Raw genomic sequence first — 114,192 nt, 5'->3', positions numbered from 1 at the left:
AGGCCTCGGCGCCGAGGGTCGGGGCGTGCACGATGAGCACCTTGCGGACGCCCGGGCCGAGCGCGTCGGCGACGCGGTCGAGGACGCCGCGCCCCACGACGACGTCGTAGCCTGAGTCTCCGCCGACGCGGATGGGTGCGCCGCCCGGCGCGGGATTCACGATCTCGGTCATACTCGTCCTTTCGCCCACGCGGCGATGTCGTCGGCCAATCGGGTGATGGGAAGCGTGGAGGTGTCCCAGGTCTCGGTCGCGAGCGACTCGTAGACGGGTGCGCGCTCCGCGAAGATGCGCTCCCACGACTCGATCCCGTCGGTCAGGAGCGGTCGGTTCGATCCCGCGATGCGGGAGCGGACGGCGGCGCTGCTCACGGTGAGGTAGACGACCGTGGCTCGCGCGAGGAGCGCCCGCGTGTCGGGGTGCATGACGGCTCCACCGCCGAGCGAGACGACCGAACGCCGCGAGACGGCACGGGCGACGGCCTCGCGCTCGTACTCGCGGAACACGGCCTCACCCTCTCGCTCGAAGATCTGCGGGATCGGACCGTGCTGCGCGACGATCGACCGGTCGGTGTCGGCGAACGGCACGCCGAGGTTCCGTGCGACTCGGCGGCCGATCTTGGACTTGCCCGCGGCCATGGGACCGATCACGACGAGGGCGCGGACCGCCTGCTCAGACACCGGTCGTCGCGGATCCGAGCTTCGCGTCCGACTGCACCGCCGTGCGGAGCTCCTCGGGGATCGCCTCGAGGTAGGACCGGAGATTGCGCCGCGTCTCGCCGACGGAGTCGCCACCGAACTTCTCGAGCACGGCGTCGGCGAGCACGAGCGCGACCATCGCCTCTGCGACGACGCCGGCCGCCGGGACCGCGCAGACGTCCGAGCGCTGGTGGTGCGCGGTCGCCTGCTCGCCGGTCGAGACGTCGACGGTCCGCAGGGAGTGCGGCACGGTCGCGATGGGCTTCATGCCGGCACGCACGCGCAGTACCGTCCCCGTGCTCATGCCCCCCTCGGTGCCGCCCGCACGGTCGCTCGCGCGCGCGATCCCGTCGGGGCCGATGAAGAGCTCGTCGTGCGCGGCCGAACCCCGGCGACGCGTCGTCTCGAAGCCGTCGCCGACCTCGACACCCTTGATCGCCTGGATGCCCATGAGGGCCTGCGCGAGCCGACCGTCGAGTCGGCGGTCCCAGTGCACGTGCGATCCGAGCCCCGGCGGCAGGCCGTAGGCGAGCACCTCGACGATGCCGCCGAGGGTGTCGCCGTCCTTCTTCGCCTCGTCGACCTCGCGCACCATCGCCGCGCTCGTCTCCGGGTCGAAGCACCGGAGCGGATCGGCGTCGAGGCGATCGACGTCGTCGGGTCCCGGGAGCTCCGCCCCCTCGGGCACGCGCACGGGTCCGATCGAGAGCGTGTGGCTGACGAGTCGGATGCCGAGCTCGGACAGGAAGGAGCGGGCGACGGCGCCGAGCGCGACGCGCGCGGCGGTCTCACGCGCGCTCGCGCGCTCGAGGATCGGTCGGGCCTCGTCGAAGTCGTACTTCTGCATGCCGACGAGGTCGGCGTGGCCGGGTCGGGGTCGCGTGAGCGGAGCGCTGCGTCCACGGGAGCGCTCGGTCGCCTCGACGGGCTCGGCGCTCATGACCTCGCTCCACTTCGGCCACTCGGTGTTGCCGACGCGGACGGCGACGGGACCACCGAGGCTCAGCCCGTGGCGCACTCCACCGGAGAGTGTGAGCTCGTCCTCCTCGAACTTCATCCGGCTGCCGCGACCGTAGCCGAGCTTGCGACGCGCGAGATCCTCGCGCATCGCGGCGAGCGAGACGGGCACTCCTGCCGGGAGCCCCTCGAGGATCGCGACGAGTTCTGGGCCGTGGGATTCCCCGGCGGTGAGCCAACGCAGCATTCCCCCATCCTCCCATAGCGGCGGGGATCGCCGACGCCGCGTGACGCTGTCCGACGTCAGGCGTCGGGGAGGGACCGAACGATTCCCGAGCGGTCGAGACCGACGACGTCGAACATCGCAGCAGTCGTTCGATCGGCGACGGTCGCCCACTCGGCGTCGTCGACGCTCGCGAACAGCCGCACCTGCCGGGCCGCCTGGCGCACGAGCATCGAGAGCCCGTGCACGACCGGAGCCTCGCCGGCGATCCAGTACCTCACGAGTTCGCTCGGCCACGGCGCGTAGGCCGCGTCGAGGAGCAGAGCGCCGTCGTCGCACGCCGCCGTGGGGAGACCGGCGAGCGGCGTTCCGCCCGGCAGGGTCGAGACGACGACGTCGGAGCGGATGCTCGCGATGCGGTCGAGCGTGACGACGTCGACGGCGAGACCGATCGACCGGGCAAGTCGCGCTGCACCCTCGGCGCGCTCGGGCGTCCGCACGGCGAGCGTCAGGGCCGACGCTCCGAGGTCCGCGGCCGCCACGACGGCGGAGGACGCCGTCGCACCGCCGCCGAGGACGAGGACGTGCCGCGGCTCCCGTGCAGCGCCCGACCGGACGGCATCGACGATCCCGCCGACGTCGGTGTTCGCACCGGCGAACGGGGCGTCCTCGTCGCCACCACTCCGGTACAGCGTGTTGACGGCTCCCGTGAGTTCGGCCGCACGATCACGTGTCGCAGCGATCGACCACGCCTCGCGCTTGAGCGGCATCGTCACCGAGAGCCCGCGACGCTCGACACCGGCACCCCGGAGGAAGTCCGCGAGACCGCCGTCGCCGATCTCCGTCCGGTCGTAGCGCGCCTCGAACCCGATCACCGCGTAGGCGGCCCGGTGCAGGGCCGGTGACTGCGAATGCGCGATCGGCGAACCGACGACGCCGAACAACGGGTTCTCGAGCGGCACGGCCCGGCTCAGCAGCCGCTGCCGGGGTTGTCGGCGCACCAGGCCCGGAGTTGCCGCACGGCGGCGTCGTGCTCCGAGACGGTGTTCGAGAAGACGGTCTCCCCCGTGTTGAGGTCGACGGTCACGAAGAACAACCAGCTTCCGTCGGCCGGGTGCATGGCCGCATCGATCGCGACGTCGCCGGGGCTCGAGATCGGGCCGACCGGGAGTCCGTCCCGCTGATACGTGTTCCAGGGGTTGTCGGACCCGAGCGCCTCGGCTGACGACCACACCGACCCCGTGGCCTCGTCGACGCCGTACTGCGCCGTTGAGTCCATCTCGAGCCGCATGCCGTCGTCGAGACGGTTCTGGATGACACGCGACACCTTGTAGAAGTCGTCGGCCTGACGCGCCTCCCTCTGGATGATGGACGCGATCGTGAGCACGCGCTCGCGGTCCTCCACCGGCACCCGGGCGCTGTCGAGCGATGCGATCGTGCGGTCGACGAGCGTCTGGACGACCTGCTGGGCCGTCAGACCGGGGTCGAACGTGTACGTCGCGGGGAAGAGCCATCCCTCGATCGACACGGCGTTCTCGGGAACCCCGTAGACGGTCGGGTCGGCGATCGCCGCCTCGAACTCCTCGACGGGGATCTCGGTCGCCGCGGAGAGTTCGGCGATGATCGTGGGTCCCGTGATGCCCTCGCGGATCACCGCGGTGCGTTCGATCTTGCTCGCTGGGTCCTGGAGCGCGTCGAGCGCGGAACGGGCGCTCATCCCCTTCGCGAGGCTGTAGACGCCCGGCTGGAAGACCACGTCTTCGTCCTGGTCGAGCAGGAGCTCGTAGAAGGCTTCTGCCGTCTTCGTGACGCCAGCGGTCTCGAGGGTGTCGGCGACGTCGGACCCCGTCTCGCCGTCGGCGATCGTGATGAGCACTTCGCCGCTGCCCGCACCGTCGAAGTCGTTCGGCTCCTCCCAGCCCATGACCGACCGGATCTGGGGCTCGAAGGTGTTCCAGACGTAGGAACCACTCGCGACGACCCCTACGACAACGAGGAGAGTGATGATGATGCCCACGGCGACGCCACGACGTCGGGACGGCTTGTCCCTCGGCGGGTATTCCGCGCTGCGCGTCGACGCCCGTCGTGAGGACCTGTCGGCGGCGACCGTCGGTTGCTCCGCCGTCGCTGTGCCCAGCAACACGTGCGGAGGGACGTCCTCGTCGACGACGGGGGCGTCCCCTCCCGCCGACGTCGCCCGTTCGCGTGCTTCCCGTCGTGAGAGCGGCCCATCCGATCCGGCGTCTCCACCGGCGGGTCGCGGCGGGGTGGACCTCGAGCCCTGCTCCGGTGTGCCGCCGCCCCTCAGGAGGGACGTGAAAGGATCCTGATCCTCGGGCGGGACGTCATTCATGGGGGGTCGACTCATGGGGGGTGGGCGTTTCCTCTGCTTCGACGGACGCTCCGGGGAGCCGTCCCGTGCTGCGCTCGGAGTCGAGCGCTTGCTGCAAGATGACGACGGCGGCGACCTGGTCCACGATTGTACGGGACGATCTCTGACTTCTGCCCGACGCGCGCAACGCCGAGTGGGCCGAGACGGTACTGAGCCGCTCGTCGACGAGGCGCACTCCCGTGTCGGCCGCGGACGCCAGCCGCACGGCGAACCGCCGAGCGTCCTCGGTCGACTCGGTCACCCGGCCGGAGAGCGCGAGCGGGAGACCGACGACGATCTCGAACGCGTCCGTCTCCCTCGCGAGTTCGACGAGGCGGGCGACGTCCGATCCGTCGCGGCGTCGCGCCACCGTCTCGAGCGGGGTCGCGAGCATCCCGTGCGGGTCGCACCGCGCGACGCCGATGCGCGCCTTCCCCACGTCGATTCCCAGCCGGACGCCCGGCCGGAAGTCGTCGTGAGGCACGCCTCAGGCTCCGATCGCGCCGACGACGGCCGACAGAGCCGCGTCGATCTTCGACACGTCGCTCCCGCCGCCCTGCGCCAGATCGTCCTTGCCGCCGCCGCCCCCGCCGAGGACACCGGCTGCCGTGCGGACGAGGGCACCGGCCTTCACACCGCTCGACCGGGCCGAGTCGGTCGTCGCGACGATCACGACGGGACGACCGGAGACGTCCGCGGCCAGCGCGACGACGGCCGACTCGGCCGCGAGCTTCGCCCGGACCTGCGTCGCGAGCGAGCGCAGTTCGTCGCCCGACCCGATGGCGCCGAGGTTCTCGGCGACGACGAGGTGCTGGCCGACGCGCTTCGCCGCGTTCGCGAGGGTGGGGACACGCTCGGCGAGAGCGCGCGACTCGAACGCCTGTATGCGCTTCTCCGCTTGCTTGAGGCTCGAGACGAGCTCGGAGATCCGCTCGGGCAACGTCTCGCGCGGCGTCTTCAGGCTGCTCGAGAGCTGGGAGACGATCGACCGCTCGACGGCGAAGTCGCGGAAGGCCTGCGGACCGACGAGCGACTCGACACGACGGTTCGTCGAACCCACCGAGGACTCGCTCACGAGGTTGATGATCCCGACCTCGGCGCTCGTGCGCACGTGGGTTCCGGCGCACAGCTCGCGCGACCAGGGACCGCCGATGTCGACGACGCGCACGACGTCGCCGTACTTCTCACCGAAGAGCGCCATGGCGCCGAGCGACTTCGCCTCATCGAGCGGGAGCTCCCGCGTGACGACCTCGAGGTTGTCCTGGATCGCGTTGTTGGCGATCTCCTCGATCTCCGTGCGCGTTTCCGGGGAGAGCGCCTGGTTCCAGGAGAAGTCGAGTCGCAAGTAGCCCGCCTTGTTGTACGAGCCCGACTGGTGCGCATTCGGTCCGAGCACCTGGCGGATCGCCGCGTGGATGAGGTGGGTGCCGGAGTGCGCCTGGCGCGCACCGCGTCGGTACTCGGCGTCGACGATCGACGTCGCCTCGGCGTCGACGGACACCTCGCCGCTCGACACGCGGACGGTGTGGGAGATGAGGCCCTTGACGGGCTTCTGCACGTCGAGCACCTCGAGCTCGTAACCGGGGCCGACGATGACGCCCTTGTCGGCGTCCTGCCCGCCGGATTCGGCGTAGAGCGACGTCTCCGCGAGGATGACCTCGGCCGTCTGGCCGGCGGTCGCTCGCGTGACCGACTCACCGTCGACGATGATCCCGAGGACTCGCGAACCGGTCTCGAGCTCGTCGTACCCCGTGAAGACGGTCTCGCCGGCGCGACGGAACTCGCTGTAGGCGGAGAGGTCGGCGAGGACGGACTTCTTCGCCTTCGCGTCGGCCTTGGCTCGGGTCCGCTGCTGCGTCATGAGCGAGTCGAACGCCTCGCGGTCGACGGAGAGCCCCGCCTCCTCGGCGATCTCGAGGGTCAGGTCGATCGGGAACCCGTACGTGTCGTGGAGGAGGAACGCCGTGTCGCCCGGAAGCGCGGCGCCACCCGACGTCTTGGTCTTGTCGACGGCCAGGTCGAGGATCGTCGTGCCGCCGGCGAGGGTGCGCAGGAACGCCTCCTCCTCGCCGATCGCCGAAGCGGAGAGCCGGTCGTATTCCGTCTCGACCTCCGGGTAGGCCGCCTTCATCGCGTCGCGGGAAGCGGCGAAGAGCTCGGGGAACGTCGCGCCGTCCACGCCGAGGAGACGCATCGAACGGACGCTCCGTCGCAGGAGTCGGCGCAGGATGTAGCCGCGACCCTCGTTCGACGGCGTGACGCCGTCGCTCAGGAGCATGAGGGAGGACCTGACGTGGTCAGCGATGACGCGCATGCGGATGTCGTCCTCGTGGACGGCTCCGTAGCGGCGCCCGGACAACCGGGCGGCCTCATCGAGGACAGGACGCACCTGGTCGATCTCGTACATGTTCTCGACGCCTTGCTTGAGGAACGCGACGCGCTCGAGCCCCATGCCCGTGTCGATGTTCTTGCGGGGGAGGTCGCCCGCGATCCGGAAGTCGACCTTGCTGCGGACGTCCTCGATCGCGTACTGCATGAACACGAGGTTCCAGATCTCGACGTAACGGTCGTCGTCCGTCGCCGGCCCGCCGTCGGCGCCGTACGCCGGTCCGCGGTCGAAGAAGATCTCCGAGCACGGGCCGGCCGGTCCGGCCTGGCCCGTCGACCAGTAGTTCGTGTCCTTGCCGAGGCGCTGGATGCGCTCGTCCGGCAGTCCGGCGATCTGCTTCCAGAGGCGGATGGCCTCGTCGTCGTCCTCGTAGACGGTGACCCAGAGGTCCTTCTCGTCGAAGCCGTATCCGCCGGCGGACTCGGGGCTCGTGAGGAGCTCCCAGGCGTACCCGATGGCCCCCTCCTTGAAGTAGTCGCCGAAGGAGAAGTTGCCGTTCATCTGGAAGAACGTGCCGTGTCGCGGCGTCTTCCCGACCTCTTCGATGTCGTTGGTCCTGATGCACTTCTGCACGCTCGTCGCACGCGGGTACGGTGCAGGGACGAGGCCCGTGAGATACGGGATGAACGGAACCATGCCGGCCACCGTGAAGAGGAGCGTGGGGTCGTCGCTCACGAGCGAGGCCGACGGGACCACGGTGTGGCCTCGCGAGCCGAAGAAGTCGAGCCAGCGTTGCCGGATGTCAGCTGTCTGCATGTTTCCGTTCGAGTCGTACGGGGGCGACGGGCGCCCGGTGTTCGGTGGGGACGACGGGGATCGTCAGTCCTTCGAGAGCTTGTCGATCGCGTCTTCCGCTTCGCGGGTGACGCTCTCGAGCGACGCGCGGAGCTCGGCCTCGCGCTCCTTGTAGGCATCGGCGATGGAGTCGCCGAACTCCCGGAGCTTGTCGTCGAGGTCAGCGAAGAAGGCGCCGCCGCGCTGCGTGTTGTTGATCTGGTGGGCGACGGCGAAACCGCCGACGATACCGACGATGAGCCAGAAAACGGACTTCATGGTGTGCTCCTCCGGGGGGCCGCTCGGCGACAGGTGACCAAGAAGCCATCCTAGTCCGCCGGTCGTCGGCGACGGCCGCCCTGCTCTCGGTGACGGCGCCGTCGGAACGCCGAAGGGGGCCACGGCGAACCGTGACCCCCTTCGGGTGATGCGTGCTGGTCGTCAGCGAGCCGCGTAGTACTCGACGACGAGCTGAACCTCGCAGGTCACGGGGACCTCTGCGCGCTTCGGGTCGCGGACGAGCCTCGCCTGGAGCTTGTCGAGCTCGACCTCGAGGTAGCCCGGAACCTTCGGAAGGACGTCGGCGTGGCCACCGGCAGCCGCGACCTGGAAGGGCTCGGTGCCCTCGCTGCGCGCCTTGACGTGGATGAGCTGACCCGGCTTCACACGGAAGGAGGGGCGGTCGACGATCTTGCCGTCGATGAGGATGTGACGGTGCACGACCATCTGCCGCGCCTGGGCCGTCGTGCGGGCGAAGCCGGCACGGAGGACGAGCGCGTCGAGGCGGTGCTCGAGGATCTCGACGAGGTTCTCACCCGTCAGGCCCTTCGTACGACGAGCCTCCTGGAAGGCGATGCGGAGCTGCTTCTCGCGGATGCCGTACTGGGCACGGAGACGCTGCTTCTCGCGCAGACGGACGGCGTAGTCCGAGTCGGCCTTTCGCTTCGAGCGGCCGTGCTCACCCGGGGCGTACGGACGCTTCTCGAGGTAGCGGGCGGCCTTCGGGGTGAGCGCGATGCCGAGCGAACGCGACAGCCGGGTCTTGCTACGGGTACGTGACTTGGTAGACACGGTTTCCTTTCGGATGGAATTCTCTGACGTCTCCACGACGCCGTCGACGTCGTGGGTCGGAGCGCGTACGCGCGCTCCACAAGTCCACGGGGAACCTTTCCGAACACATCGAGTCGTCCGCGCCTCACGGCCCATGCCTCACGGCACGGAGTGGTCGACAGAGGACGTCATCGACAGAGGACGTCATCGACACAGGACGAATCGACACAGGACGATCGGTGTTCGGTTGTAAGAGGGTTCGTGCCAGGGTCGCTCGGCTACAGAGCGCATCCCATCGGTCGTCGTCGCGCAGCCGCACGCTCGGACAGGACCTAGGCCGCCGACAATCCTAGCACGCCACCGGCCTCAACCCGTGATGCCGCGGATGATGCGTCGGAGCTTCTCGAGCCGCGAACCGACGTCGCGCTCGTTGCCGTGCGTCGTGGGCTGGTAGTACCGCGCTCCGGACAACTCGTCCGGCAGGTATTGCTGCTGCACGACGCCCAGGTCCGCGTCGTGCGGATACTTGTAGCCCTTGCCGTGACCGAGCTTCTTCGCGCCGGCGTAGTGGGCGTCGCGGAGGTGCTTCGGAACGCGGCCGAACGCCCCGGCCCTGACGTCGGCGATCGCGGCGTTGATGCCGTTGTACGCAGCATTCGACTTCGCTGCCGTCGCGAGGTAGACCGTCGCCTCCGCGAGCGGGATGCGCCCCTCCGGCATACCGATGAGCTGCACGGCGTCGGCGGCGGCGACAGCGATCGGCAACCCCTGAGGATCGGCCATGCCCACGTCCTCCGCGGCGGAGATGATGAGGCGCCGGGCGATGAAGCGCGGGTCCTCCCCCGCTTCGATCATGCGAGCGAGATAGTGCAGGGCCGCATCGACGTCGGAGCCCCTGATCGACTTGATGAAGGCGCTGATGACGTCGTAGTGCTCGTCGCCGTTCTTGTCGTACCGCAGCAGAGCGCGATCGACGGCCGTCGAGACGATGTCGTCCGTGACCACGGGCCTCGCGTCCTCGTCGGCGACGGCGGCCGCGGAGAACGCCGCAGCCTCGAGTGCCGTGAGCGCCCGACGCGCGTCACCCGATGCAAGCCTGACGATCGCGTCCTTCGCGGCGTCGTCGACGTCGACGCGACCGCCGAGACCGCGCGGATCCTCGATGGCACGGTCGACCAGGATCCGCAGGTCCTCGTCCGAGAGCTGCTCGAGGGTGAGCAGGAGGGACCGGGACAGCAACGGGGAGATGACGGAGAAGGACGGGTTCTCGGTGGTCGCAGCGATGAGGATGACCCAGCCGTTCTCCACGCCGGGGAGCAGTGCGTCCTGCTGCGCTTTGGTGAATCGATGGATCTCGTCGAGGAAGAGCACCGTCGACAGGCCGTAGAGGTCGCGACCGGACAGTGCTTCTTCCATGACCTGGCGCACGTCTTTCACGCCGGCCGTGACGGCGGAGAGTTCGACGAAACGGCGACCGGACGAGTGCGCGATCGCCTGGGCGATCGTCGTCTTCCCCGTGCCGGGAGGCCCCCACAGGATGACCGAGACGGAACCCTTCGTGCCCTCGGTGTCGCTCGCGAGACTCCACAGCGGGGAACCGGGACCGAGCAGGTGCCGCTGTCCGGCCACCTCGTCGAGGCTGCGCGGGCGCATGCGCACGGCGAGCGGCGACGACCCCGGGTGCAATCCGGGCGCGGAGGTGGGCATGCCTCCAGGCTAGCGGGCACGTCTGACACCCGGGCCGGGTCCTCTTTTGCGGCGCCGTCGGCGCGACCCGTACAGTTCTATGGGGTCCGCGTCCGGCCCCACCCCCCGGGCACCGTCCGGTCGACAGCGGAGGAACACGTGGCACCGAGCAAGTACGAGGAACGCGCGTCGAGAGAAGCACGTCAGCGGTTGAAGGCGTATAAGGCCCGGCAGGCCGTGCACGAGCACCGCACGTCGCGGCGGGTACGCGACAACTGGATCGCCGCGATCCTCGTGGTCGTCGTCGGCGCCGCCGTCACTCTCGGTCAGCTCGCCTTCCTCCAGGCAGGTCCGTTCCAGGCCGCGGCGACGCCGAGCGCGTCTGCGAGCCCGAGCACGGACGCCGACGCTCCTCCAGCCGTCGACCTCCCCTCACCCGACTTCGCCGAGAACCGGACATGGACCGGGACGATGACGATCAACGACGTGCCGCTCGCGATCTCCCTCGACGGCGCCGCGGCACCGCAGGGCGTCTCGGCGTTCGTCGCCCTCACGCAGGCCGGCTTCTACGACGGACTCTCGTGCCACCGCCTCACGGCGTCGGAGAACTTCGCGGTCCTGCAGTGCGGCGACCCCGAGGGAACCGGTCAGGGCGGCCCCGGCTTCTCCTACGGTCCGATCGAGAACGCTCCGGCCGACGACGTGTACCCCGCCGGCACGATCGCCATGGCTCGGCAGAGCAATGACGCCGAGAGCATGGGGAGCCAGTTCTTCATCTGCTACGAGGACACGACCATCCCGGCCGACGACGCCGGTGGCTACACCGTGCTCGGAACGGTCACGGATGGACTCGACGCGCTGAAGTCGACCGTCACGGACGCGGGCATCGCCGAAGGCACCGAGAGCACTCCCGCCGTCCCGACGACGATCACGTCGGTAACGGTTCAGTAGCACTGTCTCCGGCGTGGAGTCCCTCCGTAATAGGCTGGGCACGATTCTCGACGGTCGCACCTCTGTGCGAACGCAAGCGACAAGGGTGATGCACGTGACAACGACTGGTCAGCAGGAGTGGGGCCGCGTCGACGACGACGGAACCGTTTACGTCCGCGAGGGCGACGACTGGCGGAGCGTCGGTCAGTTCCCGGACGGCTCACCGGAAGAGGCACTCGCCTACTTCCAGCGCAAGTACACCGATCTGGCCGGCCAGGTCGTGCTCCTCGAGCAGCGCGCGAAACGCGGCGCTCCCGCCGCGGACGTGGCACGCGGGGTCGCACGGCTCCGCTCGGAACTCGAGTCCCCCAACGCCGTCGGCGACATCGAGTCGCTGCGCATTCGCGTCGCAGCGCTCGACACGACCGTGACCGAGCTCACCGAGCAGCAGTCAGAGGAGGCGAGCGCCCAGCTCGCCGGGGCCATCGCCGAGCGCACGGCGATCGTCGAGGAGGCCGAGGCGCTCGCGGCTCTCGACCCCGCGAAGGTGCAATGGAAGCAGGCCACGGAGAAGCTCAACGACCTCTTCGCCCGCTGGCAGACGCATCAGCAGTCCGGTCCGAAGCTCCCGAAGAACGAGGCGAACGAACTCTGGAAGCGGTTCCGCACGGCTCGCACCACCATCGAGCAGCACCGACGGACGTTCTTCGCGGAGCTCGACACCGTGCACCGCGACGCGAAGTTGAAGAAGACGCGTCTCATCGAGCAGGCCGAAGCACTCGTCCCGAAGGGCAGCGACGGTGTTCCCGGCTACCGCGACCTCCTCGACGAGTGGAAGCGTTCCGGCCGAGCGGGTAAGAAGACCGACGACGCGCTGTGGGCGCGCTTCAAAGCTGCTGGCGACGCCATCTACCAGGCGAAGGCCGCGATCGATGCGGCGGAGAACGAGGAGTACTCGGCGAACCTCCAGGTCAAGCTCGCGCTCCTCGAGGAGGCCGAGCCGCTCCTCAAGGAGACCGACGTCGAGGCCGCCAAGAAGGTGCTCGTCTCCATCCAACGCCGATGGGACGCGGCCGGGAAGGTCCCGCGTGACCACGTCCGCCCGATCGAGGACCGGCTCCGCAAGGTCGAGCAGGCCGTCCGGGCCCTCGAGGAGGAGCAGTGGCGGAAGAACAACCCCGAGACGAAGGCCCGCACGCAGGGACTCGCCTCGCAGTTGAGTTCGGCGATCGAGAAGCTCGAGGCCGACCTCGCGGCCGCGCAGGCGTCGGGTGACGCACGGGCAGAGGCCGAGGCGCGCGAGGCTCTCGAGACGCGGAAGGCCTGGCTCGACGCGATCGGCTGACGCCGTCGACCGACTTCGCGGGCCGACTCCGTTGGCTGGCTCGGTTGGCTGGCTCCGTGGGCTGACGCAACTGAGACTCCCACGGGGTCGGTCCTGCCGTTCCTCCACAGATCGTCCCTGCGAGACGCGAGCGAGCAGGCGCGGGACCCATCCTGTCGGGCATGACCACTCCCTTGCTTCCCGCCCTCTTCATCGGTGGCCACGAGTTCTCGATCGCCGAACTCTCCGCAGCACGGCTCGACGGCGACCTCGTCGTCGTCGGAGCCGCCTTCGCGGCCGCCGGCACACCCGTCGACCATCGGCATCGCGCTGCCGCCATCGCGGCCGACGTCCCACCGGGATGCACGGTCGTGGGTCGCAGCGCCGCTTGGCTCCACAGTGGGAGCGGTGAGGTTCCGCTGCCCCTCGAGATCGGGGTGTCGGGTCCGACGTCGCGCTGGAGCCGTCCTCACCGCTCGGCACGATCGATGCGCATCCGCCCCGAGCACCGTGAGATCGTCGGCATCGGCACGGCTGCCGTCCTCACCCTCTCCCCCGTCGCGACGATCATCGACCTCGCTCGGATGCCACGACGCCGCGGCGACGACGCTCTCCTCCGCGCCGTCGCGTCGAGACGCGGCATCCCCGCGGCCGACGTCCTGTCGGCACTCGACGACTGGGCGCATCTCCCCGGAAAGCGCGAGGCGGAGGCCCGGTTACGGACCTGCTTCGAGCTCAGCCGCCGTTGACGCGATACACGTCGTACACGGCGTCGATCCGTCGCACGGCGTTCAACACGCGTTCGAGGTGCGTCGTGTCGCCCATCTCGAAGACGAACCGACTGATGGCGAGACGGTTGTTCGAGGTCGACACGGTGGCCGACAGAATGTTGACGTGGTGCTCGCTCAAAACGCGGGTCACGTCCGAGAGCAGCCCCGCCCGGTCGAGCGCTTCCACCTGGATCTGCACCAGGAACAGGCTCTTCGAGGTGGGAGCCCACTCGACGTCGATCATCCGCTCCGGCTCCTGCAGGAGCGACTGGACGTTGTGACAATCGGAGCGGTGCACGGAGACGCCCGTCCCGCGCGTGACGAAACCGACGATCTCGTCACCGGGAACCGGCGTGCAGCACTTGGCGAGCTTGACGAGGATGTCGGGGGCTCCACGGACGAGGACGCCGGAGTCGCTGTCGGGAAGCGGTCGCGTTCGTCCCCGCACGGGGAAGTCGAGGGCCGACGGGTCGTCGACGTCGCTCTCGCCCTGGATGAGGGCCGCGACCTTCTCGAGGACCGATTGCGTCGAGACGTGCCCCTCGCCGACCGCGGCGTACAGGCCCGACACGTCTTCGTAGCGGAGCTGCGACGCCACCTCGGCGAAGGAATCCTGGCTCATGAGCTTCTGCAGCGGCATGTTCTGTTTGCGCATCGCGCGGGCGATCGCGTCCTTGCCCTGCTCGATCGCCTCGTCGCGGCGTTCCTTCGTGAACCACTGGCGGATCTTGTTGCGCGCACGCGGGCTCTTGACGAAGTTGAGCCAGTCCTGGCTGGGCCCCGAGTCGGGGTTCTTCGACGTGAAGACCTCGACGACGTCGCCGCTGTTGAGCTCCGATTCGAGGGGCACGAGGCGACCGTTGACCTTGGCACCCATGGTGCGGTGACCGACCTCCGTGTGGACGGCGTACGCGAAGTCGACGGGCGTCGCTCCGGCGGGCAAGCCGATCACGCGTCCCTTCGGGGTGAAGACGTACGTCTCCTTCGCACCGATCTCGAACCGCAGTGAGTCGAGGAACTCCCCCGGGTCGGCCGTCTCGGCCTGCCAGTCGGAGATGTGCGCGAGCCACGCGAGATCGCTCTCGGACGGCGCTCCCCCGCCCTTCGTGCCGTTCATCCGCTCCTTGTACTTCCAGTGCGCCGCGACACCGTATTCGGCGTGCTGGTGCATCTCGTGGGTGCGGATCTGAATCTCGACCGATTTGCCGCCCGGCCCGATGACCGTCGTGTGCAGCGATTGGTAGAGGTTGAACTTCGGCGTCGCGATGTAGTCCTTGAAGCGACCGGGCAACGGTGTCCACCGCGCATGGATCGATCCGAGCACGGCGTAGCAGTCGCGGACACTGCCCACCAGGACACGGATGCCGACGAGGTCGTAGATGTCGTCGAAGTCGCGGCCGCGCACGATCATCTTCTGGTAGATCGAGTAGTACTGCTTCGGTCGACCGACGACCTTGCCACGGATCTTGAGGCCCTTGAGATCCTCGCCGACAGAGTCGATGACGTTCTGCACGTATTCCTCGCGCTGCGGCGTGCGCTGGCGGACGAGGCTCTCGATCTCGGCGTAGATCTTGGGGTGGAGCACGGCGAAGGAGAGGTCCTCGAGCTCCCACTTGATGGTCTGGATTCCGAGACGGTGCGCGAGCGGCGCGTAGATCTCGAGTGTCTCCGTGGCCTTCCGCACGGCCGACTCAGGCTTCACGAAACCCCACGTGCGGGCGTTGTGCAGACGGTCGGCGAGCTTGATGATGAGGACCCGGATGTCCTTCGACATCGCGACGATCATCTTGCGGACGGTCTCGGCTTGCGCGCTGTCGCCGTACTTGACCTTGTCGAGCTTGGTGACGCCGTCGACCAGCATCGCGATCTCGTCGCCGAAATCGGCTCGGAGCTCGTCGAGCGAGTAGGCCGTGTCCTCGACCGTGTCGTGAAGCAGCGCCGCGGCGATCGTCTTCGACCCGATGCCGAGATCGGCGAGGATCTGCGCGACCGCCACGGGGTGGGTGATGTACGGCTCGCCGCTCTGCCGCTTCTGCCCGCGGTGCGCCCGCTCGGCGACGGCGTAGGCGCGCTCGATGATCGAGACGTCGGCCTTGGGCTCGTGCATCCGGACGGTGCGGACGAGGCGGTCGACCGCACCGGCCGGCTGTGCCCGCGAGAAGATTCGCGGCACGAGGCGTCGCAGGGAGGCGGTCTGCGACGGAGTCGTCTCTGTCATCGCGCGCACCACCTCCTGCTACCGAGATTACTCTGCGCTGAGAGGCTCTCCGGCCACCGCCGGTCGAACGGCCGACGTGGAACGCGCACGAACCGCGAGGATCCGCTTGTCGCGCTTGGAGATCGCCGGCTCGCTCTCGCGGAAGAGCGCGTACAGCGGGGCTGCCACGAAGATCGTCGAATAGGTCGCGACGAGGATTCCGACGAGGAGCGAGAGAGAGATGTCGCGGAGCGTCTCGGCACCGAGCACGAAGTCACCGATGACGAGGATGGCCGCGACGGGCAGTGCCGCGACCACCGACGTGTTGATCGACCGCACGAGCGTCTGGTTCACCGCGAGGTTGACGGACTCAGCGAAGGTGCGCGGCGAGTCCTCGCCGTCCTCCGAGGTGTTCTCACGAATCTTGTCGAAGACGACGACCGTGTCGTACAGCGAGTAGCCGAGGATCGTGAGGAATCCGATCACTGCGGCCGGGGTGATCTCGAACCCGCTCAACGAGTACACGCCGAGCGTGATGATGAGCACGTCGAGCAGGGCGAGGATCGCGGCGGCCGACATCTTCCACGTGCGGAAGTAGATCGCCATGATCGCGAAGGTGAGGACGAGGAAGATCACAAGACCCGTGAGGGCCTGGCGCGTGACGTCCTGGCCCCACGAGGCGCCGATGAAGGACGTGTTGACCTCGCCCGTCGTAACCCCGTAGGCGTCCGCGAGCGATGTCGTGACCGCCGTCGTCTCGTCGGGAGTGAGCTGATCGGTCTGGACGCGGATGGCGGACTCTCCGACCGTGGAGACGCGCGCGACGGCGTCCGGAGCCGCGGCGGCGACGGCCTCGGTCGCGATCTCCTGGTCGGTCGACTCGGCGTTCTCGATCGTGAACTGCGATCCGCCCGTGAACTCGATACCGAAGTTGAAGTACGTACCGGTCGTGACGCCCTTGACGAGCGGGACGGCGATCGACCCCAGGACGAGCAGGAGCGCGACCGTGAACCAGATCCGCCGGTTGCCGACGAAATTGATCGAGCGCTTGCCGGTGTAGAGGTCGTTACCGAACTGGGTGAGGTTGGCCATCAGGAGTCCTTCTCCTTGGTCGCGGTCGAGGTCGACGACGAGGTCTGCTGCGACTCCGCGAGTTTGCGTTCGGCGATCGTCTGGCGGCGCTGGGCCTCGCGGCTCGACGATGCGAGCTTCGCCTGACGGACGGTCTCGGTGGGCGCGCGGAACTGTGCGCGTCCCCGATAGACGGCGCCCAGCGCCTTCGGGTCGAGACCCGAGAGCTTGTGCCCGCTCGAGAAGAACCGGGTCTGGGCCAGGAGCTGCAGCATCGGGTGCGTGAAGAGGATCACGACGAGGACGTCGATGATGGTCGTGAGACCCAGGGTGAACGCGAATCCGCGGACGTTGCCGACGGCGAGTACGTAGAGCACGACCGCCGCGAGGAGGTTGACGCCCTTCGACGCGTAGATGGTGCGCTTCGCGCGCTTCCACGCCGCCTCGACGGCCGCCTCGAGTCCTCGACCGTCGCGCAGTTCATCGCGGATGCGCTCGAAGTACACGATGAAGGAGTCGGCGGTGAAGCCGATCGCGACGATGATGCCGGCGACGCCCGCGAGCGACAACCGGTAGCCCTGACGCCATGACAGCAGGGCGATCGCGAGGTAGGTGAGCACACCGGCCACGACGAGCGAGGCGATCGTCACGAAGCCGAGCAGCCGGTACTGGAACAGCGTGTAGATGACGACGAGGATCAGACCGATGAGACCGGCGATGAGACCGATCTGGAGCTGGGCCGACCCGAGCGTCGCTGAGATCTGCTCGGACGAGGAGACTTCGAAGCTGATGGGAAGCGCACCGTACTTGAGCTGGTCGGCGAGCGTCTTCGCCGTCTCCTCCGTGAAGCTTCCGGAGATGCTCGGGCGGCCGTCGGTGATGAGGCCGTTCATCGAGGGGGCCGAGATGACGGCGCCGTCGAGGACGAAGGCGAACTGGTTGAGGGGCGACGTCGCGCCGTACAACCGCTGGCTGATGTCGGCGAAGACGTCCGTGCCCTGGCCGTCGAGCGTGATGTTGACGACCCAGCGGCCGGTCGTTCCGCCCGACTGGGTCTGCTCGAGACCGCTCGACGCGTCGGTGATGGCCGAACCGCTCAACTCGACCGGGCCGAGGATGTACTTGACGCTCCCGTCCGTCTCGCACGTGACGACGGGCTGATCCTTCGGCGCGTCGGCTGCGGCGGCCGGCGGGTTCGCGCAGTCGTAGGCCTGGAACTGGGCCTGGAGAGCGGGAGTGACCCACGAGAGGTCGCTCGCGTTGCTCGGCGCGACGCTCGGCTCGGCGGGGAGCGCGGGGTCGGGCGACGGATACGGCGTCTCCTCGCCGTCCTCGCCGACGAACTGGTTCGTCGGTGCCGAGGTCGCGAGAACGGGACGGAACTCGAGCTGGGCGGACGCCTCGATGCGAGCCCTGGTCTCCTCGTCGGCCTCGCCGGGGATGGAGACGACGATGTTGCGCCCACCCTGCGTGTTCACCTCGGCTTCGGAGACGCCCGAGGCGTCGACGCGCTGACGGATGATCGAGACGGCCTGGCTCAACTGCTCTTGAGAGACCTCCTGACCGTCCTCCAGCTGGGCTTCGAGGATGATCTGCGTTCCACCCTCGAGGTCGAGGGCGAGCTTCGGTTCGACGGTCGCGCCTCCCCACACCACTCCGCCGGCGAGAACGCCGCCGAGAACGATGAGGATGGCGCCAAGCCACGCGAGAGCGCGTGACGCATTTCTGACCGGTGCGGATCGTGCCAACGCGGTGCTCAGCTTTCTACGACCGTGCCGCCCACGGTGGGGCGGCACGAGGAGGGGTGGTGACTAGTCGTCCGACTTCTTGTCGGAATCAGCCGTCTTCTCGGACTCGGTGCGAACGTCGATGACGGGCTCTGAAGCGATGATCGGATCGGCCGCGACGGCCGAGTCCTCCGAGACCGACTCCGTGGCGGCCATGACGGGCTCGACGTCGTCGACGACGCGGGCGATGGTCTGACGGTGCACGGTGACCACGGTGCCCCGCGCGATGTCCAGCTCGACCTTGTTGTCGTCTTCGTTGATCGACACGATCGTTCCGAAGAGACCGAAGTTCGTCATGACCTCGGCGCCCGGCACGACCTTCGACTGGAGGTCTTCCTGGTCGCGCTTGCGCTTCTGTCCGTTGCGGAACATGAAGAAGATGAGCACGGCCAGGATGGCCAGCATGCCGAGAGTCAACGGATCCATGAGGGGGGGAGATACCTTTCGCGGCCGAGAGCCGCTGTTGTGGTGCACCGTACCTGATGCCGCGCCGAAGCGCCGTTCGAGGGCACGAGCTGTGTGGAGAATTCAGTTCCGGGGAGGTGAGCCGAAGGGCCAGCTTGAATTATAGGACATCGGTGAGGAACGGACCTGAAGCGCGCTCCACTCCGAAGTGCCGGAACGCGAGCGGGGTGGCGACGCGCCCTCTCGGCGTGCGCGTGAGCAGGCCGATCCGGACGAGGAAGGGCTCGACGACGCTCTCGATCGTCTCGGCTTCCTCCCCCACCGACACGGCGAGGGTTCCGAGACCCACGGGGCCACCGTCGAAGCGCGTCAACAGGATGTCCATCACCGCTCGGTCGAGTCGATCGAGCCCGAGCGGGTCGACGTCGTACAGCTCGAGCGCACCGCGGACCGCATCCAGGTCCGCTCCCGTGTCGTGGACGAGAGCGAAGTCGCGGACGCGTCGCAGCAGTCGGTTCGCGATGCGCGGGGTGCCGCGGCAGCGCCCCGCGATCTCGGCGACCGCTGACGACGAGATGTCGAGGTCGAGCAGTCGGGCGGCTCGCGTGAGGACGCGCTCGAGATCGGCGTCGTCGTAGAACTCGAGATGAGCCGTGAAGCCGAAGCGGTCACGGAGCGGGTTCGGCAGCAGTCCCGACCGCGTCGTGGCACCGACGAGCGTGAAGGGCGCGAGGTCGAGAGGGACCGACGTGGCGCCTGCCCCCTTGCCGACCATGATGTCGATGCGGAAGTCCTCCATCGCGAGGTACAGCATCTCCTCCGCCGACCGCGCCATCCGGTGGATCTCGTCGATGAAGAGGATCTCACCTGGAAGGAGGCTCGACAGCACGGCGGCCAGATCGCCGGCGTGTTGGATGGCCGGTCCGCTCGAGAGCCGGAGCGGCCGGCCGCTCTCGGCGGCGACGATCATCGCGAGTGTCGTCTTGCCGAGACCGGGAGGACCGGCGAGGAGGATGTGGTCCGGAGTCCGGTTCTGCATCGCCGCTGCCCTGAGAAGGAGCTCGAGCTGCCCGCGCACCTTCGGCTGTCCGATGAACTCCGTGAGCGTCTTCGGACGGAGCGCTCCCTCGAACGCGAGTTCCGCTTCGGACTCCGGAGTGGGGTCGAGCGTGCGGTCCTCGCTCATGCCGACGCTCCGTTCCGCGGTGCGGGACCGAGCTGAGCGAGCGCGAGGCGCAGCAGGGTCTGCACGGGCGCCGACGCGGCATCGGGGTGCGCGACCGCGACGTCGTTGACGGCGGCCGCGGCGACCCGTTCGGGCCATCCGAGACCGACGAGAGCGCTCACGACGTCGTCACCCGCCGAGATCTCGACCACCGGAGCGTCGCTCGTGATCGTGATGCCGAGGAGCTTGCCCGCGAGCGACACGACGATGAGCTTCGCCGTCTTCGGACCGATGCCGGACACCTTGCGGAACGGGGCATCGTCGTCCGCTGCGACGGCGGCAGCGATCTGGCCAGGTCCGAGGTGTGACAGCACCCCGAGCGCCGACTTCGGCCCCACTCCCGAGACTCCGAGCAGGAGGTCGAACACCTCGCGGTGCTCGATCGTCTCGAAGCCGAAGAGGGTCATCGCGTCCTCGCGGACGATGAGCGTCGTGTAGAGGAAGGCTTCGTGCCCGACCGTGAGCGCAATCGCGTGTTCGGGCGTGACGAACACCGCGTAACCGACGCCGCCGACCTCGATGTGAGCGGTACCGCCGCTGACGGCGAGGACGCGGCCGCGAATACTGGAGATCACCCCGTCAGCCTAGGCGTGACCTCCGACAGTCGGACATCGGCACGCGGCCGCCTCAGCGTTTGGTGCCGCGCTCGGCGGCGAGCCAGGCTCGCTGGGCGGGCGTGAGACTCGACGACGCGCCCGTCGCGCGCGCATCGGGAGCGTCGCCCCGCCACGCGTGGCAGATCGCGAGTGCGAGGGCGTCGGCGGCATCCGCGGGCTGGGGTGGCTCGGCCAGCCGCAGCACCCGGGCGACCATCGCCTGCACCTGCTTCTTGTCAGCGGCACCGTAGCCCGTGATCGCGGCCTTGACCTCGCTCGGCGTGCGGAGGCCGACGGGGATCGATCGTGCCGCCGCCGCACGCAGCGCGAGTCCGCTGACCTGCGCCGTTCCCATGACGGTCCGCAGGTTGTGCTGCGCGAAGACGCGCTCCACCGCCATCGCGTGCGGTTCGTGCTCGTCGATGAGCGCCTCGAGACCGGCGTTCACGGTCAAGAGGCGCTCCTCGATGGGAGCAGAGGGTTCACTGCGCACGACGCCGTAGTAGACGAGCGTCACGCGACGGTCGGGCTCGACGTCGACGACGCCGATGCCGCACCGGGTGAGACCGGGGTCGATCCCGAGCACCCGGATCGTCACCGTCAGTCCTCTTCTTCGAGTTCCGCCTGGACCTCGGCGCTGACGGCGTAATTGCTGTAGACGTTCTGGACGTCGTCGGAGTCCTCGAGGGCGTCGATGAGGCGGAAGACCTTCCGGGCCGTCTCCGCGTCGACGTCGATCTTGAGGTTCGGGACGAACGCGACGTCGGCCGAGTCGTAATCGATTCCGGCGTCCTGCAGCGCGGTGCGCGTCGCGACGAGATCACTCGGCTCGGTGAAGACCTCGAACGTCTCGTCCTCCGCGACGACCTCCTCGGCACCGGCGTCGAGGACGGCCGTGAGGATGTCGTCCTCCGTGGTGCCCTCGGCCGGGACGACGATGAGGCCCTTGCGCGCGAAGTTGTAGGCGACGCTTCCCGGGTCTGCCATGGCGCCGCCGTTGCGCGACATCGCCGTGCGGACCTCGGCGGCCGCCCGGTTCTTGTTGTCGGTCAGACACTCGATGAGGAGCGCGACCCCGTTCGCCGCATAGCCCTCGTACATGATCGTCGTGTATTCGACGACCTCGCCCGTGAGTCCCGCGCCGCGCTTGATGGCGCGATCGATGTTGTCGTTGGGGACGGAGGTCTTCTTGGCCTTCTGGACGGCGTCGACGAGGGTCGGGTTGCCGCTGAGGTCGGCGCCGCCCATCTTCGCGGCGACCTCGATGTTCTTGATGAGCTTCGCGAACGACTTCGCACGACGCTGGTCGATGACGGCCTTCTTGTGCTTCGTCGTCGCCCACTTGGAATGCCCGGACATGTGCTCCTCTTACTGCAGCGTGTTGATCGCACCCATTCTAGAACGAGCTCGCACACGGCTCGCGGCGGCTCGCTCTGAGCGGCGGGTCAGCCTGCCGCGTCGGCGACCTTCTCGAGGAAGTACCGGTGGAAGCGCGACTCCCCCGTCACCTCGGGATGGAACGACGTTCCCATTACGGCGCCCTGCTCGACGGCGACGACCGTGCCGTCCCCGAGCGCGGCCAGCGGGGTCGCTCCCGGCCCCGTCTCGGCGACGAGCGGAGCACGGATGAAGACGGCGTGCACGGGTTCCGGCCCGACGACAGGAACGTCGAGATCCGTCTCGAAGGAGTCGAGCTGTGAGCCGAACGCATTCCGGCGTACGGTGACGTCGAGACCGCCGAACGTCTCCTGCCCCGAAATGCCGTCCACGATGCGGTCCGCGAGCAGGATCAGGCCGGCGCAGGTCCCGAACATCGGCATACCGCGCCGTCGTGCGTCGCGGATCGGTTCCGCGAGCCCGAAACCCCGCGAGAGCTTGTCGATGACCGTCGACTCCCCGCCGGGGATGACGAGTCCGTCCACGCCGGTGAGCTCACTCGCCCGGCGGACGGGAGTCGCCTCAGCGCCGAGCCCGGTCAGCACCCTGACGTGCTCACGGACGTCGCCCTGCAACGCGAGGACGCCGACCCGGAGCGGGGAGCCGCTACCAGCCACGCTCGGCGAGCCGGTGCGGAGCCGGAAGGTCCGCGACGTTGATGCCGACCATGGCCTCCCCGAGCCCACGCGAGGCATCGGCGATGACGGCGGGGTCGTCGAAGAACGTCGTCGCCTTGACGATCGCCGCGGCCCGCCGCTCGGGCTCCCCCGACTTGAAGATGCCGGACCCGACGAAGACCCCGTCGGCCCCGAGCTGCATCATGAGAGCAGCGTCGGCCGGCGTCGCGACGCCGCCGGCGGTGAAGAGCACCACGGGGAGCGCGCCGCGCTCGGCCACCTCGGCGACGAGCTCGTACGGCGCCTGCAGCTCCTTCGCCGCGACGTAGAGCTCGTCCTTCGACATCGCGGAGAGTGCACGGATCTCGGCGCCGATCGTGCGGATGTGCTTCGTGGCCTCCGAGACATCGCCCGTGCCGGCCTCGCCCTTCGAACGGATCATGGCGGCGCCCTCGTTGATGCGCCGGAGAGCCTCTCCCAGGTTCGTCGCACCGCACACGAATGGCACCGTGAAGGACCACTTGTCGATGTGGTTCACGTAGTCGGCCGGGCTCAACACCTCGGACTCGTCGATGTAGTCGACGTCGAGCGCCTGAAGGACCTGTGCCTCGACGAAATGCCCGATGCGCGCCTTCGCCATGACGGGGATCGACACCTCGGCGACGATCGCCTCGATGAGGTCCGGGTCGCTCATGCGCGCGACGCCTCCCTGCGCACGGATGTCCGCCGGCACGCGCTCGAGCGCCATGACGGCGACGGCTCCGGCGTCCTCGGCGATCCTGGCCTGCTCGGCCGTGACGACGTCCATGATGACGCCGCCCTTCAGCATCTCGGCGAGTCCGCGCTTGACGCGGCTCGATCCGACGGTGGAGGGGGAAGATGTCTCGGTCATGCGGCCGAGTCTAGGGACACCGCGAGCCGGTGATCAGGCCGACGGGAAGCCAATTCGCAACGGGTGGCTCGCGGGGCGGCTCGAGGCGGGAGCCAATTCCCGATCAGTGGCTCTCAGCGGCGTTCCAGGCCTCGGCGAGCGTTCGACGGACGTCTCCGAGCAGCTGCGGAAGCGCCTTCGTTCGGGCGATGATCGGGAAGAAGTTCGCGTCCTGCGCCCAGCGCGGCACGAGGTGCTGGTGGAGGTGTCCGGCGATGCCCGCTCCGGCTACGGCGCCTTGATTCATGCCGATGTTGAAGCCGTCGTTGTTCGACGTGGCACGGACGACGCGCATCGCCTTCTGCGTGAGAGCACCGATCTCCGCGACCTCGTCGACCGTCGCGTCGTCGTACAGCGGGATGTGGCGGTACGGGCACACGAGGAGGTGCCCCGAGTTGTACGGGAACAGGTTGAGCAGCACGTACGCGTGCGTCCCGCGGGCGACGATGAGCGCCGACTCGTCGTCCTGCTGCGGTGCCCAGCAGAACGGGCATTCGTCGACGTGCGGCTTCGGGCCGCCCTCGATGTACGCCATCCGGTGCGGCGTCCACAACCGCTGGAACTCGTCGGGCACGCCGACGAGGTGTGCGGCGGACTCGAGGGAGGCGTCGTCCGTCATTCCGCCCACGCCGTCAGGACGAGCTCCTTCTCGGCGATCGCACGACGGATGCGCTCGACGGCCTCGTCGACCGGGACGCCGTTCAGCTGCGTGCCGTCGAGGAAGCGGAAGCTCACGGAGCCGCCTGCGACGTCCTGCTCCCCCGCGATGAGCTGGAGCGGGACCTTGCCGGTCGTGTGGGTGCGGATCTTCTTCTGCATGCGGTCGTCGCTCCGGTCGACGCTCGCGCGCACGCCCGCGGACGTGAGACGGGCGACAATCTCCTCGAGGTACGGCGCGTACTCGTCGGCGACGGGGATCGCGACGACCTGCTCGGGTGCGAGCCACAGCGGGAACGCACCCGCGTAGTGCTCGAGGAGGATGGCGAAGAACCGCTCGATCGACCCGAGCAGAGCGCGGTGGATCATGACGGGCTGCTGCCGGGAGCCGTCCGCCGCGGCGTACTCGAGCTCGAAGAGCTCGGGTTGGTTGAAATCGAGCTGCACCGTCGAGAGCTGCCACGTGCGGCCGATGGCGTCGCGCGCCTGCACCGAGATCTTCGGACCGTAGAAGGCGGCGCCGCCCGGGTCGGGGACGAGTTCGAGACCGGAGTCGACGGCGACCTGGCGGAGCGTCTCGGTCGCCTCCTCCCACATCTCGTCCGTCCCGACGAACTTCTCCGGGTCCTTCGTGGAGAGCTCGAGGTAGAAATCGTTGAGGCCGTAGCCGCGCAGCGTCTCGAGCACGAACTCGAGCTGACGGGCGAGTTCCTCCTTGACCTGGTCCGGCGCGACGTAGATGTGCGCGTCGTCCTGCGTGAGGCCGCGCACACGCGTGAGACCCGAGAGCGTCCCGCTCTTCTCGTAGCGGTACACGGTGCCGAACTCCGCGAGCCGCAGGGGGAGCTCGCGGTAGCTGCGGCCGCGAGCTCGGTAGATCAGGTTGTGCATCGGGCAGTTCATCGGCTTGAGGTAGTAGTCCTGGCCCTGGCGGGTCAGCTCCCCGTCGGCGTCGTACTCGGCGTCGAGGTGCATCGCCGGGAACATGCCCTCCTTGTACCAGTTGAGGTGCTGACTGGTCTCGAAGAGGTGACCCTTGGTGATGTGCGGCGTGTTGACGAGCTCGTAACCGTTCGCGATGAGCCGCTCGCGCATATAGTTCTCGATCTCGTTGCGGATGATGCCGCCGCGCGGGTGGAACACCGCGAGACCAGAACCGATCTCCTCGGGGAAGCTGAAGAGGTCGAGTTCGCGACCGAGCTTGCGGTGGTCGCGCTTCGCGGCCTCCTCGAGCCGGGCCTGGTAGGCGCGGAGCTCGTCCTTCGTCGGCCAGGCTGTGCCGTAGATGCGCTGCAGCTGCGGGTTCTTCTCGGAGCCGCGCCAGTACGCCGCGGCGACGCGCATGAGCGCGAAGCCGTTGCCGATCATGCGGGTGCTCGGGAGGTGCGGACCGCGGCAGAGGTCCTTCCAGACCGTCTCCCCCGACTTCGGGTCGACGTTGTCGTAGATCGTGAGCTCGGCGCCGCCGACCTCGACGGATTCGCCCGCGTCGCCCGCGTCGGATCCGCCCTTCAGTCCGATGAGCTCGAGCTTGTACGGCTCGTTCTCGAGCTCGGCGCGCGCCTCGTCCTCGGTCACGACGCGGCGGACGAAGCGCTGGCCCTGCCGGATGATGCGGTCCATCTCCTTCTGCAGCGGCTTGAAATCCTCGAGCGTGAACGGCTCGGCGACGTCGAAGTCGTAGTAGAAGCCGTCGGTGACGGGCGGCCCGATGCCGAGCCTGGCCTCCGGGTTGATCCGCTGGACGGCCTGGGCGAGCACGTGCGCCGTCGAGTGACGCAGGATGGCGAGGCCGTCGGCCGAGTCGATCGTGACGGGCTCGACGACGTCGTCGACCGTGAGCGTCGTCGCGAGGTCCTTCAGGTCGCCGTTGACGCGCATGGCGACAACGGATCGGTCGGTGAACCTGGCGAAACCGTCTGACACAGCTGTTCCTTCGAGTCGAGTGCGTTGGCCTCTCACTCTATCGCCGCGCCGGAGGTCGGTCGTCCGACCGATACGACGACGCGGCACCGGAAATCAAGCTGTTGAGGAGCATCCGCAGCGCCGGTCATCGTGGGGGTCCGACGACCGAAGGAGGAGCTCATGACCGACTCACCCGAACGACGAGAACTCGCACTGCCCGACTACGACCACATCCCGGTGGGGATGCTGCCGTCGCGGATCGCCGCGCTCAGCGAAGCCGACCTCTCCGACGTGCTCGCGTACGAACGTACGCATGGCGACAGACTGCCCGTCGTCCAGGTCCTCGAGCGCCGACTCGAGGCGCTGAGAAACGGCGCGGAACCGAGCGGATCGCTGCCCACAGACCTCCCCGAGGTCCAGCAGGGCTCCACCGGTTCGCCCGTGAGTCCGGCGACGTCCGGTCCGCCGATGAACCCGCCGTCGCACGGCGACCCGACGAACCCTGCCCAGCCGCGATGAGTATCGCCGGGAACGACGAAGGCCCCCGGCTCATGCCGGGGGCCTTCGTCGTTCTGTCTCAGACTCTGGTGGGCGATACTGGGATCGAACCAGTGACCTCTTCCGTGTCAGGGAAGCGCGCTACCGCTGCGCCAATCGCCCATTGTTCAATTACTGCTGAGTGCATCCGGAAGCGTGTCTCGATCCTGATGATTGAGGTGGCGACGGGATTCGAACCCGTGTGGACGGCTTTGCAGGCCGCTGCCTCGCCTCTCGGCCACGCCACCGCGTGTGGTTGCCCACATGCCGTAGCCGACCGAAGCCGACCACCAACACTCGAGCGGATGACGAGATTCGAACTCGCGACCCTCACCTTGGCAAGGTGATGCGCTACCACTGCGCCACATCCGCATTTCGCTCCCGTTTCCGGGTGCCTAGGAACTCTAACCGAAACACAACCGCAAGTCCAAACCGAGACACGCCGCCCCGTGATTTCGGGCGTCACACAGCCCGCGGCGGCCCCGCGCACCCCGCAAGCGACGTACGCGGCTGGCATCGGCGCCGGAGATTTCAACCGCCGATGTCCGATCCGGGCCCGATCGGCGGTGTCGGAACGAGTCGCGCGGGCTCGGTTCGCGCGAGCCCTCGGCGTCGGTTAGGATCGTGTACCGCGGCGACCTCCCGGAAGCCGCATGGGCGATTGGCGCAGTTGGTAGCGCGCTTCCTTCACACGGAAGAGGTCATCGGTTCGAGTCCGGTATCGCCCACCCTCCGACGATCACGTCCGCATCCGCGACTCCATGTCATGCGCGCCCGGCGTCACCTCCTGGCTCATTCACCGTGAATGCTGCTCTTCACCTTCGGATGGCGTACGGTCGGCCCTACAGGGTCACCCCGGCTCTCGACGGAGGCAGGACCATGGCGGAGAAGTCATCACGCAAGGCGGTCGCGAAGACGGCCGTTCGATCGCTCAAAGAGAAGCGACTCGACAAGAAGAACAAGAAGGATTCGAACTCCGGATCCGGTGACGTCGTCTCGAACGTCGGCAAGAAGCACTGACCCTCGTTCCAGCGACGGAACGACAGCGTCACACCGGAACGGCCGCTCCTCGGAGCGGCCGTTCTGCTGTTCCTGGAGCGTCAGCCGAGGTGCCAGCCGTACCGGGTGGCGAGCGCAGCGGCCACGCGGCGGTAGGCCATCTCCGGCAGGAAGGACGCCTCGCGCCGCACGCTCCCGGCGTGCACGCGGAAGACGCGGTCGAGTCGTGCCCAGCTCTCGCGGTGCTGACCGTCCCAGTCCCCCGACCCGACGGCCAGGTGATCCCGGTCGCCGGCGTGGTCCTTCGACGTGAGTTGGACGGCCAGCGCGAACCCGTCGAGTCCAGCCGCGACGATGAGCACCGGCCGATCCTTCCCGCGCCCGTCGTTCTCCTCGTACGGCACCCACGTCCAGACGATCTCGCCGGGGTCCGGCACTCCGTCGGCCGAGGGCGTGTACTCGAGCAGAACACGGCCGAGCGCACGCGGGTCGATCTCCTCGGTCGTGACGGAGCCGACGACCTTCAGGCGAGGCGGAAGTCCGTTCTTCAGTCGGGCACGCGCCCGTGCCGTCGGACGGAAGGCACCGAGGAGCGAAATGAGGAAGCCGGAGGAACGAGCCATCCCGGCAGACTACCGACGCTGCTGCCGCGGGGAAGGCGGGCTGTGCACGACGCCGGCACTGCATCGCTCGGCGAGCGCCGCGCCGATTGCAGCAGCGCTCGCCAGAAGAAGCAGCGCTCGAGTGACGGACGCGCCACCGGGGCCGGTCAGTCGGCGGAGGTGAGCGCCATCATGCGGGACATCGACCGCAAGTACTTCTTGCGGTAACCGCCCGAGAGCATGTCGCCACCGAAGACCTCGTCGAGCGGGACCCCGCTCGCGATGATCGGGATCTGCGCGTCGTACACGCGGTCGACGAATGCGACGAGGCGAAGCGCCTCCGTCTGCGACTCGAGCACGTGGACTCCCGAGAGCGCGATGCGGTCGATGCCGTCGATGAGCCCGATGTAGCGGGAGGGGTGCACGTTCGCGAGGTGGGCGATGATGCCGTCGAACGTGTCGTCGCTCACGGTCTCGCCCGCCTCGATCGCCGACCGCACCCGCTCGTCGTAGGCCTCGCCGTCGGTGACGAGCGCGTGACCCTCGAGAGACCGGCGCCGGTAGTCGGTGCCGTCGATCCGGAGGGTGTCGAAGTTCCCCGAGAGCGCGTGGATTTCGCGCAGGAAGTCCGCGGCGGCGAAGCGGCCCTCGCCGAGGGCGTTCGGCGGCGTGTTCGACGTGGCCGCGAGGCGGGTGCCCGTCGAGACGAGCTCTGTGAGCAGACGCGTCATCATCATCGTGTCACCCGGGTCGTCGAGCTCGAACTCGTCGATGCAGAGGAGGGTCGAGCCCGTGAGCAGCGTCACCGTGCTGGCGTAACCCAGGGCGCCGACGAGCGCCGTGTACTCGATGAAGGTGCCGAAGTACTTCCGCGGTCCCGGTGCGGCGTGCCAGAGCGCGGCCAGGAGGTGCGTCTTGCCGACGCCGAAGCCGCCGTCGAGGTACAGGCCCGGCCGCGTCTCCGGCACCTTCTTCTTCCGCGAGAAGAGACCGCCGGAGCGAGCCGGCGCCGACCAGGATCCGGCGAAGGCGCGCAGCCTCTCGACGGCGTCCTCCTGCGAGGGGTACTCCGGGTCCGGACGGTAGTTGTCGAAGGAGGCGCTGGAGAACTGGCGCGGCGGGGCGAGACCCTCCGCGAGCTCCGTTCCGCTGAACTGAGGCGAGCGCGCCGCGAGGCTCACGGGGGACGTCGAGGAGGAGGCCATCTGAACCTTCGGTGGGGGATCGTGTGTCGAAGTCTTACGGCCACGGTGACACGCCCGACGGAGCTTCCGTAGATTCGCTCGTGGCCCGTCCCCAGCCTATCCGTCAGCGGTGCCGGGTAACGTCGAGGGTGACCCCGTTCCGATCCTGAGGAGGACAGCGATGCCCGTGGAAATCGACTCGACCGAGAAGTTCGCCGGCTACGCGCACCCCGAACGCCTCGTGACGACGGCGTGGCTCGAAGAACACCTGGGGTCGGACGGTCTCGTCGTCGTCGAGTCCGACGAGGACGTGCTGCTCTACGAGGTGGGCCACATCCCCGGGGCTGTGAAGGTCGACTGGCACACGGAGCTCAACGACCCCGTGCAGCGCGACTACATCGATGGCGCAGGCTTCGCTCGTCTCATGGCGCGCAAGGGCATCGAGCGCACCGACACCGTCGTCATCTACGGCGACAAGAACAACTGGTGGGCCGCGTACGCCCTCTGGGTGTTCACGCTCTTCGGGCACGAGGATGTCAGGCTGCTCGACGGGGGTCGCGACGCGTGGATCGCGGAGGGCCGTGCCGTCACGACGGAGAAGCCAGAACCCCGACGCACGACCTACCCCGTCGTCGAACGCGACGACACCGCGATCCGCGCCTTCAAGGACGACGTGCTCACCCACCTCGGCAACCCGCTCATCGACGTGCGCTCCCCGGAGGAGTACTCGGGCGAACGCACGACGGCGCCCGCGTACCCGGAGGAGGGCGCCCTCCGCGCCGGCCACATCCCGAGCGCGCGCAACGTGCCATGGGGGAAGGCCGTCGCCGACGACGGGACGTTCAAGCCGGTCGTCGACCTCGAGGAGGTGTACCGTGCCGGAGCGGGGCTCTCCGACGGCGACGACATCGTGGCGTACTGCCGCATCGGTGAGCGGTCGAGCCACACGTGGTTCGTGCTCACCCACCTCCTCGGCTTCGAGAACGTGCGCAACTACGACGGCTCGTGGACCGAGTGGGGCAGCGCCGTGCGGGTACCGATCGCCACGGGCACCGAACCCGGGTCTGTACCGTCCGTCTGACGCACCCATGGTCCACGGTCGAGGGATAATCGATCGGGTGACCGAACAGACCCTTCCCCCCGTGCTCGCGGAGATCAGCGAGGAGTTCCTCGCTGTCGGCGAGCCGGACCGGCTCCAACTCCTGCTCGAGTTCTCGCGAGAGCTGCCCGCGCTGCCGACGCGGCTCGAGGAGCACCCCGAGCTCCTGGAGCGCGTCGCCGAGTGCCAGTCCCCCGTGTTCATCGTGGCCGAGGTGACCGACGGGGCCGTGCACCTGCACGCCACGGCGCCCGAGCAGGCTCCGACGACGCGCGGCTTCGCGAGCATCCTGGTTCAGGGGCTCGACGGTTTGACGCCTCAGCAGGTCCTCGACACGCCCAATGACGTGGCGCATCGACTCGGCCTCGCGAAGGCGATCTCCCCGCTCCGCCTCGCGGGTATGTCGGGAATGCTCGCGCGCATCAAGCGCCAAGTGGCCGCGCGCACCGCCTGACCAGCCGACCGTCGCCTCAGAGCGCGCTGATCCAGTCCGCGATGGCGTAGTTCCAGCCCTCCTCGTCGTAGTTCCAGATGCGCGCGTGACGAGCGGTGTGGAACGTGACGAGTGAGACGAGGTCGGGTCGCGCCTCCGCGAGGGCCTTCGAGCCGTCGGAGGGCACGAAGCCGTCGTCGTCGCTGTGCAGGATGAGCACGGGGTGCGTGAGAGCACCGGCGGACGCGACCACGTCGAGCGAATCGAGGTCGACGGGTTGCTCGAGGCCGGTCAGCCGCCGCCCCCATTCGTGCGCGATCGCCTGCAGCGCGGCGTCTCGGAGGACCCCCGGGATGCGCGACGCCGTGGCCTGGAACGCGAGGACGCGGTGCCAGTCGACCACGGGCGAATCGAGGACGAGCCCGACGATGCTGTCGGCGCGATCCGACCGGAGCACCGTCTGGAGGGCGATCGCGCCGCCCATCGACCAGCCCATGAGCACGATGCGTCGCGCACCGCGCTCGATCGCGAGGTCGATCGCCGATTCGATGTCGCGCCACTCGGTGGAACCGAGTCCGTAGCGCCCGTCGATACTGCGGGGGCCCTCGCCGTCGTTGCGGAAAGACACCAGCAGCGAGGTGTACCCCGACCGCGCGAAGACGGGTACGGCGCGCAGTCCCTCGGCCCGTTGGGATCCGTGACCGTGGATCTGGATCACCCAGTCCGCACCGACACCGTCGGCGGAGGGAACGACCCACGCGGGTGCCGCCCCGAGCGGAGTCGCGATCGACACGTACTCGTACTCGACGCCCAGCTCGCGGGGGTGGCGGTAGAACCAGCCGCTCATGCCCGCGGCGACGTCGCCCGGCACGCGTGCGAGGTTCGAGGAGAGGACCTCTCGCGTCACGGTCCGGTCGCTCTGCGAGAGGACGTCACCGACCTTCACGTAGGGCTCGGAGCCATCGATCCAGACCCCGTAGCGGCCGGGGACGACGGTGTCGGCGTCCGCTCGCAGCGTGATGGTCCGACCTGGCCGGTCGACGGCCACGATGTGCGCGTTGGCGGGGCGCTTCTTCGGCGGCACGACGACCTTGCGGGACACCGTCGACACGAGTGCGAGGAAGGCGGCGGCCGCCGACGAGGTGACGGCGAGAGCGGCGAGTACGGCTGTGGTGCGGGACGTCCCGGCGGTCTCCCCCGGGCGACGAACGGCGTGCCTCTGAGCTTTCATCGTCACATCACTCTAGTCTGCCGACGTGGCAGAGTTTCCGATCGCCGACGGCGCACCGACCGTATTCGCCGCCGCGCGCGACGCCGTGCGCGGCGCGCGCATGAGAGACGAGCTCGTCGTCTCGGAGATCCCGGCCCCCGCGCAACTGGCTCCCCACGCCGTGGCGTTCGCGGCTGACGTCCGCCCGTCACGTCACGGCGTGGACTCGGAACTCGGCACCGGGCGGTTCATCCTGCTCTACGACCCCGACGAGCCGGAGGCGTGGGGCGGACCGTTCCGCGTCGTGTGCTTCGCGCAAGCGCCGCTCGAGACGGAGATCGGGCTCGACCCCTTCCTCGCCGACGTCGCCTGGTCGTGGCTCGTCGACTCCCTCGACGCCCTCGGAGCGCAGTATTCGTCCGCGTCCGGGACCGCGACGAAGATCCTCTCCTCGGGCTTCGGCGAGCTCGCCGAGCACGGCGACGGCGCGCAGATCGAGTTGCGGGCGTCGTGGTCGCCCGGCGACGGCGACATGACGGCTCATATCGAGGGATGGGGCGAGCTGCTGTGCCTGCTCGCGGGACTTCCGCCGCTCGGCGCCGAGGGTGTCGCCTCACTCGACCTCCGGAGGAACACGCGTGACTGAGCGCACGGTCATCGACACCCGCGAGTCCTACCTCTCCGCCGTCGACGCAATCGCGGCCGGGAACGGACCGATCGCCGTGGATGCCGAACGGGCGAGTGGTTTCCGCTACTCGCAGCGCGCCTACCTCATCCAGGTGTTCCGCCGCGGGTCCGGCGTGTTCCTCTTCGACCCCCCGGCCATCGGCGACTTCGGCGAACTGCAGGCGGTCATGCGCCCCGAGGAGTGGGTGCTGCATGCCGCGAGTCAGGACCTCGCGTGCCTGCGGGAGGTCGGACTCGACCCGGAGCGGATCTTCGACACGGAGCTCGCCGCTCGACTGCTGGGGATGCCCCGCGTCGGGCTCGCGACCGTCGTAGAGGAGAAGCTCGGCGTCGTCCTCCGCAAGGAGCACTCGGCGGCGGACTGGTCGACGCGACCGCTCCCGGAGTCGTGGCTCGAGTACGCGGCCCTCGACGTCGAGCTCCTCGTCGACGTCCGCGACGCCCTCGAGGCGGACCTCGTCACGGCCGGGAAGACCGACATCGCCCGGCAGGAGTTCGAGGCGACGATCGCTCGTCCCGAACGCGCCGCGCGTGTGGACCCCTGGCGCCGCTTGAGCGGAATCCATGCCGTGCGGGGCGGTCGCGGCCTCGCCGTCGCCCGCGAGCTGTGGGAGACGCGCGACGCCCTCGCCCGTGAACTCGACGTCGCCCCCGGCCGTCTGATCCCCGACGCGTCGATCGTCGCAGCCGTACGGTCCCAGCCGACGTCGATGAGGGCCCTCGCGGCGCAGAAGGACTTCTCCGGTCGCGCGAGCCGATCGGAACTCGAGCGCTGGTGGGCGGCCATCGAGCGCGGCCGTACCCTCGTCGACCCACCGGTGCCCCGCGGCACGGGCGAGACGATGCCCCCGCCTCGTGCGTGGGCCGAGCGCAACCCGGAAGCCGATGCCCGACTGAAGAGCGCCCGCCCCGCGGTCGTCGCGATAGCCGAGGAACTCGACCTCCCGGTCGAGAACCTCCTCGCCCCCGACTTCCTGCGTCGGCTCGCGTGGACCCCTCCGGACCCCGTGACAGCCGAGACGATCGCGGAGGTCCTCGTCCAACTGGGCGCACGGCCGTGGCAGATCGAGGCGACTGCGCAAACGATCGCCGACGCCTTTGTCGAAGCACACCAATCGCCGGACGACACGCACTCCGACCCGTCGTAGAAAGAGTCAAAGGATTGGGTCGCTCACCGACGCCTTCCTAAGATCGGGGCGTAATCCGAAAAGGAGGCACTGTGGCCGGGAACAACGACGTCTACTTCGTCGACGGAGTACGCACGCCCTTCGGGCGAGCTGGCGAGAAGGGCGTGTACTGGGACACGCGAGCGGACGATCTGGTCGTCAAGGCGATCATCGGGCTCATGGAACGCAATCCCAGCGTGCCGAAGGAACGGATCGACGAGGTCGCCATCGCGGCGACCACTCAAGTGGGCGATCAAGGACTCACGCTCGGTCGCACCGCTGCGCTCCTCGCGGGACTCCCCCGCTCGGTGCCGGGCTTCGCGATCGACCGCATGTGCGCCGGTGCCATGACGAGCGTCACGACGACGGGCTCGGGGGTCGCCTTCGGCGCTTACGATCTCGCGATCGCCGGCGGCGTCGAGCACATGGGACGGCACCCGATGGGATTCGACGCCGACCCCAACCCGCGTTTTCTCTCCGAGAAACTCGTGAGCGGCGACGCCCTCAACATGGGCGTCACGGCCGAACGGATCCACGACCGCTTCCCGGTGCTCACGAAGGAGCGGTCCGACCGCTACGGGATGCGCAGCCAGCAGAACGTCGCCGCGGCCTACGAGGCCGGCAAGATCCAGCCGGACCTCGTGCCCGTCGCCGTCCGCGGCGCGGCCGGGTGGGGCCTCGCGACGACGGACGAGGGCATGCGCCCCGAGACGACGATGGAGGGCCTCGCGACGCTGCGTACGCCGTTCCGCCCCCATGGCCGTGTGACGGCGGGCAACGCCTCTCCCCTCACGGATGGCGCAACGGTGAGCCTGCTCGCGTCCTCCGACGCCGTCGCCGAGTTCTCCCTCACCCCGAAGATGCGGATGGTCTCGTTCGCCTTCGCGGGCGTGGAGCCCGAGGTCATGGGCCTCGGTCCGGTGCCCTCGACCGAGAAGGCCCTGCTGAAGGCCGGGCTCTCGATCGAGGACATCGGTCTCTTCGAGCTCAACGAGGCGTTCGCCGTCCAGGTGCTCTCGTTCCTCGACCACTTCGGGATCGACGACGACGACCCCCGCGTGAATCCGTGGGGCGGCGCCATCGCGATCGGCCACCCGCTCGCGGCCTCCGGCGTCCGGCTCATGATCCAGCTCGCCCGTCAGTTCGCCGAGCGTCCGGACGTGCGTTACGGCATCACGGCGATGTGCGTCGGCCTCGGGCAGGGCGGCACCGTCATCTGGGAGAACCCGAACTGGAAGGGAAAGAAGTAGCAGCATGAACGACTACGAATCGATCGATTTCGCGCCTCTCGTCGCCCTTTCGGACGACGAGGTCGTGACGCACTCCTTCGTGCGCGACGTGCCCCTCTCCGGTGGGCGGACCCTCGCCCTCGTGACGCTCGACAACGGGCGCGACCACACACGACCGAACACGCTCGGCCCGACGACCCTGCTCGAGCTGCGCGATGTGCTCGACGCGTTGCGCGAGCGCGCCGCCCGAGGCGAGATCCACGGTGTCGCCGTCACGGGCAAGCCGTTCATCCTCGCAGCCGGCGCCGACCTCAGCCAGGTCGACCGGATCCCGGACCGCGCGACCGCCGCCCTCCTGCCGAAGCTCGGTCACGACGTGCTCGGTCGTCTGGGCGACCTCGGCGTGCCGAGCTTCACCTTCGTGAACGGGCTCGCGCTCGGCGGCGGCCTCGAGATCGCGCTCAACGCCGACTACCGGACGCTCGATCTCTCGGCCCCGGCGATCGCTCTGCCCGAGGTCTTCCTCGGCTTGATCCCCGGATGGGGTGGCGCGTACCTCCTGCCGAACCTCATCGGGATCGAGAACGCGCTCAAGGTCGTCATCGAGAACCCGCTCAAGAACAACCGGATGCTGAAGCCGGCCGACGTGCTCGAGCTCGGCATCGCCGACGTCGCCTTCTCCCCCGCGACCTTCCTCGAGGAGTCCATCCGGTGGGCCGACGCCGTCATCTCCGGCTCGATCGTCGTCAAGCGTCCCCACGTTCCCGGCCGCATCGAACGGGCCGTGAAGTGGGACGCCGCCGTGAGCATCGCCCGCAAGCAGGTCGCCTCGCGACTCGGCACCGTGCAGAAGTCACCGTACGTCGCTCTCGACCTCCTCAAGGCCGCGAAGTCGGGGACGAAGGCCGAGGGATTCGCTCGCGAGGACGATGCTCTCACCGATCTCATCTCGGGCGATCAGTTCCGCGCGAGCGTCTACGCGTTCAACCTCGTGCAGAAGCGCGCGAAGCGTCCAGCGGGAGCGCCGGACCCGAAGATCGCACGCAAGATCACCAAGGTCGGCGTGATCGGCGCGGGCCTCATGGCGAGTCAGTTCGCGCTCCTGTTCGTCCGCCGTCTGCAGGTGCCCGTCGTCATCACCGACCTCGACCAGGCACGCGTCGACAAGGGCGTCGCCTCGATCCGCTCGGAGATCGAGACGCTGCGGTCGAAGGGACGCATCTCGAGCGACGAGGCCAACCGGCTCAGCGCCCTCGTCACGGGAACGACCGACCGCGCCGACTTCGCCGACGCCGACTGGGTCATCGAGGCCGTCTTCGAGGAGCTCTCCGTCAAGCAGGAGGTCTTCGCCGACATCGAGAAGCACGTCGGTCCCGAGACGATTCTCGCGACGAACACCTCGTCGCTCTCGGTCGAGCGTATCGGCGAGAAGCTCGAGCACCCGGAGCGACTCGTCGGCTTCCACTTCTTCAACCCTGTCGCCGTCATGCCTCTCATCGAGGTCGTCTCCGCACCGGCCACCGACGACGTCGCGCTGTCGACGGCGATGGTGACGGCGAAAGCACTCAAGAAGAACGCCGTCATCACGCGCGACACCCCGGGTTTCGTCGTCAACCGGGTCCTCGCCAAGGTGCTCGGAGAAGCGATGCGGGCCGTCGACACGGGAACGTCGTTCGTCGACGTCGACGCGGCGATGGCACCGCTCGGCCTCCCCATGGCCCCGTCGGCCCTCCTAGACCTCGTCGGGCTCACGGTCGGCGCACACGTCCTCGACACCCATCACGCGGCCTTCCCCGACCGGTTCTACCGATCCGACAACCTCCACAAGCTCGCTGAACACGGCACCCTTCTGGAACGGGACAAGTCGGGCAAGGTGACCGGTTTCGACAAGGGGGCGCTCAAGATCGTGTCGGGCGGCGGCACGCCGACACCCGGCGACGACATCCTGCGCCGACTGCAGGACGGGCTCGCCGACGAGATCCACCGGATGCTCGAGGACGACGTCGTGCACGCGGCCGAGGACATCGACCTCTGCATGATCCTCGGTGCCGGTTGGCCGTTCCAGATGGGCGGAGTCACGCCCTACCTCGACCGGGTCGGGGCGAGCGAGCGCGTCTTCGGCGGCACCTTCCACTCCCCGCGCATCGCCGGCGTCAGCTGAGCGATCGAACCGCCTGAACGACGAGGGCCCGGCCGCCACGGCCGGGCCCCTCGTCGTTCCGCCGCCCCGTCTCGGCGGCGACCGAACCGCTAGGAGTGCTGCTCGTCCGGGGACGCCCCGATGCCGTCGAACCGGTCGGCGTTGACCTCTCCGTCGTCGCCCACGTCGGCGAGGGGACGCGCGACCGGGATGCGGGTCCCGAGGACTTGAGAGACGACCCCGCGCGCGATCGCTCGAGCGGAGAGACCGACCTCCTCCAAGATCTCACCGCGTGACGCGTGCGACAGGAAACGGTCCGGGAGGCCGAGCTCGTCGACGGGCGTATCGATGCCGGCCGCACGCAGATCCTGCCGGACCCTCGTGCCGATTCCTCCGACCCGGATGCCGTCCTCGAGCGTGATCACGAGCCGGTGCGCCGCGGCGAGCTCGACAACCGCCTCCGGGACCGGGACGACCCAGCGCGGATCGACGACCGTCGCCCCGATGCCGTGGGCCTCGAGAAGACGGGCGACGTCGAGCCCCAATCGGGCGAACGGGCCGACGGCGACGATGAGCACGTCCTTACCGCTCGACCGCGCGAGCACGTCGACGCCCCCGGCGATCCTCTCGACAGCGAGGATGTCCTCCCCCGCCTCCCCCTTCGGGAACCGCAGGACGGTGGGGCCGTCATCGATCGCGACGGCCTCGCCGAGCTCCTCGGTGAGGCGTGCACCGTCACGCGGAGCGGCGATGCGGATACCGGGAACGGACTGGAGGAGCGCGAGGTCCCACACACCGTGGTGGCTCGGCCCGTCGGGACCGGTGACGCCGGCACGATCGAGCACGAAGGTGACGCCGGCGTTGTGAAGGGCCACGTCGAGCAGGGTCTGGTCGAACGCTCGGTTCATGAAGGTCGCGTAGACGGCGACGACCGGGTGCATCCCGCCGAACGCGAGCCCGGCCGCCGACGTGACGGCATGCTGCTCGGCGATCCCGACGTCGAGGACGCGTTCGGGAAAGCGCTCGGCCATCCGGTGGAGCCCGGTCGGCCTGAGCATCGCGGCGGTGATGCCCACGAGACGCTCGTTCGACGCGGCGAGGCGCACGAGCGACTCGCCGAAGACGTCGGTCCACGACAGCCCGGCGCCGGTGTCGAGCGGCTCTCCGGACTCGGGATCGATCTTGCCGACGGCGTGGAACTGATCGGCGACGTCGCGGCGTGCCGGCTCGTAACCGCGCCCCTTCTCCGTGATCGCGTGCACGATGACCGGTCCGCCGAAGTCGCGAGCCTGGGTGAGCACCTCCTGCAGCGCCGTCATGTCGTGCCCGTCGACCGGGCCGAGGTACTTGATGTCGAGGTTGGAGTACAGCGCCTCGTTGTTGGCGAACCGCGAGAGGAAGCCGTGGGCACCGCCGCGGACGCCGCGGTAGATGGCCCGACCCGGAGCGCCGAACCGCGCGAAGACCTGCTCGCTCGATCGGTGCAGGGATCGGTACGTCTTCCGCACCCTGACGTCGTTGAGGAAGCGCGCCATGCCGCCGATGGTCGGGGCGTAGGAGCGACCGTTGTCGTTGACGATGATGACGAGACGACGGGTGTTGTCGTCGCTGATGTTGTTGAGCGCTTCCCACGTCATCCCGCCGGTGAGGGCACCATCTCCCACCACCGCGACGACCGTGCGGTCGTCCTGGCCCGTCATGGTGAAGGCACGGGAGATGCCGTCGGCCCAGGAGAGGGAGCTCGAGGCGTGCGAGCTCTCGACGATGTCGTGCTCCGACTCGGAGCGCTGCGGGTACCCTGCGAGCCCCCCGCGCTGACGGAGGGCTGAGAAGTCCTGCCGTCCCGTGAGCAGCTTGTGCACGTACGACTGGTGACCGGTGTCGAAAACGATCGCGTCCCGGGGCGAGTCGAACACACGGTGGAGGGCGATGCTCAGCTCGACGACTCCGAGATTGGGTCCGAGGTGGCCGCCCGTCCTCGACACCTCTGCGACGAGGAAGCGTCGGATCTCCCGGGCCAGCTCGTCCAGCTGACGGGGACTCAGCCGGTCGAGGTCGCGCGGACCGCCGATGCCGTCGAGAAGTGCCATGCCGTCCCTCGCTTCCACTCGTCGGTCGGTCCCTCCACTCTACGCAGAGCGGCGGACAACGAAACGGCGACCGGCCCCGCTCGCGCGGAACCGGTCGCCGTGGTACTCGACGGACCCGGGGTCAGACGAGGCTGCGGAGGACGTACTGGAGGATTCCGCCGTTGCGGTAGTAGTCGGCCTCGCCAGGCGTGTCGATCCGGACGACCGCGTCGAACTCCACGACGGACTTGCCCTCGGGCGAGTGCTCGGTCGGCTCGGCGACGACGTGGACCGTGGACGGCGTCACGCCGTCGTTGAGAGCCTCGAGACCCGTGATCGAGATCGACTCGGTGCCGTCGAGTCCCAGGGACTCCCACGACTCCCCCGCCGGGAACTGCAGCGGGACGACACCCATGCCGATGAGGTTCGAGCGGTGGATGCGCTCGAAGCTCTCGGTGATGACGGCCTTGACGCCGAGGAGGCTCGTGCCCTTCGCGGCCCAGTCGCGGCTCGACCCGGAGCCGTACTCCTTGCCGCCCAGGACGACGAGCGGGGTGCCCTGCGCCTGGTAGTTCTGCGAGGCGTCGTAGATGAACGACTGCGGGGCGTCCGGCTGCGTGAAATCGCGCGTGTAGCCGCCCTCCACGCCGTCGAGCAGCTGGTTCTTCAAGCGGATGTTCGCGAACGTGCCGCGGATCATGACCTCGTGGTTGCCGCGACGCGATCCGTAGGAGTTGTAGTCCTTCCGGGCCACGCCGTGCTCGTCGAGGTAACGGCCGGCGGGGCTGTCGCCCTTGATGGAACCGGCCGGGCTGATGTGGTCGGTCGTGACCGAGTCCCCGAGCTTCGCGAGGACGCGGGCACCGGAGATGTCCGAGACGGGCGTCGTCTCCATCGTCATGCCGTCGAAGTACGGGGGCTTCCGCACGTAGGTCGACTCCGAGTCCCACTCGAAGGTCGCACCCTCGGGCGTCGAGAGCGAGCGCCACCGCTCGTCACCGTCGAAGACGGCGCTGTACTCGTGCGTGAACATGTCCTTGTTGATCGACGAGTCGATGGTGTCCTGGACCTCGCTCGCCTCGGGCCAGATGTCCTTGAGGAACACGTCGTTGCCGTCGCTGTCCTTACCGAGAGCGTCGACCTCGAAGTCGAAATTCATCGATCCGGCGAGGGCGTATGCGATGACGAGAGGCGGGCTCGCGAGGTAGTTCATCTTCACGTCGGGGTTGATGCGACCCTCGAAGTTCCGGTTGCCCGAGAGCACCGCGGTCACGGCCAGGTCGTTGTCCTGGACGGCCGTCGAGATCTCGTCGAGCAGCGGGCCGGAGTTACCGATGCACGTCGTGCAGCCGTAGCCGACGGTGTAGAAGCCGAGCTCCTCGAGGGACGAGGTGAGGCCGGCCTTCTCGTAGTAGTCGGTGACGACCTTGGATCCCGGGGCGAGGGTCGTCTTGACCCACGGCTTGACCTTGAGGCCCTTCTGGGCGGCGTTGCGAGCGAGGAGGCCTGCGGCGAGCATCACCGACGGGTTCGACGTGTTGGTGCACGACGTGATCGCCGCGATCGCGACGGCGCCGTGGTCGATCGTGAACTCGGGACCGTCGGCCAACTCGACCTTCGTGGGCTTCGACGCCGTGCGCGGCGCGTGACTGTGCGCGGCGAACTGATGGTGGTGGCTGACGTCCTGCTCCGCGGGGGCGTGAGCGCTCTCCTCGTCCTGCGGCGTGAAGCCGATCGGGTCGGAGGCGGGGAAGGTCCCCTCGACGGCGGCGTCGACCTGCGAGTGTCCGGGCGTCGTGTAGTTCTCGAGGTCGATCTCGAACTGCGACTTCGCGGACGAGAGCTCGATGCGGTCCTGGGGACGCTTCGGGCCGGCGATCGACGGGACGACGGTCGCGAGGTCGAGCTCGAGGTACTCGCTGAACGCGGGCTCGACCTCGGGGTCGTGCCAGAGCTTCTGGGTCTTCGCGTAGGCCTCGACGAGAGCGATCTGCTCCTCGCTGCGTCCCGTGAGGCGGAGGTAGTCGAGCGTCACGTCGTCGATGGGGAACATCGCGGCGGTCGAGCCGAACTCGGGGCTCATGTTGCCGATCGTGGCGCGGTTCGCGAGAGGGACCTCCGCGACACCGGCGCCGTAGAACTCGACGAACTTGCCGACGACGCCGTGGCGACGCAGCATCTGCGTGATCGTGAGCACGACGTCCGTCGCCGTCACGCCCGTCGGGATCGCGCCCGTGAGCTTGAAGCCCACGACCTTCGGGATGAGCATCGAGACGGGCTGACCGAGCATGGCGGCCTCGGCCTCGATACCACCGACGCCCCAGCCGAGAACACCGAGTCCGTTGACCATCGTGGTGTGGGAGTCGGTGCCGACGCACGTGTCCGGGTAGGCGCGGAGGACGCCGTCGACCTCGCGCGTCATGGTGACGCGCGCGAGATACTCGATGTTGACCTGGTGGACGATTCCGGTTCCCGGCGGGACGACCTTGAAGTCGTCGAAGGCCGTCTGGCCCCACCGCAGGAACTGGTAGCGCTCGCCGTTGCGCTCGTACTCGAGCTCGACGTTGCGCTCGAGGGCGTTCTCCGAGCCGAAGAGATCCGCGATGACCGAGTGGTCGATGACCATCTCGGCCGGGGCGAGCGGATTGATCTTGTTGGCGTCTCCGCCGAGCGCCTCGACGGCCTCGCGCATGGTGGCGAGGTCGACGATGCAGGGCACACCGGTGAAGTCCTGCATCACGACGCGGGCCGGCGTGAATTGGATCTCCGTGTCGGGCTCGGCGGTGGGAACCCAGCCGCCGAGAGCACGGATGTGCGACTCGGTGATGTTCGCCCCGTCCTCCGTGCGGAGGAGGTTCTCGAGCAGGACCTTCAGACTGAACGGGAGCTTCTCGTGCCCCTCGACCGCGTCGATGCGGTAGATCTCGTAGTCGGTACCGGAGACGTGGAGCGAGTCCTTCGCTCCGAAGCTGTTGACCGTTGACACGATGCCTCTCCTTCGTCGGCGCCGTCGGCGCGCTCATGTCAATCTTGGATTCCCCGAGCGCCCCCGGCTAGCAAGGAGGACCTAACTTCCGTGCCGACTCCGGTGCCGCTCGATCGAACCGCGATTTATCTCGATGTCGAGATAAATGCTACCGCAGGTCCGACCCCGCCCGGTCCGTCGGACTCGCGCTCCGACGAAGGACCGAACGGATGACGAGCACCGTCACGACGAGCACCGGGGCGTAGAGCGGGACCCCCATGACGAGGCGCGTCGTGCCGAGGGCCTCGATCGATCCGGAGAAGTAGAGAGGGAGTTGCACGATGAGGCGGAGGGCGAAGAGGCCGCACCACGCGAGCGTCAGGGCAGCGTAGATCCGGCGCAACCGGACGTCGGAGCGCCAGGTGGAACCCGTGCCGGCGAGCAGACCGGCGATCACGCCGATGAGGGGCCAGCCCGCGAGGACGGAGGCGAGAAGCACGGCGAGGTACGCGCCGTTCGTCCAGAAGCCGGGGACGTAGTAGTCCTCCGGACGATTGTTGAGCAGCGCGAGGACCGCCGAGAGGGCGATCCCGAGGAGGCCGCCGATCGCGGGCGCCGCCGGCTGACGCTGGATCGCCCGGACGGCGATGAAGAGGACACCGACGACGACGGGCACGACGATCGAGAGGACGAGATCCTTCGTCAGCGTGAACGCCACGAGGAAGACGAGACCAGGGAGCATCGCCTCCGCGATGCCACGCAGGCCCCCGATGGCGGCGAGCACGGCACGACCGTCGAGGGATTCCGACTCCGAGAGCCGCCCGATCCCCGAGGCTCGCGCTGCGCCCTCGAGTCGCTTACGCGCGTCGTCCTCAGACCGCGGCTCTGCGGCATCCGCTTGCTCGGCCACCGCTACTTCTCGGCGGCGTCGGCCGATGCCGGCATCTTCAGCGGGATGAGATCCCGCGGAGGCATCGGCTGCGTACCGCGCACGACGACGACGCTGCGGAAGAGGTCCTCGATCTGCTCGGCGGCATCGGGAGACGTCGTGCCGGCACCCGCGATCACACCGCGGAGGAACCAGCGCGGCCCGTCGACGCCGACGAACCGGGCGGTGCGACTCGTCGCGCCCGTGCCGTCGGCCGACGCGACCGGCACTTCAGCGCGCAACTCGGGCCCGAAGGGGCCGTCGACCTCGGTGACCGTGCCGCCCTGCCGGGTGATCTGATCGACGATCTGCGTGCGCGTCTCGTGCCAGAGGCCCGTCGAACGCGGCGCAGCGAAAGGCTGCACCTGCAGCGTGGATCCCGCGTAGTCGAGTCCGACCGCGACGATGCGCTTCGAGCTCTCCTCGACCTCGAGGCGCAGGTTCAGGCCCTCCCTCGGCAGGATCTTCACGCCGCCGAGGTCGATGTAGGGGCGGACCGCATTGGCCTCGGCCTCGTCGAACGGCCCGTTCTCGGCGCGGTCCTCCGGACCCGATTTCGCATCGAGCTCGGGGTCGGGCTCGTCGCCGGACGCGGCGATCTCGTCGACGACGTCATCCGTCGGCTCCACCGTCTCGACGCTCGTGGCGTCGAGTTCCGTGGTCTTCTTCTTGCGCTTCACCGTGTTGCTCCTGTCTGCGTGCCGTACCCGCTCGAGCCGAAACCGCCCTCACCCCGGGCGCTGCCCGGGAGGGTCTCGACCGGAACGAAGCGTGCCCGGGTGACCGGCATGACGATCATCTGGGCGATCCTGTCACCCACGGCGATGTCATACGGTTCTCGGGAGTCCGTGTTGAGCAGCGTGACCTTGATCTCGCCGCGGTATCCGGCATCGACCGTACCGGGCGAGTTGACGATCGTGATGCCGTGCTTCGTCGCGAGCCCGCTGCGCGGGACGACGAACGCGGCGAAGCCGTCGGGCAACGCGATCGACACACCCGTGCCCACGAGCGCCCGTTCCCCGGGCTCGAGCCGGAGCGATTCGGCCGAGCGGAGGTCCGCCCCCGCGTCGCCCGGATGTGCGTAGCTCGGGAGTTCCGGCGCGATAATGAGAACGTCAACGCTTTCGGTCACGTGTCGAGGGTAGTGCAGAACATCGAACGAAGTGGGTGCGGTGCGGTATCGCGAAAGACTCTGGCCGGCGCGATGGATCCTGATCGCGGCTCTCCTCGTCATCCCCGCGAGTGCGCTCGTCTTCGCGCCGCTCTCGTGGACCGTCGGGATCGTCGTCGGGGTCGCCCTCTACGCTGCGTGCGTGGTGCTCTACGTGGTCGCGGGCGCCCCGGTCGAGGTGAGCGACGACTCGTTCCGAGCGGGTCGAGCGAGTATCGAGTTGCGCTACGTCGCGGGTGCGACGGCCTTCACGGGTGCCGAGGCGACGGCCGAACGCGGACCGCGACTCGATGCCCGGGCGTTCCTCCTCCTGCGGGGCGGAGTCGACGGGCTCGTGCGTGTCCACCTGTCGGATCCGGCCGACCCGACGCCGTACTGGCTCGTCTCAACGAGAAGCCCCGACCGGCTCGTTTCCGAGTTGATCGGGGCTGTCGCTTCGAGAGAGTGACGTCAGGCGGCGCACTCCGCGCACATCGGGCCGAGCTTCGTCTCGTGGTCGAACTGCGATCGGTGCTTGACCAGGAAGCAGTTGACGCACGTGAACTCATCGGCCTGCGGCGGGAGGACGACCACGTCGAGGTCGAGGTCGGAGAGGTCCGCGCCCGGCAGGTCGAAACCGCCGGGGTTGTCCGCATCCTCGACGTCGACGGCGCCCGACATCTTGTCAGGAACGCGCTCCTTGAGGGCCTCGATCGACTCTGAGTCGTCTTCGGTCTTCCGCGGGGCGTCGTAATCGGTTGCCATACCCGTCCAAATCTGCTGTGTAGTCCAGTGAAATCGCGGCGTCAGTCTGCATCAATCGACTGCGAATAGCAAACCGATGTGCCGGCCTCCGACCGCGCTTCCTGATCAACTTCCGGCACGCCATCGCTATTCCCTGAAATCCGCGTCATCCCGTGTGAGTATGAGGCGTCCGGAACTGATCCTGGAAGGCAGGCACATGCAGGATTTGAAGGTCGTCGGAGTGGAAGACGGGGCCCTCGTCGCCGCGACGGAGAACGGCGAACGGTACCGAATCGTCATCGACGAAGTACTGCACTCGTACGTGCGTCCCCCGCGTCTCGAGCAGAACACGGGCCCGCGCATCAGCCCGAAGGACATCCAGGCCCACATCCGGTCTGGCATGTCGGCCGAGGAGGTCGCCGAACTCACGGGCGCGACGCTCGACTACGTCCGTCGCTTCGAGCGCCCGGTCCTCGCCGAACGCGAGCACATCGTCGGTCAGGCGCTCAGCGTCCCTGTCATCGCGCCGATCGAGGCGGCGGACGGTGAGGAAGCCACGTTCGGGGCCGCCATCCGAGCCCGACTGGAGTCGCTCTCGGCGACGGGCGAGCGCTGGACGAGTTGGAAGGACGCCGAGCACGGCTGGATCGTGAAGGTCTCTTTCACCTCCGGCGAGGTCGACCACGACGCCCGCTGGACGTTCGAGCCCAAGCGTCAGACCCTCTCGCCGCAGAACTCGGAGGCGATGACCCTCTCGCGGCAGGGCGAGATGCCGAACGGCCTGATCCCCCGGCTCCGCGCCGTCGAACCGGACCGACACACGCACGACGACTCACGCTTCGACAGCGGAGCGTTCAAGGTGGAGCGTACGACGGGTGACGACGAGCTCGTCGCGGTCCTCGAGCCGCTCGCGTTCGGTCGTCCGCAGACCTCCTCGAAGGCGGCAGCAGCGGCCGCCGTCAATCGAGGAGAGGACGGAACGCCGTCCTCAACGCAGACGGCCGACCTCCTCGAAGCGCTGAGGAAGCGCCGCGGAGAGCGCGAGCCCGCCGACTACCGCGGTTCCGACGCTCCGTCTCCGACGGCCACGCCCTCACAGCTCTTCGACATCCCGCTGGACGACGCCGACGAGACCCCCGCGCCCACTCCCGAGCTCACGAAGCCTCCGGCACCGCCGGCCCGCAAGGGCCGCACATCGATGCCGTCGTGGGACGAGATCGTCTTCGGCGCGCGCACCGACGAGGACTGAAGGCACCGGGAGACCCACGGCCCGCGTCCGAGCGATCGGACGCGGGCCGTGTCGTGTCATCGGCGCCAGGCGCCGAGACGGATGACGGGGACCGAGCGCTCCTCGGGAGTGAGAGACCCGTGCTGGCCCACCATTCCGCGTCCGGGGTCGTCCGCGTGGCGGTCGTCATAGAAGGCGATCCTCCGGCGTGGCGCGACGAGGACGTCACCCATCCGCTCGCGCGCTTCGACGGACACCTCGGTCCCGAACCATCCCGCCGCGATCGCGTCGTCCCGCGCCGTGATCCAGGAGGAATCGCCGAAACGTTCCTCCCACGCCGCCACGACGTTCGGCGCGTCGTCGGGGTGCTCGAGCCCGAGGTGGAGGAAGCGCGGCTCCCCCGCGACGTGACGCACTCCCGCCATGACGTCGGTGTGCTGCGAGAGCAGCACGTGGGAGTCGTGCGGAATGTCGAGCATGCCGTGGTCGGCCGTGATCATGATCCCCGTCCGCCGGGGCACTGCCGACTCCAGGACCGCGACCTCCGCGTCGAGGTACTCGAGAGCCGTCATCCACTCGGAGCTCTCGACGCCCCCCTTGTGGCCCGCCTTGTCGAGCTCGGGGACGTATACGTAAGTGAGGGTGCGCTCGGCACGGGCGCGCTCGGCGGCGATCGCGAAGCGCCGGGCGACGTCGTCCTCACCGACGTACGGGGCTCCGCGGAGGATCGCGCGCGTGAGTCCCGAGCCGGCGAACTTCGTGGGCCCCACCGCGACGGCCGAGACGGGTCCGTCGGCGATGCCCTCGAACACGGTCGGGCTTCGCTGCCAGGTCTCGGGGAGCATCCGGTCGTCCCAGCCCGACAGCTGGTTGACGACGCGGTCGTTCCGGCGGTCGATGGCGCGGTATCCCACGAGGCCGTGCACCCCTGGCCACGCTCCCGTGAGGATCGTCGTCAGGGCGGCGGCGGTCGTGCTCGGCACCACCGAGTCGATCGAACGGGCCCGTGCGGCGACGAGCGTACGCGCGTGACCGGCGCGATTCGCGAGGGCCTGGGCTCCGAGGCCGTCGACGACGATCACGACGACGGCCCGGGCGGCGGGCAGGCCCAGCCGCCCGCGTCGACCGTCGAGAGCCGAGACCGAATCCGGAAGAACGTCGGCAAGGCTCACGGCGCCGGGTTTCACGATGGGTAGCATGGTCGGCATCCGGGCCAGTCTCCCACACCCGTCCGGCCCCTTCTCCCCCACCCGCTCCCGCACGGAAGCAAGGAATGACGCCCAGAAACACCGATTCCACTCGCCCGGCGAGTCCCGCCGGCGACGAGATCGCCGAGCGCATCGAGGACGTCGACGTCTCGACCGAGATGCAAGGGTCCTTCCTCGAATACGCGTACTCGGTCATCTACTCCCGGGCTCTCCCCGATGCCCGCGACGGACTCAAGCCGGTGCAGCGGCGCATCCTGTTCCAGATGACGGAGATGGGACTCCGTCCCGATCGGGGACACGTCAAGTCGGCTCGCGTCGTCGGCGAGGTCATGGGGAAGCTGCACCCGCACGGTGACACGGCGATCTACGACGCCCTCGTCCGTCTCGCCCAGCCCTTCACGCTCCGAGTGCCGCTCGTCGACGGCCACGGCAACTTCGGCTCGCTCGACGACGGCCCGGCCGCTCCCCGATACACCGAAGCGCGACTCGCCTCGTCGGCCCTCGCGCTCACGGAGGGCCTCGACGAGGACGTCGTCGACTTCATCCCGAACTACGACAACCAGTTCACGCAGCCCGACGTCCTGCCGGCCGCCTTCCCGAACCTGCTCGTCAACGGCGCGAGCGGCATCGCCGTCGGCATGGCGACGAACATGGCCCCGCACAACCTCGTGGAGGTCATCGGAGCGGCCCGCCACCTGCTCGCGCATCCCGATGCGAGCCTCGAGGACCTCATGGAATACGTCCCCGGCCCCGACCTGCCGTCGGGCGGCACCATCGTCGGTCTCGACGGCATCCGCGACGCGTATGCGACCGGTCGAGGCGCCTTCAAGACGCGGGCTCGCGTGAGCGTCGAGAACATCACGGCCCGCAAGGCGGGTCTCGTGGTGACGGAGCTCCCCTACCTCGTCGGTCCGGAGAAGGTCATCGAGAAGATCAAGGACGGTGTCGGCTCCAAGAAGCTGAGCGGCATCTCCGACGTCACGGACCTCACCGACCGCACGCATGGGCTCCGGCTCGTCATCGGAATCAAAACGGGGTTCAGCCCCGAGGCCGTGCTCGAGCAGTTGTACCGCTACACACCCCTCGAGGACTCGTTCAGCATCAACAACGTCGCCCTCGTCGACGGCGGGCCGCGGACACTCGGCCTCCGCGAGCTGCTGCAGGTCTACGTCGCGCACCGACTCTCCGTCGTCACGCGTCGTTCGCGCTACCGACTCGACCGACGCCGTGAGCGTCTGCACCTCGTGGAGGGACTCCTCGTCGCGATCCTCGACATCGACGAGGTCATCCAGGTCATCCGCGCGAGCGACGACACCGAGCAGGCCAGGACCCGGCTCATGGAGGTCTTCGACCTCTCCCAGATCCAGTCCGAGTACATCCTCGAGTTGCGCTTGCGCCGTCTCACGAAGTTCTCGCGCATCGAGCTCGAGGCGGAGCGGGACGCCCTCCTCCGCGAGATCGACGAGCTCGAGGCGCTGCTCGGCTCCGACGCCGCCCTGCGCGCCCTCGTCTCCGCCGAGCTGGAAGAGATCGCCGAGCGATTCGGTACACCGCGGCGGACTCTTCTCACCGCGGCCCGCCCGAGCATCGCGTCGACCTCGCGGTCGAAGAACGCGCCCGTCCTCGAGGTCGCCGACGTCGCGTGCCGCGTCTTCCTCTCGACGACGGGGCGCATCGTGCGCGTCGACCTCGCGGAGGGGTCCGACGCCATCGTCCCGCCCTCTCGGCGGTCCAAGCATGACGCGATCCGGTCGGCGCTCGACACGACGAGCCGCTCGGAGATCGGGGCCATCACGTCACGCGGGCGCATGGTTCGCTTCAGCCCCGTCGACCTCCCCGTCGTCCCGCCGCAGAGCGTGCAGCTGGGCGCCGGCGTCAAGGTCGCCGACTATCTCGCCCTGACGGATCGCGCCGAGAAGGTCCTCGCGCTCGTCGCCCTCGACGAGCAGCGCCCCATAGCCCTCGGAACCGCCGCCGGCATCGTCAAGCGCGTCGCGCCGGGCGAGTGGCCCGCGCGTCCCGACGTCGAGGTCATCTCCCTGAAGCCCGGTGACACTGTGGTGGGCGCCGCCACGGCCGCCGACGACGACGAACTCGTATTCGTGACGGACGACGCGCAACTGCTGCGCTTCGCTGCGTCCTCCGTGCGCCCGCAGGGCCGCTCCGCCGGGGGCATGGCGGGCATCAAGCTCGCGAGCGACGCCACCGCCGTCCACTTCGGTGTCGTCCCCGCCGGCTCCGAGGCCGTCGTCGTGACCGTGGCGCACAACTCCACGACCCTCGACGGCACCGATCCCGGCAGTGGCAAGGTCTCGGAATTCTCCGAGTTCCCACCGAAGGGTCGCGCGACGGGAGGCGTCCGCGCGCAGCGCTTCGTCCGGGGCGAGGATCGGCTCGCCCTCGCCTGGGTCGGCGTCCCGCCCGCTCGCGCGCTCGGCGCCGACGGCGCCCTCCGGACGCTCCCCGACGCGGGCGCGAAGCGCGACGCCTCCGGAACGACGCTCGACGCCGCGGTCGGTTCGATCGGCGCCCCGATCGCCTGAGCACGCGGCAGAGGGGTCGCTCGATCGGGACCCACGCCGCTCACGGGGACCCGCGAGCCGATGGGCCGCCGCCCGTCTACCAACGTCGGCCGATCTCCCCGTCAGACGTCGATGCGGTCGCGCGAGAGCCGGTCGGAACTGTCGATGATGAATTCCTTGCGTGGGGCGACGTCGTTGCCCATGAGGAGCTCGAACACGTTGCCGGCCATCTCGGCGTCCTCGATGCGCACACGACGGAGCGTGCGGTGCGAGCGCTCCATGGTCGTCGACGCGAGCTGCTCAGCGTCCATCTCGCCGAGGCCCTTGTAACGCTGGATGGGCTCCTGGTAGCGCTTGTTGCTGCGTTTCAGCCCCGTCAGCACGCCCTGGAGTTCCTGCTCCGAGTAGGTGTAGAGGATGTCGTTCGGCTTCGAACCGGGATTCACGACGACGACCCGATGCAGCGGCGGGACGGCGGCGAACACCCGGCCGGCCTCGATGAGCGGCCGCATGTAGCGGAAGAAGAGCGTCAGCAGGAGCGTGCGGATGTGTGCTCCGTCGACGTCGGCGTCGCTCATGAGGATCACCTTGCCGTAGCGGGCCGCGTCGATGTCGAACGAGCGACCGGACCCCGCGCCGATCACCTGCAGGATCGAGGCGCACTCGGCGTTCGAGAGCATGTCGCTCACCGACGACTTCTGCACGTTGAGGATCTTGCCCCGGATGGGTAGGAGCGCCTGGAACTCGCTGTTGCGGGCGAGCTTCGCCGTTCCGAGGGCCGAATCCCCCTCGACGATGAAGAGCTCGGTCGACGCGACGTCGCTCGATCGGCAGTCGACGAGCTTCGCCGGGAGCGTCGAGCTCTCGAGCGCGTTCTTCCGTCGCTGGGTCTCCTTGTGCGCTCGCGCGGAGATGCGCGACTTCATCTCGGCGACGACCTTGTCGAGGACGAGGGCCGTCTGCGCCTTGTCGTCGCGCTTCGTCGAGGCGAAGCGCTCCTTGAGCCGCTCCCCCACGACGTTGGCCACGATCGCGCGCACCGCTGGAGTGCCGAGGACCTCCTTCGTCTGCCCCTCGAACTGCGGCTCGGGGACACGCACCGTGACGACTGCCGTGAGACCGGCGAGAACGTCGTCCTTCTCGAGCTTGTCGTTGCCCACCTTGAGGCGTCGAGAGTTCTGCTCGACCTGCGCGCGCACGAACTTGAGCAGGCCCTGCTCGAAGCCGGCGTGGTGTGTCCCACCCTTCGGCGTCGCGATGATGTTCACGTAGCTGCGCACGGTCGTGTCGTAGCCGGATCCCCAGCGCAGGGCGATATCGACGGAGCAGGTCCGCTCGACGGCCGTCGGGATCATCGCCCCCGTGTCCTGCAGCACCGGGACGGTCTCCGAGAACGTGCCCTCGCCGGTGAGCCGCCAGGTGTCCGTCACCGGAGCATCGTTCGAGAGGAAGTCGACGTACTCGGAGATGCCGCCGTCGTAGCGGAACTCCGACACGGCGGGGGCCTCCCCCGTCGCGGCGGTCGCTCGGGCGTCATCGATGCGGATCCCGAGCCCGGGCACCAGGAACGCGGTCTGTCGCGCCCGCGCGTGCAGGTCGTCGACGTTGAAGGCCGCCCCCGGGGTGAAGATCTGCCGGTCCGCCCAGTAGCGCACCCGGGTTCCCGTGACGCCCTTGGCGACCTTGCCGACCACGCGCAGTTCACTGCGCTTCTCGAAGGGCGTGAATGGCGAGTCCGGGCTGCGGCCGGCGGAGTCGTCGAAGACGCCGGGCTCGCCGCGGTGGAAGGACATGGCCCAGGTCTTGCCGCCGCGGTCGACCTCGACGTCGAGGCGCTCGGACAGCGCGTTGACGACCGAGGCGCCGACGCCGTGCAGGCCTCCCGACGCGGCGTACGAGCCGCTGCCGAACTTGCCGCCGGCGTGGAGCTTGGTGAAGACGACCTCGACTCCCGAGAGCCCCGTCTTGGGCTCGATGTCCACGGGGATCCCGCGTGCGGTGTCGCGCACCTCGACGCTGTCGTCGGCGTGCAGGACGATGCCGATCTCGCTGCCGTGACCGGCGAGGGCCTCGTCGACCGAATTGTCGATGATCTCCCACAAGCAGTGCATGAGACCACGGGAGTCCGTCGAGCCGATGTACATGCCCGGACGCTTCCGCACGGCTTCGAGGCCTTCGAGGACGGAGAGGTGGCGTGCGGAGTAGTCGGTCACGGATGTCCAGCCTAGTTCGGGCTCCGCTCCGAACACCGTTCGACACGGTCTTCCCGACCGCGAGCGACCCTGGTACGCGCACAGCGAAATGCCCCGCAATGGGGCAGAAAGCCCGCGGTGCCGTGGTTGTATTGGAAGACCACGCAGAACGTAGTAGGTCGAACAGGAGGAGCCCCATGGAATACACCACAAGCCAGGGCGAGCAGCTCGAGTCGAGCGCTCCCCAGCTCACGGCCGCCGACCGCTGCGACAGCTGCGGTGCACAGGCGTACATCCGCGTCGAGATGAACTCGGGAGAACTCTTCTTCTGCGCTCACCACGGCCGTAAGTACCAGGAGAAGCTCACGAGCGTCGCTCAGAGCTTCCACGACGAGTCCGCCCGACTCCTCGAAGACCAGCGCGCCTGATCGGTTTCCGCCGACGAGACGACGGAACGGCCGCCACGATCTCGTGGCGGCCGTTCGTCATGTCCGGGGCGTGACGGTCATGACTCCCCCGAGACCCGTCGCTCGATCCGACGCGACAGCCGGACGACGATCTCCTCGCCGATCGTCCCGAGCGCGTCCGCCCACTCCTGGAGCGTCGGCTCGCCGCGGTCCTCGCGACCGAACAGCGTGACGACGTCGCCGGGATCGAGCGTCGGGTCGGCGACGAGCGTCTCGGTCAGACCGATGCTCAACGCGACACGACGTCCCGCGGCCGCGCCCTCGAGCCCGTGCACGGCGTCGGGGAGGCCGTCCGCCGCGCCGACCGGGATCACCGCCGAGTCGCCGACACGATCGATGACGCGCGCGCGCAGCGACATCACGGGCGTGAGACCGAGCGATGACGGCGAGACGCCTCCCCCTGGCGCGATCCCGTAGCCGAATGCCCCCACCCGGACGAGGTCGAAGCGGCTGTCGGCACGCTCGAAGGACGCGGCGCTCGCCGCAAGGTGTCGGACGAGGCCATCGCGCCGCCGCGGTGGCACTTCGAGCGTCGCGGATTCGAAAGCGGCGATCGACGCGGAGTCCTCGGCGTCCGACGCCTCGGCGATGTGGGTCCACATGCCGGAGAACTCGACGCGTCCGGCGTCGGCCTCGGCGTCGATGGCCGCGATGAGCGCCGGCCAGTCCTCCGGGCGCGCTCCGGCACGGCCGAGTCCCGTGTCGATCTTCGCGTGCACGCGCGGAACGGCACCCGACGCACCGGTCGACGTCGTGGAGACGATCCGCCGGAGCTGGTCGACGCTCGAGACACCGAGCTCGACGCCCGCGGCGGCGGCCGCTCTGTAGTCCTCGTCGGGAGCGAAGAGCCACGCGAAGAGGCGGACGGAGCGCGGGAGCCCCGACGCACGGAGTCCGACGCCGACGGCTGCGTCGAGGACTCCGACGAACCGCACCCCCTCCCCGACGGCGGTCGCCACGACGGCGGCGATGCCGTGCCCGTACGCGTCGTTCTTCACGACGGTCATGACCTCAGCCGGAGCGACCCTCCGCTGCACGAGTCGCAGGTTCCGCCGGTAGGCGTCGAGATCGATCTCCGCCCAGACGTCCGCGCTCATCGAACCGTCCTCTCGACTCGAGCGCCGATGCCCGCGGTGACGGAGGCGGGCTGAACGCCGAGGGCCGCGGCCCACCGCGTCAGGGGCGGCTCACCGGAGCGCTCGTCCCCGAACAGGACGACGTCGGCGCCATCGTCTACACGCCGGTCTCCGAGGAAGACGACGAAGACGTTCATGGCCACTCGACCGACGACGGGAAGCATGGCCCCGTCGAGGAGGACGAAGGCTGTGTTCCCCGCGTGTCGGTGCACTCCGTCGCCGTACCCGATCCCCACGAGCGCCGTGCGCCCGTCCCGGGGTGCTCGGTAGGTGTATCCGTACGAGACGCCGTCGCCGGCGCGGATCGCTTTCGTCGCCAGCACCCGGGACCGCAACGACATGGCTGCCGACGCTCGTCCGTCGAAACCGTAGACGCTGTCACGCTCGACCCGTTCGCCGGCCCGCTCCGAGGACACGGCGATTCCGGCTGCCGCGATCTCGTCCCGTCGCCCCTCGGCGACCCGGCCCACGACGAGGTCGGCGTCCGGAACGAGCGATGCCGTCCGCAACGCGTCGTCCGCCGTCGCGACGAAGAACGAGCGGACGCCGACCGTCCGAGCCGCTTCCGCGACCCGGACGACGCCGTGACCGTACGCGTCGGCCGACACGTCGATGAGGACGCCTGCCCGGTCGAGTACGGCGATGTTCTCCGTCAGCGCGTCCACGAGGACGCGCGCTTCACGAACGGGGCCCATGACCGGGACGTCAGATCGTGCTGAAGACGTGATCGATGTTCGCGAGGATGACCGCGCGGGCCTCAGACGCGAGCCGGTCGAGTTCGTCGTGCGCCGAGGACGCGGACCAGTCGACGCCGCGGCGCTCGAGCGCACGAGCGATGAGAAAGTCGGTCAATACGGGGTTGAGGGGCAGGACGGGACCCTGAACGCGGGTTCCGATCGCGTTGGCGACCCGGATCCCGTCCGCGGATCCCGCGGTGCCCGTGACTCCTGCGGTCACTCGGCCGAACGGAACGGCGCCGTCCGCCCACGTCGTAGTCGTGCGGTGGTCCTCGAAGCCGACGATCGGTCCGACGGGCGACTCGACGACGAGGTAGCCGGCGTGGCGCGAGCCTGCGCGATCGGTCGTGATCGGGAAGATCCCGAGACCGTCGATGGACTCGCGTTCCGGTGTCAGGATGCGCTGACCGAGCAGCTCCATCCCGGCACCCACGGCGAGGAGTGGAACCCCGGCGGCGACCCAATCGCCGAGCACCGGACCGAGCCGTCTGGCGTCATCGAGTACCGAGCGCACGGCCGAGAGCGGGCCGTTGCCGATCACGACGACGTCCGGACGCTCCGGCGTCGCGTCACCGATTCGATGGTGGCGGACCGTCGCTGTCGCGCCGGCACGTCGGACACGCGTCGCGATCGCGAGGACGTTGCCGCTGTCACCCGTGACTCCGAGCTCGTCCGGATACACCTGCAGGATGTCGAGGTTCTCCGCGTCGATGCTCATCGTGCGATCTCCATGTCACCCTGACCGACGAGCTTCCGCGCGTACATCATCTGTTCGTAGTTGACGATCCAGGCCTTCCGGCCCGACGTCGGCGCGGGCATGCCCCGCATGATCTCGATGCCCTTCTTGAGTTCCGGCTCCACGTGGTGGACGGGGATACCAGCGTGCTCGAGACGCAAAGCGACCTGCCAGCCCTTCGCGCCGGAGATGACGTCGACGTGGTCGAGAGCCGAGAAGTCGACGTCGTAGATCCAGGAGATGTCGGGAGTACCCTCGTCGATCGCGAGCAACACCTGCTCCGGCGGCGTGTCGAACGCGTCGAGGTTGAGCTGGAGGCTCGCCCCGTTCTTGAACATCGTGATCTCGACGTCCTCCTGGCCGAAGCGCAAGAGCTCGCCTCGACCGTAAGCAGGCCTCATGACGCGGAACGCTTCGACCGCTCGCGACGCCGAGAACTGCGACTCGAGCACGAGCCGTGCCGTCTGCAGCGCGGCTGCGGCGTCGACCGCGTAGTGAAGACCGCGGGCGGGCAGCACGATGTCGAGCTCGTCACCCCCGATGGCGATCCGCGCGGTCGTCCCCGACCACGCGACGACCTCGGAGGCTGCGTCGACATCGCCGACGGCCTCGGGGTCGCGGAAGTCCTCCGCGTTCACGAGACCGTGGGCGGACGAAGCCACGACGTCGGAGCTCGCTCCGAAGTAGGACACCGCGGGGCGATCGTCGGTGATCTTCCGCCCGACCTTGCTCAGGTACGGGTCCTCGCGGTTCGTCACGACGTGGGACTCCGCGAGGACACCCGTGTCGATCATCATGTCGGCGACGCGCTCCGTCTCGTAGAAGCGGAAGAGCTGGTCGACCTGCACGTTGAGCATGAGCACGATCGACGGGCGCAGCGTCTGCGCCAGCTTGACGGCGTACGCCTCGTCGATCTCGAGCACCGCGACGTCGGCCGAGAGCCTCCCCGTGAGGCTCACCTCGCTGAGCAGTGCGCTCGTGACGCCCTGCGGCAGGTTCGCGCCCGTCGGGTTGGTGAAGACCTTGAGGCCATGGGCGCGCAGCAGCTCGGAGACCATGTGCGTGGTCGTCGACTTGCCGTTCGAGCCGAGCACGAACACGACGCCGCCGGGCAACTGGTCGGGAAGGCTCGGCAGGTAGCTCGGCGCGAGCCGGTTGACGAGGTGCCCGGGATAGGCGGAGCCGCCGCCGCGTGCCCGCGTGGCTGTCCTGGCCAACCGACCGATGAGGATGGGAACGGTGTAGCGGAGACCCATCGATCTACTCGAGGTAGTCCCGCAGCGACTGCGACCGGCTCGGGTGCCGCAGCTTCGCCATGGTCTTCGACTCGATCTGCCGGATGCGCTCGCGCGTGACGCCGAAGGTGTCGCCGATCTGGTCGAGCGTCTTCGGCATGCCGTCGCCGAGACCGAAGCGCATCCGGATGACACCGGCCTCGCGCTCCGAGAGGGAGTCCAAGAGGCTCTCGAGCTGCTTCTGCAGCATCGTGAACCCGACGGCGTCTGCCGGCACGACGGCTTCGGTGTCCTCGATGAGGTCACCGAACTCGCTGTCGCCGTCCTCACCGAGGGGCGTGTGGAGGGAGATCGGTTCGCGGCCGTACTTCTGGACCTCGATGACCTTCTCCGGGGTCATGTCGAGCTCCCGGCTGAGCTCTTCCGGCGTGGGCTCGCGGCCGAGGTCCTGCAGCATCTGCCGCTGAACGCGGGCGAGCTTGTTGATGACCTCGACCATGTGCACGGGGATGCGGATGGTACGCGCCTGGTCGGCCATAGCACGCGTGATCGCCTGACGGATCCACCACGTCGCGTACGTCGAGAACTTGAAGCCCTTGGTGTAGTCGAACTTCTCGACCGCACGGATGAGACCGAGGTTGCCTTCCTGGATGAGATCGAGGAACTGCATGCCGCGACCCGTGTAGCGCTTGGCGAGCGAGACGACGAGGCGCAGGTTCGCCCCGAGGAGGTGGCTCTTGGCGCGCTGCCCGTCCTTCGCGACCCAGAGGAGTTCGCGGCCCAGCTGGGTGCGCTTCTCCTGCTCGCTCAGGTGCGAGAGCTTCTCCTCGGCGAACAGTCCCGCCTCGATCCGCATGGCGAGCTCGACCTCTTCGGCCGCGTTGAGGAGCGCGACCTTACCGATCTGCTTGAGGTAGTCCTTGACGGGGTCGGCGGTCGCACCGGTGATGGCCGACGAGTAGACGGGGACCTCGTCCTCGTCGTCCGTCATCGACAGGACGAGGGCTCCCTGCGGGAGCGGTTCGACCGCGGCGACGGGAGCCGCGTCCTCGTCCGCGTCCTCGGCGACGACGGCCTCGGGAGCGGCGTCGTCTGCGACGTCGGGCGTGTCGACGACATCGGCGACGTCGGCCTCGTCGACGGCCTCGACGTCATCGGGCTCGGCGTCGTCGCCGGCCGGCGCCGCGGTCTTCTTCGCCGCGGCGGCCTTGGTCTTGGGGGCCGCCTTCGTCTTCGGCGCGGCCTTCGTGGCGGCGGCCTTCTTCGTGGCGGCGGTCTTGGTCGTCGTCGTCCGTGTGGTCGTCTGCTCCTCGTCGACGGCGGCGTCAGCCTTCGTCGGAGCGGTCTTGGTTGCCATTGCGAACACCTTTCGGTCCGAGCGGCGTGAGATGTGCGCCTACCGGGCTCGGGTTGCGTTGTCGGACAGAATCGTCGAGCTTCACCGTCCGAGCCTCGCCGTGCGGGACACGACGAGATTTCGGGCAGTACGAGGACCCATGTCAAGTCCCGGGCGGCGCGCGCCGATCGTACGATCAGCTTCCGCTTCGATCGCGGTACGTCCCGACCTGGCCACCTCAGTCTCCCGAAGCGAACGATGATCGAGTCGAAGCCGACGATCCCGGGGCCCGAACGGGTCCGTACACCATTATACCCACGGATCCCCGACCGGCCGTCATCCCTTCGACCGCCTGAGCCTCCGAAGCAGTGCAACCCAGATGGGGCCGACGTTTATTCCTTCGTCGTCGGAGAGACGCGAGCGCACGGTCCGCCTCGTGAGGAGCAGGAAGACCACGCCGATGCCGACGACGACGTACTGCACCGTGAAAGCCGTGCGGAAGGAGTCGAGCCGATAGAGCTCGGGGTTCGTGGTGGCGCCGTGACCGAGCAGGTCGATCACGAGGCCGATGAGGAACATCATCACGAAGCTCGCGAGGAAGCCGCCGACGTTCACGACGCCGTTCGCCGACCCCAGCGCCCGAGCGGGATTGTAGGTCCGCGCGTAGTCGAAGCCGATGAGCGATCCGGGGCCGCCGATGCCGAGGAACACGAGGAGCACGACGAGCACGGCGAGAGGTGGCGTGCCCGGCCAGAGGAGCAGGACCGTCCACGCCGAGAAGACGAGTCCGACGACGAGCAGGACGAGGTTGCTCCGTCGGTAGGGGAAGCGCGCGCTCAGGAGTCCCAGCAGAGGGCCGAAGACGACCCCGGCCGCGACGATCACGAGGAGCATCGCCGCCGCGACGTGCTCGTCGAGCCCGAGGCCGTAGACCATGAAGGGGAACCCCCACATGAGCGAGAAGACCGTCCCGCTCGACTGGGAGACGAAGTGGGCCCAGAAGCCGAGCCGGGTACCCGGCCGCTTGAGGCTCGAGACGAGGAGATCGAGCGACTGGCCCCAGCTCGAGGCCCTCGGCCCCTCGATGGAGTCCGCCGGGCGGTCGGAGACGGCGCCGATGACCACGACGGTCGCGAGCACGGCGAGGGCGGCGATCGACAGGAAGGCCGGAGTCCACCCGATGGAATGCAGCAGGGCGGCGAACGGCACGGCCGACAGGATCTGGCCGAGCTGACCCAGGTTGCCGACCCACTGCGAGAGTTGCGGCACCGTGCGCCCGGAGAACCACGAGCCGACGAGTCGCATGACGGACACGAAGATGCCGGCGTCCCCGAGCCCGACGAGGACGCGTCCGGAGATCGCGATCGTGATGTCCGGCGCGATCGCGAGCACGATCTGCCCGGCCGCCATGAGAGCGAGCCCCGAGATGAGGAGCACGCGCGGTCCGAGCCGGTCGATGAGCACGCCGACGGGGATCTGCGCGGCCGCATAGACGATGAGCTGGACCACCGCGAGGCTCGAGAGGGCCGCGGCCGACACGTCGAATCGGTCCGCCGCATCCACTCCCGCGACACCGAGGCTCGTGCGTTGCAGGATCGCGACGATGTAGGCGGCGATCCCGACCCAGAAGACGACCCAGGAACGACGCGAATTCACCCGACGATCCTACCGCCCGGAAAAGCGTCCCCGACGGTCGGGCCTGCGGTCGACGACGGAGTCAGACGGAGCCGGGGAAGTCGTCGTCGCCCGAGCGCTGACCCGCGAGGAACCGCTCGAGCTCGTCGGCGATCGCGTCGGCCGAGGGGAGCTCCCCATCCTCGTCCGTGAGGGGCGAACGCACCGAGGTCCCCTCCATGTAAGCGTCGTACCGCTCCTCGAGCGTGGTGACGAGGCGGCCGAGCTCCTCGTTGCCGGCGACCTGTTCGTCGATGCGGGAAACGAACTCCCGTCCCGCTCCACGCAGCTCGTCGCTCGGGAGGATGAGTCCCGTCGCGGCCGCGATGCTGTCGAGAGCCGCCACGGCGGCGTCGGGGTACTCGGTGTCCGCGAGGTAGTGCGGGATGAGGAGTGCGAAGCCGGCGACGTCCGCACCGTGCTCGGCGAGCCGGTATTCGAGGACGTGCGCGACGTTCGCCGCCACTTGCGTCCGCGGACGCCACACCGAGAGCGATTCCACGAGCTCGGCGCGCGTGCCGCTCACGGTCACGCCGATCGGCCGCGTGTGCGGGACGGGCATGGGGATCGCGTGGACCCACGTGATGGTCGACACGGCGAAGCGGTCGACGAGGTCGATGATCGCCTGGATGAAGGCCTCCCAGGCGAAGTCGGGCTCGTAACCGGACAGGAGCAGGAACGGCTGACCCATGTCGTCCTCGGCGAGCGACAACTCGAGCCGCGGCGGGGCGTATGCGGTCAGGCGGTCCTGCTCGAACGTGATGATCGGTCGACGGGCGCGGTAGTCCAGGAGGACGTCGTTGTCGAAGCGCACGACGACACGGTGCGAGATCGACTCGAGGAGGTGCTCGGTGACCTGCGAGACAGCCGAACCGGCGTCGGCGAACCCGGTGAGCCCGACCACGAGCGGGAGTCCACCCGGCACCTCGCGGGCCTCGGGCGTCAACTCGTACAGTGCTTCGGAACTGGGCATGGAATCATGCTAATCGCGCCCGGATCGCCGAGTGCCGCCCGGGGTGCGCTCAGGGCGAACACCTCGATGTCGGTGCGCTCGGCCCGGCACCGGCGGGGCGGGAACCGCCCGTTAGCATGGCCGTCATGGCGATCCCCTCCCTCCAGCTCACGACCGATTCCCCCGCAGAGTCCGAAGCCGACGTCCTCGTTCTGCTCTCGACCAAGACGCCGGACGGCGTGCAACTGGTCGGTCCCGATCCCGCTCTCGACGGCACCATCCTGGTTTCTCTCGCCGCCGTCGGAGCCACCGGCGCGTCCGAGGAGCTCGTGCGACTGCCCTCGCCGTTCCCGGGAGCGGCGTCGCTCGCCGTCGCGGGCGTGGGGTCGACCCTCGACGCTGATTCCGTTCGGAACGCCGTCGGAGCGGCAGTGCGGCGACTCGCGGGGACGTCGAACGTGTCGATCGACGCATCCACGCTCGTTCCCGCCGTCGCGATCGCGGCGGTCGACGGCGCCGTGCTCGGGTCGTACGCCTTCACGCGGTATCGCAGCAGCTCGGCGGACGACCTCCGTGCTCCCGTGGCCTCGGTGTCGGTGCACGTGCCCGACACGATTCAGGACGACGCTGAGGACATCACCCGCCGGGCCGTGACGACCGCCACGGCGATCTCTACCGTGAAGGACCTCGTCAACACCCCGGCTTCGGACCTGTACCCCGAGTCCTTCTCAGACCACGCCGTCGCACTGCTCGCGGACACGGGAGTCGAGGTCACCGTCTGGGACGAGGAGTCCCTCGCGCGCGACGGGTTCGGCGGCATCCTCGGCGTCGGCGCGGGATCGTCGAGGGGCCCACGCCTCGTGCGCATCGATTACTCGCCGGCGTCAGCCGAACGGCGCGTCGCGATCGTCGGCAAGGGGATCACATTCGACACCGGGGGTCTGTCGCTCAAGCCCGCCGGTTCGATGGTGGGCATGAAGTACGACATGACGGGTGCCGCGACGGTCCTCGCCGTCGTGGCCGCGGCGGCGGAGCTCGACCTCCCCGTCCGCCTGACGGGGTGGTTGTGCCTCGCGGAGAACATGCCGTCCGGAACGGCCATGCGGCCGGAGGACGTCATCACGATCCGCGGCGGCCGAACCGTCGAGGTGCTCAACACCGACGCCGAGGGCCGCCTCGTCATGGCGGACGGTCTCGTGGCGGCGAGCGAGGAACAGCCGGACGCGTTGATCGACATCGCGACGCTCACGGGCGCCGCGTCTATCGCTCTCGGCTCACGCTATTCGGGGGTCATGGGAGACGCGGAACTGTCGAAGCGGCTCGTCGAGCTCGGCGAGGCCGTCGGCGAGAAGCTCTGGCACATGCCGCTGCCGTCCGAGCTGCGAGCTCTGCTCACCTCGAGCGTCGCGGACATCGCGAACGCGAAGATCGGAAACCGCAACGGCGGCATGCTGCTCGCCGGCGTCTTTCTCCAGGAGTTCGTCGGAACCGTCGACGGCACCCCGATCCCCTGGGCCCACATCGACATCGCTGCGACCGCGAACAACGAGGGTTCCCCCTACGGATTCACGGGATCGGGACCGACGGGCGTCGGCGTGCGGACGCTGCTCGCTCTCGCGGAGACCTTCGCACGCCCGTAGTAGGGTTCAAGAGGCGGGAAACGTGCACGGATCGGGCGTCCCGGTCCGAGCCGCAACGCCTGAGCGGAAGTCCGCCCCACAGCACCATCGACACGTACAAGGGAGAAGCTCAGTGTCAGAGCAGGATTTCGACATCGTCGTGCTCGGGGGTGGAAGCGGCGGTTACGCGGCGGCGCTCCGCGCGAGCGAGCTCGGGCTCTCCGTCGGTCTCGTCGAGAAGGACAAGGTCGGCGGCACCTGCCTCCACCGCGGCTGCATCCCGACCAAGGCCCTCCTCCACGCCGCCGAGGTCGCCGACGTGTCTCGCGACTCCTCCAAGTTCGGCGTGAAGACGTCGTTCGAGGGCATCGACATGGCGGGCGTGACCGCGTACCGCGAGGGCATCGTCGCCAAGAAGTACAAGGGCCTGCAGGGCCTCGTGAAGGCCCGCGGCATCACGACGATCGAGGGCGAGGGGCGGCTCACGTCGCCCACGACCGTGCAGGTCGGCGATCAGACGATCACCGGGAAGAACGTGATCCTCGCGACGGGCTCGTACAGCCGCTCGCTCCCCGGGCTCGACGTCGGCGGCCGCGTCATGACGAGTGAGCACGCCCTCCAGCTCGATCACGTCCCCCAGCGCGTCGCCGTCCTCGGCGGCGGCGTCATCGGCGTCGAATTCGCGAGCGTCTGGAAGAGCTTCGGCGCGGACGTGACGATCATCGAGGCCCTCCCCCACCTCGTGCCGGCCGAGGACGAGGCCATCAGCAAGCTCCTCGAGCGCGCCTTCCGCCGCCGCGGGATCACGTTCTCGCTCGGCATCCGGTTCGCGGGGGTCACGCAGGACGACGACGGCGTCCACGTCTCACTCGAGAACGGCACGACGATCGACGCCGACATCCTGCTCGTGGCCGTCGGCCGCGGCCCTTCGACCTCCGGCCTCGGCTATGAGGAGGTCGGCGTCGCGATGGATCGCGGCTACGTCACGACGAACGACCGGCTCGAGACGTCTGTCCCGGGTGTGTACGCGGTCGGTGACATCGTCCCCGGCCTGCAGCTCGCACACCGCGGTTTCCAGCAGGGTATCTTCGTCGCCGAGGAGATCGCCGGGTTGAGCCCCGTCGTCGTCCCCGACGTCAACATCCCGAAGGTCACCTACAGCGACCCGGAGATCGCGTCCGTCGGCCTCTCCGAGGCGAAGGCCAAGGAGCAGCACGGCGACGACAAGGTCGTGTCCTACGACTACAACCTCGCGGGCAACGGCAAGAGCGAGATCATCGACACGAGCGGCGTCATCAAGGTCGTCCGCGTCGCCGACGGACCCGTCGTCGGCGTCCACATGATCGGTGCTCGCGTCGGCGAACTGATCACGGAGGGGCAGCTCGCGGTCAACTGGGAAGCGTACCCGGAGGACGTCGCGCCGCTCATCCACGCACACCCCACGCAGAGCGAAGCGCTCGGCGAGGCGTTCCTCGCTCTCGCTGGGAAGCCCCTGCACGCCCTCTGATTCACGACGACCGGTGTTCCGGTCGATAGAGTTGTCATACGAAGTACGGTTTTGAAGGAGACAAGGTCATGAGCGAATCCGTCAGCCTCCCGGCGCTCGGCGAGAGCGTCACCGAGGGCACGGTCACCCGCTGGCTCAAGAACGTGGGCGACAGGGTGGAGGTGGACGAGCCGCTCCTCGAGGTTTCGACGGACAAAGTCGACACCGAGATCCCGTCGCCCGTCGCGGGAGTCATCGAGAAGATCCTCGTCCAGGAAGACGAGACCGTCGAGGTCGGCACCGATCTCGTCGTGATCGGCGACGGCTCCGGTGCCGGCGACGACGCACCGGCGGACGCACCGGCAGAGGAGGCCACTGCTGAGGCGGCTCCCTCCGAGTCCGCTCCGGAGGAGACCCCGGCTCCCACCGACGAGACGCCGGACCAGACGTCGCGCGAGCAGGAGACCGAGGCGCCCGCCTCCCCCGACGCTGCTCCGCAGAGCGAGGCCGAGGAGATCGCCCAGGAGGCCGTCTCCGAGGACGTCGACGAGCCCGAGGACGCTCCGGCCGCCACCCCTGCGCCCGCGCCCGCGGTTGCTCCGTCCGCCCCCGCCGCTGCCCCGGTAGCCGCAGCCCCGGCTGCCGCTGCTCCGACCGAGGCTCCGGCGTCCTCCGGCGGTGCCGGCTACGTGACCCCTCTCGTTCGCCGCCTGGCGAGCGACAAGGGCGTCGACCTGGCATCGGTCGCCGGTACCGGCGTCGGTGGGCGCATCCGAAAGGAGGACGTGCTCGCCGCTGCCGAGGCGGCGTCGTCGTCCGCTCCCGCAGCTGCTTCGTCCGCGGCCGCTCCGGTCGTCGAGGTCTCGCCTCTCCGCGGCACGACCCAGCCGATGTCTCGTCTGCGCAAGGTCGTCGCCGAGCGCGCCGTCGCCTCGCTGCAGGCGACCGCTCAGCTCACCACGGTCGTCGAGGTCGACGTCACCAAGGTCGCGGCCTTCCGCCAGAAGGTCAAGGACCGCTTCCTCGAGAAGACCGGCGTGAAGCTCTCGTTCCTGCCGTTCTTCGCCCTCGCAGCCGCCGAGGCACTGCGGACGTACCCGATCATCAACGCCGTCGTGGACGGCGACCAGATCGTGTACCCCGACCACGAGAACATCAGCATCGCCGTGGACACGGAGCGCGGGCTCCTCACCCCCGTCGTGCGCAACGCCGCCGATCTCGACCTCGCCGGTTTCGCCACGCAGATCGCCGATCTCGCTGCACGCACGCGTGACAACAAGCTGAAGCCCGACGAGCTCGCCGGCGGCACGTTCACCCTCACGAACACCGGTTCGCGTGGCGCCCTGTTCGACACCCCGCTCGTGTTCCAGCCGCAGAGCGCCATCCTCGGCACGGGGATCGTGTCGAAGAAGCCGCTCGTCGTGCCGACCGACTCCGGTGACGCCATCGCGATCCGCTCCGTCGTGTACCTCGCGCTGTCGTACGACCACCGCATCGTCGACGGTGCCGACGCCGCCCGCTTCCTCGTCGCGGTGAAGAACCGCCTCGAAGGTGGAGCGTTCGAGGGTTCCCTCGGGATCTAGGCGTCGAACGCGTCGCGAACACGCCATCCGGCCTCCGTCCTGATCATCAGGACGGAGGCCGGACGCGTCTCGTCCACCGGCGCGACGAGCACGACACGGAGATCCCCGTAGTCGTCGCGGGGTGTGATCTCCACGGCATCGACGGGCAGCGCGAGCGCTGCCGGCAGTGCGGACAGCGGGTCCTTCGACGCCGACACCTCCTCGAGCAGCGCCGTATCGGGTTCGATCACGGACCGCCAGCAGGAATCGTCGGAGGCCGCCGCGCAGCTCGCTATGGCGTCGAGTGCGGCGCGAGCGCCGACGACGGCATCATCCGCCGGTTCAGCCCTACCGCTGGATGCCGGACCCGCCGTCGACGTCTGCGAGGCAGACGGTGCTGGAAACCCGCTCGCCGGGTCTGACGACGCCTGCCTCGCTCGCGTCGCCGCGGCGTCATCGGTGGCGCCCGTGGACCGCGCCGACTCCCATGCCGGAACCACGACGAGGAACGCGATGGTGACACCGACGATCGCGGCACCCACGATGAGCGGACCCCGCCGCCGGGACCTCGCCGAGCCCTGCCCCGACTCGCGACGCCCTCGGAGCCCGAGGCCGCGGTGTCGTCCAGTCCTGTCCCCCTGATCGCCCCGGCCCCCCTTATCGACCCGGCCCCCCTGACCGGCCCGGTCCTCCCGGTCACTCGGATGCCGGCGCTCGACCCGGGCGCGGGACTCGAGCCGACCACGTACTCGAGCGATCAGTCCCCCGGCCGCATCGAGGAGACCCGACCGTCGCTCGGGAGAACGGGGACGGAGAGCGCCCGCCGAACGCACCAGGGGCGGGATGGTCTCCGCGTCGAGGAGTTCGCGCTCCTCGGTGGCGGAGAAGGCGAGCGGGCTCGGCTCCGCGATCTCGAAGAGCCGCACTTCGGCTGCGGCGCGGAAGGCCGGCGAGAACGGCGTGACGGCACCCGAGCGGATCGCAGCCGCGCTCGCGACCACCCGAGCCCGGGCCTTCGGGTCGCGCACCTCCCTGGACAGTTCGGTGAGGGAGTCGGCGAGTCGGCGCAGGTCGTCCGCCGCCACCTCACGAGCCTGCGCGTGCTCGTCGGGAAGCTCGACCGCTCGCTCGCAACCGACGAGCAGCGGCCGCCCACGGCCGCCGACCGCGATGCTGGCGATGGAGACGTCGCCGTGGGCGAACCCCCGATCGTGGAGGGTCACGAGCGCCGTCAGGATCGGAGCGACCAGGGTCACGACCTCCCCCGCCGTGATCTCGGCGCCACCGGCCAGGATCGACGCGATCGAGTCGCCGCAGAACTCGAGGACGACGGCAGGGCCGCCTCCGTCCTCCACGACGACGTCGAGGACGCGGGGAACACCGGGCGCCGCGAGACGCTCGAGCCGATCGATGAGTCGCATGGAGCGTTCCTCCGCGACGGCCGTGTCGAACGTCACGATCGACACCACGGTCCGCGACGCGGCGTCGCCGAGGCCTCCGCCCGCCGCCTCCAACGCGGCCGTGCGGACGTGGCCCCCGTGCCGATCGCCGGATCGTCTGAGCACGCGGTATCCCGCGACGAGTTCGGTCCCACCGGGGATCGGCGTGATGGGAGCTCTCGAGCTGCGTGACACGGGAGTGGAGGGCGGATCGCTGGACGGCGGTGACATGCGACGATCCTGATCGAGTGCCCCGTCCTTCGCGGCCTCCCCGAGCCGATGTGTGGTCGCTTCCCTCCTCCACATCCTGGACCGAGCGGAGTGGCTCATCCCGCGCCCGATCGGACTCGGCGGAAGGGTATTCTTGGTGACATGGCACGCAAGGAACGCGCAGCGAAGGCGCCGAAGGAACCCGGTCGCATCCGGCAGATGGTTCAGGTCTTCCACATGACCCGCCGCTACGACCCCTCAGTCGTCTGGTGGATGGTCCTCGGATTCGTCGGGAGCGTGGCTGTCTTCGTGCTCGCCGCGGTCTTCTTCTCCGGCGGAAGCATCGTCGGCGTCGTGCTGTGGAGCGTCGCGGGTCTCCTCGCCGGCGTCCTCGTGACCATGATCATCCTCGGCCGTCGTGCCGAACGCGCGGCCTACGGCCAGATCGCCGGCCAGCCCGGCGCCGTCGGCGCCGTCTTCAAGGGCTCGCTCCCGCGCGGTTGGGCGGGAAGCGAGATGCCCGTTGCCGTGAACGGGAAGACGCAGGACGCTGTCTATCGGGCGATCGGACGCGGCGGTATCGCCCTCGTCGGTGAAGGCCCGCAGTCGCGGACCCGCCGCATGGTGGAAGACGAGAAGCGCAAGGTGTCGCGCGTCCTCCCGAACGTGCCCGTGACGACGCTCTTCGTCGGACCGGACGACTCGGCCGTCCCACTCCACCGGGTGCCACGTGAGCTCCGCCGCGTCAAGCCGCAGCTCACCAAGCCCGAGGTCCTCGCCGTGAGCAACCGTCTCAGCTCGCTCGGTACTGCGCTTCCGATCCCGAAGGGCGTCGACCCCTACAAGGTCCGCCCTCAGCGCGCCCGCTGACGCGACTCACAGGCTGACGACTCCGCCCCTCTCCCGACCGGGACGAGGGGCGCAGTCGTTCGTGCGGGGCGCCGGAGCGATGCGCGGCGTCGCGCTCGACGCTCAGAAGCGGACGAGAGCGGTCCCGGCGATCTTGTCGTGCATCCCCCGTTGATCCGCATCCCAGATGAGCGCGGGGATCACGAGGAGCAGGAGCAGTGTGCGGACGATCGGGCGCCAGACGCCCACCCAACCGCCGCCGATCGCGATCACGCGCATACCGAGGAGCCGATGACCGATGCTGCCGCCGATCGTCGGGATGAACAGGATCTGCAGCGCGGCGAAGATGACGGTGATCGCGAGCCCGTCGATGAAGCCCTCCGGCGACCGGAAGAACGCGAAGGCCAGGAGGTAGGCGGGCGTCTGGTCGATCAGGAGGGCGACGATGCGTCGGCCGGGTCGCGCGATGCTGAGGGAACCGCTCTCCGGCAGACCGAGCCGCCGACCCGGCCAGTCGGCTGATGCACCGTTCGGCGCGGAATCCCGGGAGTCTGACGGCACCATCCGATCCTAGCCGCCGCGCCCGTAACATGCCGGAAACATGGGTGTCACGGTCGGGAAATCCCCGCTGCATACGCTTGGGCGAGGTTGCGCCATGCAGCCGGATCCGACGCAACCAACGATGGAGAGATCGTCACATGTTCAGTGATTCTTCCGAAGTTCTCAAGTTCATCAAAGAGACGGACGTCAAATTCCTCGACATCCGCTTCACCGATCTCCCCGGTGTCCAGCAGCACTTCAACATCCCCGCCTCCACCGTCGACGAGGAGTTCTTCACGGTCGGCCAGCTGTTCGACGGGTCGTCGATCCGCGGCTTCGCGAACATCCACGAGTCGGACATGCAGCTCATCCCCGACGTGACGACCGCCTACATCGACCCCTTCCGCGTCGAGCGCACCCTCATCGTCGTCTTCGACATCTACAACCCGCGCAACGGCGAGATCTACGCGAAGGACCCGCGCCAGGTCGCGAAGAAGGCCGAGAAGTACCTCGCCTCCACGGGCATCGCCGACACGGCGTTCTTCGCCCCCGAGGCCGAGTTCTACATCTTCGACGACGTGCGCTACTCCGTCACGCAGAACCAGGCCTTCTACTCGGTCGACTCGGAAGAGGGCGCCTGGAACACCGGCCGCGAGGAAGAGGGCGGAAACCTCGGCAACAAGACGCCGTACAAGGGCGGCTACTTCCCCGTGAGCCCCGTCGACAAGCAGGCCGACCTCCGCGACGACATCAGCCTCAAGCTCATCGACGCCGGCCTCATCCTCGAGCGCGCACACCACGAGGTGGGCACGGGCGGCCAGGCGGAGATCAACTACCGCTTCGACACGATGGTCCACGCCGCGGACGACATCCTCAAGTTCAAGTACATCGTGAAGAACACGGCCGAGCAGTGGGGCAAGACGGCCACGTTCATGCCGAAGCCGCTCTTCGGCGACAACGGCTCGGGCATGCACACGCACCAGTCGCTCTGGAACGACGGCAAGCCGCTGTTCTACGACGAGAACGGCTACGGCGGACTCTCCGACGTCGCGCGCTGGTACATCGGCGGCCTGCTCAAGCACGCCCCGGCGGTCCTCGCGTTCACGAACCCGACGGTGAACTCCTACCACCGCCTCGTCCCCGGCTTCGAGGCCCCCGTGAACCTGGTCTACTCGGCCGGAAACCGCTCGGCCTCGATCCGTATCCCGATCACCGGTACCAACCCCAAGGCCAAGCGCATCGAGTTCCGTGCTCCCGACGCCTCGGGCAACCCGTACCTCGCGTTCGCCGCTCAGCTCATGGCGGGCCTCGACGGCATCAAGAACCGCATCGAGCCGCACGAGCCCGTCGACAAGGACCTCTACGAGCTCCCGCCCGAGGAGGCCAAGCTCATCCCGCAGGTGCCGGCGTCGCTCGGTGAGGCGCTCGACGCCCTCGAGGCCGACCACGAGTTCCTGCTCGCGGGCGGCGTCTTCACGCCCGAACTCATCGAGACGTGGGTCGAGTACAAGCGCGAGAAGGAGATCAAGCCGCTCGCGCAGCGTCCGCACCCCTTCGAGTTCGAGCTCTACTACGGCGTTTGATCCTCGGATCGCACGTCGAAGGGCCCGCCACCGGTTTCCGGTGGCGGGCCCTTCGCCATGTCCCCCGCTAGACGAGCGCGGCGACTCGAACGGCGGGAGCCGGGACTACCGTCTCCTTGCCGAGGGAGACGACGCGCCAGCCCGCGGCCGCCCAGCGCTCGGGGTCGAGGCAGTTGCGGGCGTCGATCACGACGCGGTTCTCGACGATCTCCCCGAGGCTCTCGGGCGAGACGTCGACGAGCTCCGGCCACTCAGTGAGGACGAGGAGCGCCGACGCGCCGATCGCCGCGTCCAGCGGGTTCGAGGCGTAGCTCAGGGTCGGGAAGTTCGCCCGCGCCGTCCCGTTCGCCTCGGGGTCGTGCACGGTCACCTGGGCGCCGCGGAGGTGGAGCGCCGCCGCGACGTTGAGGGCCGGCGAATCGCGCACGTCGTCCGTGAAAGGCTTGAAGGCGACGCCGAGTACGCCGATCCGCTTGTTCAGCACCGAGCCGCCCGCCGCCACGACCGTCTTGTCGATGACCGACTGCCGCTGCGCCATGTTGATCTCATCGACCTGCTGCATCAGCCCGGCCGCCTGATGCGCACCGAGCTCCTTCGAGCGGTGCATGAGGGCGCGGATGTCCTTCGGCAGGCACCCTCCCCCGAATCCGAGGCCCGCGTTCAGGAACTGCCGCCCGATCCTGACGTCGTGCCCGAGCGCATCCGCGAGGACCGAGACGTCGGCACCCGCCGCCTCGCAGACCTCGGCGATCGCGTTGATGAACGAGATCTTCGTCGCGAGGAAGGCGTTGGCGCTCACCTTCACGAGCTCGGCCGTCGGCAGGTCGCACGTGATCACGGGCGCTCCCGCGGCGATCGGGAGGGCGTAGAGCTCCCGCATCGTCGCCTCCGCAGCGGGACTCGCGCCGCCGAGCACGATGCGGTCCGGCGACAGCGTGTCGTCGACGGCTTTGCCCTCGCGCAGGAACTCCGGGTTCCAGATGAGCTCGACGCCGACGCCGGCCGGGACGTGGCGCGCCACGAGGAGACGCAGTCGCGCGGCGGTCCCGACGGGTACGGTCGACTTGCCCACGATGAGTCCGGGGTGAGTGAGGTTCTTCGCGACGGCGGCGGTCGCGTCCTCCACATAACTGAGGTTCGCCGCGAAGCTCGTCGCCTGCTGCGGCGTGCCAACGCAGATGAAGTGCACATCGGAGACGGCCGTCGCCTCGGCGATGTCGGTGGTGAATCGCAGCCGACCCGTGGCGACGTGCTTCTCGATGAGCTCGGGCAGCCCCGGCTCGAAGAAGGGGACGCGCCCGGCGCTCAGCGCCTCGACTTTGCGCGGGTCCTGATCGACACCGACGACGTCGAAGCCCATCTCCGCCATGGCGGCGGCGTGGGTGGCGCCGAGATAGCCGGTGCCGATGACACTGATGCGCGGACGGTCGGTCGCGTCGTCGACGGCGAGGATGTTCTGATTCGTCATGATGTCCTCCGAGACGGTGTGTGCGGTGGGAGTGGATGCGGTGCGGACGCCCGGCCGCCGGCTCGCGCGGGTCACGGCCCGGCCACCGGGATGAGGCGGAACTCGGCCGCCGGATCGGAGAGCCCCGTGATGAAGGCGAGCAGCGAGTCCGCTCGGGAATCGATCCGCCAGTCGTTCGTCGACCGTTCGCCCTCCACGTAGGTGGTCACCGCGAGGTTGAACCAGGCGAAGCCGATCACGTCGGCGTTCTCCTCCTGCCGGAACGACTCGAAGAAGCTCGTCACCCACTCGGGCTTATGGCCGCCCGTCTCCGACGCGCCGACCTCCGAGAGCATGATCGGCTTGTCGGTGAGCGCGCGGAGCTGGTCGAGGCTCGCTCCGAAGCTGTAGTCGAAGGTGAACACCTGATCCGGCTTGTAGGCGGGTCGAAGGTATCCGGACAGTCCGACCCAGTCGACGTACTCGTCCCCGGGGTAGAGGCTTGCGAGGAAGGCCGGGTCCTTCTGCAGCGCCGGGAGGTTGTTGACGATGTTCGGCGACCAGAGCCACCCGACGTACTCGTTGGCACCCTCCTCCTCGAAGATGTCGTGGACGTGCCGCCACATCTTCACGAAGTCGCCGCGCGAATTGCCGTTGATCGACGCGCCCTTCGACGTGACCTCGTTCCAGGGGTACCAGACGCCGTTCATCTCGTGGTCGAGTCGGATCACGAGTGGCAGTCCCGTCGCGATGATGTCGCGAGCGTACTGCCGCAGGTAGTCGTCGAATCCGCCCTCGATGATGACGGGGAGCGAGTACTCCGGCTCGTCGATCACGTCGTTCTTCGACTCGATCGGCCGCGACTCCCACGTGAGCATCGGGACGCGACCCTGCTGCCAGGCACGCGTGACGGCGCTCGCTCGGAACTCCTCGTCCCAGCCGCTGAAGTAGCCGACGAGGTTCGGGGACGCGCCGATCTTCGCCGCGGTGTTGTCGAGGGTCGCCCAGTTGAAGGGCGCCTGCTCCGTGTACATGCCGAAGTACCGGTAGTCCGGGTCGAGGATCGACGCGAGCGACGGCGCCGTGATCGCGGGCGTGTCCGGGCTGTCACCCGATCCGCCGCCGGCCCCTCCCCCCGAGCCGCCGCCACCGCCGGCACCGCCGCCACCGCCGGGTGCGCCGGGCGAGGACGGCGCAGCGGGAGCCGAGCCGCTCCCGCCGCCGGACTCGCGCGCCGCTTCGAGTGACGCGTTGGCGCGGTCGAGCTCGGCCCTCACGTCGACGAGCTCCTGCTGCGCCTCGGCGAGCAGCGCCGTATAGGAGGACTTCTGTTCGAGCTGCTCCGCGAGGAGCGCCTCGACCTGGTCGGACTGCAGCGAGACGGTCGACTCGAGATCGGCGACCTTCTGCTCGAGGCCGGAGATCGTCGCCGTCAGTTGCGCGTTCTCCGCCTGGAGATGCGTGGGTGACAACGCCTCCTGGATCGCCTGCACGGTGCTCTGTCCGCCGGGTGACGTCCAGACGACGTAGGTCATGATCGACAACGCCGTGACGAACGCGACGGACGCGAGCGTCGTGAGCCGGGACTTCGAGGTGGTCGGCGCCCACCAGTGTGCCGAGACCGCGCTAGACAATGAACACCACCTGCAGAGCGAAGATGGTCGCGCCGATCAGGTACGGGATACCCGCGTACAGGTTCGGGCGACGGCGCGGCTTCCGCGCGGACCGGACCCGCCGCACGGCGACCTCCGTGGTCGAGCGCTCGAGGACGGCGAGGGCCGTGCCCGGTGCGCTCGGCACCGTCGCCGCTCCGTCCGCTGACGACTCCGCCATCGCCGTCAACTCCGGAGCCGCGACCGAGGCATCGTCGATCACGGCGGTCGGGGAGCTCGCGAGTTCGAGTGCGTCCGGGTCGTCGACGGCACCGCCGTATGCGCCGGCCCGCGTGCCCCAACCGCTCGCGTGGGCCATCCGGAAGAACCCGATGATGCGGATGGGCATGAGGAAGAACGTCGACACGATGATGAACACGGGGAGGCGGAAGAAGTCCGTCGGCTTTTCGGAGAGGTGGCGCATCTGCCGGATGGCCATGCTCACGACGGTCGAGGCGACCATGAGTCCGAGCACGTAGAGCAGGCCGGTACTGAAACCGAACTCGGCGAGGAAGCCTTCGTAGAGATCCTGGCCCTGCCCCGTGAGCGCTCGGTAGACCCAGCCGATGATCACCCCGGCGAGCAGGAACGGCAGCACGATGTCCATGACGAAGAAGAAGCACAGGAGCGGAGCGTGCACCGCCATCCACGGAAACATCCGTAGGGTGTTGTACTGGCTCCCCCGAGCCCAGCGGAGCTGCTGCTTGAACAGTTTCTTCACCTGCAGGGGTGCGTCGGTGTAGACGAGGCTCGTGTACTGGTAGACGGTGCTGTACCCCTCCTTCAGCGTGAGGTTCGTGAGCGTCCGGTCATCGGAGACCTCGAGGAATACGCCCATGAACCTCTCGGTCATGAAGCGGTCCATCACGCGTATGAGGATCGAGCGCCGGAACGCGATCGTACGTCCGGGCAGGCAACCGACCTGGCCCAGCACGCTCTGCGCCGGCATCGAGTAGAGCGCCCGCGAATTCTCGAGCCAGTCAGCCCAGCGGGTGATCCAGCTGCGAGTGGGATCGAGGATCCGCTGACGCGTCGTCACCCCTCCGACACGTGCCTCCGCGAACGGCTTCACCAGTTCGGTGAGTGTGCCGTCCGTCCAGATCGTGTCGGAGTCGACGAGGACGGTGATCTCGCCGTTCGACAGCTCCGTTCCCACGCGGACGGCATTGCGCTTCCCGGGGATCGGGGTGTGGACCCAGCGCACGAGGGGGGCGAACTCCTCGCACACCTCCACGAGGCCCGCGTTCGGAGCGCCGTTGATGACGACGATGATCTCTCCGGGGCGCTGCTCGACCATCCGGCCGAGCACCTCGCGGAAGAGATCGAGGGGTTCGTCGACGACCGGGACGACGACGCTCGTGGTACCGGTGAACGTTCCGGTGTACGGCCGGTAGCGAGAGGACAGCACGACCTTGATGAGCCACAGGGCCCAGATGAAGGCGGAGTAGACGACGAACATGTAGAGCTCGGGATGACCTCCGAGCATGTGCCTCAACTGCAGGATGACGATGAACACGAACGACTCCTCGAAAACCACAGACGGTGGAGAGAGAACGGATCCACGACGTTGGGGAGGGGGACTCGGGTGAGTGATGTCTAACACCCCTCTTTCGGGCGTCACAACCCGGCCGAATGGGGGACATACCGTCGCGTCGGCGGGCGACCGGTGGAGCGCCGACTTCCCCGGGGGACGGAGCTTGAGACGGCCGCGCGCAGGTTCGAACGACGCCAGATCCGAGGCCTGTCAGCGCTTCCGACTCGATCCCCGAGGCAAATATCCCGGTCACAGTCCGGATCCGCAAACGGAGGCACGTCACCGGTAAGCCTGAGGGAATCCGAGGGCTGATCAGGGAAATGAAGCATCTCACTACCGGATCGGGGGTCGCGACCGGCTTATGGCTGGTCCAGAGGAGCGGACGGCTTCCGGTGGAAATTCACGACGCCGGAACGAACGCTTAACCTGCCCGAAACGCGCGCGGCGCGTCCTCGCGGTCAGTCGGCCTCGGGAATGCCGTAGAAGAGGCGCTCGAAGACGGCGCGCGCTCGGCGTGTGACGGCGAGATAGTCCTCCTCGAGCTCGCTCGCCGAGCCGGGTGCGTAGTCGAGGATGCGCGCGATGCCGTCGAGCTGGCGACGATCGGACGGAAGCACGTCGATCGTCTTGTTGAGCCACAGCGTCATCGCCGATCGGACGCGGGACGCGAACACCCAGGCCGCATCGAGCGTCTGCGCGTCCTCATCACTCACGAGACCCTCCTGACGGGCGACCTCGAGCGCCTCGCGCGTCGACGTCGTGCGAAGACGGGGAATGGTCGCGGCGTGCTCGAGCTGAAGCAGCTGCACGAGCCACTCGACGTCGCTCAGCGAGCCGCGCCCCAGTTTGACGTGTCGGGCGGGATCCGCCCCCTTCGGGAGGCGTTCGCTCTCGACGCGCGCCTTGATGCGCTTGACCTCGCGGACGTCGGCCTCGCTCACGTCGTCCCGGTAGCGGACGGAGTCGGCGAGTCGCGCGAAGTCGTCGAGGAGGGCGGGGTCCCCGACCACGGGGCGCGCGCGGAGCAGCGCTTGCGCCTCCCACGTGAGCGACCAGCGCTCGTAGTATGCGCGATACGAGTCGAGAGATCGCGTGACCGGGCCGTTCTTCCCCTCGGGCCGGAGACCGATGTCGAGATCGAGCGGCAACCGGGGATCGTCGGTCAGCCGAGTGAGCTCGTGCACGATCCGGGTGGCGGCTCGGGGAACCTCGTCCGCCCGCGCCCCCGTCGCCCGGTAGACGTAGATGACGTCGGTGTCCGAGCCGAAACCGAGCTCGCTGCCGCCGTACCGTCCCATACCGATGACCGCGAACTCGAAGGGCGGGTCGTCGACGGCGGCGTCCCGCAGCGCCCCGACCATGCCCGTGAGGGTCGCGGTCGTGACGTCCGACAGGGCGTCCGATATGTCGCGCAGCGAGTTGACGCCGAGGACCGAGGACATCGCGAGCCGGAGGATCTCGCGTCGGCGGACCCGACGAATCGAGGCCGCCGCCCGTTCGAGGTCCTCGTGCCGCGAGAGGATCGCGTGCATCTCCTCGTCGAGGGTGGCACGCGGCTTCGCGCGCAACTCGTCGTCGTCGGCGAGCCACGCGGCCGCCTCCGGAAACCGGTCCATGAGTTCACCGATGTAACGGGAACCCGACAAGACGCGCGTGAGCCTCTCGGCCGCGCCGGAGGAGTCCCGCAGCATCCGCAGGAACCAGTGCGTCTCCCCCAGCGACTCGCTCACACGGCGGAAGGTCAGCAACCCGTAGTCGGGATCCGCGCCCTCGGCGAACCAGCGGAGCATCACCGGCAGGAGGAGGCGTTGGATGGTCGCGGAGCGGGACACTCCCGAGGTGAGCGCGGCGATGTGCGAGAAGGCGCCGGCGGGATCGCGGAAGCCGATGGCTGCGAGGCGTGCGGCCGCCTGGTCGGGCGTCAGAACGAACTCGTCGTCAGGGAGCGCGGCGACGGCGCTCAGCAGGGGGCGGTAGAACAGCCGCTCGTGCAACGTCCGGACGCTGTGCTTCGTGCGCTCCCAGGTCTCGACGAGCTGCGACGCCGTGGCCGCGAGCCGGGAGCCGCGCGCGAGCGCGCGGAGCGCATCCTCGTCGCGTGGCATGAGGTGCGTTCGCCGCAGTCTGGTCAACTGCAGTCGGTGCTCGAGGACGCGCAGCAGCCGGTAGTCGGCGGCGAAGTCCGCGGCCTCGGCCCGGCCGATGTACCCGCGGCCGGCGAGGGCATCGAGCGCCGCGAGCGTCCCGCGCTGGTGGACGGCGTCGTCCGTGGAGCCGTGCACGAGCTGGAGCAGCTGCACGGTGAACTCGATGTCGCGCAGGCCGCCGGGGCCCAGCTTGAGCTGGTGGTGGACGTCCTCCGTGGGGATGTGCTCGGTCACCCGCTCGCGCATGCGCTGGACGCTCTCGACGAAGCCCTCGCGCGACGAACTCGACCACACGCGCGGCGCGACCGCGGCCACGTAGCGGTCGCCGAGTTCCCGGTCGCCCGCGAAGGACCGCGCCTTGAGAAGGGCCTGGAACTCCCAGCTCTTCGCCCATCGGTCGTAGTAGGCGAGGTGGGATTCGAGGGTGCGGACGAGCGCACCCGCCTTCCCCTCGGGCCGGAGGTTGGCGTCCACCTCCCACAGCGGCGGCTCCACGCCGTGCTCCGCGATACCCCTCATCGTGAGCATCGCGAGTCGCGTGGAGATGTCGACGGCGCGCGCCGAGGAGACGTCACCGTCCGGCTCGGTCACGAAGATGACGTCGACGTCGCTCACGTAGTTGAGCTCGGACGCGCCGGCCTTCCCCATCCCGATGATCGCGAACCGCGTGGCGGCGACCTCGTGCGGCGGGAAGCGACCGGGACCGGCGACGTCCGAGGACACCATGCGGCGCGCGACGGCGAGGGAGGCGTCGAGCGCGGCGGCGGCGAGATCGGCGAGGCACTCCGAGACCCGTGCGACGACGTCGACGGGAGAGCGGGAGGTGAGATCGAATGCCGCGATCGCGGTGAGCCACCGCCGGTAGCAGACCCGGAGCGCCGTCCATTCCGCCTCGGTCCCCTCCGCGGACGTGCCGTCCGTCGCTTCCACCGACGAGAGCAGCGACGACCGCAGCGCCTCCACCGACGGCAGGGCCGTGAGCGGCGTGTCGAAGACCTCGAGGCAGTCCGGATGGCGCTCGAGGAACTCCGCGAGGCCGCTCGACGCCCCGAGGACCGCGAGCATCGTGCGCCGTGAGGAGGCGGGGACGCACGCCTGCCTGACCTCGTCCGGGTGACTCCGCGCGAGGGCGAGGAGAGCGTTCAGTGCGGCGTCGGGGTCCGCGACGTCGGTGAAGTCGCCGACGATCTCGACGTCGCCGACGACCGAGAGCGCGTCGAGTTCGTCGAGCCGCGTTCGCGCCTCCGAGAGCGACATGAATCCGACCCTGGCGAGCCCGCTGAGGGTCGCCAACTCGCGTCTCATCGGCTCAGAGGATCTGGAGGTTCGTCTCGAGCTCGAACGGCGTCACCTGAGCGCGGTACTGCTGCCACTCCTGACGCTTGTTGAGCAGCACGTAGTTGAACACCTGCTCGCCGAGCGTTTCCGCGACGAGCTCCGAGCGCTCCATGAGGCTCGTGGCTCGATCGAGGCTCGCCGGAAGGCTGTCGTAGCCGAGAGCGCGGCGCTCCGTGTCGGTGAGGCTCCAGACGTTGTCCTCGGCCTCCGGGGGAAGCTCGTAGCCCTCCTCGATGCCCTTGAGGCCCGCGGCGAGCATGAGCGAGAACGCGAGGTACGGGTTGGCCGCCGAGTCGATCGCCCGATACTCGACCCGAGCGGACTGGCCCTTGTTGGGCTTGTAGAGCGGAACGCGCACGAGCGCCGAGCGGTTGTTGTGGCCCCAGGAGACGAAGCTCGGTGCTTCCGAGACCATGCCGGTGCCGACGCCGCCCCAGAGTCGCTTGTAGGAGTTGACGAACTGGTTCGTCACGGCGGTGATCTCGGGAGCGTGCGTGAGCAGGCCCGCGATGAACTGCCGCCCGATCTTCGAGAGCTGGTACTGCGCCCCCGCCTCGTAGAACGCGTTCGAGTCGCCCTCGAAGAGCGACATGTGGGTGTGCATGCCGCTGCCGGGCTTCTGCGCCAGAGGCTTCGGCATGAACGTGGCGTGCACGCCCTGTTCGATCGCCACCTCCTTGATGACGGTGCGGAACGTCATGATGTTGTCGGCGGTCGTCAGGGCGTCGGCGTAGCGGAGGTCGATCTCGTTCTGACCGGGACCGGCCTCATGGTGGCTGAACTCCACGGAGATGCCGAGGTCCTCGAGCATGCGCACCGAGCGGCGCCGGAAGTCGTGAGCCGTGCCGCCGGGCACGTTGTCGAAGTAGCCGGCGTTGTCGACGGGCACCGGGCCGTCCGAGCCGTACTGCGCCGACTTCAGGAGGTAGAACTCGATCTCGGGGTGGGTGTAGAAGGTGAAGCCGGCCTCGGCCGCCTTCGCGAGCGTGCGCTTGAGCACGTTGCGCGGATCGGCGACCGCCGGCTGGCCGTCGGGCGTCGTGATGTCGCAGAACATGCGAGCGGTCGGGTCGATCTCACCGCGCCACGGCAGGATCTGGAACGTCGACGGGTCGGGAAGCGCGAGGAGGTCGGACTCGTACGAGCGGGACAGCCCCTCGATCGCCGAACCGTCGAAACCGAGGCCCTCGGCGAACGCACCTTCGACCTCCGCCGGCGCGATCGCGACCGACTTCAGCGTGCCGACGACGTCCGTGAACCACAGCCTGACGAACTTGACACCGCGCTCCTCGATCGTCCGAAGCACGAAGTCACGCTGCTTGTCCATCCACTCCTCTTTCAGTCGGCCGGGCGAATCCCAGGCTACCGTCTCGGCGCTGTACGTGAGCGGTGGACGGCAGGCGCGTCACGCGTCCTCCGCGGCCTCTTCCTCGGCCCAACGGCGGCTGTTCTCGCGCAGCTTCTGGGGAGCCGCGGCGGCCTCCTGCTCGGTGTCGAACGGGCCCGCTCGATCCACGGAGGGCGACAGGAAACCGTGCTCGACCGCCCCGGTGCGGAGGTTGTACCAGTACTTCTTGTCGTCGTCGGTCGACATCTCGGCTCCTTCGTCGCGTTGCCATGATCCTAGCGCCGCGCGCGGGGCCCGACCCGGCCTCGCTACGCTGGGAGACATGACGAAGCACACTTCCTCGGTCGCGATCGGCATCGACATCGGGGGGACCGGCATCAAGGGCGCGACGGTCGACCTCGAGAAGGGGGTGTTCGTGAGCGATCGGATCAAGATCGCCACTCCCGAGGGCGGTCGACCGGACGACATCGTCTCCGTCGTCGCCGACATCGTCTCGCAGCTCCCGTCCTCCGATGACGAGTCGATCGCGATCGGCGTCGCCTTCCCCGCGATCGTCAAGCGCGGACGGACACTCAGCGCCGCGAACGTCTCCGACGAGTGGATCGGACTCGAGGCCGAGAAGAAGTTCGAGAAGGCGATCGGACGCGACATCACGTTCGTGAACGACGCGGACGCCGCCGGATTCGCCGAAGCCCGTTTCGGCGCGGCGAAGGACGTCGAGGGCGTCACCCTCGTGACGACGCTCGGAACCGGGATCGGGACCGCCCTTCTCTTCGACGGGGTGCTCGTCCCGAACGCCGAGCTCGGTCACCTCGAGATCGACGGCAGGGACATCGAGACCGTCGCGTCCTACGGCGCGAAGGAGCGGGACGATCTCAGCTGGGAGGAGTGGGCCGCCCTCCTGACGACGTTCTACAAGCGGCTCGAGCGGCTCATGGCGCCGGACCTGTTCATCGTCGGCGGTGGTGTCTCGAAGCACCACGAGCACTTCCTCCCGCTCATCGACATCGATACGCCGATCATCCCGGCGACCCACCGCAACAAGGCGGGGATCCTGGGAGCCGCGGCGATGGCCGATCGCGGCCACCCCGCTGTTCCCGAGAAGTCGACGACGGGAGCCTGAGCCCGGCCGGCGTTCGAGACGATCGGGCGTCGGCCGACCCCGGCGGTCGAGGTGAACGGGCCGGCTGATACGCCGGGTTCTGTCGCGGCATGAATGCCGCTGACGGCCATCTCTCTCGGGATTGCGTCACCGCAACCCTCTAGCGGTCTACCCGAGGACGGGACGAGCAGCCCCATGGTCCCCTGTCTGACCTTGCTCCGGGCGAGGTTTACCGAGCCGGCCGGGTCACCCCGGCCGCTGGTGGTCTCTTACACCACCGTTTCACCCTTACCCCCGACGCGCACGCCGGTGGCGGTCTGTTCTCTGTTGCACTGTCTCGCGGGTTACCCCGGGTGGGTGTTACCCACCGCCCTGCTCTGCGGAGCCCGGACGTTCCTCGGCGGACGACGGGCGGACCCGTGCGACCGACGCGGCCGTCTTGCCGACCCGTTCACAGAGACGATCCTACCGGGTGGCGCGTCCGCGCCTCGGGCGCGAGCCTCTCAGAGTCCGGACTCCTCGGTGCGCACGAGTACGGCACCGCACTCGGGGCAGAGGACGACCTCGTCAGCCGCTGCGGCTCGCACCGCGGCGAAGTCGTTCCCCGTGAGCGTCATGGTGCACGCGCCGCACGTGCCCGCACGGAAGAGTGCGGCGCCGAATCCGCTCCGGGATCGGGAGCGCTCGTAGACGGAGAGGAGCGACTCCTCGATCGTGGCGATCACGCTCTCGCGGGAGGCTTTCAGCGCATCGAGCTCCCGCTCGAGTCCCGCGCGGCTCTCGTCGCGCGCCGCCTCGAGCTCCGCGATGCGGTCGCGCAGGGCGGCGTCGGACGTCGCGGTCTCCCCGTAAGCGGCTTCGGCCGCTTCGAGACGCTCCATGACCTCGAGCTCCGCGTCCTCGAGATTCTCCTTGCGCCGCCGCAGCGAGACGAGCTCCGATTCGAGGGCCGTCGCGTCCTTCGCCGACACGGATCCGGAGAGACGATCCGTGTCGCGAGCGATACGGGTGTCGACGACGGTCGCGTCGGACTCGATGCGCGAGAGCTCCGTCCGCGCGTCCTCGACGACGCCGAGTTCGGTCGCGAGGCGGCCGCGGAGCGCGTCGCGCTCCGCGACGACGGCGGCGATCGCCGCGTTCTCCGGCAGGTGGCTGAGGCGATGGGCGACCCGGGTGACGTTCGTGTCGACGGTCTGGAGGTCGAGGAGCGAGCGTTGGGCTGCTGCGGTGGCTTTCATCGGTTTCTCACTTCGGTGTTCGAGAGGAGGTCATTGCGTGACGACGAAGTCCCACGGGTCGGTGCGGAGGTCGCTCACGCGCACGTCGAGGTCGGGGAGTTCGTGGCGGAGCTGGTCGGCGGCGGTCTCCAACCACAGCCACTCGCTCGCCCAGTGGGAGGTGTCGAGGAGGACGGGGCCGGTGCCGAGAGCGGCACGCTGGCTCGCGTCGGACGCGGGGTGGTGTCGCAGGTCGCTCGTGATGTAGACGTCCGCGGCGAGGACCGCAGGGTGCTCGAGCAGGGAGTCGCCGGCACCGGCGCACAAGGCGATCTCCGAAACGGAGGTCTCGTACGCGCCCGCCGCCCGGACTCCCCCGGCCGTGGCGGGAAGCAGCTGCGCGAGGGCCGCGGCGAGCGCTCCCAGTGTGGTCGGATGCGCGAGCCGCCCGACGCGTCCGATGCCGTGGGCTCCCGAGGCGTCGGGCTCGATGGGGCGCACGTCGGACAGTCCGAGGAGCGAGGCGAGCACGCCGGAGGTGCCGTCCGTCACGACGTCGGCATTCGTGTGCGCCGAGACCAGCGCGCAACCCGCGCGGAGGAGCCTCGAGACGAGTGCTCCCTTGACGGTGTCGCCCGCTAGTGATGTGACACCACGGAGGAGGAGCGGGTGGTGCGCGATGAGGAGGTCGCTCTTCTCGGCGACGGCCTCGTCGACGGTGTCGGCGACGACGTCCACAACGAACGACACGCGGGAGATCTCGTCGTCGGGGTGACCGCAGACGAGGCCCGTCGCGTCCCACGAGGAAGCGCCTGCGGCCGGCCACAGACGTTCGGTGGTCTCGAGGACTTCGGCGAGGGCGTACGGCACGACAATCACCCTACGGGATGCCCCGATCCGCGGGAGCGGCCGGTTCCAGGGTCTCGGGACGGCCGCACTCGCACATGGGAGTGGCGCCGCACCGTTCGGACGCCCGGCGGCGTAGCATCGTGGGGATGAACGAGACGCCGATCGCCACGCCGTACGAAGACCTCCTCCGGGATGTGCTCGAGAACGGGACGCCGAAGTCGGACCGCACGGGCACCGGCACGCGAAGCGTGTTCGGACGCCAGATCCGCTTCGACCTGTCGGAGGGCTTCCCCCTCATCACGACGAAGCGTGTGCACTTCCGCTCCATCGCCTACGAGCTTCTGTGGTTCCTGCGCGGCGACGGCAACATCCGGTGGCTCACGGACCACGGCGTCACCATCTGGGACGAGTGGGCGGACGCGAACGGCGATCTCGGACCCGTCTACGGCGTGCAGTGGAGGTCCTGGCCCGCGCCGGACGGCCAGCACATCGACCAGCTCCAGCAGATCATCGACACCATCCGGCGCGACCCGGACTCCCGCCGGCTCGTCGTCTCCGCCTGGAACGTCGCCGACATCCCGAACATGGCGCTCGCCCCGTGCCACGCCCTGTTCCAGTTCTACGTCGCGGACGGCAAGCTGTCCTGCCAGCTCTACCAGCGCAGCGCCGACATGTTCCTCGGAGTGCCGTTCAACATCGCGAGTTACGCCCTGCTGACGCACCTCGTCGCGGCACAGACGGGGCTCGAAGTCGGCGACTTCATCTGGACGGGCGGCGACTGCCACATCTACGACAACCACGTCGAGCAGGTCGAGGAGCAGCTCTCCCGCACGCCGTTCCCGGCTCCGCGTCTGCACATCACGGGTGAGCACGCCGACATCTCCGAGTACACCTTCGAGGACCTCGTCGTGGAGGACTACCAGCACCACCCGGCGATCCGCGCGGCCGTCGCGGTCTGACGCCGCGTGCTCGGGCTCATCTGGGCGCAGGCCCGCGACGCGGTCATCGGCCGCGACGGCGGCATGCCGTGGCACGTCCCGGAGGACATGGCGCATTTCAAGGCTGTGACGGTCGGCACGACCGTCGTCATGGGCCGACGCACGTGGGAGTCCTTCCCGGACCGGTTCCGGCCCCTCCCCCATCGGCGGAACATCGTCCTCACGCGTGACGCCGGGTGGGCGGCCGACGGGGCGGAGCATGCGGCGTCCCTCGACGAGGCTCTCGAGCTCACCGGGTCGGATGACGTCTGGGTCATCGGTGGCGGGGTGCTCTACGCGGAGGCGATCCATCGAGCGGACGTCATCGAACTGACCGAACTCGACCTCGAGGTCGACGGAGACACTCGTGCCCCCGCCATCGGGCCGGAATGGACGACCGTCGCCGTCGAACCCGACTCCGGCTGGTCGACCTCGCGGACGGGCGTGCCGTACCGCTTCCTCCGCCTGGAGCGCACGGGCGCCTGACACGGCCGACCTCCGGCAGGCAAGCCCTTCCTGCGGCGCCCCTCCGACGGGCTAACGTCGAGAATCCACCTGCCGTTCGACGAGGGGAAGGCATGTTCCAGCGGAACGTGGCACCGGGCGTGCACCGACTCTGCATCGCCCACACCAACGTGTACCTCGTCGAGCACGACGACAGGGTCCTCATCGTCGACGCCGGGCTCCCGTCGTTCTGGCGCCCCCTCGTCGATGCTCTCACCGAGATCGGCCGCCGCCCAGCCGACGTCGACGGCGTCGCCCTGACGCACGCGCACTTCGACCACGTGGGCGTCGCGAAGCGAATCCGCGAGGAATGGGGCGTACCCGTGTGGGTGCACATCGCCGACCTCCGGCTCGCTGCCCACCCGTACTCCTACCGCCCGGAGACCGCCCGGCTGCTCTACCCGCTTCGGCACCCGGGCGGTCTGCGTCCGCTCGCGGCGATGGCGGCGGCCGGAGCGCTCCTGGTACCGGGGGTGAAGGATGCGACGATCCTCTCCCCCGGGTTCCCCCTCCCCGGGATGCCCGCCGTCGTACCGACGCCCGGCCACACGGCCGGGCACGTCGCGCTCCACTTCCCGGAGCAGGACGCCCTCATCGTCGGCGACGCGATCGTGACCCTCGATCCGTACACGGGAGAGGCCGGCCCCCAGATCGTGGCGCGAGCGGCGACGGCGAACAGTCCCGAGGCGTTGCGCTCGCTCGACGCCCTCGTCGAGACCGGTGCGACGACCGTCCTCCCGGGACACGGCGAGCCGTGGCCGGACGGAATCCGATCGGCCGTCGAGGCCGCCCGGAAGCGCGGCGCGCACTGATGACCCCACTGCTCCTCCGCGACGCGGGCGAGCCGGTAGCCCGACTCGTCGGCGCGTCGGGCACGTAGACTCCTCGAGTGCCACCAGCAGTCCCACCGGCCTCGCGCACGCGACGTGGTCACCTGATCGACCTCTCCCCCCTGCGACAGAGCCCGGCGTTCGCGCGTCTGTGGGCGGGCAGCGCGGTCGCCGGCATCGGCGGCCAGATGACGATCGTCGCCGTCGGTCTCCACATCTACGAGATCACGGGCTCGACGTTCGCCGTCGCGATGGTCGGGACGATCGCGCTCATCCCCATGATCGCCGCGGGACTCTACGGCGGCATGCTCGCCGACGCCTTCGATCGGCGCCGCGTAGCCCTCGCCTCCGCGACCGTCGCGTGGCTCTCGACGATCGGGCTCGCGCTCGTGGCCTGGACGGGGGTCGAGGCCGTCTGGCCCTTCTACGTGCTGACGACCCTCACGTCCGTCGCCGCGACCATCACGGGGACCGCTCGCGCCGCCATCACGCCGCGCCTCGTACCGCGCGAACTCCTGCCCGCCGCCTCGGCGCTCGGCGGCGTGAGCATGGGCGTCATGGTCACGGTGGGCCCGGCCATCGCGGGCGTCCTCGTGGCATCGGTGGGCTTCGGATGGACGTACACCGTCGACGTGATCCTCTTCACCGCTGCGTTCCTCGGCATCGTCACGCTTCCGCCGATCCGGCCGGAGGGCGAGACCCATCGGCCGGGACTCGAATCCGTGCGCACGGGACTGCGGTTCCTCCGCGGAGCCCCCAACATCCGGATGTCCTTCATCGTCGACATCGTCGCGATGACGTTCGGTCGACCGCACGCCCTCTTTCCCGCGGTCGGCTCGCTCGTCATCGGCGGTGGGGCCGTGACGGTCGGCATCCTCACCGCGGCCGGTGCCGTCGGCACCCTCGTGTGCAGCCTCTTCTCGGGGCGGATCGGTCTCGTCCGGCGTCACGGTGTCGCGATCGGCTGGTCCATCGGCGTGTACGGCGCATTCGTCGCCGGATTCGGCGCGGTGCTCGCGGTTCTCGTGCTCTCGGGATCGACGCGCCCGACGACCTCGATCGAGGGCGCCGACCTCGTCGCCCTGGGCATCGCCGCCGTCATGCTCGCGGGCACCGGCGCCGCTGACAACGTGAGTTCGATCTTCCGCAACACCATGCTCCAGACCGCCGTGCCCGACAACATGCGCGGACGATTGCAGGGCATCTTCACCGTGGTCGTGACGGGCGGCCCGCGGGTCGGCGACCTCTACGTCGGCGCCGCGGCCCTCCTCGTGAGCGTATGGGTGCCGCCGCTCCTCGGCGGTGTGCTCATCGTCGCGCTCATCGCTCTGTGCCTCCGCCTCACACCGAGCTTCCGGACCTACGACGCAGACCATCCCACTCCCTGAGGCGTGAGGCAATCCCGTTCGCGACGCGAGCGGGTGGTCCTAGCGTCGAGGCATGGAGTGGTTCTCGGCCGACGACTACGAACTCGCTCGCGAGGTGCTGCAACGCGGCATCGCGGCGATCTATCTCGTCGCCTTCCTGTCGACGGCGGCCCAGTTCCGCGTACTCCTCGGCGAGCGCGGCTTGCTGCCCGTCCCAGACTTCGTGCGACGCACATCGTGGTCGCGAGCCCCGAGCCTGTTCCGGTTCGCCTACTCGGACCGTCTCCTGCTCGCCGTCACCATCGTGGGATCGATCGTCGCGATCTCGCTCGTCCTCGGGCTGCCGCAAACGGGGCCGCCGTGGCTGCCGCTCCTCGCGTTCCTCGTCATCTGGGCGCTCTACCTGTCGATCGTGAATGTCGGGCAGACCTTCTACGGCTTCGGCTGGGAGACCCTCCTCCTCGAGGCGGGCTTCCTCGCGGCCTTCCTGGGCTCGCGGGACGCTCCCCCACCGCTTCCGGTCATGATCCTGTTCTGGTGGCTCGTCTTCCGGCTCGAGTTCGGCGCCGGCATGATCAAGATGCGCGGCGACGCGTCGTGGCGCGACCTCACGGCGTTGTACTACCACCACGAGACGCAGCCGATGCCGAATCCCCTGAGCCGGTCCGCACACCTCCTGCCGCGGTGGTTCCATCGCCTCGAGGTGCTGGCGAATCACGTCTCGCAGCTCGTCGTGCCGTTCCTGCTCTTCGTCCCCGGACCGGTGGGGACGGCGGCCGGGCTCATCGTCGTCGCGACACAGGCCTGGCTCGTGCTCACCGGCAACTTCGCGTGGCTCAACGTGCTGACGATGATCCTCGCATTCAGCGCCGTGGCCGATCCCGCCTGGATCGACGACGGATCGCGGGATCCGACGTCACCCGTCTGGTTCGTGGTCGTGGTCGCGACGGCGAGCGCCACCCTGCTCGTGCTCAGTTGGCGTCCTCTCCGCAATCTCTTCTCCCGGCACCAGTTGATGAACGCGAGCTTCGACCCCCTCCACCTCGTGAACGCCTACGGGGCCTTCGGGAGCGTGACGACCGAGCGCCTCGAGGTGATCGTGGAGGGGACCGTCGAGGAGCACGCGGACGCAGGATGGCGGGAGTACGAATTCCGAGGGAAGCCCGGCGATCCGACGAGGCGTCCGCGGCAGTTCGCGCCGTACCATCTGCGCCTCGACTGGCTCATGTGGTTCCTCGCCCTCGGCCGACTGGAGCCGTGGTTCCTCGTCTTCCTCGTGCGGCTGCTCGAGGCGGATAGCGCGACGCTGCGTCTCCTCCGAACGGATCCGTTCGACGGACGGCGCCCCGCTCGAGTCCGCGCGCGATTGTTCCTGTACCGCTTCGCGACGCACGAGGAGCGGCGGCGGACGGGGCTCTACTGGGTGCGGCAGCCCGTGGGTGAGCTCATCGCGCCGATCGGCCTCGAGTCGGGCGGCCGTGTGGTCTGAGACTCACCGTCGGGGACGCTTGCCTCGGGGACCGAATGGGAGCACGATCGAACACATGTTCGATTACGCATCGACGTCGACCCCCTGTCCTGCGCGGGACGATGATGGTCCGGCGTGCTCTCGTTTCGGAACCGGGGCACCCTTCGGACTGTGCGACGCCCATGCGGCCATCGTCCTCGAGTGGGCCGATGGCGAGATCGGGCGGACCGATCTCCTCCCGACACCGTGCAGCCTCTGCGGGTCGCGCCTCGGAGTACGACACCCCGCAGGCTGGTCGTGCGCCGTCTGCGAGTGGCGCGCGGGCGACGTCCTCGACGGAGAGCTGCCGCCGCCGCGTGTCGACGTCGTCTACTACATCCGTTTCGAGGACCGCATCAAGATCGGTACGACCGCGAATCCGAGGCAGCGTCTCGCACGGCTCTGGCATCACGATGTCCTCGCCTTCGAGCAAGGCGACCGGATCGTGGAACGCCGTCGCCACGAGCAGTTCGCCGCGGACCGGCTCGGCCGCTCCGAGTGGTTCTCCCCGTCTCGCGAACTCGGCGAGCACGTCGCCGCTCTCGCCGCGGGCGTCGACGATCCGTGGCTCCGCCACGCTCGCTGGGTCAGCGAGGCGATCGCGCGTCGCGGGTGAGGTCGTCCACGACGCTGCCAAACGCGATACGCCTCGATCGCCGATCGCGCCATCCCTGGACGCTCGTGCCCGGTTTTGGAAGCGTTGACGTATGTCCTACATCCGATTGATCCTGCCCGATGAGAACGATGTGAACTTCGAGGGCGAGACGCCGCCCGAGACGTACACCACCAACAACGGGGAGTACGTCCTCGTCCGCGTTGGCGAGACGGTGGACGTCACCGACGACGCGGCCGGTCACCACGAGGTCGCGGTGACGCAGGCCTGGTACGAGCGGAGCCTTGGGGTCTGAGACGGAAGGCCCCGCTCGTGACGCTTCGAGGGTGGGCCCTACCGGGCTCGAACCGATGACATCCACGGTGTAAACGTGGCGCTCTACCAACTGAGCTAAAGGCCCCCGCGCGCGCGGCGCTCGACAATGGTAGCGCGTCGGCGTCCGGCCGTCCGCCGCTCGCGCCCGCCGCCTGGCAGGGTGGGAGTCATGACGCTCCGCCACACGCTGCTCGCCCTCCTCGTCGTGGTGCTGTGGGGAGCGAATTTCGCCGTCATCGACGAAGGACTCGAAGGCGTCCCTCCCCTGCTGTTCCTCGCGATGCGGTTCGTGCTCGTCGCTCTCCCCGCCGTCTTCTTCGTGAAGCCGCCGACGGCTCCCGTCCGCGTCGTCGTCCTCATCGGTGCGTTCATGAGCCTCGGGCAGTTCTCGCTGCTCTACGTCGCCCTCCACCTCGGGATGCCGTCGGGACTCGCGTCGCTCCTGCTGCAGGTCCAGGTCATCTTCACGGTCCTCATCGCGGCGGTCGCCCTGAAGGAGCGACCGAGGCGGCGCCAGATCGTCGGTGTCGTGATCGGAACGACGGGCCTCGGCGTCGTCATCTCCGGTCAGGCCGGAGCCATAGCGTGGCTGCCCGTCGTCGTGATCCTCGCCGCCGCGCTCTCGTGGGCGATCGGCAACGTCGTCACGCGGTACGCGCGGGTGTCGTCGGGCCTCTCGATCGTCGTGTGGTCGGCTCTCGTCGTCCCGCTCCCGAGCTTCCTGCTCGCCCTCGCGGTGGAAAGCCCTGCCGTCGTGTTCGATGCCCTCGCGAACCTGTCGCTCGTCGCGATCCTCTCGACGCTCTACACGGCGGTCGCCGCGTCGCTCGTCGGTTACGGGATCTGGAACTCGCTCATGGCGATCTATCCCGCGAGCCGCGTCGCGCCGTTCACGCTGCTCGTGCCGATCATCGGGCTGCTGGCGGCGTGGCTCGTTCAGGGCGAGGTGCCCACGGTGCTCGAACTCGGCGGAGGAGCCGTCATGCTCGCCGGGATCGCCGCAGCCGTCCTGGCGCCGAGGCGGCGTGGCGGCGAGCCGTCTCCCGTGGTGCGTCCGGAGACGTCGGGGTAACGCGACCGCGCGCGTCGCGCCTCAGGCTCATGCGAGACGACCTGAGATCAGGCGGGGACGCGCTGCATCTCGCGGAGGGCCGTGCGGTACGCGGCGATGTCCCGCGCCTCGCCAGGGGCCGTGATGAAGCTCGCCCGGATGATCCCCTCCACGTCGATGAGGAACGTCGCCCGGTTGGCCTGGCCCCGCTCGGGGAGGAAGACCCCGTACTCCTTCGCGACCTGGCCGTGCGGCCAGAAGTCGGCGAGCAGCCGGAAGGGGAACTTCTCCCGTTCGGCCCAGGCGCGCAGAGAGAAGGTCGAGTCGACGGAGATGGCAAGGAGTTCGACCCCGGCGTCGGCGAACATCTCGAGGTTCTCGCTCAGGGCGCACATCTCGTTCGTGCAGATGCCCGAGAACGCCAACGGCACGAAGACGACCGCGACGGTCCGCTTCCCACGGAACGAGGAGAGGCGGACCGACTCCCCGTACTGGTCGAGGAGTTCGAAGTCGGGAGCCCTCGTGTCGTTCTCGAGTGCCATTGTCCTCGTCTTTCAGAAGCGGCGCGTTCCCGTCGCGGACGCTGGCGGGCTCGGTCAGCCATCCTAACCCCGCAGGACGCGGATGGTGCGTGACGCGCAGCCGCGCACGACTGGGTAGGCTGGAAGCGAAGGGCGCGCCCCCATGATGCGGGCGGCGCCGTACGGCGGGTCAGCCCGCTCAACCCGGCACGATCTGCCCCACACAGAAAGGTCGACGGTGACTGTTCACGATCAGGACCCGTACTCGGTAGGCCACAGCGATTCCGATCCGGAAGAGACGGCCGAATGGCAGGAGTCGCTTTCAGCACTCGTCGAAGCACGCGGCAGCGGCCGCGCTCGCGAGATCATGCTGAGCCTCCTGAAGCAGTCGAAGGAACTCCACCTCGGCGTGCCGATGGTTCCCACCACCGACTACATCAACACGATCGCCCCGGAGAACGAGGCGGCCTTCCCCGGTGACGAGGAGCTCGAGCGCAAGTATCGCGCCTGGATCCGGTGGAACGCCGCGATGACGGTGCACCGCGCTCAGCGGCCCGGGATCGGTGTCGGCGGTCACATCTCGACCTACGCGTCCTCCGCCGCGCTCTACGAGGTGGGCTTCAACCACTTCTTCCGCGGTCAGGACCACCCGGGCGGCGGCGACCAGATCTTCATCCAGGGCCACGCCTCCCCCGGAACCTATGCGCGCGCCTACCTCGAAGGTCGCCTCTCGACGGAGCAGCTCGACGGCTTCCGCCAGGAGAAGTCGCACCAGGCCGGCGGGCTCTCCTCGTACCCGCACCCGCGCCTCATGCCGTCCTTCTGGCAGTTCCCGACCGTGTCGATGGGTCTCGGGCCGATCAACGCGATCTACCAGGCGCACGCCAACAAGTACCTCACCAACCGCGGAATCAAGGACGCATCGGACCAGCAGGTCTGGGCTTTCCTCGGCGACGGCGAAATGGACGAGGTCGAGAGCCGCGGTCAACTCCAGGTGGCGGCGAACGAGGGGCTCGACAACCTCAACTTCGTCATCAACTGCAACCTTCAGCGCCTCGACGGCCCCGTCCGCGGTAACGGCAAGATCATCCAGGAGCTCGAGAGCTTCTTCCGGGGCGCCGGCTGGAACGTCATCAAGGTCGTCTGGGGCCGCGAGTGGGACGACCTTCTCGCCCGTGACACCGAGGGCGCCCTCCTCAACATCATGAACCAGACGCCCGACGGCGACTACCAGACGTACAAGGCGGAGAGCGGCGCGTTCATCCGCGAGCACTTCTTCGGCAAGGACGAGCGGGCACTCAAGCTCGTCGAGGACTACTCCGACGACCAAATCTGGAACCTCAAGCGCGGCGGACACGACTACCGCAAGGTGTACGCGGCCTTCAAGGCGGCGGCCGAGCACACGGGCCAGCCGACGGTCATCTTGGCGAAGACGGTCAAGGGCTACGGCCTCGGCCCGAGCTTCGAGGGTCGCAACGCGACCCACCAGATGAAGAAGATGACGCTCGACAACCTCAAGACCTTCCGCGACGCGATGCACATCCCGATCACGGACGAGAAGCTCGAGGAGAACCCGTACCTCCCGCCGTACTTCCACCCGGGAGAGGACGACGAGGCGATCCAGTACCTGCACGAGCGTCGCCGCGCGCTCGGCGGGTACCTACCCGAGCGTCGCAGCAAGTACACGCAGCTGAACCTGCCGGACGACTCCGCCTACGCGATCAGCAAGAAGGGCTCCGGAACGCAGGAGATCGCCACGACCATGGCGTTCGTCCGACTGCTGAAGGACCTGCTGCGATCGAAGGACTTCGGCCACCGCATCGTCCCGATCATCCCGGACGAGGCGCGCACCTTCGGTATGGACGCGTTCTTCCCGTCGGCGAAGATCTACAACCCGAACGGCCAGCACTACACCTCGGTCGACCGGGAGCTGCTGCTCGCCTACAAGGAGAGCCCGCAGGGCCAGATCGTGCACGTCGGCATCAACGAGGCCGGCGCCCTCGCCGCCTTCACGAACCTCGGTACGACGTACTCCACGCAAGGCGAAGCACTCATCCCCGTGTACGTCTTCTACTCGATGTTCGGATTCCAGCGAACGGGCGACGCCCTCTGGGCCGCCGGCGACCAGATGGCGCGCGGTTTCGTCATCGGTGCGACCGCCGGTCGCACGACGCTCACCGGCGAGGGACTCCAGCACGCCGACGGGCACTCGCCGCTCCTCGCGTCGACGAACCCCGCGGTCGTGACCTACGACCCGGCGTACGGCTACGAGATCGGTCACATCGTGCGTGCGGGCCTCGAGCGCATGTACGGCGGAGAGCACTCCGACCCGAACGTCATGTACTACCTCACGGTGTACAACGAGCCGATCGTCCACCCTGCCGAGCCGGAGAACGTGGACGTTGACGGCATCGTCAAGGGCATCCACCGCATCAAGACCTCGGAGCACGACGGACCGAAGGCGCAGATCTTCGCCTCCGGCGTCTCGGTGCCGTGGGCGATCGAGGCGCAGCACCTGCTCGAGCAGGACTGGGGCGTGTCGGCCGACGTCTGGTCCGTCACCTCCTGGTCCGAGTTGCGTCGCGACGGTCTCGCCGCCGACGAGCACAACTTCCTCTACCCGGAGTCGGAGAAGCGGGTCCCGTACCTGCAGACGAAGCTCGAAGGCGCCGAAGGTCCCGTCGTCGCGGTCACGGACTACATGCACGCGGTTCCCGACCAGATCCGTCAGTTCGTGCCGAACGACTTCGCGACGCTCGGCGCCGACGGCTTCGGCTTCTCGGACACGCGTGCGGCGGCCCGTCGCTACTTCAAGATCGACGGTCCGTCCGTCGTCGTGAAGGTGCTCGAGCGACTCGCGGCGCAAGGCGCGGTCGACGCGTCGCTCGCCTCGCAGGCGATCGACAAGTACAACCTGCACGACGTCACGGCGGGAACCACCGGCAACGCCGGCGGCGAGTCCTGACGCTCCCGTCCTCCGTGCCCAGGACCAAGGTCGAGACCCTCGCGTGGTTGCGCAGGATCTCCGGTGAGCTCGCGACGGTGACCCTCGGTCGCCTCGAGGACACACTGCCGTGGTACGCGGACATGCCTCCTGGGCGACGATCGGCCGTCGGCCTCGTCGCCCAGGCGGGAATCAGCTCGTTCATCGCGTGGTACGACGACCCGCGCGCGACGCCGTGGATCGCAGCGGACGTCTTCGGCGCGGCTCCTCGCGAACTCCTCCGATCGGTGAGCCTCACGCAGACGCTGCAGCTCATCCGCGTGACCGTGGAGGTCGTCGAGGAACGCGTTGCCGGCCGTGGCGAGGACCTTCGCGAAGCGATCCTGCTCTACTCGCGCGAGATCGCCTTCGCGGCCGCCGACGTGTACGCGCGAGCAGCCGAGGCCCGGGGCCTGTGGGACGCGCGCCTGGAGGCCCTCGTCGTCGACTCGATCCTCACCGGTGAGACCGACGACGAGCTCCCCAGTCGGATCGCAGCGCTCGGGTGGCACGGTCACGGCGAGGTCGCCGTGCTCGTCGGCACGACGCCTCCCCTGCTCGACGTCGACCAGCTCCGCCGCACGGCTCGCCACATGGCCGCGGATGTGCTCATCGGCGTGCAGGGCAAACGGCTCGTGCTCGTGATCGGACGGGCCGAACCGCGAGTGGAGGACCCGGAGGACGGCTCGGCGGTTCCACCGGTCCTGTCCTTCCTGGAGATCGCGGCGGGACTCGAGCCCGGGTTCGGCCCGGGTCACCTCGTGCTCGGTCATGAGGTGCAGAGTCTCGTCGACGCTTCCCGCAGCGCCCGTGCTGCTCTCGCCGGGTTCGCCGTCGCGCGCTCGTGGCGGCATGCGCCCCGACCCGTCGCGGCAGACGATCTGCTCCCCGAACGGGCTCTCGCGGGCGATCCTCTCGCGCGAGCGACGCTCGTCGAACGCATCTACCGTCCTCTCATGGCCCACTCCGCGGAGCTCGCGACGACGTTGTGGAGCTACCTCGACAGCGGGCGGTCCCTCGAAGCCACCGCTCGCGAGCTGTTCGTGCACCCCAACACCGTGCGGTACCGCCTGAAGCGCATCTCCGAGGTCATCGGCTGGGACGCGACGGGGGCCCGGGAGTCGCTCATCCTGCAGTCGGCCCTCATTCTCGGGTCGATCGCCGATCAGGACGGCCGGTCCTCGCGCCGGGGCGGATGACGTCCAGCTTGTGCGACACCACCAACGCTCAAGGTGAATGTTCGTGGCATGTCGACAGCACGATGCCCCCGTGTGTTGGCAGACTGTTCAGGTGATCATCCTCGCGTGCCCTGGACAGGGTTCACAGACCCCCGGTTTCCTCGGTCCCTGGCTCGACCTCGACGGGATCCCCGAGCTCCTCGGCGAGTACTCGGAAGCGGCCGGCATCGACATCGTTCGACACGGCACCGAGTCCGACGCCGACACCATCCGTGACACCGCGATAGCCCAGCCGCTCATCGTCGCCGCCGGTCTCGTCACGGCTCACGCACTGTCGGCGCGAGGTGCTCTCGCGGGAGTGGGCGGTGTCGCCGGTCATTCCGTCGGGGAATTCACTGCCGCGGCGATCTCTGGCGTCCTCGACGACGCCTCGGCGCTCCGGCTCGTCCGTGCACGTGCTCTCGCCATGGCCAGGGCTGCGGGCGAGGAGGCGACGGGCATGAGCGCCGTCCTCGGTGGCGAGTCCTCCGACGTCGAGGCGGCGGCAGAGGCCGCGGGCCTCTTCCCCGCGAACTACAACGGCGGCGGCCAGATCGTCCTCGCCGGTCGGCTCGACGATCTCGCGACCTTCGCCGCGGAGCCGCCTCGCGGAACGCGCGTCATCCCGCTCCAGGTGGCCGGCGCCTTCCACACGCGTTTCATGGAGAGCGCTCGCACCGATCTGGCCGGCGTCGTCGCCGACGTGACGGCGTCCGACCCGACGATGCCTCTCTGGACCAACAACGACGGGTCCCGCGTCGAGAGCGGCGCCCGCTTCCTCGACCTCCTCGTCACCCAGGTCGCCTCCCCCGTGCGGTGGGACGCGTGCATGGCGGCGTTCACAGACGCCGACGTCACGGGGCTCATCGAGGTCGCACCGGCCGGTGCCCTCACGGGCCTCGCACGACGCGGGCTCAAAGGAGTCCCGACCGTCGCCGTCAAGACACCCGACGACCTGCAGGCCGCCGTGGACCTCATCGCAGCCTGAGACACCGAAGGACACCATGACACGCCCAGTTCTCCGTCAGTCGACGGGCGCCCAGTTCACCCGGATCCTCGCCATGGGCGCGGCTCGTGGTGACCGGGTCGTCCCGAACGACGACCTCGTCGGCCCCATCAACTCGTCGGACGAGTGGATTCGTCAGCGCACCGGCATCATCACCCGTACGCGCGCGTCGGCCGACATCAGCGCCGTCGATCTCGCGACCGAGGCGTCCCGCGAGGCGATCGAACGCTCCGGAGTCGACCCCGCCGACATCGACCTCGTGCTCGTCGCGACCATCAGCAACATCATCCAGTCGCCGTCGATCTCGGCCGTCGTCGCCGACCGCGTCGGCGCAAACCCCGCCGCGGCCTACGACCTCAACGCCGCGTGCGCGGGGTACGCCTACGCGGTCGCACAGGCCGACGCGCTCATCCGGGCCGGCAGCGCTCATTACGCGCTCGTGATCGGCGCGGAGAAGCTCTCCGACATCGTCGACCCGACCGATCGCAGCATCTCGTTCCTCCTCGGCGACGGCGCGGGCGCCGCGGTCATCGGCCCGAGCGACTTCCCCGGCATCTCGGGCACCGTATGGGGTTCGGACGGCTCGAAGGCCGATGCGGTCAGCATGAGCGGGACGCTCGTCGACTATCGCGACGGCAAGGCCGTCTGGCCGACGCTTCGTCAAGAGGGCCCGACGGTGTTCCGCTGGGCCGTCTGGGAGATGGCGAAGGTCGCACAGCAGGCCATCGACGCCGCCGGCATCACGGCGGACGACCTCGCGGCCTTCATCCCGCACCAGGCCAACATGCGGATCATCGACGAGTTCGCCAAGCAGCTGAAGCTGCCTGAGCACGTCGAGATCGCCCGCGACATCGCGACCACCGGAAACACGTCGGCCGCGTCCATCCCTCTCGCGACGCACCGGTTGCTCGAGGAGCACCCCGAGTTGAGCGGCGGTCTCGCGCTGCAGATCGGCTTCGGTGCCGGGCTCGTCTTCGGCGCACAGGTCGTCGTCCTCCCCTGATCCCCCGCGCCGCCGCGCGACGGCGGCGCACCCACCCCCATAGACTGTTTCGCGGTCATACGACACTCAAGGAGAAACCCACCATGGCACTGTCCACCGAAGAAGTCCTCGCCGGCCTCGCCGAGCTCGTCAACGACGAAACCGGGATCGCCGCCGACACCGTCGAGCTGGACAAGTCGTTCACGGACGACCTGGACATCGACTCCATCTCGATGATGACGATCGTCGTCAACGCCGAGGAGAAGTTCGACGTGAAGATCCCCGACGAAGAGGTCAAGAACCTCAAGACGGTCGGCGACGCCGTCGACTTCATCGTCAAGGCGCAGGGCTGAGCGGGACGATCGTCCCTCCTCCCGGTAGTACCCGGAGCACCGCGAGAGTGCGCCGACAGGGTGATCCTGTCGGCGCACCGGCGGTCTGACGGTCGCCCCGGGCACCACCGTCGCGGAACCGCGAACGGACCGTGACCGAAGAAGGAGTTGTCGTCATGACCACGAAGAGAATCGTCATCACCGGGATCGGCGCGACGTCGCCGATCGGAGGCACCGCCACGGAGTCGTGGGAGAACCTCCTCTCGGGTGCTTCCGGCGCCCGGCCGCTCGAGCAGCCTTGGGTCGAGGAACTGTCGCTTCCCATCACGTTCGCGGCGCAAGCGACCGTCCCCGCCGTCGACGTCCTCGCGCGGCAGGAGACCAAGAGACTCGACCCCTCGAGCCAATTCGCGCTCATCGCGGCGCGTGAAGCCTGGGCCGACGCCGGAACGCCGGAGGTCGACCCCGAGCGGCTCCTCGTCGACTGGGCCACCGGCATCGGCGGCGTCTGGACCCTGCTCGACGCGTGGGACACGCTGCGCGAGCGCGGCCCCCGCCGCGTCCTGCCCATGACCGTCCCTATGCTCATGCCGAACGGACCGGCCGCGGCGATCGGCATGGATCTCGGCGCCCGTGGCGGCGAGCGGACCGTCGTGTCCGCGTGCGCCTCGAGCACCGAGTCGATCGCCAACGCGTACGACCACCTGCAGGCAGGTCTCGCCGACATCGTCGTCGCCGGTGGCTCGGAGGCGGCGATCCACCCGCTGCCCCTCGCGTCCTTCGCCGCCATGCAGGCGCTCTCGAAGCGCAACGACGACCCCGCGACCGCCTCACGTCCCTACGACGTCGACCGCGACGGTTTCGTCCTCGGCGAGGGCGCGGCGGCGCTCGTCGTGGAGACGCTCGAACACGCCGAGGCGCGCGGCGCCCGCATCTACGCCGAGCTCCTCGGCGGCGCCGTGACGAGCGACGCGTACCACATCACTGCTCCGGATCCGGAAGGGTCCGCGGCGGCCCGCGCCATGCGAGCCGCCGTCGAGAACAGCGGCTACGGCCTCGACGAGGTCGCGCACATCAACGCCCACGCGACGTCGACCCCCGTCGGCGACATCGCCGAGTACAACGCCCTCAAGAGGGTTTTCGGCGACCGCCTCGAGGGGATCCCCGTCACCGCCACGAAGGCGTCGACGGGCCACCTCCTCGGCGGGGCCGGCGCGATCGAGGCGCTCTTCGTCGTGAAGACGCTGCACGAGAACACGATCCCGCCGACGATCAACCTCGAGAACCCGGACCCGGAGATCCCCCTCGACGTCGTCACGTCGCCGCGTGATCTCGGTACCGGCGAGCACATCGCGATCAGCAACTCGTTCGGCTTCGGCGGGCACAATGCCGTCGCGGCGTTCCGCACCTTCGCCGGCTGACGCAGGACGCGGAGAACCCCCGGCGGGAAGCCTTCCGCCGGGGGTTCTCTCGTTTCTCGATCGTCGTCGTTTCGCCACTCGTGCCGCCGGGAAGCCGTCCGACGGTCACGGTCCACGCCAGGGCGACGACCGGGTCTGTGGGGCGGTCAGCCGACCTTATGCAGCCAGATGACCGACGAGTCGTCGCTCGCGTGCCGGAACGCCTCGAGCTCGTCGTCCCAGGCCTGGCCCAGGGCGACGCGCAGTTCGCGCTGGAGTTCGACGGGGTCGGACCCCGCGACGTCCATCGCGTAGCGGATCCGGTCCTCTGGCACGACGACGTTGCCGGCGCTGTCCGTCTGCGCGTAGAAGATGCCGAGGTCGGGAGTGTGCAGCCATCGGCCGCCGTCCGACCCGGGACTCGGATCCTCGGTCACCTCGAAGCGGAGGTGCTCCCACCCGCGAAGCGATGACGCGATCGCCGCGCCCATCCCCTGCTGCCCGTCCCAGTAGAACTCCGCGCGCTGCGAGCCCGCGAGGACCGGCTGCTCGGTCCACGAGAAGTTCACGGCGCGACCGAGGGCGCGCCCGGCCGCCCACTCGACGTGCGGGCAGAGCGCGCGTGGTGACGAGTGGATGAAGATCATCCCTCGTGCAGCAGATGCCACCATTTCATCCTCCATCATCCTGATACGTCTTCCCCTACGACCAGGTGTGGATGAGCGGTGCTATTCGGTTGGCGGCGGTGGTATACACGACACCACCGACACCGTTGATTATGCCGCACGATCCTGAGGAACACCACCCGTGTCGTTCGTCACGTCCCCGCGTGCGACCCTCGACCATGACGTCGGCGCCGTCGGCGTCACGATCGGTCACACGATGTCGGACCGAAGCGCTTCCTGGCCTAGCATTCATCAGTCGTGGTCACCCCCGATCCGCTCGTCCGAGAGCGCCGCGAACCCGCGTCCTCCCGGCCCCGTCACACCGAAGGAACGTCATGTCCAGCACCTCGCGAACCCCTCTCCGTCGCTCCGTCGTCGCGTCGGCCGTCCTCATCACAGCGGCAGCGCTCTCCGCGTGCTCGTCCGGCGGCTCGGGTGCCGGCTCATCCGCATCGCCGGAGGTGGGCGGGCTGACCCTCGCGGAGGTCCAGGACGCGGGGGTCCTCATCGTCGGAACCGAAGGGACCTACCGACCGTTCTCCTTCCACGAGGGCGGTTCCGGCGATCTCACGGGCTACGACATCGAGGTCATCACGGCCGTTGCCGACGAACTCGGCGTCGACGTCGAGTTCGAGGAGACCCAGTGGGACGGCATCTTCGGCGGTCTCGACGCCGGGCGCTTCGACGTCATCGCCAATCAGGTCTCGATCAATGAGGAACGCCTCGAGGACTACGACTTCAGCACGCCGTACACGGTCTCCCCCGGCGTGCTCGTCGTAGCGGAGGACACGACGGACATCACGTCCCTCGAGGACCTCGAGGGACGGACGTCGGCGCAATCGCTCACGAGCAACTGGTTCGAGGTCGCGGAGAGCTACGGCGCCTCCGTCGAGGCCGTCGAAGGGTGGGCGCAAGCGGCGGAACTGCTCCGTCAGGGCCGCGTGGACGCGACCGTCAACGACGAGCTCACGTTCCTCGACTACGAGCAGACGAGGGGCGGCGAGACGGGCCTCAAGATCGTCGACGAGACCGACGACGCCTCGAAGAACGCCTTCGCGTTCCGTAAGGGCAGCGACGACCTCGTCGAGGCCGTCGACGAGGCCCTCGCCGATCTTCGGGCTGAGGGTACGCTGGCGGAGATCTCGGAGAAGTACTTCGGGGAGGACGTGAGCGAGTAGGGCAAATCGCGATCGGAGGGAGGCTCTCGATGGACGTGGAACTCATCCTCTCGTCGCTCTGGCCTCTCATCCAGGGTGCGGTCACCGGCACGATCCCCCTCGCGCTCGTATCGTTCGTGCTGGGGCTGGCCGTCGCGCTGCTCGCCGCCCTCGCACGGCTGTCACCCCGGTGGTGGCTGTCGGGGATCGCCCGGTTCTACATCTCCGTCATCCGGGGTACACCGCTCATCGTGCAGCTCTACGTCGTGTTCTTCGGGCTGCCGTCCGTCGGCGTCACGATCCCCTCCTGGCCGAGCGCGATCATCGTCCTCTCGCTCAACGTGGGCGGCTACGCTGCGGAGATCATCCGCGCCGCGATCCTGTCGATCCCGCGCGGCCAGTGGGAGGCCGCCTACACGATCGGCATGCCTCGCTGGCTCGCGCTCCGACGGATCATCCTGCCGCAGGCGGCACGCGTGTCCGTCCCCCCGCTGTCGAACACGTTCATCAGTCTCGTCAAGGACACGGCGCTCACCTCTCTCATCCTCGTCACCGAGATGTTCCGGAAGGCGCAGCAGATCGCCGCGTTCTCCAACGAGTTCCTGCTCCTCTACATCGAGGCCGCGGTCCTGTACTGGGTGATCTGCCTCGTGCTGTCCGCGGGGCAGGGCACCCTCGAACGGAGGCTCGAACGCCATGTCGCCTGATCCGATCACTCCCCCGCCGTCCGAGGCCGAGACGGTCCTCGACGTCACGGGGCTCGCGAAGTCCTTCGGGTCGACGGCGGTCCTCACGTCGGTGGACCTCACACTGCGGGCGGGCCGGGTCGTGTGTCTGATCGGCCCGTCGGGTTCCGGCAAGACGACCGTGCTGCGCTCCCTCAACGGGCTCGAGCGGCCGGACGGCGGCGTCGTGCGCGCACCGGGAGCCGGCCTCGACATCGACTTCTCGGGACCGGTGGATGACGCGACGCGGAACCGGCTCCGCGACCTCTCGGCGATGGTCTTCCAGCAGCACAACCTGTTCCCGCACCTCACGGTCATGCAGAACGTCATCGAGGGGCCCATGCGCGTGCAGCGGCGTCCGCGCGAAGAGGTGATCGCCGAGGCCCGCTCGCTGCTCGAGCGCGTCGGACTCGATGCCCGACGCGACGCTTACCCCTCGGAGCTCTCTGGCGGCCAGCAGCAGCGCGTCGGTATCGTGAGAGCGCTCGCGCTCCGCCCCCGCCTCCTGCTGTTCGACGAGCCGACGTCGGCACTCGACCCCGAGTTGGTCGGGGACGTCCTGTCCGTCATGAAGGACCTCGCGGACGAGGGCTGGACGATGGCCGTCGTGACACACGAGCTGGCCTTCGCGCGCGACGTCGCGGACGAGGTGCTCTTCCTCGACGACGGCGTCGTCCTCGAGCGCGGAGCACCCGAGCGGATCTTCACGGCCCCCCGCGAGGAGCGCACCCGGCGTTTCCTCGAGCGCCTCATGCGGCCCTTCTAGCACGGCCACAACCCGTCGCCATCCCCGAATATCACGCGGGCGCACGAATATAGCCCCAAACGGGTCACTTTGCGAGTGCTTGTCGCAGGTCGTCGAGAGAGCGAAAACTCGACAGAGGTCGCTCGCTGCGTCGAGCGAACCTACTCATCGGAATATCGAGAGGGATTCGCCATGACTGACAACTATCCGTCCGAGCCGTACCCCGTGGGCGGCTCGGGGTCGACGGGCATTCCGTCCACCCCGGTTCCGCCCGTCGTCGGTGCGCCGCCTGTCACCGGAACGAGCCATGACACGGGCTCGGACTCCTCGTCCTCCACGGGGGGCAGCATGACCGACACCGCGAAGGAGCAGGCCAAGAACGTCGGCGGCTCCGCAGCCGACGCGGCGAAGAACGTCGGGGGCACGGCAGCCGACTCCGCGAAGGGAGTCGCCTCGACGGCGAAGGAGGAGGCCGGCCACGTCGCCTCGACCGCGAAGCGCCAGGCCAAGGACCTCGTCCACGAGACGCGCGCGCAGCTCACGGAGCAGGCGGGCGCCCAGCAGGAGAAGGTCGCAAGCGGCCTTCACGCCCTGAGCGACGAGCTGCGCGGCATGGCCGATTCGTCGACCGAGCCCGGCATCGCCGCCGACCTCGTCTCGCAGGCCGCCTCGCGAGCGAGCGGCGTCGCCACGTGGCTCGAGGACCGCGACCCGGGGTCGCTCCTCGAGGAGGTCAAGAACTACGCGCGCCGGAAGCCCGGCACGTTCATCGCCGTCGCCGCCGTGGCCGGAGTCCTCGCGGGTCGCTTGACGCGCAGCCTCGTGAGCGAGGCGAAGGATTCGGCCGCCGATGGGGCCACGTCGAGCTCGTCGACACCGGACGCCTCGACCGCCACGCCGGGCTACGACGCGACGGCGACGACGGCCCACGCGACGCCGACGTCCTACACTCCCCCCACCTCGACCGACTCGGTCGGCGGCGTCGCGGGTGCGCCCGTCTACGGGACTCCGGGCACCGGCGCGGGCAACCCGGCCGGCGGAGCGTACTGATCATGACCGATCCGTCCACCACTCCCTCCGAGCAGAAGGCGGCGAACACCTCGCTCGGTGATCTGCTCTCGGAGGTCTCACGTGACATCTCGACCCTGTTCCGGCAGGAGGTCGAGCTCGCGAAAGCCGAATTGAAGCAGTCCGCATCTCGCGCGGGTAAGGGAGCCGGGCTCATGGGAGCCGCCGGGTACGCCGGCCTCATGGCCGTCTTCTTCCTCTCCGTCGCGCTGTGGTGGGGACTCGGCCACCTCATCGACAACGGGTGGTCCGCTGTCGTCGTGGCCGTCATCTGGGCCATCATCGGCGCGATCCTGTTCGCGTCGGGCCGCAAGGCGATGAAGGAGGTGCAGGGCATGCCCCGCACCGTCGACTCCGTCAAGAAGATTCCAGAAACACTCAAGAAGAACGAGGAAAACCGATGACTGACACCTCCTCCCAGAACCCGGACGCCATCCGCGCGGAGATCGAGCGCACACGCAGCTCGCTCGGAAGCGATGTCGACGCTCTCGCCGACAAAGTGACGCCGTCGAAGATCGTCGACCGCGAGAAGGCGAAGGCCAAGGGCGCCATCAGCTCCGTCAAGGACCGCGTCTTCGGGGTCGCTTCCGACGTCAAGGGCTCCGTCTCGGATGCTGCGCACGGCGCGAAGGACTCCGTTTCGGGTCACGCGTCTTCCCTCGGCTCGTCCGCCGGAGATCTCCCGCACAAGGCGGTCTCGACGGCGCAGGGCAGCCCCCTCGCGGTCGGTCTGATCGCCTTCGGAGTCGGGCTCCTCGTCTCCTCGCTCGTCCCCGCGAGCGAGAAGGAGAAGGAGCTCGCGGCCGACGTGAAGGATGCCGCTCAGCCTCTCGTCGAGGGTGCGCAGTCCCTCGGCAAGGAGGTTGCTGCCAACCTCAAGGATCCCGCGATGGACGCCGTGAACGCTGTGAAGGACGACGCGACCGACGCCGCCCAGACGGTCAAGGGCGAGGCGACCGACGCGGCGCAGACGGTGAAGGACGAGGCCCAGAGTGCCACGTCCGACGTCAAGGACGAGGCGCAGAGCGCCCGTCACGCCGTCCAGGGAGACGCGACGAGCTGATCGACGTACGAGAGACGAACGGGGTCGCGGCGGCATGATCGCCACGGCCCCGTTCGCCGGCGGTCGTCCCGTCCGGTCGGTCCGCGCTCCGCAGGTCGACCGACGCTCGGTCGAGCCGTCAACTCAAGCAGTTCGGTCCGAGCAGGGACTTGAGTTCGCCGTAGAGATCCGCCGTCACCGAGACCGGATACGGCACCTCGAACACGCGAGCCGCGTCTCCCTTGATGAGTTTCAGTCGCACCTCGGTGTCGCCACGGTGCCGGTCGAGGATGACGCCGAGCTCGGTGATCGTGTCGGTCGTGGCTCGGAAGTCCGGCACGCTCAGGTGAAGCGGTCCGGACGCGTCGGCTTGACCGAGGTCCGGCGCCATGAGGCTGTACGCGTGAAGATTCATGCCGTCGTCACGCATGCTCACGCGCCCGCGGACCACGACGATCGAGTCGCCGACGAGCGACGGCGAGAACTCCTGGTACGCCTTCCCCATGAACATCACGGAGATCTCGCCGCTGAAGTCCTCGACCGTGATGATGCCGTACTGGTTGCCGGAGGCCTTGGCGACGCGGTGCTGCACGCTCGTGACGAGTCCCGCGATCGTCACCTGATCGCCGTCTTGCGTGTGCTCGGACGACGTGAGGTCGGTGATGGTCGTCGAGTAGTGCTTCGCGAGTTGTGCCTCGAGCCCGGCGAGAGGGTGGTCGGAGACGTACAGGCCGAGCATCTCGCGCTCGAAGGCGAGCTTGTCGCGCTTCGACCACTCGGGGCGGGACGGCACGTGCGATTCGGGCGTGACGCCGACCTCCTCGAACAATGAGTCGAAGTCGAACCCGATGTTGCCGTTCTCCTCGTCTCGCTTGATCTTGACCGCCGATTCGACGGCCGATTCGTGCACCTCGACGAGGGCACGCCGGGTGGCGCCGAGAGTATCGAAAGCCCCGGCCTTGATGAGCGACTCGATCGTGCGCTTGTTGGCGGCGGGCAGCGGGACCTTGCGAAGGAAGTCGTGGAAACTCTCGAAGCGCCCCTTCGCCTCGCGCGCCTGCCGGATGCCGTCGACGACGTTGCTTCCGACGTTCCGGACCGCGCCGAGTCCGAAGCGGATGTCCTCACCCACGGCCGTGAAGAAGCCGATCGACTCGTTGACGTCCGGAGGCAGGACGTTGATCCCCATGCGACGACACTCGTTGAGGTACATCGCCATCTTGTCCTTCGAGTCGCCGACGGACGTGAGGAGAGCCGCCATGTACTCGGCGCGGTAGTGCGCCTTTAGGTACGCGGTCCAGTAGCTCAAGACGCCGTAGGCCGCCGAGTGCGCCTTGTTGAAGGCGTAGTCGGAGAACGGAAGCAGGATGTCCCACAGCATCTTGACGGCATCGTCCGAGTAGCCGTTCGCGCGCATGCCGCCGGAGAATCCCTCGAACTGCTTGTCGAGCTCAGACTTCTTCTTCTTGCCCATGGCTCGACGGAGAATGTCGGCCTGTCCGAGCGAGAAGCCGGCGACCTTCTGCGCGATCGCCATCACCTGCTCCTGATAGATGATGAGGCCGTACGACGTGGACAGGATCTCCTCGAGCGGCTCCGCGAGCTGCGGGTGGATCGGGGTGATCGGCTGCTGACCGTTCTTGCGGAGCGCGTAGTTGATGTGCGAGTTCGCACCCATGGGCCCGGGACGGTAGAGCGCGATGACGGCGGAGATGTCCTCGAAGTTGTCGGGCTTCATGAGGCGCAGGAGCGACCGCATGGGGCCGCCGTCGAGCTGGAAGACGCCGAGGGTGTCCCCACGGGCGAGCAACGCGTAGGCCTCGGGGTCGTCGAGCTCGAGGTCTTCGAGGACGGGGCGGAAACCGCGGTTCGCCTCGATGTTGTCGAGCGCGTCGTCGATGATCGTGAGGTTGCGCAGCCCCAGGAAGTCCATCTTGATGAGCCCGAGGGACTCACATGCGGGATAGTCGAACTGCGTGACGATCTGGCCGTCCTGCTCGCGCTTCATGATGGGGATGATGTCGATGAGCGGGTCGGACGACATGATCACGCCGGCCGCGTGCACACCCCACTGGCGCTTGAGGTTCTCGAGCCCCAGAGCGGTGTCGAAGACGGTCTTCGCCTCCGGGTCGCTCTCGACCACCGCCCGGATGTCGGCGGCCTCCTTGTACCGGGGGTGGTCACGATCGAAGATGCCCGTGAGCGGGATGTCCTTGCCCATGACGGCCGGCGGCATCGCCTTCGTGAGCTTCTCGCCCATGCCGAACGGGAAGCCGAGCACGCGCGAGGAGTCCTTGAGGGCCTGCTTCGCCTTGATGGTGCCGTACGTGACGATCTGGGCGACGCGCTCGTCGCCGTACTTCTCGGTGACGTATTTGATGACCTCGCCGCGACGACGCTCGTCGAAGTCGACGTCGAAGTCGGGCATCGAGACCCGATCCGGGTTGAGGAAGCGCTCGAAGATGAGGCCGTGGCGCAGGGGGTCGAGATCGGTGATGCGCATCGCGTACGCCGCCATCGAGCCGGCTCCGGATCCGCGCCCGGGACCGACGCGGATGCCGTTGTTCTTCGACCAGTTGATGAAGTCGGCGACGACGAGGAAGTAGCCGGGGAATCCCATCTGCGTGATGACGCCGACCTCGTAGGTCGCCTGCGCCCGGACCTCGGCGGGCACGCCGTCCGGGTAGCGCACGTCGAGCCCGCGGTCGACCTCCTTCACGAACCAGGACTCCTCCGTCTCGCCCTCGGGGACGGGGAAGCGGGGCATGTAGTTCGCGCTCGTGTTGAACTTCACATCGCAGCGTTCCGCGATCGCGAGGGTGTTGTCGCACGCATCGGGGTGGTCGCGGAAGATCTGCCGCATCTCGGCCGCCGACTTGAGGTAGAACTCGTCGGCATCGAACTTGAACCGATTGGGATCGTCGAGCGTCGAGCCGGACTGGACGCAGAGCAGGGCAGCGTGCGACGTGGCGTCGTGGGCGTGGGTGTAGTGAAGGTCGTTCGTGGCGACGAGCGGGAGGGAGAGTTCCTTGGCCAGCCGGAGCAGATCGGTCATGATGCGGCGCTCGATGCCGAGCCCGTGGTCCATGATCTCGCAGAAGAAGTTCTCGGCGCCGAAGATGTCGCGGAAATCCGCTGCGGCGTCGCGCGCCGCCTCGTACTGACCGAGCCGGAGCCGGGTCTGCACCTCACCGCTCGGGCAGCCCGTCGTGGCGATGAGACCGGACGAGTAGGTCGAGAGCAGTTCGCGGTCCATGCGGGGCTTGAAGTAGTACCCCTCGATGGAGGCCTTCGAGGACAACCGGAAGAGGTTGTGCATGCCCTCGGTGTTCTCCGCGAGCAGGGTCATGTGAGTGTAGGCGCCCGAGCCCGAGACGTCGTCTCCTCCCCCGTCGCCCCAGCGCACGCGTGTGCGATCGGTGCGGTGCGTGCCCGGGGTGAGGTACGCCTCCGTGCCGATGATCGGTTTGATACCGGCGTCGGTCGCCGTCTTCCAGAAGTCGAACGCGCCGAAGACGTTGCCGTGGTCGGTGATCGCAACTGCCGGCATGCCCTCGGTGACGGCCGCCTCGATGAGCGGTTTGACGCGAGCGGCGCCGTCGAGCATCGAGTACTCACTGTGCACGTGCAAGTGGACGAAGGAGTCAGAGGTTCGAGTCACGGGTTCTCCGAACTAAAGTGCGTGAGGAATGCCAGGCTAATCGGAACCCACGACATCGAGTGCGTGCTGCAGGTCCGTCGGGTACGGAGAGCTGAACTCGACCGGTTCGCCGGTGCCGGGGTGGACGAATCCGAGCCGGACCGCATGCAACCACTGCCGTGTGAGACCGAGCCGCTCCGACAACGACGGGTCGGCGCCGTACAGCGGGTCGCCGACGCAGGGGTGGCGCTGCGCAGCCATGTGGACCCGGATCTGGTGGGTCCTGCCGGTCTCGAGATGGATCTCGAGGAGCGTCGCGCTCCGGAAGGCCTCGAGGGTCTCGTAGTGCGTCACGGACGGCTTGCCCGCCGCGGTGACGGCGAACTTCCAGTCGGATTTCGGATGACGGCCGATCGGCGCGTCGATCGTGCCCGCGAAGGGATCGGGGTGGCCCTGCACGAGGGCGTGGTAGATCTTGTTCACCTCGCGGTCGTGGAAGGCCCGCTTCAATTCGGTGTAGGCGCGCTCGGATTTCGCGACGACCATGAGGCCGCTCGTCCCGACGTCGAGGCGGTGCACGACCCCCGCACGTTCGGCAGCACCGGAGGTGGAGATGCGGAAACCGGCCGCTGCGAGGGCTCCGAGGACGGTGGGGCCGTTCCAGCCGACCGACGGGTGTGCCGCGACTCCGGCCGGCTTGTCGACGACGACGATGTCGTCGTCGTCGTGCACGATACCGAGGTCGTCGACGGCGATCGGCACGATCGTCGCTTCAGCGCGCGGCTGCCAGACGACCTCGATCCAGGCACCTCCGGACAACCGGTCCGACTTCCCGGCGACGCGGCCGTCGACGGAGACGCCGCCAGCCTCGATGATCTCCGCCGCGAAGCTGCGCGAGAATCCCAGCATCTTCGCGAGCGCAGCATCGACCCGGCTGCCCTCGAGACCGTCGGGGACGAAGAGGGATCGGGACTCGCTCACGTCACGCCTTCGGCTCTTGGGGATCGACGCTCGGATCGGTCGCGGACGTCGTGGCCGGATTGCGATCACGCCGGTCGCTCGCGGCATCGTCGCCCTCGGTCACGTCGTCGGCGTTGCCGGTCCCGACCTCGGCGTCGTCGGAGTTCTTGGCCCGCGTGCCGTCGATACCGACGCCGAGGATCGTGAGCAGGATGAAGATCGCCATGCTCACGACGATTGCGATGTCCGCGACGTTGTAGATCGCCGGCAGCATCCACGGGGTCGAGATGAAGTCGACGACGTGCCCGAGACCGAAGGACGGTTCGCGGAAGAGCCGATCGGTCAGATTGCCGAGGACGCCGCCGAGCAGGAGTCCGAACACGACGGCCCAGAGCTTCGACCGGATCCGTCGAGCCAGGACGATGATCGTGATGCTCACGGCCGCAGCCAGGAGCGAGAAGATCCACGTGGCCCCCTCGGCGAAGGAGAACGCCGCGCCGGGGTTACGGACGTAGAACAGGACGAGGAACTCGCCGAGCACGGGGATGCGCTCGCCCTCCGTCATCGAGGAGACGACGAGGTACTTCGAGAGCTGATCGAGCACCAACGCCGACACAGCCACGACGGCGAGGACGAGAAGCGTCCGCCGCGTGGCTGTGTCGGTCGATCGAGTGGTCAAGTCCCGAAGCGTCAGTGGTTGTCGCCGACGGTCGCGGCGATGCCGCCCGTCGACGCAGCAGCGCCGCTGTCGAGGTCGCGCAGCTGACCCTCGATGTAGCTCCTGAGCTGCTCGCGGTACTCACGCTCGAAGGTGCGGAGCTCTTCGATCTCGCGCTCGAGAACCGAACGCTGCTCGTTGAGCTTCTGGAGCTCCTCCTGCTGCTTCGCCTCGGCCTCGGCCACGACCCGCGCGGCGGTGGCGTTGCCCTCGGCGATGAGCTGGTCGCGCTTCTCGGCGCCCTCACGGACGTGCTCATCGTGGAGGCGACGGGCGAGAACGAGGAGGCTGTTCGAACTCTCCGACTCGTCGGGGACCGGGGTGGCCTGCACGGGAGCGGGCACGGGCTCGGCGACCGGCGCAGCGGCGACGGGCTCCGGCGTGGACGTCGACTCCGCGGGGGCGGACACCGGGGCACCGGATTCCGCCTGCGAGAGGCGCTCCTGCAAGTCCTGGTTCTCCTGGATCAGGCGGCGCAGTTCGACGACGACCTCGTCGAGGAAGTCGTCGACCTCGTCCTGGTCGTAGCCCTCGCGGAACTTGGTCTGCTGGAACTGCTTGTTGACGACGTCTTCGGGCGTGAGCGCCATGGCGTACCACCTTCACTTGTTTCGATCGGAATGACCTTGCAACGGTAGCAAACCCTGACACGGCTCGACGCCGCGCAGGGCCGCGTGGCGTGCGGTCGACTCCAGAATACAGGGGCCAAGGGTCAGCGGAGGAAACCGACCAGGATCATGGCGACGAGGACGCAGAGCATCGTCAGGGTCCAACCGAAGTCGAGGGCAGCGCGGCCGACACGCACCGGAGGAAGCACCCGGCGGAAGAACCGGATCGGCGGGTCGGTGACGACGTAGACCGCTTCAGCAGCGACCAGCCCGACTCCTGACGGCCGCCAGGAGCGGTTGAACGTCCGCACGAGGTCGAGGATGAACCTCGCCCACATGGCCAGCAGGTAGATGAGCAGGGCGGCGTAGAGGATGTTCCCGATGAAGGGGATGATCGTGCCCACCCCGCCGTCAGCGCTGAGCGAAGAAGGTGGCGTCGGTCTCGGCCGGCTGCACGTCCTGGTCGCCCGAGATCGAGACGTGGGACGGCGAGAGCAGGAAGACCTTGTTCGTCACGCGCTCGATCTTGCCGTAGAGGCCCTGCGAGAGACCGCTCGCGAAATCGATGAGGCGACGCGCGTCGGCGTCGCTCATCTGGGAGAGGTTGATGATGACGGGGACGCCGTCACGGAAGCTCTCGGCGATGACCTGGGCATCCCGATACTGCTTGGGGTGCACGGTGAGGATCTCGTTGAGCTCGCTCGGGGCCGGCTGACGCACGGGAGCCGGGGCCTTACGGAGAGGAGTCACGGGAGCCTTTACCTCCGGGGCCTGGTGCTGCTGGGGGCGAGGGGTCTCGTTCGCGGGCTTCTGCTCGGCGGCGGGCTCGTCGTAGTCGAGCTCCTCGTCGGCGAGTCCGAGGTAGACCATCGTCTTCTTCAGCGGGTTTGACATCAGTACCTCCGTCGTGCGGTTGCTTCCTCTTCGAGGTTAGGGTGTCGCGGGTCGATTGCCCGTGATTGCGGTTCCGATTCGCAGGTGTGTCGCGCCTTCGAGGATCGCTTCGGCGAAATCGCCGCTCATGCCGGCCGAGATGGACGACGCCGACGGCTCGATCGTCGTGATGCGCTCGGAGACGGTGCGCAGCCGGGCGAAGGCGGCTCGGGGCTCCTCCCCCAACGGCGCGACCGCCATGACACCGAGGAGGGAGAGGTGCCGCGAGGCGACGACCCGTTCGGCGAGGCGCTCGACGTCGTCGACGGACACCCCTCCCCGGTGTTCGTCGGAACTCAGGGCGACTTGGACGAAGCACCCGACCGGGAGGTCCGCGCTGTCGAGCGCGTCGACGACGGAGTCCCTGTCAACGGAGTGCACCACCCTCGCGTAGCGTGCGACACGTCGCGCCTTCTTCGACTGGAGCTGGCCGACGAAGTGCCAGGTCAGATCGTCGAGGCCCGTGAGCTCCGCCGCCTTGGCCTCGGCCTCCTGGTGGCGATTCTCCCCGACGTCGCGGATCCCGGCCGCATACAGATCCGATACGAGGCTCGCCGGGTGGAACTTGGTGACCGCGATCGTCGTGATCTCCTCGACGGCGCGGCCAGCGCGCGCGGCCGCCCGGGAGACCTGCTCCCGAACGGCCGCGACGCGCTCGTCGATCCCGGACATCCTCCTACTTCAGAAAGTCGGGGATGTCGAGCTCGTCCTCGTCGGCGAAGGCGGCGTCGTTCCCCGGGGTGGAGACGTGGACGCGCTCGTACGCGCCGGTCGACGGACGCTCCGGCTCGCGCTGCGGCTCGGGGGTCGACGCGACCGGAGCCGACGATGTCGACGGGGCGGGCGTCGACGAGGCCTTCTCGGGCTCCACGGCCGTCATGACGCCACCCGAGGTGAGGATCCCGGAAGCCGCGGCCCCCTCGAGGGCGCGGGTCGGCGGTTCGCCGCCGTCGAATCCGGCGGCGATGACAGTGACACGGACCTCGTCGCCGAGGGTGTCGTCGATGACCGCTCCGAAGATGATGTTCGCCTCGGGGTGCACGGCCTCCTGGACGAGTCGCGCGGCATCGTTGATCTCGAAGATGCCGAGGTTGGATCCACCCTGGATGGAGAGCAGGACACCGTGCGCACCTTCGATGCTCGCCTCGAGGAGCGGTGACGCGACGGCGAGCTCCGCCGCCTTGATCGCTCGATCCGCACCGCGGGAGGAGCCGATGCCCATGAGCGCCGATCCCGCTCCCTGCATGACCGACTTGACGTCGGCGAAGTCCAGGTTGATGAGACCCGGAGTCGTGATGAGGTCGGTGATGCCCTGCACACCGGCGAGGAGGACCTGGTCGGCCGTGGCGAAGGCCTCGAGCATGCTGATACCGCGGTCGCTGATCTCCAGGAGGCGGTCGTTCGGCACCACGATGAGGGTGTCGACCTCTTCCTTCAGTCGAGCGACGCCCGCTTCGGCCTGCCCCTGACGGCGCCGGCCCTCGAAGCCGAAGGGCTTCGTGACGACACCGATCGTGAGGGCGCCGATGGACTTCGCGATGCGCGCGACGACGGGCGCGCCTCCCGTTCCCGTTCCGCCACCCTCCCCGGCCGTGACGAAGACCATGTCGGCGCCCGCGAGGGCCTCCTCGATCTCCTCGGCGTGGTCCTCAGCGGCGCGACGGCCCACTTCGGGATCCGCGCCGGCGCCGAGCCCGCGCGTGAGATCACGACCGACGTCGAGCTTGACGTCGGCATCGCTCATCAAGAGCGCTTGCGCGTCGGTATTGATCGCGATGAACTCGACTCCGCGGAGCCCGATCTCGATCATGCGGTTGACGGCGTTCACTCCGCCACCGCCGATACCGACGACCTTGATCACTGCAAGGTAGTTCTGGTTTGTCGTCACGTCCGCCTCCGGTGAGAACTTTCAACCTCAGGTTCAGGGTTAAAGTTATGCTCAGTATGCATTTCCTGATTCAGACGTTAGGGGCGGATGCGCGCACCACTCGGACGCGCCACAGCGTGTCGCGAGATGCGGAGCGGAATCCGCTCGCAAAGAGTCGCTCGAGCGTCGAGACGGGACTAGCGCGGGTCGACGACGACGGACTCGGGGCTCGACACGTCGTAGCGGGCGACCGCATCCGGCGGATAGGCGGCCATGAGGGTCTGAAGGGCGACGGCCTTCGCGGCCGAGTCCTCCGAACTCCCCCACGCGACGACCGCGCCGCTGTCCGCCAGCGTCAGGGTGACGTCGTCGACCGTGGATGCGGTCACCTCGTCGACCGTCGCGAGGACCTCGGTCGGCAGGGATCGGACGACGGCGGCCGCCGCCGCGAAACCGGAGGATCCGGAGCCGCCCTCGAACGTGATGAGCGGGTAACCGTCCGGACGCCGGGGGCTCGACGTGAGCACCACGCCTGCGACGTCGACGAGATCGAAGGCGTCCCCGTCGGTGATGACCCCGACGGGACGACGCTCGACGATGCGGACGACGAGAGTGCTCGGCGGGCGCGATTCGACCGAGTAGCTCTGAATGAGCGGGTACTTCACGAGTGCGGCCTTGATCGCGCTCCGGTCGACCAGGGGAAGCGGCGTGCCCAACTCGCCGTCGAGGTCGCGCACGATGAGATCCGAGCTCACGAGCCGCGCGCCCTCGACGTGGATCTCGCGAACCGCCATGACCGGCGTGTAGGCGGCGGCGATGCAAGCGACGGCGAGCGTCAGGACCCCACCGACCGATGCGATCCAGGTGATGCGACGCCGTCGCGAGACGGCCGTGAACCGCCGCACCTCCTCGCGCTCCCGGCGGCGACGGGCTCGCGCTGCGCGCCAGACGCCGAATCGCTCTCCACCGGAGAGGTCGAGCGGGTCGGAACCGTCGGTCGACCGGGCATCGGACGGCACCGGTGCCGAGTCCGGCCCCGCAACCGGCAACGGGATCGGCGCTGGGCCCGTCGTGGCGTCGCCCGGCGAGGAGGGCGTCGAGGACGGCGTCGATCCGAATCGCGCGAGAAGCCGACGTGCTCCGCCGTCGTCCGACCGCTCGTCACGGTCCGGATGAGGCTCCGGCGCCCCGGCCGGTCTGGAGGGTCGCTCCGACGACGGACGGGGAACCCCGGAGGGGCGTTTCACCGCGACGTCCCGGTGTGCACCTTCTCGAGAGAACCGAGCAGCTGGGGGACGATGCGGTAGACATCGCCGCAGCCGAGCGTCACGACGTAGTCGCCGGGCTGGGCGATCTCGGCGACGCGATCGGCGGCGGCCTGCCAGTCCGCGATGAAATCGACGCTTCCCGCATCCGCGAAGCGCTCCGAGACGAGGGCTCCCGTGACGCCCGGCTCCGGGTCCTCGCGTGCCCCGTAGACGTCGAGCACGATCGTGTGGTCGGCGCGCGATTCGAGGACCTCGGCGAACTCCCGTGCGAACAAGCGCGTGCGGCTGTAGAGGTGCGGCTGGTGGACGGCGATGATGCGGCCGTCGCCGACGACTGTGCGCGCCGCCGACAGGGCCGCGTCCACCTCGGTCGGGTGGTGGGCATAGTCGTCGAACACGCTCACTCCGTCGACCGTCCCGTGCAGTTCGAAGCGACGCTTCGTCCCGCCGAAATCGCCGATCGCGTCGAGGACGGCTTGCGGCTCGAAGCCGAGACCCGTGAGGACCGCGAAGGCCCCGGCGGCGTTGATCGCGTTGTGGCGGCCCGGGACGGCGAGCGACCCGGCGTAGCTCGCTCCCCCGGCCTCGACCGTGAAGCGGACCGGACCGTCGGTGAGGATGTCGCGCACGCGCACGTCGGCGTTCTCGGACTCCCCGAACGTCACGACGCGGGAGTGCGACAAGCGCTCGGTCACCGCGACCGCGC

At 68.8% G+C, this 114,192-nt stretch carries 103 protein-coding genes, 5 tRNA genes and 1 other RNA gene (2 of these 109 cut by a window edge); 42 read left to right on the top strand and 67 right to left on the bottom strand.

What is annotated here, in order from left to right:
• The 10 genes from aroB to ELQ90_RS06265 all read right to left on the bottom strand — a co-directional run.
• On the bottom strand, positions 1–172 hold the start of the coding sequence (aroB, locus tag ELQ90_RS06310; RefSeq protein WP_128494421.1) for a 3-dehydroquinate synthase. It extends 929 nt beyond the left edge of the window; 172 of the gene's 1,101 nt are visible here — the first part of the coding sequence; its start codon is at positions 170–172; its stop codon lies off the left edge, out of view.
• Positions 169–678 carry a shikimate kinase gene (locus ELQ90_RS06305; RefSeq protein WP_341810257.1) on the bottom strand — a complete coding sequence of 170 codons (510 nt, stop codon included), beginning with the start codon at positions 676–678 and terminating at the stop codon, positions 169–171. The genes aroB and ELQ90_RS06305 overlap by 4 nt, the downstream gene beginning before the upstream one ends.
• The gene (aroC, locus tag ELQ90_RS06300) at positions 671–1,900 is read right to left on the bottom strand and encodes a chorismate synthase (protein ID WP_128494420.1); all 1,230 of its coding nucleotides are present in this window, start codon (positions 1,898–1,900) and stop codon (positions 671–673) included. Before aroC ends, ELQ90_RS06305 begins: the two co-directional genes overlap by 8 nt.
• A 56-nt stretch (positions 1,901–1,956) precedes the next feature.
• A complete protein-coding gene (locus ELQ90_RS06295) occupies positions 1,957–2,877 on the bottom strand; it encodes a shikimate dehydrogenase family protein (RefSeq protein ID WP_166408870.1) in 921 nt (306 codons plus the stop codon).
• Positions 2,847–4,019, bottom strand: coding sequence for an endolytic transglycosylase MltG (gene mltG, locus ELQ90_RS06290; RefSeq protein WP_243696044.1), 1,173 nt, complete (start codon positions 4,017–4,019; stop codon positions 2,847–2,849). Before mltG ends, ELQ90_RS06295 begins: the two co-directional genes overlap by 31 nt.
• Before the next feature lie 202 nt (positions 4,020–4,221).
• On the bottom strand, positions 4,222–4,731 hold the full coding sequence (ruvX, locus tag ELQ90_RS06285; protein WP_128494417.1) for a Holliday junction resolvase RuvX: 510 nt from the start codon (positions 4,729–4,731) through the stop codon (positions 4,222–4,224).
• 3 nt (positions 4,732–4,734) lie between these two features.
• Positions 4,735–7,392 carry an alanine--tRNA ligase gene (gene alaS / locus ELQ90_RS06280; RefSeq protein ID WP_128494416.1) on the bottom strand — a complete coding sequence of 886 codons (2,658 nt, stop codon included), beginning with the start codon at positions 7,390–7,392 and terminating at the stop codon, positions 4,735–4,737.
• Positions 7,393–7,455: 63 nt separating this feature from the next.
• Positions 7,456–7,689, bottom strand: coding sequence for a hypothetical protein (locus ELQ90_RS06275; RefSeq protein ID WP_128494415.1), 234 nt, complete (start codon positions 7,687–7,689; stop codon positions 7,456–7,458).
• A gap of 162 nt (positions 7,690–7,851) precedes the next feature.
• The gene (gene rpsD, locus ELQ90_RS06270) at positions 7,852–8,481 is read right to left on the bottom strand and encodes a 30S ribosomal protein S4 (protein WP_128494414.1); all 630 of its coding nucleotides are present in this window, start codon (positions 8,479–8,481) and stop codon (positions 7,852–7,854) included.
• 345 nt (positions 8,482–8,826) lie between these two features.
• Positions 8,827–10,167: a replication-associated recombination protein A gene (locus tag ELQ90_RS06265; protein ID WP_128494413.1), complete on the bottom strand. Its 1,341-nt coding sequence runs from the start codon at positions 10,165–10,167 to the stop codon at positions 8,827–8,829.
• Positions 10,168–10,305: 138 nt separating this feature from the next.
• Between ELQ90_RS06265 and ELQ90_RS06260 the strand changes: the two genes are divergently transcribed.
• The 3 genes from ELQ90_RS06260 to ELQ90_RS06250 all read left to right on the top strand — a co-directional run bounded on the left by ELQ90_RS06260 (position 10,306) and on the right by ELQ90_RS06250 (position 13,149).
• A complete protein-coding gene (locus ELQ90_RS06260) occupies positions 10,306–11,097 on the top strand; it encodes a peptidylprolyl isomerase (protein ID WP_128494412.1) in 792 nt (263 codons plus the stop codon).
• Positions 11,098–11,191: 94 nt separating this feature from the next.
• On the top strand, positions 11,192–12,421 hold the full coding sequence (locus ELQ90_RS06255; protein WP_243696043.1) for a DUF349 domain-containing protein: 1,230 nt from the start codon (positions 11,192–11,194) through the stop codon (positions 12,419–12,421).
• Between the two features lie 161 nt (positions 12,422–12,582).
• Positions 12,583–13,149 (top strand): hypothetical protein, encoded by a 567-nt coding sequence (locus ELQ90_RS06250; protein WP_128494410.1) that lies wholly within the window; start codon positions 12,583–12,585, stop codon positions 13,147–13,149.
• Here ELQ90_RS06250 and ELQ90_RS06245 read toward each other — a convergent pair.
• The 12 genes from ELQ90_RS06245 to thrS all read right to left on the bottom strand — a co-directional run bounded on the left by ELQ90_RS06245 (position 13,136) and on the right by thrS (position 25,974).
• Complete coding sequence (locus tag ELQ90_RS06245; RefSeq protein WP_128494409.1) at positions 13,136–15,388, bottom strand: RelA/SpoT family protein; 2,253 nt, start codon at positions 15,386–15,388, stop codon at positions 13,136–13,138. The two genes, ELQ90_RS06250 and ELQ90_RS06245, sit on opposite strands and share 14 nt — an antisense overlap.
• A 27-nt stretch (positions 15,389–15,415) precedes the next feature.
• Positions 15,416–16,459: a protein translocase subunit SecF gene (secF, locus tag ELQ90_RS06240; RefSeq protein ID WP_128494408.1), complete on the bottom strand. Its 1,044-nt coding sequence runs from the start codon at positions 16,457–16,459 to the stop codon at positions 15,416–15,418.
• Complete coding sequence (secD, locus tag ELQ90_RS06235) at positions 16,459–18,186, bottom strand: protein translocase subunit SecD (RefSeq protein WP_128494407.1); 1,728 nt, start codon at positions 18,184–18,186, stop codon at positions 16,459–16,461. The genes secF and secD overlap by 1 nt, the downstream gene beginning before the upstream one ends.
• A 63-nt stretch (positions 18,187–18,249) precedes the next feature.
• Positions 18,250–18,630, bottom strand: a complete 381-nt coding sequence (yajC, locus tag ELQ90_RS06230; RefSeq protein WP_243696042.1) for a preprotein translocase subunit YajC — start codon at positions 18,628–18,630, stop codon at positions 18,250–18,252.
• 160 nt (positions 18,631–18,790) lie between these two features.
• Positions 18,791–19,816 carry a Holliday junction branch migration DNA helicase RuvB gene (gene ruvB, locus ELQ90_RS06225; RefSeq protein ID WP_128494405.1) on the bottom strand — a complete coding sequence of 342 codons (1,026 nt, stop codon included), beginning with the start codon at positions 19,814–19,816 and terminating at the stop codon, positions 18,791–18,793.
• Entirely contained in the window at positions 19,813–20,430 is a 618-nt protein-coding gene (gene ruvA, locus ELQ90_RS06220; RefSeq protein WP_128494404.1) for a Holliday junction branch migration protein RuvA, read from the bottom strand. The genes ruvB and ruvA overlap by 4 nt, the downstream gene beginning before the upstream one ends.
• 52 nt (positions 20,431–20,482) lie before the next feature.
• Complete coding sequence (gene ruvC, locus ELQ90_RS06215) at positions 20,483–21,049, bottom strand: crossover junction endodeoxyribonuclease RuvC (RefSeq protein WP_128494403.1); 567 nt, start codon at positions 21,047–21,049, stop codon at positions 20,483–20,485.
• Between the two features lie 2 nt (positions 21,050–21,051).
• Positions 21,052–21,810 (bottom strand): YebC/PmpR family DNA-binding transcriptional regulator, encoded by a 759-nt coding sequence (locus ELQ90_RS06210; protein WP_128494402.1) that lies wholly within the window; start codon positions 21,808–21,810, stop codon positions 21,052–21,054.
• 86 nt (positions 21,811–21,896) lie between these two features.
• The gene (gene pdxT, locus ELQ90_RS06205; RefSeq protein ID WP_243696041.1) at positions 21,897–22,505 is read right to left on the bottom strand and encodes a pyridoxal 5'-phosphate synthase glutaminase subunit PdxT; all 609 of its coding nucleotides are present in this window, start codon (positions 22,503–22,505) and stop codon (positions 21,897–21,899) included.
• Positions 22,495–23,397, bottom strand: coding sequence for a pyridoxal 5'-phosphate synthase lyase subunit PdxS (pdxS, locus tag ELQ90_RS06200; protein WP_128494400.1), 903 nt, complete (start codon positions 23,395–23,397; stop codon positions 22,495–22,497). The genes pdxT and pdxS overlap by 11 nt, the downstream gene beginning before the upstream one ends.
• A 103-nt stretch (positions 23,398–23,500) precedes the next feature.
• Positions 23,501–24,055: an HIT family protein gene (locus ELQ90_RS06195; protein ID WP_128494399.1), complete on the bottom strand. Its 555-nt coding sequence runs from the start codon at positions 24,053–24,055 to the stop codon at positions 23,501–23,503.
• On the bottom strand, positions 24,052–25,974 hold the full coding sequence (gene thrS, locus ELQ90_RS06190; RefSeq protein ID WP_243696068.1) for a threonine--tRNA ligase: 1,923 nt from the start codon (positions 25,972–25,974) through the stop codon (positions 24,052–24,054). Before thrS ends, ELQ90_RS06195 begins: the two co-directional genes overlap by 4 nt.
• Before the next feature lie 204 nt (positions 25,975–26,178).
• On the opposite strand from thrS, the gene ELQ90_RS06185 reads away from it, so the two are divergent.
• Positions 26,179–26,517, top strand: a complete 339-nt coding sequence (locus ELQ90_RS06185; RefSeq protein WP_128494397.1) for a DUF8129 domain-containing protein — start codon at positions 26,179–26,181, stop codon at positions 26,515–26,517.
• 66 nt (positions 26,518–26,583) lie between these two features.
• Here the strand turns inward: ELQ90_RS06185 and ELQ90_RS06180 are convergent.
• The 3 genes from ELQ90_RS06180 to ELQ90_RS06170 form a co-directional block, all read right to left on the bottom strand.
• Positions 26,584–26,658: transfer RNA gene (locus ELQ90_RS06180), tRNA-Val, on the bottom strand.
• 54 nt (positions 26,659–26,712) lie between these two features.
• A tRNA-Cys gene (locus tag ELQ90_RS06175) sits at positions 26,713–26,783 on the bottom strand.
• 52 nt (positions 26,784–26,835) lie between these two features.
• A tRNA-Gly gene (locus tag ELQ90_RS06170) sits at positions 26,836–26,907 on the bottom strand.
• Positions 26,908–27,190: 283 nt separating this feature from the next.
• Here ELQ90_RS06170 and ELQ90_RS06165 point away from each other — a divergent pair.
• Both ELQ90_RS06165 and ELQ90_RS16560 read left to right on the top strand, forming a co-directional pair.
• Positions 27,191–27,263: transfer RNA gene (locus ELQ90_RS06165), tRNA-Val, on the top strand.
• Between the two features lie 151 nt (positions 27,264–27,414).
• Positions 27,415–27,555: a hypothetical protein gene (locus ELQ90_RS16560; RefSeq protein ID WP_166408868.1), complete on the top strand. Its 141-nt coding sequence runs from the start codon at positions 27,415–27,417 to the stop codon at positions 27,553–27,555.
• A gap of 80 nt (positions 27,556–27,635) precedes the next feature.
• Here the strand turns inward: ELQ90_RS16560 and ELQ90_RS06160 are convergent, their stop codons facing one another.
• Positions 27,636–28,157, bottom strand: coding sequence for a type II toxin-antitoxin system PemK/MazF family toxin (locus ELQ90_RS06160; RefSeq protein ID WP_128494396.1), 522 nt, complete (start codon positions 28,155–28,157; stop codon positions 27,636–27,638).
• A gap of 146 nt (positions 28,158–28,303) precedes the next feature.
• Positions 28,304–29,341, bottom strand: a complete 1,038-nt coding sequence (gene zapE / locus ELQ90_RS06155) for a cell division protein ZapE (protein ID WP_128494395.1) — start codon at positions 29,339–29,341, stop codon at positions 28,304–28,306.
• A gap of 160 nt (positions 29,342–29,501) precedes the next feature.
• On the opposite strand from zapE, the gene ELQ90_RS06150 reads away from it, so the two are divergent.
• Together ELQ90_RS06150 and ELQ90_RS06145 are read left to right on the top strand one after the other, a co-directional pair.
• The gene (locus ELQ90_RS06150) at positions 29,502–30,401 is read left to right on the top strand and encodes a sulfurtransferase (protein ID WP_128494394.1); all 900 of its coding nucleotides are present in this window, start codon (positions 29,502–29,504) and stop codon (positions 30,399–30,401) included.
• A 37-nt stretch (positions 30,402–30,438) separates the two neighbouring features.
• Entirely contained in the window at positions 30,439–30,873 is a 435-nt protein-coding gene (locus ELQ90_RS06145) for a SufE family protein (RefSeq protein WP_243696040.1), read from the top strand.
• A 16-nt stretch (positions 30,874–30,889) separates the two neighbouring features.
• Here the strand turns inward: ELQ90_RS06145 and ELQ90_RS06140 are convergent, their stop codons facing one another.
• The gene (locus ELQ90_RS06140) at positions 30,890–32,083 is read right to left on the bottom strand and encodes an alpha/beta hydrolase family protein (protein ID WP_128494392.1); all 1,194 of its coding nucleotides are present in this window, start codon (positions 32,081–32,083) and stop codon (positions 30,890–30,892) included.
• A gap of 25 nt (positions 32,084–32,108) precedes the next feature.
• On the opposite strand from ELQ90_RS06140, the gene ELQ90_RS06135 reads away from it, so the two are divergent.
• From ELQ90_RS06135 to ELQ90_RS06120, 4 genes are all read left to right on the top strand, one after another.
• Positions 32,109–32,708, top strand: a complete 600-nt coding sequence (locus tag ELQ90_RS06135) for a DUF3000 domain-containing protein (RefSeq protein ID WP_424980797.1) — start codon at positions 32,109–32,111, stop codon at positions 32,706–32,708.
• Positions 32,701–33,897, top strand: coding sequence for an HRDC domain-containing protein (locus ELQ90_RS06130; RefSeq protein WP_128494391.1), 1,197 nt, complete (start codon positions 32,701–32,703; stop codon positions 33,895–33,897). Before ELQ90_RS06135 ends, ELQ90_RS06130 begins: the two co-directional genes overlap by 8 nt.
• A gap of 71 nt (positions 33,898–33,968) precedes the next feature.
• A complete protein-coding gene (locus ELQ90_RS06125; RefSeq protein ID WP_128494390.1) occupies positions 33,969–35,165 on the top strand; it encodes a thiolase family protein in 1,197 nt (398 codons plus the stop codon).
• A 4-nt stretch (positions 35,166–35,169) separates the two neighbouring features.
• Positions 35,170–37,305 carry a 3-hydroxyacyl-CoA dehydrogenase NAD-binding domain-containing protein gene (locus ELQ90_RS06120; RefSeq protein ID WP_128494389.1) on the top strand — a complete coding sequence of 712 codons (2,136 nt, stop codon included), beginning with the start codon at positions 35,170–35,172 and terminating at the stop codon, positions 37,303–37,305.
• An 89-nt stretch (positions 37,306–37,394) separates the two neighbouring features.
• On the opposite strand, the gene dxs is transcribed toward ELQ90_RS06120, so the two are convergent.
• From dxs to dut, 5 genes are all read right to left on the bottom strand, one after another.
• Entirely contained in the window at positions 37,395–39,374 is a 1,980-nt protein-coding gene (gene dxs / locus ELQ90_RS06115) for a 1-deoxy-D-xylulose-5-phosphate synthase (RefSeq protein ID WP_128494388.1), read from the bottom strand.
• Between the two features lie 121 nt (positions 39,375–39,495).
• Positions 39,496–42,339, bottom strand: a complete 2,844-nt coding sequence (locus ELQ90_RS06110) for an aconitate hydratase (RefSeq protein ID WP_128494387.1) — start codon at positions 42,337–42,339, stop codon at positions 39,496–39,498.
• A gap of 148 nt (positions 42,340–42,487) precedes the next feature.
• Positions 42,488–43,228, bottom strand: a complete 741-nt coding sequence (locus ELQ90_RS06105) for a DUF3159 domain-containing protein (RefSeq protein WP_128494386.1) — start codon at positions 43,226–43,228, stop codon at positions 42,488–42,490.
• 2 nt (positions 43,229–43,230) lie between these two features.
• Positions 43,231–43,845: a DUF3710 domain-containing protein gene (locus tag ELQ90_RS06100; protein WP_128494763.1), complete on the bottom strand. Its 615-nt coding sequence runs from the start codon at positions 43,843–43,845 to the stop codon at positions 43,231–43,233.
• Positions 43,846–43,922: 77 nt separating this feature from the next.
• Positions 43,923–44,378, bottom strand: a complete 456-nt coding sequence (gene dut, locus ELQ90_RS06095; RefSeq protein ID WP_208020580.1) for a dUTP diphosphatase — start codon at positions 44,376–44,378, stop codon at positions 43,923–43,925.
• Between the two features lie 40 nt (positions 44,379–44,418).
• Between dut and ELQ90_RS06090 the strand changes: the two genes are divergently transcribed.
• Positions 44,419–44,865, top strand: a complete 447-nt coding sequence (locus ELQ90_RS06090; protein ID WP_243696039.1) for a DUF3093 domain-containing protein — start codon at positions 44,419–44,421, stop codon at positions 44,863–44,865.
• Between the two features lie 2 nt (positions 44,866–44,867).
• On the opposite strand, the gene ELQ90_RS06085 is transcribed toward ELQ90_RS06090, so the two are convergent.
• Entirely contained in the window at positions 44,868–45,161 is a 294-nt protein-coding gene (locus ELQ90_RS06085) for a DUF4193 domain-containing protein (RefSeq protein WP_128494383.1), read from the bottom strand.
• Between the two features lie 196 nt (positions 45,162–45,357).
• Here ELQ90_RS06085 and sepH point away from each other — a divergent pair, with 196 nt between their 5' ends.
• Entirely contained in the window at positions 45,358–46,389 is a 1,032-nt protein-coding gene (gene sepH / locus ELQ90_RS06080; protein WP_128494382.1) for a septation protein SepH, read from the top strand.
• A 56-nt stretch (positions 46,390–46,445) separates the two neighbouring features.
• Here sepH and ELQ90_RS06075 read toward each other — a convergent pair whose 3' ends face one another.
• The gene (locus tag ELQ90_RS06075; protein ID WP_243696038.1) at positions 46,446–47,576 is read right to left on the bottom strand and encodes an alkaline phosphatase family protein; all 1,131 of its coding nucleotides are present in this window, start codon (positions 47,574–47,576) and stop codon (positions 46,446–46,448) included.
• A 65-nt stretch (positions 47,577–47,641) separates the two neighbouring features.
• On the opposite strand from ELQ90_RS06075, the gene ELQ90_RS06070 reads away from it, so the two are divergent.
• Positions 47,642–50,119 carry a DNA gyrase/topoisomerase IV subunit A gene (locus ELQ90_RS06070; RefSeq protein WP_128494381.1) on the top strand — a complete coding sequence of 826 codons (2,478 nt, stop codon included), beginning with the start codon at positions 47,642–47,644 and terminating at the stop codon, positions 50,117–50,119.
• Between the two features lie 101 nt (positions 50,120–50,220).
• Here the strand turns inward: ELQ90_RS06070 and ELQ90_RS06065 are convergent, their stop codons facing one another.
• A complete protein-coding gene (locus ELQ90_RS06065; protein ID WP_128494380.1) occupies positions 50,221–52,311 on the bottom strand; it encodes a DNA gyrase/topoisomerase IV subunit B in 2,091 nt (696 codons plus the stop codon).
• Between the two features lie 176 nt (positions 52,312–52,487).
• Between ELQ90_RS06065 and ELQ90_RS06060 the strand changes: the two genes are divergently transcribed.
• Complete coding sequence (locus ELQ90_RS06060) at positions 52,488–52,718, top strand: DUF7455 domain-containing protein (RefSeq protein WP_128494379.1); 231 nt, start codon at positions 52,488–52,490, stop codon at positions 52,716–52,718.
• 77 nt (positions 52,719–52,795) lie between these two features.
• Here the strand turns inward: ELQ90_RS06060 and ELQ90_RS06055 are convergent, their stop codons facing one another.
• From ELQ90_RS06055 to ELQ90_RS06025, 7 genes are all read right to left on the bottom strand, one after another.
• Complete coding sequence (locus tag ELQ90_RS06055) at positions 52,796–53,854, bottom strand: alanine racemase (RefSeq protein ID WP_128494378.1); 1,059 nt, start codon at positions 53,852–53,854, stop codon at positions 52,796–52,798.
• A complete protein-coding gene (locus tag ELQ90_RS06050; protein ID WP_128494377.1) occupies positions 53,851–54,588 on the bottom strand; it encodes an alanine racemase in 738 nt (245 codons plus the stop codon). Before ELQ90_RS06050 ends, ELQ90_RS06055 begins: the two co-directional genes overlap by 4 nt.
• A 10-nt stretch (positions 54,589–54,598) precedes the next feature.
• Positions 54,599–55,348: a type 1 glutamine amidotransferase gene (locus ELQ90_RS06045; protein WP_128494376.1), complete on the bottom strand. Its 750-nt coding sequence runs from the start codon at positions 55,346–55,348 to the stop codon at positions 54,599–54,601.
• A complete protein-coding gene (locus tag ELQ90_RS06040; protein ID WP_128494375.1) occupies positions 55,345–56,622 on the bottom strand; it encodes a MurT ligase domain-containing protein in 1,278 nt (425 codons plus the stop codon). Before ELQ90_RS06040 ends, ELQ90_RS06045 begins: the two co-directional genes overlap by 4 nt.
• A gap of 4 nt (positions 56,623–56,626) precedes the next feature.
• Entirely contained in the window at positions 56,627–57,958 is a 1,332-nt protein-coding gene (locus tag ELQ90_RS06035) for an RNA polymerase sigma factor (RefSeq protein WP_128494374.1), read from the bottom strand.
• A 315-nt stretch (positions 57,959–58,273) separates the two neighbouring features.
• The gene (locus ELQ90_RS06030; protein WP_128494373.1) at positions 58,274–59,593 is read right to left on the bottom strand and encodes an MFS transporter; all 1,320 of its coding nucleotides are present in this window, start codon (positions 59,591–59,593) and stop codon (positions 58,274–58,276) included.
• 61 nt (positions 59,594–59,654) lie between these two features.
• Positions 59,655–60,584 carry a proteasome assembly chaperone family protein gene (locus tag ELQ90_RS06025; protein ID WP_128494372.1) on the bottom strand — a complete coding sequence of 310 codons (930 nt, stop codon included), beginning with the start codon at positions 60,582–60,584 and terminating at the stop codon, positions 59,655–59,657.
• A 125-nt stretch (positions 60,585–60,709) separates the two neighbouring features.
• Here ELQ90_RS06025 and ELQ90_RS06020 point away from each other — a divergent pair, with 125 nt between their 5' ends.
• The 3 genes from ELQ90_RS06020 to sucB all read left to right on the top strand — a co-directional run bounded on the left by ELQ90_RS06020 (position 60,710) and on the right by sucB (position 65,251).
• Positions 60,710–62,203: a leucyl aminopeptidase gene (locus ELQ90_RS06020; protein ID WP_128494371.1), complete on the top strand. Its 1,494-nt coding sequence runs from the start codon at positions 60,710–60,712 to the stop codon at positions 62,201–62,203.
• A gap of 112 nt (positions 62,204–62,315) precedes the next feature.
• Positions 62,316–63,689, top strand: a complete 1,374-nt coding sequence (lpdA, locus tag ELQ90_RS06015; RefSeq protein WP_128494370.1) for a dihydrolipoyl dehydrogenase — start codon at positions 62,316–62,318, stop codon at positions 63,687–63,689.
• Positions 63,690–63,757: 68 nt separating this feature from the next.
• The gene (gene sucB / locus ELQ90_RS06010; protein ID WP_128494369.1) at positions 63,758–65,251 is read left to right on the top strand and encodes a 2-oxoglutarate dehydrogenase, E2 component, dihydrolipoamide succinyltransferase; all 1,494 of its coding nucleotides are present in this window, start codon (positions 63,758–63,760) and stop codon (positions 65,249–65,251) included.
• Here the strand turns inward: sucB and ELQ90_RS06005 are convergent.
• Entirely contained in the window at positions 65,248–66,900 is a 1,653-nt protein-coding gene (locus ELQ90_RS06005; RefSeq protein WP_128494368.1) for a hypothetical protein, read from the bottom strand. The two genes, sucB and ELQ90_RS06005, sit on opposite strands and share 4 nt — an antisense overlap.
• A 141-nt stretch (positions 66,901–67,041) precedes the next feature.
• Here ELQ90_RS06005 and ELQ90_RS06000 point away from each other — a divergent pair, with 141 nt between their 5' ends.
• Positions 67,042–67,749 (top strand): DUF4191 domain-containing protein, encoded by a 708-nt coding sequence (locus ELQ90_RS06000; RefSeq protein ID WP_128494367.1) that lies wholly within the window; start codon positions 67,042–67,044, stop codon positions 67,747–67,749.
• 102 nt (positions 67,750–67,851) lie between these two features.
• On the opposite strand, the gene ELQ90_RS05995 is transcribed toward ELQ90_RS06000, so the two are convergent.
• Positions 67,852–68,289 (bottom strand): RDD family protein, encoded by a 438-nt coding sequence (locus ELQ90_RS05995; RefSeq protein WP_243696037.1) that lies wholly within the window; start codon positions 68,287–68,289, stop codon positions 67,852–67,854.
• Between the two features lie 137 nt (positions 68,290–68,426).
• Here ELQ90_RS05995 and glnA point away from each other — a divergent pair, with 137 nt between their 5' ends.
• A complete protein-coding gene (gene glnA / locus ELQ90_RS05990; protein ID WP_128494365.1) occupies positions 68,427–69,851 on the top strand; it encodes a type I glutamate--ammonia ligase in 1,425 nt (474 codons plus the stop codon).
• A gap of 67 nt (positions 69,852–69,918) precedes the next feature.
• Here the strand turns inward: glnA and ELQ90_RS05985 are convergent, their stop codons facing one another.
• From ELQ90_RS05985 to ELQ90_RS05960, 6 genes are all read right to left on the bottom strand, one after another.
• Positions 69,919–71,319: a UDP-glucose dehydrogenase family protein gene (locus tag ELQ90_RS05985; protein WP_128494364.1), complete on the bottom strand. Its 1,401-nt coding sequence runs from the start codon at positions 71,317–71,319 to the stop codon at positions 69,919–69,921.
• Positions 71,320–71,390: 71 nt separating this feature from the next.
• Complete coding sequence (locus ELQ90_RS05980; protein WP_128494363.1) at positions 71,391–72,932, bottom strand: glycosyl hydrolase; 1,542 nt, start codon at positions 72,930–72,932, stop codon at positions 71,391–71,393.
• Positions 72,925–74,466, bottom strand: a complete 1,542-nt coding sequence (locus ELQ90_RS05975; RefSeq protein WP_128494362.1) for a glycosyltransferase — start codon at positions 74,464–74,466, stop codon at positions 72,925–72,927. The genes ELQ90_RS05980 and ELQ90_RS05975 overlap by 8 nt, the downstream gene beginning before the upstream one ends.
• 476 nt (positions 74,467–74,942) lie before the next feature.
• Positions 74,943–77,936, bottom strand: coding sequence for a bifunctional [glutamine synthetase] adenylyltransferase/[glutamine synthetase]-adenylyl-L-tyrosine phosphorylase (locus tag ELQ90_RS05970; protein WP_128494361.1), 2,994 nt, complete (start codon positions 77,934–77,936; stop codon positions 74,943–74,945).
• A gap of 4 nt (positions 77,937–77,940) precedes the next feature.
• Positions 77,941–79,296: a glutamine synthetase family protein gene (locus tag ELQ90_RS05965; protein WP_128494360.1), complete on the bottom strand. Its 1,356-nt coding sequence runs from the start codon at positions 79,294–79,296 to the stop codon at positions 77,941–77,943.
• Positions 79,297–79,374: 78 nt separating this feature from the next.
• Positions 79,375–79,563 carry an SPOR domain-containing protein gene (locus tag ELQ90_RS05960; RefSeq protein ID WP_128494359.1) on the bottom strand — a complete coding sequence of 63 codons (189 nt, stop codon included), beginning with the start codon at positions 79,561–79,563 and terminating at the stop codon, positions 79,375–79,377.
• Between the two features lie 76 nt (positions 79,564–79,639).
• On the opposite strand from ELQ90_RS05960, the gene ppgK reads away from it, so the two are divergent.
• Positions 79,640–80,440 carry a polyphosphate--glucose phosphotransferase gene (gene ppgK / locus ELQ90_RS05955; RefSeq protein WP_128494358.1) on the top strand — a complete coding sequence of 267 codons (801 nt, stop codon included), beginning with the start codon at positions 79,640–79,642 and terminating at the stop codon, positions 80,438–80,440.
• A 52-nt stretch (positions 80,441–80,492) separates the two neighbouring features.
• Here the strand turns inward: ppgK and rnpB are convergent.
• From rnpB to ELQ90_RS05940, 3 genes are all read right to left on the bottom strand, one after another.
• Positions 80,493–80,869, bottom strand: an RNA gene (rnpB, locus tag ELQ90_RS05950) — RNase P RNA component class A.
• A 53-nt stretch (positions 80,870–80,922) separates the two neighbouring features.
• Positions 80,923–81,657 carry a zinc ribbon domain-containing protein gene (locus ELQ90_RS05945; RefSeq protein WP_128494357.1) on the bottom strand — a complete coding sequence of 245 codons (735 nt, stop codon included), beginning with the start codon at positions 81,655–81,657 and terminating at the stop codon, positions 80,923–80,925.
• A gap of 30 nt (positions 81,658–81,687) precedes the next feature.
• Entirely contained in the window at positions 81,688–82,506 is an 819-nt protein-coding gene (locus ELQ90_RS05940; protein ID WP_128494356.1) for a Nif3-like dinuclear metal center hexameric protein, read from the bottom strand.
• 125 nt (positions 82,507–82,631) lie between these two features.
• Here ELQ90_RS05940 and ELQ90_RS05935 point away from each other — a divergent pair, with 125 nt between their 5' ends.
• The 7 genes from ELQ90_RS05935 (at position 82,632) to ELQ90_RS05905 (ending at position 88,578) form a co-directional block, all read left to right on the top strand.
• A complete protein-coding gene (locus ELQ90_RS05935; RefSeq protein ID WP_128494355.1) occupies positions 82,632–83,444 on the top strand; it encodes a thymidylate synthase in 813 nt (270 codons plus the stop codon).
• 6 nt (positions 83,445–83,450) lie between these two features.
• Positions 83,451–83,948 carry a dihydrofolate reductase gene (locus ELQ90_RS05930; protein ID WP_128494354.1) on the top strand — a complete coding sequence of 166 codons (498 nt, stop codon included), beginning with the start codon at positions 83,451–83,453 and terminating at the stop codon, positions 83,946–83,948.
• A 92-nt stretch (positions 83,949–84,040) separates the two neighbouring features.
• Positions 84,041–84,778, top strand: a complete 738-nt coding sequence (locus ELQ90_RS05925) for an MBL fold metallo-hydrolase (protein WP_128494353.1) — start codon at positions 84,041–84,043, stop codon at positions 84,776–84,778.
• 77 nt (positions 84,779–84,855) lie between these two features.
• A complete protein-coding gene (locus ELQ90_RS05920; protein ID WP_208020579.1) occupies positions 84,856–86,184 on the top strand; it encodes an MFS transporter in 1,329 nt (442 codons plus the stop codon).
• A gap of 52 nt (positions 86,185–86,236) precedes the next feature.
• On the top strand, positions 86,237–87,652 hold the full coding sequence (locus tag ELQ90_RS05915; RefSeq protein ID WP_128494352.1) for a lipase maturation factor family protein: 1,416 nt from the start codon (positions 86,237–86,239) through the stop codon (positions 87,650–87,652).
• A 55-nt stretch (positions 87,653–87,707) separates the two neighbouring features.
• The gene (locus ELQ90_RS05910; protein ID WP_243696036.1) at positions 87,708–88,286 is read left to right on the top strand and encodes a GIY-YIG nuclease family protein; all 579 of its coding nucleotides are present in this window, start codon (positions 87,708–87,710) and stop codon (positions 88,284–88,286) included.
• A 91-nt stretch (positions 88,287–88,377) separates the two neighbouring features.
• On the top strand, positions 88,378–88,578 hold the full coding sequence (locus ELQ90_RS05905; RefSeq protein WP_128494351.1) for a hypothetical protein: 201 nt from the start codon (positions 88,378–88,380) through the stop codon (positions 88,576–88,578).
• A 32-nt stretch (positions 88,579–88,610) separates the two neighbouring features.
• Here ELQ90_RS05905 and ELQ90_RS05900 read toward each other — a convergent pair.
• Positions 88,611–88,683: transfer RNA gene (locus tag ELQ90_RS05900), tRNA-Val, on the bottom strand.
• 84 nt (positions 88,684–88,767) lie between these two features.
• Between ELQ90_RS05900 and ELQ90_RS05895 the strand changes: the two genes are divergently transcribed.
• A complete protein-coding gene (locus tag ELQ90_RS05895; RefSeq protein WP_128494350.1) occupies positions 88,768–89,670 on the top strand; it encodes an EamA family transporter in 903 nt (300 codons plus the stop codon).
• Between the two features lie 47 nt (positions 89,671–89,717).
• Here the strand turns inward: ELQ90_RS05895 and ELQ90_RS05890 are convergent, their stop codons facing one another.
• Positions 89,718–90,191, bottom strand: coding sequence for a peroxiredoxin (locus tag ELQ90_RS05890; protein ID WP_128494349.1), 474 nt, complete (start codon positions 90,189–90,191; stop codon positions 89,718–89,720).
• Positions 90,192–90,408: 217 nt separating this feature from the next.
• Here ELQ90_RS05890 and aceE point away from each other — a divergent pair, with 217 nt between their 5' ends.
• The 6 genes from aceE (at position 90,409) to ELQ90_RS05860 (ending at position 98,111) form a co-directional block, all read left to right on the top strand.
• Positions 90,409–93,135, top strand: coding sequence for a pyruvate dehydrogenase (acetyl-transferring), homodimeric type (gene aceE / locus ELQ90_RS05885; protein WP_128494348.1), 2,727 nt, complete (start codon positions 90,409–90,411; stop codon positions 93,133–93,135).
• A gap of 14 nt (positions 93,136–93,149) precedes the next feature.
• Positions 93,150–94,352, top strand: coding sequence for a PucR family transcriptional regulator (locus ELQ90_RS05880; protein WP_128494347.1), 1,203 nt, complete (start codon positions 93,150–93,152; stop codon positions 94,350–94,352).
• Positions 94,353–94,443: 91 nt separating this feature from the next.
• Entirely contained in the window at positions 94,444–95,358 is a 915-nt protein-coding gene (locus tag ELQ90_RS05875; RefSeq protein WP_128494346.1) for an ACP S-malonyltransferase, read from the top strand.
• 16 nt (positions 95,359–95,374) lie between these two features.
• On the top strand, positions 95,375–96,379 hold the full coding sequence (locus tag ELQ90_RS05870) for a beta-ketoacyl-ACP synthase III (RefSeq protein ID WP_128494345.1): 1,005 nt from the start codon (positions 95,375–95,377) through the stop codon (positions 96,377–96,379).
• A gap of 83 nt (positions 96,380–96,462) precedes the next feature.
• Entirely contained in the window at positions 96,463–96,711 is a 249-nt protein-coding gene (locus tag ELQ90_RS05865; protein WP_108391126.1) for an acyl carrier protein, read from the top strand.
• Positions 96,712–96,866: 155 nt separating this feature from the next.
• Positions 96,867–98,111, top strand: a complete 1,245-nt coding sequence (locus ELQ90_RS05860) for a beta-ketoacyl-[acyl-carrier-protein] synthase family protein (protein WP_128494344.1) — start codon at positions 96,867–96,869, stop codon at positions 98,109–98,111.
• Between the two features lie 146 nt (positions 98,112–98,257).
• Here ELQ90_RS05860 and ELQ90_RS05855 read toward each other — a convergent pair whose 3' ends face one another.
• A complete protein-coding gene (locus ELQ90_RS05855) occupies positions 98,258–98,761 on the bottom strand; it encodes a DUF3145 domain-containing protein (RefSeq protein ID WP_128494343.1) in 504 nt (167 codons plus the stop codon).
• Between the two features lie 329 nt (positions 98,762–99,090).
• On the opposite strand from ELQ90_RS05855, the gene ELQ90_RS05850 reads away from it, so the two are divergent.
• The 6 genes from ELQ90_RS05850 (at position 99,091) to ELQ90_RS05825 (ending at position 103,513) form a co-directional block, all read left to right on the top strand.
• Positions 99,091–99,933, top strand: a complete 843-nt coding sequence (locus ELQ90_RS05850) for an amino acid ABC transporter substrate-binding protein (RefSeq protein ID WP_128494342.1) — start codon at positions 99,091–99,093, stop codon at positions 99,931–99,933.
• Positions 99,934–99,962: 29 nt separating this feature from the next.
• Complete coding sequence (locus tag ELQ90_RS05845; protein ID WP_128494341.1) at positions 99,963–100,619, top strand: amino acid ABC transporter permease; 657 nt, start codon at positions 99,963–99,965, stop codon at positions 100,617–100,619.
• A complete protein-coding gene (locus ELQ90_RS05840) occupies positions 100,609–101,403 on the top strand; it encodes an amino acid ABC transporter ATP-binding protein (protein WP_128494340.1) in 795 nt (264 codons plus the stop codon). Before ELQ90_RS05845 ends, ELQ90_RS05840 begins: the two co-directional genes overlap by 11 nt.
• Positions 101,404–101,574: 171 nt before the next feature.
• Positions 101,575–102,432, top strand: a complete 858-nt coding sequence (locus ELQ90_RS05835) for a hypothetical protein (protein ID WP_128494339.1) — start codon at positions 101,575–101,577, stop codon at positions 102,430–102,432.
• A 2-nt stretch (positions 102,433–102,434) separates the two neighbouring features.
• Positions 102,435–102,854 carry a phage holin family protein gene (locus ELQ90_RS05830; protein ID WP_128494338.1) on the top strand — a complete coding sequence of 140 codons (420 nt, stop codon included), beginning with the start codon at positions 102,435–102,437 and terminating at the stop codon, positions 102,852–102,854.
• On the top strand, positions 102,851–103,513 hold the full coding sequence (locus ELQ90_RS05825) for a DUF3618 domain-containing protein (RefSeq protein WP_128494337.1): 663 nt from the start codon (positions 102,851–102,853) through the stop codon (positions 103,511–103,513). Before ELQ90_RS05830 ends, ELQ90_RS05825 begins: the two co-directional genes overlap by 4 nt.
• Before the next feature lie 118 nt (positions 103,514–103,631).
• Here the strand turns inward: ELQ90_RS05825 and dnaE are convergent, their stop codons facing one another.
• The 10 genes from dnaE to murC all read right to left on the bottom strand — a co-directional run.
• Positions 103,632–107,099 (bottom strand): DNA polymerase III subunit alpha, encoded by a 3,468-nt coding sequence (dnaE, locus tag ELQ90_RS05820; RefSeq protein ID WP_128494759.1) that lies wholly within the window; start codon positions 107,097–107,099, stop codon positions 103,632–103,634.
• A gap of 90 nt (positions 107,100–107,189) precedes the next feature.
• Positions 107,190–108,113, bottom strand: a complete 924-nt coding sequence (locus ELQ90_RS05815) for an RluA family pseudouridine synthase (protein ID WP_243696035.1) — start codon at positions 108,111–108,113, stop codon at positions 107,190–107,192.
• Between the two features lies 1 nt (position 108,114).
• Positions 108,115–108,771: a signal peptidase II gene (gene lspA / locus ELQ90_RS05810; RefSeq protein ID WP_208020578.1), complete on the bottom strand. Its 657-nt coding sequence runs from the start codon at positions 108,769–108,771 to the stop codon at positions 108,115–108,117.
• An 11-nt stretch (positions 108,772–108,782) separates the two neighbouring features.
• The gene (locus ELQ90_RS05805) at positions 108,783–109,400 is read right to left on the bottom strand and encodes a DivIVA domain-containing protein (protein ID WP_128494334.1); all 618 of its coding nucleotides are present in this window, start codon (positions 109,398–109,400) and stop codon (positions 108,783–108,785) included.
• 122 nt (positions 109,401–109,522) lie between these two features.
• Positions 109,523–109,822: a YggT family protein gene (locus ELQ90_RS05800; protein WP_279432122.1), complete on the bottom strand. Its 300-nt coding sequence runs from the start codon at positions 109,820–109,822 to the stop codon at positions 109,523–109,525.
• Between the two features lie 7 nt (positions 109,823–109,829).
• Positions 109,830–110,312 (bottom strand): cell division protein SepF, encoded by a 483-nt coding sequence (locus tag ELQ90_RS05795; protein ID WP_128494333.1) that lies wholly within the window; start codon positions 110,310–110,312, stop codon positions 109,830–109,832.
• Positions 110,313–110,348: 36 nt separating this feature from the next.
• Positions 110,349–111,023 carry a YggS family pyridoxal phosphate-dependent enzyme gene (locus tag ELQ90_RS05790; RefSeq protein ID WP_128494332.1) on the bottom strand — a complete coding sequence of 225 codons (675 nt, stop codon included), beginning with the start codon at positions 111,021–111,023 and terminating at the stop codon, positions 110,349–110,351.
• A gap of 4 nt (positions 111,024–111,027) precedes the next feature.
• Positions 111,028–112,239: a cell division protein FtsZ gene (gene ftsZ / locus ELQ90_RS05785; RefSeq protein ID WP_128494331.1), complete on the bottom strand. Its 1,212-nt coding sequence runs from the start codon at positions 112,237–112,239 to the stop codon at positions 111,028–111,030.
• Between the two features lie 176 nt (positions 112,240–112,415).
• Positions 112,416–113,237 (bottom strand): cell division protein FtsQ/DivIB, encoded by an 822-nt coding sequence (locus tag ELQ90_RS05780; protein ID WP_128494330.1) that lies wholly within the window; start codon positions 113,235–113,237, stop codon positions 112,416–112,418.
• 224 nt (positions 113,238–113,461) lie between these two features.
• On the bottom strand, positions 113,462–114,192 hold the 3' portion of the coding sequence (gene murC, locus ELQ90_RS05775; RefSeq protein ID WP_128494329.1) for a UDP-N-acetylmuramate--L-alanine ligase. It continues 679 nt past the right edge of the window; the window shows 731 of its 1,410 coding nt (coding positions 680–1,410); its start codon lies beyond the right edge, outside the window — the gene reads right to left on this strand; the stop codon is at positions 113,462–113,464.

Origin of the sequence: Labedella phragmitis (assembly GCF_004078635.1) — a bacterium.
In the GTDB taxonomy this organism is placed as follows: domain Bacteria; phylum Actinomycetota; class Actinomycetes; order Actinomycetales; family Microbacteriaceae; genus Labedella; species Labedella phragmitis.
This window is presented reverse-complemented; position numbering and strand designations above follow the sequence as displayed.

What these genes read in the sequence shown, in the direction of transcription:
- ELQ90_RS06000 (WP_128494367.1), top strand. Translation starts at nt 67,042, where the DNA reads ATGGCACGCAAGGAACGCGCAGCGAAGGCGCCGAAGGAACCCGGTCGC.
- zapE (WP_128494395.1), bottom strand. Translation starts at nt 29,341, where the DNA reads ATGGCCTCCTCCTCGACGTCCCCCGTGAGCCTCGCGGCGCGCTCGCCT.
- ELQ90_RS06210 (WP_128494402.1), bottom strand. Translation starts at nt 21,810, where the DNA reads ATGTCCGGGCATTCCAAGTGGGCGACGACGAAGCACAAGAAGGCCGTC.
- ELQ90_RS05850 (WP_128494342.1), top strand. Translation starts at nt 99,091, where the DNA reads ATGTCCAGCACCTCGCGAACCCCTCTCCGTCGCTCCGTCGTCGCGTCG.
- glnA (WP_128494365.1), top strand. Translation starts at nt 68,427, where the DNA reads ATGTTCAGTGATTCTTCCGAAGTTCTCAAGTTCATCAAAGAGACGGAC.
- ELQ90_RS05865 (WP_108391126.1), top strand. Translation starts at nt 96,463, where the DNA reads ATGGCACTGTCCACCGAAGAAGTCCTCGCCGGCCTCGCCGAGCTCGTC.
- aroC (WP_128494420.1), bottom strand. Translation starts at nt 1,900, where the DNA reads ATGCTGCGTTGGCTCACCGCCGGGGAATCCCACGGCCCAGAACTCGTC.
- ELQ90_RS05830 (WP_128494338.1), top strand. Translation starts at nt 102,435, where the DNA reads ATGACCGATCCGTCCACCACTCCCTCCGAGCAGAAGGCGGCGAACACC.
- alaS (WP_128494416.1), bottom strand. Translation starts at nt 7,392, where the DNA reads ATGCAGACAGCTGACATCCGGCAACGCTGGCTCGACTTCTTCGGCTCG.
- ELQ90_RS06250 (WP_128494410.1), top strand. Translation starts at nt 12,583, where the DNA reads ATGACCACTCCCTTGCTTCCCGCCCTCTTCATCGGTGGCCACGAGTTC.
- ELQ90_RS06120 (WP_128494389.1), top strand. Translation starts at nt 35,170, where the DNA reads ATGAACGACTACGAATCGATCGATTTCGCGCCTCTCGTCGCCCTTTCG.
- ELQ90_RS05895 (WP_128494350.1), top strand. Translation starts at nt 88,768, where the DNA reads ATGACGCTCCGCCACACGCTGCTCGCCCTCCTCGTCGTGGTGCTGTGG.
- yajC (WP_243696042.1), bottom strand. Translation starts at nt 18,630, where the DNA reads ATGCTGGCCATCCTGGCCGTGCTCATCTTCTTCATGTTCCGCAACGGA.
- ELQ90_RS16560 (WP_166408868.1), top strand. Translation starts at nt 27,415, where the DNA reads ATGGCGGAGAAGTCATCACGCAAGGCGGTCGCGAAGACGGCCGTTCGA.
- ELQ90_RS06040 (WP_128494375.1), bottom strand. Translation starts at nt 56,622, where the DNA reads ATGGGTCTCCGCTACACCGTTCCCATCCTCATCGGTCGGTTGGCCAGG.
- ELQ90_RS06050 (WP_128494377.1), bottom strand. Translation starts at nt 54,588, where the DNA reads ATGGGCCCCGTTCGTGAAGCGCGCGTCCTCGTGGACGCGCTGACGGAG.
- ELQ90_RS05890 (WP_128494349.1), bottom strand. Translation starts at nt 90,191, where the DNA reads ATGGCACTCGAGAACGACACGAGGGCTCCCGACTTCGAACTCCTCGAC.
- ELQ90_RS06025 (WP_128494372.1), bottom strand. Translation starts at nt 60,584, where the DNA reads ATGCCCAGTTCCGAAGCACTGTACGAGTTGACGCCCGAGGCCCGCGAG.
- ELQ90_RS06035 (WP_128494374.1), bottom strand. Translation starts at nt 57,958, where the DNA reads ATGGCAACCAAGACCGCTCCGACGAAGGCTGACGCCGCCGTCGACGAG.
- ruvB (WP_128494405.1), bottom strand. Translation starts at nt 19,816, where the DNA reads ATGAGCGAGGACCGCACGCTCGACCCCACTCCGGAGTCCGAAGCGGAA.
- pdxS (WP_128494400.1), bottom strand. Translation starts at nt 23,397, where the DNA reads ATGACCGAGACATCTTCCCCCTCCACCGTCGGATCGAGCCGCGTCAAG.
- ELQ90_RS05845 (WP_128494341.1), top strand. Translation starts at nt 99,963, where the DNA reads ATGGACGTGGAACTCATCCTCTCGTCGCTCTGGCCTCTCATCCAGGGT.
- ELQ90_RS05870 (WP_128494345.1), top strand. Translation starts at nt 95,375, where the DNA reads ATGACACGCCCAGTTCTCCGTCAGTCGACGGGCGCCCAGTTCACCCGG.
- ELQ90_RS06140 (WP_128494392.1), bottom strand. Translation starts at nt 32,083, where the DNA reads ATGAAAGCTCAGAGGCACGCCGTTCGTCGCCCGGGGGAGACCGCCGGG.
- ELQ90_RS06275 (WP_128494415.1), bottom strand. Translation starts at nt 7,689, where the DNA reads ATGAAGTCCGTTTTCTGGCTCATCGTCGGTATCGTCGGCGGTTTCGCC.
- ELQ90_RS05825 (WP_128494337.1), top strand. Translation starts at nt 102,851, where the DNA reads ATGACTGACACCTCCTCCCAGAACCCGGACGCCATCCGCGCGGAGATC.
- dnaE (WP_128494759.1), bottom strand. Translation starts at nt 107,099, where the DNA reads ATGCTCGACGGCGCCGCTCGCGTCAAACCGCTCATCGAGGCGGCCGTC.
- ELQ90_RS05840 (WP_128494340.1), top strand. Translation starts at nt 100,609, where the DNA reads ATGTCGCCTGATCCGATCACTCCCCCGCCGTCCGAGGCCGAGACGGTC.
- ELQ90_RS05965 (WP_128494360.1), bottom strand. Translation starts at nt 79,296, where the DNA reads ATGGACAAGCAGCGTGACTTCGTGCTTCGGACGATCGAGGAGCGCGGT.
- ELQ90_RS05985 (WP_128494364.1), bottom strand. Translation starts at nt 71,319, where the DNA reads ATGACGAATCAGAACATCCTCGCCGTCGACGACGCGACCGACCGTCCG.
- ELQ90_RS06020 (WP_128494371.1), top strand. Translation starts at nt 60,710, where the DNA reads ATGGCGATCCCCTCCCTCCAGCTCACGACCGATTCCCCCGCAGAGTCC.
- ELQ90_RS06150 (WP_128494394.1), top strand. Translation starts at nt 29,502, where the DNA reads ATGCCCGTGGAAATCGACTCGACCGAGAAGTTCGCCGGCTACGCGCAC.
- dxs (WP_128494388.1), bottom strand. Translation starts at nt 39,374, where the DNA reads ATGGCACTTCTCGACGGCATCGGCGGTCCGCGCGACCTCGACCGGCTG.
- ELQ90_RS06075 (WP_243696038.1), bottom strand. Translation starts at nt 47,576, where the DNA reads ATGCCGACCATGCTACCCATCGTGAAACCCGGCGCCGTGAGCCTTGCC.
- ELQ90_RS05905 (WP_128494351.1), top strand. Translation starts at nt 88,378, where the DNA reads ATGTCCTACATCCGATTGATCCTGCCCGATGAGAACGATGTGAACTTC.
- ELQ90_RS06055 (WP_128494378.1), bottom strand. Translation starts at nt 53,854, where the DNA reads ATGAGCGCGGACGTCTGGGCGGAGATCGATCTCGACGCCTACCGGCGG.
- ELQ90_RS06060 (WP_128494379.1), top strand. Translation starts at nt 52,488, where the DNA reads ATGGAATACACCACAAGCCAGGGCGAGCAGCTCGAGTCGAGCGCTCCC.
- ELQ90_RS05915 (WP_128494352.1), top strand. Translation starts at nt 86,237, where the DNA reads ATGGAGTGGTTCTCGGCCGACGACTACGAACTCGCTCGCGAGGTGCTG.
- ELQ90_RS06185 (WP_128494397.1), top strand. Translation starts at nt 26,179, where the DNA reads ATGACCGACTCACCCGAACGACGAGAACTCGCACTGCCCGACTACGAC.
- ELQ90_RS05970 (WP_128494361.1), bottom strand. Translation starts at nt 77,936, where the DNA reads ATGAGACGCGAGTTGGCGACCCTCAGCGGGCTCGCCAGGGTCGGATTC.
- ELQ90_RS05790 (WP_128494332.1), bottom strand. Translation starts at nt 111,023, where the DNA reads ATGTCCGGGATCGACGAGCGCGTCGCGGCCGTTCGGGAGCAGGTCTCC.
- ELQ90_RS06265 (WP_128494413.1), bottom strand. Translation starts at nt 10,167, where the DNA reads ATGCCCACCTCCGCGCCCGGATTGCACCCGGGGTCGTCGCCGCTCGCC.
- ELQ90_RS06045 (WP_128494376.1), bottom strand. Translation starts at nt 55,348, where the DNA reads ATGAGCATCGACGCGGAGAACCTCGACATCCTGCAGGTGTATCCGGAC.
- ELQ90_RS05925 (WP_128494353.1), top strand. Translation starts at nt 84,041, where the DNA reads ATGTTCCAGCGGAACGTGGCACCGGGCGTGCACCGACTCTGCATCGCC.
- sepH (WP_128494382.1), top strand. Translation starts at nt 45,358, where the DNA reads ATGCAGGATTTGAAGGTCGTCGGAGTGGAAGACGGGGCCCTCGTCGCC.
- ppgK (WP_128494358.1), top strand. Translation starts at nt 79,640, where the DNA reads ATGACGAAGCACACTTCCTCGGTCGCGATCGGCATCGACATCGGGGGG.
- ELQ90_RS05805 (WP_128494334.1), bottom strand. Translation starts at nt 109,400, where the DNA reads ATGGCGCTCACGCCCGAAGACGTCGTCAACAAGCAGTTCCAGCAGACC.
- sucB (WP_128494369.1), top strand. Translation starts at nt 63,758, where the DNA reads ATGAGCGAATCCGTCAGCCTCCCGGCGCTCGGCGAGAGCGTCACCGAG.
- ELQ90_RS05860 (WP_128494344.1), top strand. Translation starts at nt 96,867, where the DNA reads ATGACCACGAAGAGAATCGTCATCACCGGGATCGGCGCGACGTCGCCG.
- ELQ90_RS05855 (WP_128494343.1), bottom strand. Translation starts at nt 98,761, where the DNA reads ATGGTGGCATCTGCTGCACGAGGGATGATCTTCATCCACTCGTCACCA.
- ELQ90_RS05835 (WP_128494339.1), top strand. Translation starts at nt 101,575, where the DNA reads ATGACTGACAACTATCCGTCCGAGCCGTACCCCGTGGGCGGCTCGGGG.
- ELQ90_RS06160 (WP_128494396.1), bottom strand. Translation starts at nt 28,157, where the DNA reads ATGGCTCGTTCCTCCGGCTTCCTCATTTCGCTCCTCGGTGCCTTCCGT.
- ELQ90_RS05945 (WP_128494357.1), bottom strand. Translation starts at nt 81,657, where the DNA reads ATGAAAGCCACCGCAGCAGCCCAACGCTCGCTCCTCGACCTCCAGACC.
- ELQ90_RS05795 (WP_128494333.1), bottom strand. Translation starts at nt 110,312, where the DNA reads ATGTCAAACCCGCTGAAGAAGACGATGGTCTACCTCGGACTCGCCGAC.
- ELQ90_RS06245 (WP_128494409.1), bottom strand. Translation starts at nt 15,388, where the DNA reads ATGACAGAGACGACTCCGTCGCAGACCGCCTCCCTGCGACGCCTCGTG.
- ELQ90_RS06195 (WP_128494399.1), bottom strand. Translation starts at nt 24,055, where the DNA reads ATGACGGACGACGCCTCCCTCGAGTCCGCCGCACACCTCGTCGGCGTG.
- secF (WP_128494408.1), bottom strand. Translation starts at nt 16,459, where the DNA reads ATGGCCAACCTCACCCAGTTCGGTAACGACCTCTACACCGGCAAGCGC.
- ELQ90_RS05935 (WP_128494355.1), top strand. Translation starts at nt 82,632, where the DNA reads ATGAACGAGACGCCGATCGCCACGCCGTACGAAGACCTCCTCCGGGAT.
- ELQ90_RS06085 (WP_128494383.1), bottom strand. Translation starts at nt 45,161, where the DNA reads ATGGCAACCGATTACGACGCCCCGCGGAAGACCGAAGACGACTCAGAG.
- thrS (WP_243696068.1), bottom strand. Translation starts at nt 25,974, where the DNA reads ATGCGCGTCAACGGCGACCTGAAGGACCTCGCGACGACGCTCACGGTC.
- ELQ90_RS06070 (WP_128494381.1), top strand. Translation starts at nt 47,642, where the DNA reads ATGACGCCCAGAAACACCGATTCCACTCGCCCGGCGAGTCCCGCCGGC.
- ELQ90_RS05910 (WP_243696036.1), top strand. Translation starts at nt 87,708, where the DNA reads ATGTTCGATTACGCATCGACGTCGACCCCCTGTCCTGCGCGGGACGAT.
- ELQ90_RS06005 (WP_128494368.1), bottom strand. Translation starts at nt 66,900, where the DNA reads ATGTCACCGCCGTCCAGCGATCCGCCCTCCACTCCCGTGTCACGCAGC.
- ELQ90_RS05960 (WP_128494359.1), bottom strand. Translation starts at nt 79,563, where the DNA reads ATGTCGACCGACGACGACAAGAAGTACTGGTACAACCTCCGCACCGGG.